The following is a 114229-nucleotide window of genomic DNA, read 5'->3' on the forward strand; positions in this document are numbered from 1 at the left end:
AAAGAAGGTGCTGGCCGACTCGCAGGCGGCTGTCGCCGGAGCCGCCGAAACCATCGATAGCGAAAGGTTCGAATCCGCGGTCGCCGCCCTTGTCGAGACATCTCATGTGCTCTGCGTCGGCGTCGGGACGTCCGCGCCGTTGGCCCAGGATGCCGGATATCGCTTGCGCACAATCGGTTTAAGCGCCGAAGCGCCTGCAGATGGGCACGTTCAGCACGTTGCGGCGCGATTGCTCAGCCCCAGCGCGGTGTGCCTGTGCTTCAGCCACACCGGCCAAACCAGCGAATCGCTGATGGCGGTGGAAGCGGCCAAGGATGCCGGCGCGACCACGATTGCGATTACCAGTTTCTACCGCTCGCCGCTGAGCGCACTCTGCGACATCGTCCTGGTGGCCGGGGCCAAAGAGACCGACTTCCGCATCGAAGCCGTCACCAGCCGGATTGCTCACATCGCGGTGTTCGATGCCCTGCACGCCGCGGTGTTCCTGAAGACATTGCAACGAGCGGGTGACGCACAGCGTCTCAGCGCGGAAGCCCTAACGCGGCACCGTATTTAGGCATTTCTAGACCTGCGCGGGCTCGTTCTGCACCGGGCCCAGCCGCCATTGGCCGCGGCCCAGCAATTCGAGCTCTTGTTCGTGGTGCTGCTCGACGGTGTGTCGATGGCTGACGCTGACCACCACGCAATCCGGCAGTTCGGCACGGAGCAGTTGGTAGAGCGCGAATTCCAGCCCCTCGTCGAGCGCCGAGGTGGATTCGTCGAGGAAGACCGCCTGCGGTTTGGTGAGCAGGATGCGCGCAAACGCGACACGTTGCTGCTCTCCCGGCGAGAGCACCTTGGCCCAGTCCGCCTCCTCGTCGAGCCGCTCGATCAGCGGCGCCAACGCAACCTTGGTGAGCACGTCCCGCAGTTGACCATCGGAGACATTGTCCGGCGAGCTCGGGTAGCACACCACGGTGCGCAGACTGCCCAGCGGCACATACGGCAACTGCGACAAGAACATCGTCGCGTTGTCGCCGTCGGGTCGGCACAGGGTTCCCGAAGCGTACGGCCACAATTCGGCCAGGCTGCGCAGCAACGTGGTCTTGCCGGCCCCCGAGTGCCCGGTGATCACCAGCGAGTCGCCGACGTCCAGCTTCACGTCGAGCGGATCGACCAGCCGGTCTCCGTCCGGCGTGCGGACCTCGACGTCGCGAAGCTCAACCGCCGCCTCCTCGCTCGGCTTGATCAGCACCGTCGGCAGCGCGCGGCCCTGGGCGTTGGCGTCGACCAGCCCGTGCAACCGGATGATCGCCGCCCGGAACGCCGCGAACGCGTCGTAGTTATTGCGGAAGAACGACAGCGATTCCTCGATGTTGCTGAATGCCGTCGCGCTCTGGCCGACATCGCCGAAGTCGATCCGGCCGGCGAACAGCCGCGGCGCCTGGATCACCCACGGCAAGGGCACGATCGCCTGCGACACGGAAAAGTTCCATCCATTGAAGACGATGCTGCGCCGAACGAACTTGCGATAGTTGGCGATGATCGGAGTGAAGCGCCGCCACAGTTGCGCCCGTTCGACTCGCTCGCCCCGGTAGAAGCCCACCTCCTCAGCGGCGTCGCGCAATCGCACCAGCGCGTAACGAAATGCGGCGTTGAGTTTTTCGTTGTTGAAGCTGAGCCAAATCAGTGGATGGCCCAGCCAGACCGCGACCACCGTCGCGACCAGCACATAGACCAGAACGGTCCAGAACATCGCGCGCGGAAACTCCACCCCGAAAACATCCAGGTCACCGGACAGGTTCCACAGGATCGCCGCGAACGAGATCACCGAGGCCACCGCGTTGACGGCCCCGAACAGCAGGGTGCTGCCCGTCCCGTTGGACGGGATGTTCGGGGTGCCACCGGCGTTCGCGGTGAAGATATCGATGTCCTGCTGGATGCGCTGGTCGGGGTTGTCGATGGTGTTGTCGATGAACAGATCCCGGTAGTAGGCCTTGCCGTCGAGCCAGTCGTCGGTGAGGTTGGCGGTCAGCCAGACGCGCCAGGCGATGACGAATCGCTGCGTCAGGTAGATGTCTGCCATGATCCGGGCAACATACAAGACGGCCAGCACGCTGAAAATCAGGATCGACATCCAAAAGCCATGAATGCCGGATTGTTTGACGCCGTCGTCGCCCGCCGCCATCCCCTGGACCGCTTTTTGCACCGCCGTATACAGATCGTTGCCCTGGTAGCTGAACAACACCGAGAGACGCACCGTGACGATCACCGACAACAACAGCACACCAAGCATCAACCAGACACGGACGCTGCGCGCCCCGACGAAATAGCCGTGGGTGATCCGCCAGAATTGCCGGCCCCAGGACGTGAAATACCTGAACAGAACCAGCACTACCAGCACGCACACGGCGCTGATCGCCCACGCGATGGCGACCCACCACAAGGAATCCATCGGTGCCGTCGACCAGTTGATCGACGGCGTAAACGGCTTCGGGCCCAAGGTCGACGTCTCCTTACGGTCGAGGTCTTCGGACTGCTCCGCAACACAAATCCTGCGCCGAAGGTACCCGAAGCCGCGGATAGGCTGCGGAGATGAGCACCGACTCCGTCTCCACCCAAACGATGCACGCCGGCCGGCTGATCGCTCGCCGGCTGAAGGCGAGCGGTGTCGACACCGTCTTCACGTTATCGGGCGGCCACCTATTTTCGATCTACGACGGGTGCCATGACGAGGGCATCCGGCTGGTCGACACCCGCCACGAGCAGACCGCGACGTTCGCCGCCGAGGGCTGGTCGAAAGTGACCCGGGTGCCGGGCGTGGCCGCGCTCACCGCCGGGCCCGGCGTCACGAACGGGATGAGCGCGATGGCGGCAGCGCAGCAGAACCGGTCGCCGCTGGTGGTGTTGGGCGGCCGTGCCCCCGCGGCGCGCTGGGGCATGGGCTCGCTGCAGGAGATCGACCACGTGCCGTTCGTGGCCCCGCTGGCTCGCTTCGCGGCGACCGCGCAGTCCGCCGCGGACGCCGGCCTGCTGGTGGACGAGGCCCTGCGGGCGGCGGTCGGCGTGCCGTCGGGCGTGGGATTCGTCGACTTCCCGATGGACTACGTGTTTTCCATGTCGAAGGATGACGGCCGGCCCGGCGCCCTGACCGTCGCGCCGCCGGCAACGACCCCGGACGGTGAAGCGCTCGACCGGGCCGCCCGCCTGCTGTCCGCCGCGCGCCGGCCGGTGATCATGGCGGGCACCAACGTCTGGTGGGGACACGCGGAGGCGGCGCTGCTGCGTCTGGCCGAGGACCGGCAGATTCCGGTGCTGATGAACGGGATGGCCCGCGGCGCGGTGCCCGCCGACCACGCGATGGCGTTCTCGCGGGCGCGGGCGAAGGCACTGGGGGAGGCCGACGTGGCGTTGGTCGTCGGCGTGCCGATGGATTTCCGGCTCGGCTTCGGCAAGGTGTTCGGGTCGCAAACCCAGCTCGTCGTGGCGGACCGCACGGAGCCCGACCGCGAGTATCCGCGTCCCATCGCGGCCGGGCTCTACGGGGATCTGACGGCGATCCTGTCCGCGCTGACCGGGGCGCGTGGCACCGACCATCGGGACTGGGTCGACGAGCTGCGGACGGCCGAGACCACGGCGCGTGGCCTGGAAATGGCGGAGCTCGGCGACGACCGGATCCCGCTGCATCCGATGCGGGTGTACGCGGAGCTGGCGCCGCTGCTGGACCGCGATGCCATTGTCGTCATCGACGCCGGCGACTTCGGGTCGTATGCGGGCCGGGTGATCGACAGCTATCTGCCGGGCTGCTGGCTGGACAGCGGCCCCTTCGGCTGCCTTGGTTCGGGCCCCGGTTACGCCCTGGCCGCCAAGTTGGCCCGGCCGGACCGCCAAGTGGTGCTGCTGCAGGGCGACGGCGCGTTCGGCTTCAGCGGCATGGAGTGGGACACCCTGGTCCGACACCGGGTGCCGGTCGTGTCGGTGATCGGCAACAACGGAATCTGGGGCCTGGAAAAGCACCCCATGGAGGCGTTGTACGGCTATTCGGTGGCGGCGGAGTTGCGTCCGGGCACGCGCTACGACGAGGTGGTGCGCGCCCTGGGTGGCCACGGCGAACTGGTGGCCGCGCCCGCCGAGCTGCGGCCGGCGCTGGAACGTGCCTTCGCCAGTGGCCTGCCCGCCGTCGTCAACGTGCTCACCGACCCGAGCGTCGCCTACCCACGCCGATCCAACCTGGCTTGAGGGCCAGCCCGCGCCAGCCCGCGCCGGGTCGCGAGCGTGCGCGCTTGTACGTCGCCACGCGGCGTGTCGCGTGCAAACGCGCACGCTCGCGCCGGCTGGGGGTCGCGTACCGTTGTTCTGTGTCAAAGACCACCCGCACGCAACCCAGCCGTTTGAGCAGCCGATTTTGGCGACTGCTCGGCGCTAGCACGGAAAAGAACCGAAGCCGCTCCCTCACCGAGGTCACTTCCTCGTCGAAATACGACGAGGAAGCCGCCGGCCTCACCGACGAGCAGCTGCTCAAGGCCGCCGGCCTGCTCAACCTCAAGGATCTGGCGGAGTCCGGCGACATCGCGCAGTTCCTCGCGATCGCCCGGGAAGCCGCGGAAAGGACGACCGCGCTTCGTCCATTTGACGTGCAGCTCCTCGGGGCCCTACGCATGCTCGACGGCGACGTGATCGAGATGGCCACCGGTGAGGGCAAAACGCTCTCCGGCGCGATCGCGGCGATCGGATACGCGCTGGCCGGCCGGCACGTGCACGTGGTCACCATCAACGACTACCTGGCCCGCCGCGACGCCGAGTGGATGGGCCCGCTGCTCAAGGCCTTGGGCTTGACGGTCGGCTGGATCACCGCGGAGTCCACGGGCGAGGATCGCCGCGCCGCCTACGGCTGCGACGTCACCTACGCCTCGGTCAACGAGATCGGCTTCGACGTCCTGCGCGACCAGCTGGTGACCGACGTCGCCGACCTGGTGTCGCCCAATCCCGATGTTGCGCTTATCGACGAAGCCGACTCCGTGCTGGTCGACGAGGCCCTGGTGCCCTTGGTGCTGGCCGGCACCACCCACCGGGAGACGCCGCGGCTGGAGATCATCAAGCTGGTGGGTGAACTGGATGCGGGCGTCGATTACGACACCGACTCCGACAGCCGCAACGTCCATCTGACCGACGTGGGGGCGCGCAAGGTCGAAAAGGCGCTCGGCGGCATCGATTTGTACTCCGAGGAGCACGTCGGCACCACGCTGACCGAGGTCAACGTCGCCCTGCACGCGCACGTGTTGTTGCACCGCGACGTGCACTACATCGTGCGGGACGACGCGGTGCACCTGATCAATTCCTCGCGCGGCCGCATCGCGCAACTGCAGCGCTGGCCGGATGGGCTGCAGGCCGCCGTCGAGGCGAAGGAGGGCATCGAGACCACCGAGACGGGGGAGGTGCTCGACACCATCACGGTGCAGGCGCTGATCAACCGCTACACGACCGTGTGCGGCATGACCGGCACCGCGCTGGCCGCCGGTGAGCAGCTGCGCCAGTTCTACAAGCTCGGTGTTTCACCGATTCCGCCGAACACTCCCAACATTCGCGAGGACGAGTCCGACCGCGTCTACATCACCGCCGCCGCCAAGAACGACGCGATCGTCGCGCACATCGCCGAGGTGCACGAGACCGGACAGCCGGTGCTGGTCGGCACCCGCGACGTGGCCGAATCCGAGGACCTGCACGAGCGGCTGCTGCGCCGCGGCGTGCCCGCGGTCGTGCTCAACGCGAAGAACGACGCCGAGGAAGCGCAGGTGATCGCCGAGGCCGGCAAATACGGCGCGGTCACGGTGTCCACTCAGATGGCCGGCCGGGGCACCGACATCCGCCTCGGCGGATCCGACGAAGTCGACCACGACCGGGTCGCCGAGCTGGGTGGGCTGCACGTCGTCGGCACCGGCCGGCATCACACCGAGCGGCTCGACAACCAGTTGCGTGGACGGGCCGGACGCCAGGGCGACCCCGGATCGTCGGTGTTCTTTTCGAGCTGGGAAGACGACGTCGTCGCGGCCAACCTCGACCGCAACAAGCTGCCGATGCAGACCGACTCAGAAAAAGGGGACGGCCGGATCGTCAGCCCCAGAGCGGCCGGGCTGCTCGACCATGCCCAGCGGGTCGCCGAGGGCCGGATGCTGGACGTGCACGCCAACACCTGGCGCTACAACCAGTTGACCGCCCAGCAGCGCGCCATCATCGTCGATCGACGAAACACGTTGCTGCGCACCACAACCGCGCGCGAGGAACTCGCCGAACTGGCGCCCAAGCGGTACGAGGAGCTGTCCGAGGTCCTGTCGGAGGAACGGCTTGAGAGGATCTGCCGGCTGATCATGCTCTATCACCTGGACCGCGGCTGGGCCGACCACCTGGCGTACCTGGCCGACATCCGCGAGAGCATCCACCTGCGGGCGCTGGGCCGGCAAAATCCGCTGGACGAGTTTCACCGGCTGGCGGTCGACGCGTTCGCGTCGCTGGCCGCCGACGCGATCGAGGCGGCTCAACAAACGTTCGAAACCGCAAACGTTCTCGAAGAGGAGCCGGGCCTGGATCTGTCCAAGCTGGCACGTCCGACGTCGACGTGGACCTACATGGTCAACGACAACCCGCTGTCCGACGACACGCTGTCCACCCTGAGCCTGCCTGGGGTGTTCCGCTGACTTGAGTCGCCGAGCGTAACGTCACCGCGAAAAATCGCGCCGGAAATCGCCGTGGCGTTACGTTCGCGGCGAGGATCCGCGCTGCGGACCGCATCGTCGCCGAGCTAAGGTCACGGCTCATGGAGCCGGTGCCTCCGCCCAATCGGGTGCTGACCGTACCCAACGCGCTGAGCGCTATCCGCCTGGTGCTCATCCCGGTGTTCGTCTACGTCCTGCTGTTCGCGCACGCGAACGGCTGGGCGGTGGCCATCCTGATGTTTAGCGGCGCCTCGGACTGGGCCGACGGCAAGATCGCCCGGTTGCTCGACCAGTCCTCGCGGCTCGGCGTTCTGCTCGATCCGGCGGTCGACCGCCTCTACATGGTGACCGTCCCCGTCGTGATGGCGCTGGGCGGGATCGTGCCGTGGTGGTTCGTCGTGACCCTGCTGGCCCGCGACGGGCTGCTGGCCGCGTCGCTGCCGCTGCTCCGCAGCCGCGGCTTGTCGGCGCTGCCGGTGACCTACGTCGGCAAGGCCGCGACGTTTGCGTTGATGTCCGGCTTTCCGTTGGTCCTGCTGGGAACGGGCGGCGCGTTGTGGAGCCGGGTGCTCAGGGCCTGTGGCTGGGGCTTTTTGGGCTGGGGTTTGTACGCGTACCTGTGGGCGTTCGTGCTGTATGCGGTGCAGATGACGTTGGTCGTGCGCCGGATGCCCAAGCTCACACGCCTCGCCCGTCAGCCCGTCGCCCGCAAAGCGGGTGAGGATGGCTGACACCGACCGCCTGCTCGGCGGCTACGACCCCAACGCCGGCCGCAGCGCCCACGCCGCGGCCCGGCCGCAACTGATCCCGGTGCCCTCCCTGCTGCGGGCGTTGCTGTCGGAGCATCTGGATCCGGGTTACGCCGCGGCCGCGGCCAAACGCGGCGGCGCCGCCGAGCCGCAAAACGGGCGGGAACGCGCTTTCGGCTGGCTGTGGCAGGCGATGGCGGCGCTGCTGATCGCCGCGGTGTTCGCCGCGGCGGTGGCGCAGGCCCGCTCGGTTGCGCCCGGGGTGCGCAGCGAGCAGCAGCTGCTGGTGCAAACCGTGCGTTCGGCGGAAACCGCGGCCGCCAAGTTGGCTCAACAGCGCGGCGCGCTGTCGACCCGGGTCGACGACGTGCAGCGACTCGCGCTGGCGGACAACGCCGAGGGGCGGCGGCTGCTGACCCGCCTCGACGCGCTGAGCCTCGCGGCGGCCAGCACACCGGTCATTGGCCCCGGTCTGACGGTGACCGTGACCGATCCCGGTGTCGGCCCGAACCTTTCGGACGTGTCCAAGCAGCGGGTGGCCGGCAGCAGGCAAATCATCCTGGACCGCGACCTGCAGCTCGTCGTCAACTCGTTGTGGGCGAGCGGCGCCGAGGCCATCTCGGTCGGCGGCGTCCGGATCGGGCCGAACGTGACCATCCGGCAGGCCGGGGGAGCGATCCTGGTCGACAACAATCCCACCGCCAGCCCCTACACCGTCCTCGCGGTCGGGCCGGCGCACGCGATGCGAGACGCCTTCGACCACAGCCCGGGGCTGCAGCGCCTCAGGCTGCTCGAGGCCTCCTACGGTGTCGTCGTCACCGTGAACGTCGCCGACGGCCTGTCACTGCCCGCCGGATCGATCCGGGACGTCAAGTTCGCCAAACAGATTGGGCCCCAGTGAGAAAACCCCTTGCGAGGACGGAAAACCAAGCATGATCGGTATCGCGGCGCTGGCGGTTGGCATCGTGCTGGGCCTGGTCTTCCACCCCGCCGTGCCCGAGGTCATCCAGCCCTATTTGCCGATCGCGGTGGTCGCGGCGCTCGATGCGGTGTTCGGCGGGCTGCGTGCCTACCTCGAGCGGATCTTCGACCCGAAGGTCTTCGTGATTTCGTTCGTGTTCAACGTCTTCGTCGCCGCACTGATCGTCTACGTCGGCGACCAACTGGGCGTGGGCACGCAGTTGTCCACGGCCATCATCGTGGTACTGGGCATCCGAATCTTCGGCAACGCCGCCGCGCTGCGGCGCCGGCTGTTCGGGGCGTGAGCGTGAGCCAGGACCCGCCAGACCGCGCCGCCGAAAACCGTGACGCGCCAATCCGCCACGATCACCCCAACGCCGATCCCCAGGCGAGCGACAGCGCCCAGCGTGGCCGTCACGAGCTGCCGGCGAAACGTCCGCGGCCCGAGATCGGGTCGGTGCGCCGCACCGGATTGTCCGCACTGCTGCACGGCGGTCGCTCCCGCCTGGTCTTCGGAACGCTGGCGGCGGTGCTGTGCCTGGTCTTGGGGATCGCCATCGTCACCCAGGTCCGCCAGACCAAGTCGGGCGATTCGCTGGACACGGCGCGGCCCGCGGACCTGTTGGTGCTGTTGGATTCGTTGCGGCAGCGCGAGGCCACGCTCAACACCGAAGTGAGCGAACTGCAGGACACGCTGAATTCGTTGCAGGCCTCCGGCAACAGCGATCAGGCCGCCATCCAGAGCGCCCAGGCCAGGCTGGCCGCGCTATCCATCCTGGTCGGCACCGTCGGCGCGACAGGGCCGGGCGTCACCGTCACGATCGAAGACCCCGGGCCAGGTGTGTCACCGGAAGCGATGCTCGACGTGGTCAACGAGTTGCGTGCCGCCGGCGCCGAGGCGATCGAGATCAACGATGCACACCAGTCCGTGCGGGTGGGTGTCGACACCTGGATAGTGGGTACACCCGGGTCGCTGACCATCGACGGCAAGGCACTGTCGCCCCCGTATTCGATTCTGGCGATTGGCGATCCGCCGACGCTGGCCGCGGCAATGAACATTCCCGGCGGTGCGGAGGACAGCGTCAAGCGGGTCGGCGCGCGGATGTCCGTGCAGCAGGACGACCGAGTGGACGTGACCACCTTGCGACAACCAAAACCGCACCAATACGCTCAGCCCGTCAAGTGAACTTGCCTTGTTAGCAGCGACCAGAACAGGATCACCCCGTGAGCGATGTCCCGTCCGATCTGCACTACACCGCCGAACACGAGTGGGTCCGACGAAGCGGTGATGACACCGTGCGGGTCGGGATCACCGACTTCGCGCAGTCGGCACTGGGCGATGTGGTTTTCGTTCAGCTGCCCGACGTGGGCACCGAGGTGACCGCGGGCGAATCCTTCGGCGAAGTGGAGTCGACGAAATCGGTGTCGGACCTGTTCGCGCCCGTCTCGGGCACGGTGTCGGCGGTCAACTGCGATTTGGAAGGCAGTCCGCAGCTGGTCAACTCCGACCCATACGGGGCCGGCTGGCTGCTGGATGTCCGGGTGTCGGATGCCGCCGAGCTCGAGTCGGCGATTTCCGCACTGCTTGACGCCGACGCCTACCGCGGAACACTGACCGAATGACGATTGCTAATGTGCCTGCCAACCCGCGCGGCGATGCGGGTAGCGCGGCTGGCCCAACATGGGCTGGGGGTACGCCCGCACAGCTGGGCGGCATCCCCGCCCACTTGTGGTGGCAGCCCGGCAACCGGAGCCCGATCCTCCGGTGGTGGGCCCATTGCGGACCGGTGCGCGGTACGGTCGATACATCGAGATCTGAGGACATCAGAGGACATGAGAAAGCACCAGACAGGCCAGTAATCAGCGGTACGGGGCGAAGAAACCTAGCGGGAAGCCGGCCGAACGGCCCGGTCAGATAACGCCACAGCGGCCAGTGAGGAGCAGCGCGTGACGGACATGGACTCAGGAAGACAGCAGGACCAGACTTCTGACGAAGTCACAGTGGAGACGACGTCGGTCTTCCGCGCCGACTTCCTCAACGAGCTGGACGCTCCCGCGCAAGCGGGGGCCGAGAGCACGGTATCCGGGGTCGAAGGACTCCCGGCCGGCTCGGCGTTGCTGGTCGTCAAACGAGGGCCAAACGCTGGATCGCGGTTCCTGCTCGACCAGCCCATCACGTCCGCCGGCCGGCACCCCGACAGCGACATCTTCCTCGACGACGTCACCGTCAGCCGTCGTCACGCCGAATTCAGATTGGAAAACAACGAATTCCATGTCGTTGACGTCGGTAGCCTCAATGGCACCTACGTCAACCGCGAGCCCGTGGACTCTGCAGTGCTCGCGAACGGTGACGAAGTGCAGATCGGCAAGTTCCGCCTGGTGTTTTTGACCGGGCCCAAGCAAGGCGACGACGATGGAGGGTCTTCGGGCTAGTGAGCGCACCCGATAGCCCGGCGCTGGCCGGGATGTCGATCGGGGCGGTCCTGGAGCTGCTGAGGCCGGATTTTCCCGATGTCACGATCTCCAAGATTCGTTTCTTGGAGGCCGAGGGACTGGTGACGCCGCAACGCGCCGCGTCCGGATACCGGAGGTTCACCGCATACGACTGCGCTCGGCTGCGATTCATCCTCACCGCCCAGCGGGATCACTACCTGCCGTTGAAGGTGATCAGGGCACAGCTGGACGCCCAGTCCGACGGCGAGCTGCCGTCGATCGGATCGCCTTATGGCGTACCGCGATTGGTGTCGGTGGCGGACAGCGGAGACGTCGGCGTCGGACCCGAGACCGGGTCCGACGCGGCGGCGGTGGCTCCCACCCGCGTCCGGCTGAGCCGAGAAGACCTGCTGGAGCGCTCGGGTGTGGACGACGAACTCCTGACGGCGCTGCTCAAAGCCGGAGTGATCACGACCGGCCCGGGCGGTTTCTTCGACGAACACGCCGTCGTCATCCTGCAATGTGCGCGGGCGTTGTCCGAATACGGTGTCGAGCCGCGGCATCTGCGCGCCTTCCGCTCGGCGGCCGACAGGCAGTCCGATCTGATCGCCCAAATCGCCGGGCCGGTAGTCAAAGCCGGCAAGACCGGCGCCCGCGATCGCGCCGATGACTTGGCGCGTGAGGTGGCGGCGCTTGCCATCACACTGCACACCTCGCTGATCAAGTCTGCCGTTCGCGACGTTCTGCATCGCTGAGGATTAGACTTCGTGAGACGGCTCGGTGCGTCGCCGCATCGAGCGTGAGTGAGACCCACGGCGGCACGTGCGGAGGGCAGACACAGATGGGCGAAGTTCGTGTTGTCGGCATTCGCGTAGAGCAGCCGCAGAACCAACCGGTGCTGTTGCTGCGCGAAGCCAACGGTGACCGGTACCTGCCGATTTGGATCGGTCAGTCGGAAGCTGCCGCCATCGCGCTTGAGCAGCAAGGCGTTGAACCACCTCGCCCGCTGACGCACGATCTGATCAGGGATCTGATTGCGGCGCTTGGGCATTCGCTGAAAGAGGTGCGGATCGTCGATCTGCAGGAAGGCACTTTTTACGCCGACCTGATCTTCGACCGCAACATCACCGTTTCGGCGCGCCCCTCGGACTCGGTGGCGATAGCACTGCGGGTAGGCGTTCCGATCTACGTCGAGGAGGCGGTGCTTGCCCAAGCCGGGCTGCTGATCCCCGACGAGAGTGACGAAGAGGGCAACACCGCCGTCCGGGAGGACGAGGTCGAGAAATTCAAAGAATTTCTCGACAGCGTGTCTCCCGACGATTTCAAGGCCACTTAACCGACCCCGCGCCCCCGGTGGCGAGCAGACGCAGACTCGCACAAACCCTGCCGAAATGATGCGATTCCGCGACTGCTCGGCGCATGGCGACATCACGGATGCGTCTCATCTGGAACGACACGCCTGGCGGATAGCGCGCCCACTTAGCCCCGCGGCGGCCATACTTTGATCACGACTAAGGCGCGGTAGCTATTAAACAGCGTAAGCTCTCTAGCACTCGGGCCTGAGCAAACGCGGCTGCGGAAGCAGCCGGTGACGAGAGCGCGATCGGCGAGAGGAACCCACCGTGAGCGAGCAGCCACGTCAAGAGCAGCTGGACCTAGCTGACCGCGCGGACGCCACGACGGACCACGGCGGCGCCGCCCCGGCTGAACCCGTGCAACCGGGGCTGTTCCCCGACGATTCCGTGCCCGACGAGCTGGTGGGCTACCGCGGGCCGAGTGCCTGCCAGATCGCCGGCATCACTTACCGCCAGCTCGACTACTGGGCACGCACGTCGCTCGTCGTGCCGTCGATCCGCAGCGCGGCGGGCTCCGGTAGCCAGCGGCTCTATTCGTTCAAGGACATCCTGGTTCTCAAGATCGTCAAGCGGTTGCTCGACACCGGCATTTCACTGCACAACATCCGGGTCGCCGTCGACCACCTACGTCAACGCGGCGTGGGGGATCTGGCCAACATCACCCTGTTCTCCGACGGCACCACGGTTTACGAGTGCACGTCGGCCGAAGAGGTCGTCGACCTGTTGCAGGGCGGGCAGGGTGTGTTCGGCATCGCGGTGTCCGGCGCGATGCGCGAGCTGACCGGCGTTATCGCGGACTTTCCTTGCGAGCGTGCCGACGGCGGCGAGTCGATCGCCGCTCCGGAGGACGAGCTAGCCTCCCGGCGCAAGCATCGCGACCGCAAGATCGGCTAATTTTCTGGCCGCGAGCGTGCGCAGTTGTACAGCCGTAACGGCGTGTCCCTGCACAAACACGCACGCTCGCGGTGGGGCGGGACCGGCCCTGGGTAGACTGGGCGACGCATCGCACTCGGGCGGGAGAGTCCCGTGACTGCCAGTCATGGGCGCCGAAGGAGCAATACCTCTCCGTCAACCTCTCAGGCACCCGGACCGCGCGAGTTAACGATGCCTCTGGAAAGCGGTGGAGGTCCGTAGCGGGTCCACACCCGCCGATGGGGAAAGGCGCTCAGGCACTAACCGGCGCCGAATCTCTCAGGCGCCTGGCGAACGGGTGAAGACAGAGGGAGAGGGCCGCTAGTCCGCCAGTCCTCTGCCGTGTCAGGAGTTTCGCCCGTGCCCGACCAATCAACCTTCGCAGCCCGGCACATCGGTCCGGACAGCCAGGCCGTCACGGCCATGCTCGCCATGATCGGTGTCGACTCGCTGGACGAGCTGGCGTCCAAGGCGGTTCCGGCGGGCATCCTGGACAGGCTCACCGACAGTGCCGCGCCGGGTTTGGACAGCTTGCCGCCGGCCGCCAGCGAGGCCGAGGCGTTGGCAGAGCTGCGGGCGCTGGCCGACGCCAACACCGTCGCCGTGTCGATGATCGGGCAGGGCTACTACGACACGCTCACGCCGCCGGTGTTGGTGCGCAACATCATGGAAAACCCGGCCTGGTACACCGCCTACACGCCCTACCAGCCCGAGATCAGCCAGGGCCGGCTGGAGGCGCTGCTGAACTTTCAGACCATGATCGCCGACCTCACCGGCCTCGAGGTCGCCAACGCGTCGATGCTCGACGAGGGGACCGCGGCCGCCGAGGCGATGACGCTGATGCACCGCGCGGCTCGTGGCTCAGGGAACCGGCTGGCCGTCGACTCCGATTTGTTCACCCAGACCGCGGCGGTCCTGGCCACCCGCGCCCGGCCGCTGGGCATCGAGATCGTCACCGCCGATTTGCGTGACGGCCTGCCCGACGGCGACTTCTTCGGCGTCATTACCCAGCTGCCCGGCGCCAGTGGCCGGATCACCGACTGGGCGGGCCTGGTGTCGCGGGCGCACGACCGCGGCGCGCTGGTCGCCGTCGGCGCCGACCTGTTGGCGCTGACGCTGATCGCCCCGCCCGGTGAGATCGGCGCCGACGTGGCGTTCGGCACTACCCAAAGGTTCGGTGTGCCAATGGGATTCGGCGGCCCGCACGCCGGTTACCTGGCGGTGCACGCCAAGCACGCCCGTCAGCTGCCGGGACGGCTGGTCGGGGTGTCGCTGGATGCCGACGGTTCGCCGGCCTATCGGCTGGCGCTGCAGACCCGCGAGCAGCACATCCGCCGCGACAAGGCGACCAGCAACATCTGCACAGCGCAGGTGCTGCTGGCGGTGATGGCCGCGATGTACGCGAGCTACCACGGCGCCGACGGGCTGACCGCCATCGCCCACCGCGTGCACGCCCACGCCGAGACCATTGCCGCCGCACTGGGCTCGGCGCTGGTGCACGACACGTTCTTCGACACCGTGTTGGCGCGGGTCCCGGGGCGCGCCGACGAGGTGCTGGCCGCGGCCAAGGCTCACGGTGTGAACCTGTGGCGCATGGACGCCGACCACGTGTCGGTGGCCTGCGACGAGGCCACCACCGACGCCCACGTCGCCATCGTGCTGGAGGCCTTTGGCGTGGCCGCCGCCGAACCGGTCGGCGGCGATATCGCGACCCGCACGTCGGAGTTCCTCACCCATCCCGCGTTCACGCAGTACCGCACCGAGACGGCGATGATGCGCTACCTGCGCGCGCTGGCGGACAAGGATATCGCCTTGGACCGCAGCATGATTCCGCTCGGCTCGTGCACGATGAAGCTCAACGCCGCCGCCGAGATGGAACCGATCACCTGGCCGGAATTCGCCCGCCTGCACCCCTTCGCCCCGGCGTCCGACACCCCGGGACTGCGCCGGCTGATCGCCGACCTGGAGGGCTGGCTGGTGGCCATCACCGGCTACGACGCGGTGTCGCTGCAGCCCAACGCCGGCTCGCAGGGGGAGTACGCCGGCCTGCTGGCGATCCACGACTACCACGCCAGCCGCGGCGAACCGCACCGCGACGTCTGCCTGATCCCATCCAGCGCGCACGGCACCAACGCCGCGTCGGCCGCGCTGGCCGGGCTGCGGGTGGTGGTCGTCGACTGCCGCGACGAGGCCGGTCGGGCTGGCGACGTCGACCTCGACGACCTGCGGGCCAAGGTGGCCGAGCACGCCGACCGGCTGGCGGCGTTGATGGTCACCTATCCGTCCACGCACGGCGTCTACGAGCACGACATCGCCGAGATCTGCGCGGCGGTGCACGACGCCGGCGGCCAGGTCTACATCGACGGCGCCAACCTCAACGCGCTGGTCGGCCTGGCCCGGCCCGGGAAGTTCGGCGGCGACGTCAGCCACCTGAACCTGCACAAGACGTTCTGCATCCCGCACGGCGGCGGCGGGCCGGGCGTCGGTCCGGTGGTGGCGCGCTCGCATTTGGCCCCGTTCCTGCCGGGCCACCCGTACGCCCCGGAACTGCCTGGGGGGCATCCGGTGTCGTCGGCGCCGTACGGGTCGGCCTCGATCCTGCCGATCACCTGGGCCTACATCAGGATGATGGGCGCCGAGGGACTGCGGACGGCCTCGCTGACCGCGATCGCCTCGGCCAACTACATTGCTCGCCGGCTCGACGAGTACTTCCCGGTGCTCTACGCCGGCGAGAACGGCATGGTGGCCCACGAGTGCATCCTCGACCTGCGGGGCATCACCAAGTCGACCGGCGTGACCGTCGATGATGTCGCGAAACGCTTGGCGGACTACGGCTTTCATGCGCCCACCATGAGCTTCCCGGTCGCCGGCACGCTCATGGTGGAGCCCACCGAGAGCGAGAGCCTGACCGAGGTCGACGCGTTCTGCGAGGCCATGATCGCCATCCGCGGCGAGATCGACAAAGTGGCGGCCGGGCAGTGGCCCGTGGACGACAGCCCGCTGCGCGGCGCGCCGCACACCGCCGAGTGCCTGCTGGTCGCCGACTGGGATCACCCCTACACCCGTGAAGAGGCGGCTTATCCGCTGGGCACGCACTTCCGGCCTAAGGTGTGGCCGCCGGTGCGTCGCATCGACGGCGCTTACGGCGACCGCCACCTGGTCTGCTCGTGCCCGCCGGTGGAGGCGTTCGCCTAACGAGCTCGGGCACCCCCGCTTGCGAACGTAACGCCACTGCGAAACTCGGCGCGGTTTTTCGCAGCCGCGTTACGCTGGCCGCTCTCAGCTCAAGCTCTCAGCTCAAGCTCTCAACTCAGGAACGTGTTGATCGCCGTGGCGAGGTCGGGGGACGCCGACGTGGCGAGGTTCTGATAGCCCCCGCCGCTGAGCCGGGCGACGGCCTCCCACGTGGCCCGGTCCGGGTCGGCACCGAAGTCGATGACGTTGATCGCGATGGGTTTGGCCGGGTCGGCGCTTTTGCGGACGAAATCCTGCAGCCCCGGCCCGTCCAGCGTTTGGTCGGTATGCGGTCCGGCCGTGATCAGCAATATCGAATTCGCTTGGCCAGCACGGTAATTCGTCTGCATGTCCTGGTAGATCATGCGCAGCGTGGTAAACGACACCGCGCCGCCGGCCGACGAATACTGCTTGTCCAACGCGGCCGCCAGCGCCGCCGAGCGCGGCTGGCCACCGGTGGGATTGACGGGGTCGGCCAGCGGCCCGCCCGTCACCTCCGAGCGACCCTCGTGGCCGTCGAACGTCCACAGCCCCACGACGGCGGTGGGCGGCAGCGCTTTGATCTTGTCCTCGAGCGCCGCGATGACGTTGGCCAGCCGCGTCTTTCCGCCTTCCTCGGTGGGCATCGACTGGTCGAGCATGATGGTCGCGGCCAGTCCGCTCGACGGGGCGGCCATGGCTTCGGCCAGCGTGGCGCGCACCGCATCGTCGCCCACCGACAGGGCGGAGGGCAGCGCCGCAAACCGGGCGACCGGGCTGCTCGGCGGTTTGACCCCGTTGACCCGGAAGCCGGCCTTGGCCAGCTTCGCGAGTTGCTCGGGTTTGTGCATGAAGCGGGCGAACTCGCTGGCCGCCGACGTCTGCTCCGGTGTCAGCCATGAGCCGCTGAGCAGCACCGTGGGATAGTCGGCGACCGGCGCCGGCCCGGGCGGTAGCCAGGAGCCCAGCGTGCCCTTGGCATCCGGCAACGACTGGCCGCGCTGGAACAGCTGCTGCTCGGTGGTGATCACCGCGTGCACCGGCGCGGTCGCCGCGTCACCGGGCTTGAGCAGCGTGTTCATCGCCTCGGCCAGCGAGTTGTCCGCCAGCTTGGGTTGCGCGCTCAGCAGCGTGCGCACCGCGCCGGTGCCCTGTGTCGCCGGTGCGCCGGCGGGCACCGACGCGGCCGCCACCGCCTCCCCGGCCAGAAACGACGCGTCACCGTTGCCGTTCATCGGCAGCGCCAGTCGCAGCGATCCCCACGCCGGCAGGTTCAACCCGGCCAATGCGTTCGGATCGGTTTGCAGGCCGGGTAGCGCCGCCCAGTTCTGGTTGGCCAGGGCGGATGCGAGTTCCGGCCGGACGGCGAGCATGACCGGCGACGTCACCAGCGAACGGCTGTCGGTGATCGTTTTCTGGGCCGTGGCGGCGGCGAGCCGCGCGACGGAGATCGAGCTGCCCGGGATCCACAGCGCGGGCTGGCCGCCCAGTTCGGCCGGCCACTTGCCGATGAACCCGCCGAGGACGGCGTCGGAGCCGGCCGGTTTGACGCTCACCACCATGCAGTGGTCACCGATCGGGCCGGCCGACGAGTTGTAGCTTTCCGCGAGCTGCTGAACGGGGTCGGCGATCGATGGGTCGGCAACGACGGCGACCGTCTCCTTGCCTCCGACGCAGCGCACGGCGGCCCGGTGCGAGCGGTTGGACAACGCGTCACCGAAGAAGCTCCAGAGGATCACGGTGCCTATCACCACGACGACGGCGATGAGGGCCACGATCACCCCGATGCTGACTCCCCGGCGCCCGCCGTCGCTGCGGTGACCGCCCCGCCAGTCGCCAAGGCCCCGGTGGCCGGCGCGGAACAACGACGGTGGGGGCGCCGGCGGCTCGGAGCCCGCCGCGGCCGCCGGCCGCGGCGGAAACTCGGGATATTCGTCTGCAGCGCCGACGTCGGCGGGGTGGGGCTCGTCGCCGGTGGGGAAGTCCTCGTCCGAGTAGTAGCCGTAATCGGCCGGCGGTTCGGGGTATCCCGCCGCGTGGTGGTGGCCGGTGTCGTCGCCACGATCGGCATCGTCGGCGGGGTATTCGTCGGCCGGCTGGTCGACGGAATCCCCGGGGTCGGGCATGCTGTGCCTACCCATACCGGTGCCCGCCGCCTTTCCGTCGAACCATCGCCTGACCTGTGGTGGACCCGGCGCAGATTTTAGTCATCACCCGCATACCGCACGACAAGCCGGGTTTCAGGCGCCAAAGCGGGCCTTGAACTCGCGCCGGCGCCGATGCAGGATCGGCTCGGTGTAGCCGTTGGGCTGCTGTGTTCCGGACAGGATCAGCTCCTGGGCGGCCAAAAAGGCGATGCTGTCGTCGAAGTTGGGCGCCATCGGCCGATACGCCGCGTCGCCGGCGTTCTGCCGATCCACCATCGGGGCCATGCGCTCCAGGCTGGCCCGCACATCCTCGCTGGTGATCACGCCGTGGCGCAGCCAGTTGGCCAGCAGCTGGCTGGAGATCCGCAGCGTGGCGCGGTCCTCCATGAGGGCCACGTTGTGGATGTCGGGCACCTTGGAGGACCCGACGCCCTGGTCGATCCAGCGCACCACGTAGCCGAGGATGGACTGGCAGTTGTTGTCGACCTCCTCGCGGATCTCCTCGGGCGCCCAGGCCAGCTCCTTGGCCAGCGGAATGGTCAGCAGCTGTTCGATCGTGGTCCGTTTCTTGCCGGCCAATTCCCGCTGCACGGCGGCCACGTCGACCTGGTGGTAGTGCAGGGCGTGCAGGGTGGCCGCGGTCGGCGAGGGCACCCAGGCGGTGCTGGCGCCCGCGCGGGGCTGGGCGATCTTCTGCTCGACCATGTCGGCCATCAACTCCGTCATGGTCCACATGCCCTTGCCGATCTGGGCGTGACCGGCGAAGCCGGCGGCCAGGCCGACGTCGACGTTGTTGTCCTCGTAGCCCAGGATCCACGGCTGGCTCTTCATCGTGCCCTTGCGCACCATCGGGCCGGCCTCCATCGAGGTGTGGATCTCGTCGCCGGTGCGGTCCAGAAAACCGGTGTTAATAAAAACGACACGATCCGCTACCGCCTTGATGCACGCCTTCAGGTTGACGGTCGTGCGCCGCTCCTCGTCCATGACGCCCACCTTGATGGTGGTCTGCGGCAGGCCGAGCACGTCCTCGACACGACTGAACAGCTCGGCGGTGAACGCGACCTCGTCGGGACCGTGCATCTTGGGCTTGACGACGTAGATGGAGCCGGTACGGCTGTTGACCAGCGGCCCGTTGGCCCCGTCGTTGTCCGAGCCGGCCTTCAGCCCGTGGATCGCGGCCAGGCCGGTGAACAGCGCGTCGATGATGCCCTCGAACACCTCTTTTTCTTCGTCGCCCTCGCTCACCACGATCGCGTCGGTGGTCATCAGGTGGCCGACGTTGCGGACGAACAGCAGCGCGCGTCCGGGCAGCACCAGCTCGCCGCCGTCGGGCGTGGTGTAGCGGCGGTCCTGGCTGAGCACCCGGGTGAAGGTTTTGCCGTCCTTGTCCACCTCCGCGGCCAGGTCACCCCTGTTCAGGCCCAGCCAGTTGCGGTAGGCGCGGGTCTTGTCGTCGGCGTCGACGGCGGACACGGCGTCCTCGAAGTCGATGATCGTGGTGATCGCCGACTCCAGGTCGACGTCCTTGATCCCCGCGCGGTCGGTCTTGCCGATCGGTGACTCGGGGTCGATCAGGATGTCGACGTGCAGGCCGTGGTTGACCAGCAACACCGACTCCGGCGACTCCGCCTCGCCCGTGTAGCCGGCGAACTGGCCGGGGTCGGCCAGCCCGGCGGTGCCCTCCGCCAACGCCACCACCAGTTGGCCGTCCTCGACCCTGAAACCGGTGGCGTCGGCGTAGGAACCCGACGACAGCGGTACCGCCTGGTCGAGGAACTTGCGGGCGTAGGCGATCACCTTGTCGCCGCGGACCTTGTTGTAGGTGGTTCCCTGTTCGGCGCCGTCGGTTTCCGGGATGACGTCGGTGCCATACAGGGCGTCGTAGAGCGAACCCCAACGGGCGTTGGCCGCGTTGAGCGCGAACCGGGCGTTAGTCACCGGCACCACCAGCTGCGGTCCGGCCGTCGTGGTGATCTCGGGGTCGACGCCGGACGTGGTGATGGTGAAGTCGTCGGGTTCGGGTAGCAGGTAGCCGATTTCGGTGAGGAACTGCCGGTAGGCCTCCGCGTCGATCGGCTCGATCACGCGATGCCGGTGCCACTTGTCGATCTGGGCCTGCAGCTCATCGCGACGGTTCAGCAGGTCGCGGTTCTTCGGCGTGAGGTCGGTGACGACCTTGTCGACTCCCGCCCAGAAGCTGTCCGGGTCGATGTCGGTGCCGGGCAGGGCCTCGTTGTTCACGAAGTCGTAGAGCACTCGGGCCACGCGCAAGTTCCCTACCGACACGCGATCAGTCATGTTTCTCCTCCGTATGGGCCAAGTAGAACCTCACCGGCCCCCAACAGGCATTGCTGTCAGCCTACCGACCGGCAGCCCGATGAACGTAATCCGGCCGACCCGCAACAGCAGGTCACGCCCCCTCTGACGGCCTCAGATGGCCTCTGACGGCCTCCGACGGCGTCGCGGCGAGCCCGTGCCCCAGCGCTTTTTGACTGGTAGCCGTTGGGAGATCATACGGGTCCGCCCGGCGGGCGGCCGCGCTATGTGTCGCGCACGGCGCCGACCAAGTCCTCGACCAGGTCTTCCATCGCCACCATCGCGATCACACCGCCATCACCGTCACCGTTGCTGTCGGTCACCAGCGCCAGATGGCTGTTGCTGCGGCGCATCCGCGACAGGGCGTCGGCCAGCGGCAGCGAGTTGGGAACCCGCGGCAGCGGTCGCACCAGCCCCGGGTCGATCACCGTCTCGGGGTCGTCGCCGAGCGTCAACACGTCCTTGATGTGCAGGTAGCCGACGAATTTGCCGTCGAGATCCGCGACGGGAAACCGGGAGTAGCCGGTCTGGGCCAGGGCCTGTTCGACCGCGCGGAGCGTCGGCCCCGACCCCGCCGCGGCCACCGGTACCGCACGCACGTCGGCGAGCGGAACTGCGACGTCGCCGACGACCCGGGTGCGGATTTGCAGCGCCCGGGTCAGCCTGCTGTGCTCCTCGCGATCCAGCAGGCCTTCCGACACCGATTCGGCGATCATCTCGCTCAGCTCGGCGGTGGAGACGGTTACGTCGAGTTCCTCCTTGGGCTGGACCCGCAGCGCACGCAGCACCAGGTTGGCGCATTGGTTGTAGAACACGATGAACGGCCGCGCCGCGCGCACATAGACCAGATAGGGCGGCACCAGCAGCATCGCCGTGCGCTCGGGGCCGGCCAGCGCGATGTTCTTCGGCACCATCTCGCCCAGCAGCACATGCAGCGTCACCACGATCGCCAGCGCGACCGCGAACGACAGCGTGCGCAGCAGCGCCGGGTGCATACCGGTCAGCCCAAGCGTCGTCCGCAGCAGGTGGGCGACCGCCGACTCGCCGATCCGGCCGAGCAGCAGCGACGCGACCGTCACGCCCAACTGGGCGCCGGCCAGCATGGACGGGAGCTGCTCACCGGCGCGGATGACCGTGACGGCCCTCGCCTTACCCTGCTCGGCCAGCGCTTGCAGGCGATCGCGCCGGGCCGAGATCAGCGAGAATTCCGCGCCGACGAAGAAAGCGTTGACCCCGATCAGCGCGATCGCCAGCAGGATTCCCAGGGTGTCGTTCATCGGTGGTCCCGCGGCGCGGCCGTTTCGGGGTGACCGCCCAGTTCTTTCAGCTCGAGCACGTCGATCCGGTGACCGTCCATCCGGACCACCGTCGCCCGCCAGCGCGCGGAGGTGTCCGGCAGGCCGTCCGGGTCCAGCGCGGTCAGCTCCACCGTCTCCCCGGCCACCGGGATGTGGCCGAGCTCGCGGAGCACCAGGCCGCCGATCGTCTCGTATGGCCCTTCGGGGGCTCGATAGCCGGTGGCGGCGGCCACCTCGTCGATGCGCAGCAGGCCCGATACCCGCCAGCCGCCGCCGTCCGCCACCACGTCCGGGGTGGCGTCGTCGTGTTCGTCGCGGACGTCGCCCACGATCTCTTCGATCAGGTCCTCGACGGTCACCATGCCCGCGGTGCCGCCGTACTCGTCGACGACCATCGCGGTTTGCAGGCTGTTGGCGCGGATCTCGGCCATCACCGCATCGCCGTCCAGCGTCGAGGGCACCACCGGAACGGGTTGTGCGACCGTGGTCAGCAGCGTGCGGGGGCGATCGGCCGCCGGGATCCCGAACACCTGCTTGACGTGCACAATGCCGACGGTCTCGTCGAGATCACCGTCGACCACCGGGAAACGGGAGAAACCGGACTCGGCGGCCGCGGCGACCAGGTCGGCAATGGTGTCGTCGGTCTGCAGCGCCACGATCTTGGACCTCGGCGTCATCAGTTCCTCGGCGGTCAGGGCGCCGAACTGCAACGATCGCCGCACCAGGGCCGCGGTGGCAGCGTCCAGGGTGCCGCTGCGCGCCGAGGTGCGCACCAGCGACAGCAGTTCCTGCGGTGACCGGGCCGACCGCAGCTCCTCGGCGGGCTCGATGCCCAGTTCGCGGACGATCCAGTTGGCCGCGCCGTTGGTCAGGCGGATCGCCGGCGTGAAGAGCACCGAGAACAGCAGCTGCGCCCCGGCGACCGCGCGGGCGGTGGCCAGCGGGCGCGCCACCGCGAGATATTTCGGCACCAGCTCGCCGAACACCATCGACACCGACGTCACGATCACCAGCGCGAGGAACGCCATGATCGCATCGCCCGCCGGGTCGGACATCCCGAGCGCGTCCAACCACGGATGCGGCAGGTTGGCCGTCATCGGTTCGGTCAGGTAGCCGATCACCAGGGTGGTGGTGGAGATGCCCAATTGAGCGCCCGAGAGCTGAAACGACAGCCTGCGTTGGGCGCGCAGGATGAAGCGGTCGCGGCGCCCGCCGCGGCGGGCGTTGGCCTCGACGATGCTGCGGTCCAGGGCGGTCAGCGAGAATTCGGCGGCGACGAAGACCGCGTTGCCGAACATGAGCAGCGCGATGGCCAGCACGCTGATCACGGTGACGGTGACGTTCATGGGTCACCCCGCCGCGGGGCCGATCGCGACGGCCGCCTCGCTGGAGGAGGCTCCGCATCGGGCGGCACGTCGATCCTTTCGCTGCCTGGGTACCGGAGCGGACGCGGTTGCTTCCGTCTTTGCTGCCCTATGGTATCGCCGGCTTGTCGCCGCCGGATCAACGACCGCTTCGGTCCACAAAGGCCGGGAAACGCCCGGCGGCCGGCCGCGCACGAGTATGGCTTGCCTAACCTTACTCCTGGGGCTCCGGTAGGCTTTGCGAACTATGGGCGAAGCCTCATCCAAGACCTCGTCGATGCCCGTCCTTCCGCGCGAGCGCTTCGATCTGCCCGACGCGATACGACATGTCGCCCGGCCGCCGGCCCCCTCGCTCGATCCGCCCTATGGGTTGCGCATCGCCGAGCCTTCGGACGCGGAGATGGTGTCCGAGTGGATGAACCGTCCGCACCTGGCGACGGCCTGGGAATACGACTGGCCGCCGGCGCGATGGCAGCAGCACCTGGGCGCGCAACTCGACGGAACCTATTCGCTGCCGCTTATCGGGAGCATGCGCGGGGTGGATCGCGCCTACCTCGAATTATATTGGAGCGCAAAGGATTTGATTTCCCGCCATTATGATGCCGACCCCTACGACCTGGGGCTGCACGCGGCCATCGCCGACGCGCGCCTGGTTAACCGGGGCTTCGGCCCGCTGCTGTTGCCGCGGATCGTGGCCAGCGTGTTCTCCGTGGAGCCGCGGTGCGGCCGGATCATGTTCGACCCCGATCACCGCAACACCGCCGCCCGCCGGCTCTGCGAGTACGTCGGATGCAAGTTCTTCGGCGAGCACGACGCACCCAACCGGCGGATGGCGCTTTACGCGTTCGAGCGTCCGATCAGCGTCGCGTAGCCGTCGTGGTCGGGTGTCATTCCGGCGGCCACTAATTCCCACAGGACCTCGTCGGTGCCGCCGCCGACGCGGGCGAGTTTCATGTCGCGCCACCACCTGCCCAGCGGCGTTTCGTCGACGAGGTAGCCCGACCCGCCGAAGATGTGCATGCACTCGGAGATCACTTCTTCGCCCAGCCGCGCCGCGGTCACCTTGACCCCGGCCGCCACGCGCAGATCCAGCCGCCCCTGGGCCGCGATCCCGTGCAGGGCGTGCCGCAGCAGGTCGACGCGGGCCTGCAGGTCGGCCATGCGCAGCCGCAACGCCTGGTGCTCGAACAGTGTGCTGCCGAACTGGCGTCGAACCATCATGCGGGCCAAGGTGATTCCGATCGCGCGCTGGCATGACGCCGCGATCTGCCCGGCGATCGACATCCGCTCGTGCGCCAGGCCCCAGCTGATGGCGGCCAGCCCGGTGCCGGCCCGGGCGACCAGCGCGTCGGCCGGCACCCAGGTGTCGATATGCACCGCGGCGGTGTCCAGCGGCGCCGCACCCACCTTGTTGTAGGACGGCTGCACGCTGACCTGGGCGGTCGGCACGGCTATCACCGCGACGTTGCCGTGCCTGCTGGACGGGTCGTGGTCGACGCTGCGCGCCACGACCATGATGTGGTCGGCGATGGGGGAAAGCGACACAAACTTTTTGATCCCCCGCACGTCGAAACCGCCGTCGCGGGAACGGATCTCAGTTTCGACGATCTGCAGATCGGATCCGCCCGATTCCTCCGAGGCCCCGATGCACAGCACCGCGTCGCCGCGGATCGCCCGCTCGCAGATGTCCTTGAGGTAGTCCGACTTGCCGAACCGGCGCAGGATGGCGATCGCTGAGTCGTGCAGGCTGACGCCCACACCGATGCCAGCCGAAGCCAGCCGACCCAGCGCGAAAGCGAGTTCGATCAGCTTGGCGACGTCGGGGAGCGGACCCGTCGACCATTTCTCGCTGAAGACGCCGCAGGCCCCCAGGTGTTCGATCAGTTCTCGCGGAAAGCGTTGCCGTGCTTCGGCTTCGGCCGTCCACTCCAACACCCGCGCGTTGAAGGCGTCGGAGAGCCGGGCGCGGTAGCCGTCGAGGCCGGTTTCGGATGCCCCCGATGTCTCGGTTGTCGTCGTCATTTCAGTCCACCGCCTCCAACGAACGCCGCACGTCCAGGCGGCGTAATTTGCCCGACGAGGTCCGGGGTAACGACCCCGGTGACATGAAGACGACGTCGGATGGGACGACGCCGCACACGGATGCGACGCGCTGGATCACTTCGGCGCGGGCGGCCGCCCGATCCGGCCCCCGGAATTCGGCGGCGACGACCAGGCCGGGCCGCGCGGAACGTTCGCCGGTCGCCAACGCGACCACGGCGCCCTCCCGCACCCCGCGGACTTGAGCCGCGACCAGTTCGATCTCCGTCGGAAAGATGTTGCGACCCGCGATCGAGATGACTTCCTTCGCCCGCCCGCAGACCACGAGGCCCCCGTCGCCGAGGTAGCCCAGGTCGCCGGTCGGGAACCAGCCGTCCCGGGCGATGGATTGACCGCCCAGGTAGCCGTCCATCATCGACGCACCGCGAATCTCGATCTCACCGATCCCGGTCTCCGCGTCCCGCCCGTCGGGCGAGATCCGGATTTCGGTGCCGCGGATCGGGTCGCCCAGGACCGCGCGCCGGTGCGGGCCGGTTTCGTCGGTGACGCGGTCGAAGCGCAGCCCGGTGCCCGGCGCCGGAACGGTGACGGCGCACGTCGACTCGGCAAGCCCGTAGGACGGTGTCATGGCCCCGGCGTCGAATCCGAACGGCGCCATCGCTTCCGCGAACCGCTCGAGCCCGTCGCAGTCGATCGGCTCGCCGCCGTTGATCGCGACCCGTAGGTTGCCGAGGTCGACGTCGGACACGCGGCGCGCGTATTTACCGAGGATGTTGTAGGCGAAGTTGGGCGCCGCGGTGATCGTCGCCCGGCTTTCCGAGAGCCACCCCAACCACCGGAACGGCGATGCGGCGAACGCGGCGGTCGGAGCCAGCCATATCGGCAGCCCGGCCAAGGCCGCCGAGACCAAAAACGTCAGTCCCATGTCGTGGTACAGCGGCAGCCAGGAGCAGCCGACGTCGGCCGAGGTGCCCACGGCCAGCCGCTGGTTGAGCCCTTGCGCATTGGCCAGCACCGCGGCGGGTGAGAGCATGGCGGTTTTGGGCGCGCCCGTGGATCCCGCGGTGCCCTGCAGGACCGCGGGACGGTCGCTTGCGACGGGCAAATCCGGTGTCGAGCGTTGCGGGCGCGCCGCCGCGGCGAGGCTTTCCATCGCGACGCCGGCCGGTTCGAGCGACCGCAGTCCCTCGAGCGGCGCACCCTGGCCCAGAACGGTCCGCACCCCGATCCCGGCGAAACGGCTCGCCGTCGCCTCGGCCCACTGCTGTCCCTCGGCGCCGCGCACCGGTCCAGGCAAGATCGACACGCTCACCCCGGCGAGCCATGCCCCCAGGATCGCGGCGACGAACTCGACCGTCGGCTCGCCGACGAGCCCGACCGCGGCGGGCTGGTCGTGATCAAGCAGCCAGGCGGCCACGTTCTCGGCCAGCCCCTGCACCTCGGGCCAGGGATGGTGGCGCCACTCCCCGGCCTCGCGGTCGAGGACGACCAGGTCGCCGGTGCCGGTCCGCATCGACCGCGTGAGCGCCGCGGCAAGCTCAGCCATCGCAGTACTTCGCGGCGATCGCGGTTTCCAGGTCCCCGACCGTGTCGCAGGTCAGGAGTTCCTCCTCGGACAGCGTGACCCCGAGCCGCTCTTCGATGGCCACCATGCCGACCGCAAAGGCCACGGAATCCAGCCCGACATCGTCAACCAGCCTGGCGTCGTGGGTCACTCGGGCCATGTCGACGTTGAGGTCGTCGCGCAAGATGCTCCGCAACACGGTGCTGACGGTGGACTGCGAGGAGGTCATGGCGACATACGTTAGCATTTACTTAGGCAAGGCTAGCCTAGTCGCTTACCAACCCAGGGGTAGCGGATGCCCCTCGGCGAAGCCCGCCGCCGACTGCACGCCGATCACGGCCCGCTCGTGCAGCTCCGCCAGGTTCGAGGCGCCGACGTAGGTGCAGGTGCTGCGCACGCCGGAGATGATGTGATCGATCAGGTCCTCGACACCGCCGCGGTCGGGGTCCAGGCCCATCCGCGCCGTCGAGATGCCCTCCTCGAACAACGCCTTGCGGGCCCGGTCGAACGCGGTGTCGGCGCCGGTGCGGGCCACCACCGCGCGCTTGGACGCCATGCCGTAGCTCTCCTTGTAGGGCTGGTCGTCGCGGTCGCGCATCAGGTCCCCGGGCGACTCGTAGGTGCCGGCGAACCACGACCCGATCATCACGTTCGACGCCCCAGCGGCCAGCGCCAGCGCCACGTCCCGCGGGTGCCGGACCCCGCCGTCGGCCCACACGTACCCCCCGAGTTCCCTTGCGGCAAAAGCGCATTCGACCACAGCGGAGAATTGCGGGCGACCGACACCGGTCATCATCCGGGTGGTACACATCGCGCCCGGCCCGACACCGACCTTGACGATGGTCGCCCCAGCGCCGAGCAGATCCCGGGTGCCCTCCGCCGACACCACGTTGCCGGCTGCCAGCGGCACATCCAGGCCCAGCCCGGAGACCACCTCTGCGACCACCTTGATCGCATCCAGCGTCTTGACCTGATGCCCGTGGGCCGTGTCGATGACCAGCACGTCGACGCCGGCCTCGGCCAGGGACCGGGCCCTGGCCCCCACCTCGCCGTTGATGCCGACGGCCGCACCGACGCGCAGCCGCCCGCGTGCGTCGGTGGCCGGGGTGTACAGACCCGCCCGGATCGCCCCGGTGCGGGTGAGCACCCCCGCCAGCGTGCCGTCCGCGTTGGTCACCACCGCGACGCCGATCGGCGCGTGCTCGAGCAGGTCGAAGACCTTGCGCGGCTCGGCGCCCACCGGGGCGGTGACGAAGTCACGCACGGCGACGTCGCGCACCCTGGTGAAGCGGTCCACGCCGAAGCAGGACGATTCGCTCACCAAACCGATGGGGCGGCCCTCGAAGGCCACGACGGCGACGCCGTGCGCGCGCTTGTGGATCAGCGCGGTCGCGTCGGACACCGAATCGTCTGGCCCCAGCACCACCGGGGTGTCGAGAACCAGGTCGCGGCTCTTGACGAACTCCACCGTCTGCCGCACCGCCGTGATCGGAAGATCCTGCGGGAGGATCACGATGCCCCCGCGCCGGGCCACCGTCTCGGCCATCCGCCGGCCGGCCACCGCGGTCATGTTGGCGACCACGACCGGAATGGTGGTGCCCGAGCCGTCGGCGGTGGACAGGTCGACGTCGAACCGCGACGCGACCTCCGAGCGGTTCGGCAGGATGAAAACGTCGCTGTAGGTCAGGTCGTATCCGGGTCTATGCCCATCCAGAAACCTCAATGGTGTGTCCTTGCTAGACGGGCACTTCGGTGCGGTCTCCGCTCCACAGGGTGTGGAAGCGCTTGTCCGGGTCGTCGTCGATGCGGCCGTACGTGTGCGCGCCGAAGAAGTCGCGCAGCCCCTGGGTGAGCGCCGCGGGCAGCCGCTCGGTGCGCAGCGCGTCGTAGTAGGACAGCGCCGAGGAGAAGCCCGGGATGGGGATGCCCAACTCGGTGGCGGTCACGACGACGCGGCGCCAGCCGTCGATCGCGGCCTCGATCGCGCTGCGGAAGTAGGGCGCGACGATCAGCGTCGGCAGGTTCGGGTCGTCGTCGAACGCCTCCTTGATGCGGTTGAGGAACTTCGCCCGGATGATGCAGCCACCGCGCCAGATGGTGGCCAGGTCGCCCGGCGTGATGCCCCAGTCGTATTCGGCGCTGCCCGCCTGGATCTGGTTGAAGCCCTGCGCATAGGCGATGATCTTCGACGCGTACAGGGCCTGCCGGACGTCCTCGGTGAATTGCTTTGCGTCGGTGGGTTTTTCACCCAGGTCACCGGAGGCCAGCCCGGTGGTGGCCCTGCGCTGGGCCACCGAACCCGACAGCGCGCGGGCGAACACCGCCTCGGCGATGCCGGTGACCGGCACCCCGAGGTCCAGCGCCGACTTCACCGTCCAGCGGCCGGTGCCCTTCTGCTCGGCCTCGTCGAGGATGACGTCGACGAGCGGCTTTCCGGTCTTGGCGTCCTTTTGGCGCAGCACCTGGGCGGTGATCTCGACCAGGAAGCTGTCCAGGTCACCCTTGTTCCACTCGTCGAACACGTCGGCGATCTCGTCGGCGGTCTTGCCCAGCCCGTCGCGCAGCAGCTGGTAGGCCTCGCCGATGAGCTGCATGTCGGAGTACTCGATGCCGTTGTGCACCATCTTGACGAAGTGGCCGGCGCCGTCGGGGCCGATGTGGGTGCAGCACGGCACCCCGTCGACGTGCGCGGAGATCTCCTCGAGCAGCGGGCCCAGCGATTTGTAGGACTCGGCCGGGCCGCCCGGCATGATCGACGGCCCGTTGAGCGCGCCCTCCTCGCCGCCGGAAATGCCGGCGCCGACAAAGTGCAGGCCGCGCTCGCGCATCGCCTTCTCGCGCCGGATGGTGTCGGTGTAGAGGGCGTTGCCGCCGTCGATGATGATGTCGCCTTTTTCCATGGCGTCGGCGAGCTCGTTGATGACGGCGTCGGTGGGGTCGCCGGCCTTGACCATGATCAGCACGCGCCGCGGCTTCTCTAGCGCATCCAGGAATTCCGCGATGGTCTCCGATCGCACGAACTTGCCCTCGTCGCCGTGCTCTTTGAGCAGCGCGTCGGTCTTGGCGATCGACCGGTTGTGCAGCGCCACCGTGTAGCCGTGCCGGGCGAAATTGCGGGCGATGTTCGAACCCATCACGGCCAGGCCGGTGACGCCGATCTGCGCGCTGGCAGTCTTCGAATCCTTGAGATCCGAGGTACTCATGTCTTGCCTTTCAGTCGGGCCTCTCGGGTCGGAGAACTTTTAGCTGCAAAGCGGTTCCGACACACTGTGGCACAGCGGACTGGTGGTCCTCCAAAGGGTTTCGCTTCGCGTCGGCGTCAGAGGTTGAACAGTCGCTGCAGCTCCGTGAGCCACGGTACGGCCAGGGCAACGGTCGGCACCACCAGGACGGCGGCCGCGGCCAGGTATGCGGCCGCCGACAGCGCCAGGCTGTTGCCGCGCCCGGACAGCCGGCGCACCCGCAACACGGTGCTGGTGCCGCCGGCGGCCAGCGCGCCCGACGGCGCCCGCCCCGACGCGCAGGCAACCAGCGCCCGGGCCAGGGGAGCGCGCCCCGCGGCGCGGACCGCGGCGTCGTCGGCCAGCAGCTCGACCAGCAGCTGCACCGCGCCCAGCGCGTTGGCGCTGCGAACCAGCCATGGAAAAGACGGAAAGGCGGCGTGCACCGCGGTGAAGGCTTCCAGCACCAGGTCGTGGCGGGCCCGCAGATGCGCTCGCTCGTGGATGAGGATCGCCGCGACCTCGTCGTCGGAAAGCGCAGTCAGCGTCCCCTCGCTGACCACCACCCGGCTACGCACGCCGGGCAGGCAGTAAGCGAGCGGTTGCGCCACCCCCAAGACGCGAAGGTCACGCGTCCTGGCACACGGCTTGGCCAAGGCCGCATCGTGTTCGACCCCCACCAGGTCGACGACCATGCGGTGGTGCGCCCGTCGTCGCCGATTGGCGATGGCCACCCGCACCACCGAGGCCATCAACCGGGCACCGACCAGCACGGTCAGCGCGAAGACGGCGATGTATGCGGCCCACAGCGGCCAGCCGAGCCTGCCGGCGGCGCCGATGACGCCGGCCGTGGGCCGCCCGTCGGGGCCGGGCATCAGCACCCGGCTGGCGATCGCGATGCCGGCGCTGAACGCCGAGAGCACCGCGGCCAGCGCGATCGCCTGCCAGAGCACCATCGCGGCGCGCGGGGCGCGCAACGGCCACGTCGCGCGTGCCAACAAGGCCGGTGCCGGACCGACCAACAGCACCGCGAGGATGGTGAAGGCCAGCGCGGACACGCTGTTAGTCTCCCTCAGTCCTCCGCCGCCGCGCCAGCAGACGGCGTATTGCGTTGATTCGCTTCCAGTTCGGCGAGCGCCCGCCGAAGCGCCTCCGCCTCGTCGACACCGACCCGCTCGACGAAGTGCACCAGCGCGGCCTGCCTGCCGCCGGAGTCCTCGGCCTGGGCCAGGGCGTCGACCATCAGCCCGGCGACCAGCTCGTCGCGGCCATGCACGGGCACGTACCGGTGGGCGCGGTCGTCGCGAATCTGGGAGACCAGGCTCTTCTTAGCCAACCGTTGCAGCACGGTCATGATCGTCGTGTAGGCCAGGTCGCGCCGCGCCGACAACGCTTCGTGGACCTGGCGGACGGTTTGGGGTTCCGACGTGGACCACAGATGATCCATCACAGCGCGTTCCAGATCCCCCAGCCGTGTGAGTTTGGCCATAGTTCGTTCATCTCCTGAGCGTTGTCACCAGCGTACCCCGGGTTACTACCGGCGGTCGTACCACGACGGACTCCTGGCCGTCGCCAACCACGCCGCCCATCCATCCTTGCAAAATTAGGGCAGCCTTGCCTATCCTAGGGGCGGTCGAGCAACAATGATCGCGGCAGAGTCCTGAGGGCTGCAGTGACCCCCGGTCTACTCGATCGGCGAGCCCCGTGCCTGTAGTGCACGGGGCTCGCCCGTTTTCGCGGCCGGCCCGCCCTCACGATCCCGGGTTCGCCCATGGTGTAGACACATGAACGTGTCACCGCCGCCGGACGCGATCCTCCCGCAGAATTTCACCGCGCCCTTTGACGACGAGTTGGGTCTGCACTACACCGAGCTCAGCCCCGACGGCGCCCGCGCCCAGCTTCAGGTCGGGCCCAAACTGTTGCAACCCATGGGCCTCGTGCACGGCGGTGTCTACTGCTCGATGGTCGAGAGCATGGCCAGCGTGGCCGCCTACACCTGGCTCAATGCGCGTGGCGACGGCGGGAATGTCGTTGGCGTCAACAACAACACGGATTTCCTGCGTTCCGTCACCTCCGGGACGGTGTATGGCAGCGCGGAACCGATTCACCGCGGGCGGCGTCAGCAGCTGTGGCTGGTCACGATCACCGACGATGACCACCGGGTGATCGCCCGGGGCCAGGTGCGGCTGCAGAACCTCGAGGCGTGAGCCGGGCCAGGCCTGTCGATACCAAAACTGGTGTGGCGCAGCGATTTCCACCGTGCGGACAATAATAGCTGGCCGCGGCCCAAAGTCAGGCCCAAACCTTCTTGAGCGCCGACCGCGCCAAAACTCCCAGCAAATTCTCAGCAGCTGACCAGCAGTTACAGAGGCTCGATTCGACGCGGTGCCGATTTAGCTAAAATGACTGTTCCGCAGCAAAAATAACGAACTCCACTTCTTCGCCCAAGAGGCACGGCGCGGATTTCCCGGAGGCCACGCAGCCCGTCGCCGAATGCGCGGTGACTCGCCCGGTTGTTCGATTCCGTTTGGGCCGAGCGTTCGCGAATGCCTCCACGCTTGCGCGGAGGCATGACGACATGCAGTTGTCCGACCCTCTTTGAGATGTATTGGTGTACAGAACTTTTCATGCCGCGGATCGGAGCCGCTAGGGTTGGCTGCAGCGCGGCGCCAGCCCTTGGGGCAAGGGGGTCGGACATATCTGGCCGGCCCGGCCGTCACCACCGCAGCGGGCCGAGCCGGACGTCGTGGTGGACACGACCGCTACGGAAAGTTGCGGTCGCCGACCGAGCCGGTACCTTAATTAGCAGCGCGCCGCAAGGGCCGCCCGGACGAGTTCGCCGTACCCGGAGAGCGACAAGACGGCGACCGCGGGATGCGTGGCGCGCCGGTTCACCGGAAACGGGTTCATGGACCAGCCCTCCGTTAGCTGCCGGGTGCCAGGGCATCCTCCGCCGTGAATTTGGTTCGCGACGAGAGGAAAGATTGATGATAAATCCGTTCGCTGGGCAGGCCGACATTCCCAACCGGGAAGGCAGGTGGGCACAGCAGGCCGAGGCGGAGCTACCAACCCGCCGCCTCCACGAAGAGATCGACCGCTGCATCGCCCACGGGCTGGAAGCCGCCCCTACTATCAATGACCGCACACTGTCGACCTTCGCGCGTGGTGAGCTGCCGCACTTCGCTGGAGAACGAGGAACGTTTCTCAAGGCCCCGTTCCTGGAGAATGTGCACGACGTCTCCGATGCCGAGGTGGCGGTCTTCGGGGTGCCGCTGGACGCAGGCACCACCTACCGTCCAGGCACCCGCTTCGGTCCAACCGGCATTCGCCGCGCTACCAACCTTTTCGGCACCTACTGCTACGAGCTGGGCGTGGACTTGCGGGAACAGCTCAACATCGTCGACATCGGCGACGTGCTCACCATTCCCGCCAACATCGAGAAGTCGTTTGACCAGATCAGCCAGGCCATGTCGCATGTGGTCTCCCAAGGCGTGTTTCCGGTAGTTCTCGGCGGCGACCACTCGATCGGATTCCCGACCGTGCGGGGCCTCGCCCCGCATCTGGACGGCAATGTGGGCATCATCCACTTTGACCGCCATGTCGACACCCAGGAAACCGACCTCGACGAGCGGATGCACACCACACCGTGGTTCCACGCCACCAACATCAAGAACGCGCCGGCCACCAACCTGGTCCAGATCGGCATCGGCGGATGGCAGGCGCCACGCGCGGGCGTCAAGGTCGGCCGGGAGCGCGGTAGCACCGTCATCACCGTCGGCGACGTCGAACGCGTCGGGATAGAAAAGGTCGCGGAGGTCGCGCTCGAAACGGCGTGGAAGGACGCCAAGGCGGTGTACCTGTCCTTCGACATCGACGTGATCGACGCCGGATTCGTGCCCGGCACCGGCTGGCCCGAACCCGGCGGGCTGCTGCCGCGCGAAGCTCTCAACCTCATTCGGCTGATTTCCGAACCCGGGCTGAACGGCATCGAGGTGGTGGAGTGCTCCCCGCCCTACGACTGGGCCGAGCAGACCGCCCTGATGAGCAGCCGGGTCATTTTGGACAGTCTGGCTGTGATGGTGCGGGCCGGAAAGCTCGGCAAGAAACCGGCCAGCCTGAAGCGACACGCGTGGGGGCCGTTCAACGACTAGGTCAGTTTCGCGGAATCAGGCGACGAACGTCGCCGGCTGCGCCTACCACGCGCTCAGGTCCCTCCTCGCACGGTGGATTCGCGCCGAGATACGTTCACCACCAAGCGATTCCGCGTCGGACGCAGTTACGAAGGGCTAGGCTCGGCACATCGGAGCAATCCGGCTTGATCGTTTAACGGTGCTTGCTGGTATGCACTGTGGCAAACGTGGCTGGGCGGGCAGAGGCGGGCTTAGCGTGCGCCCAGGATGCCGGATCATGGTTGCGTCGTCACGGCCGGAACCGGGAACGCGTCCGGCCCTTTGGTGACCCGCGTCGACAGGATTTGGTCGGTGCGGCCACCTAGGGCTAGCGGTGGTCGGACAAAGATAAAACTGGTGTACAACAAGGATTTTCGCACTCGCAGCGGCAGACGCTGGTAAGCGCACTCGGGCTTGCGCACGCGGCCGCGGCATTGCGTAGGCCGTAGACCACCAACGCCGGACCTCGTTAGCGCAACGCAGGTCTTGGCGGGGCGCCAGCGCGCAGCGCGTCAAAGAAAGCACGCTTTCTCAGCTAATTCGCAGCAGTTAGCCAGGGTGGTTACAGAGACTTGGGTCACTATAAGTGTCTGTGTTTCAACAACGTAGGCCGATGTCTACGTCAGCAGTGGCCAGCCAGGGTGCCATTAGTGCCCGCGCGTTTAAACCCGAGCGCCGAGCGTCAGCTTTTTAGGGAGCTTAGCGGTGGATTATGGGATGTTGCCGCCAGAGATCAACTCCGGCCGGATGTATGCGGGCGCGGGATCGGGCCCGCTGGTTGCGGCCGCCGCCGCCTGGGATGGGTTGACAACGGAGCTGAATTTCGCGGCGAGCTCGTATCGGGCGGCAGTGTCCGAGCTCACGAGTGGGCCGTGGGTGGGTCCGTCGTCGACGACGATGGCCGCCGCGGCGGATCCGTATATGTCGTGGATGAGCGCTACGGCCACCCGGGCCGAACAGACCGCCACTCAGCTCAAATCGGCGGTGGCGGCCTACGAAGCCGCATTTATGGCCACGGTGCCTCCGCCGGAGATCGAGGTCAACCGGGCGTTGTTGGCCTCGTTGGTGGCCACCAACATTTTGGGCCAGAACACCCCGGCGATCGCGGCCACCGAGGCGCAGTACGCCGAGATGTGGGCCCAGGATGCCGCGGCGATGTACGGCTATGCCGGCGCCTCGGCGGCCGCGACGAGGTTGACGGCCTTTGTCTCTCCACCACAGACCACCAACCCGGCCGGCGCGACCACCCAAGCCGCGGCAGCCACGGCCGGCCCGAGCGCGCAATCAGCGCTCTCGGCTGTGCCCAGCGCGCTGCAAAGCCTCTCGTCGGCTGCGGCGGTCGACCCGATTACCTGGTTGGAAAACCTACTTGGCGGCCCTACAGGAGCGGCCCTCAATAACTTCAGCGTCAATTTTGGGAACCTCGCTCTTACGGTCAGTGGGTTCTTGTTCGTCGCTTCAGGCATCACCCCGTTCATGGGCGGGCTGTACGGGCTCTTGGTGCCGGGGGCTATGGCGGCTGCGGCTGCTGACATAGCACCCGATGCCGGGCTGGGGGCCCTGGTGGGTTCGTACGACTCGGTGGCGGGCCTAGATGGTGCAGGGGTTTCGGCGGGCTTGGGCGAGGCGGCCTCGGTCGGCACGTTGTCGGTGCCGCGGTCGTGGACCTCCCCGGCGATCCGGCTTGCCGCCGGCGCATCGCCGTTGCCGAGTGCCGGGTTGGACGGCTTCCCACAGACCGTCACAGCCGAATCCGGAGGCTTCGTCGGCGGCATCCCGCCAGTGGGCAGCCTGGTCAACGCGCCTAGAGGCGAGCAGACCCGTGGTCGGTTCGGCTCGGGCCAAAAAGTCGTCCCGGCGATGCCTGGAGAATCGGGCGCCGACGCGCACACCCCGGTCCAGCCCGCGCCGCCGCAACGGCCTCGCCAGCATGTCGCCAGCGCGTTGAGCGAACGCGAACGCGAGGAACTCGACAAGCTGCGCAAGGAGATAGCCGAAGCGGCGATGGAACGAGATGCGGCAGCGCGCCTGATTAAGGAGGCGATGCTGTGATCGGCGTCGCGGATTTTGCGGCGCTGCCGCCGGAGATCAATTCCGGCCGCATGTATGCGGGGCCGGGATCGGGGCCGTTGGTGACGGCGGCGACGGCCTGGGGCACGTTGGCGACAGAGCTGAATTCGGCGGCCTTCTCATACCGCGCGGTGCTTTCTGGGTTAACGGATGGGCCGTGGGTGGGTCCGTCGTCGAGGTCGATGGCGGCCGCCGTGGCTCCGTATGTGTCGTGGCTGAGCGCCACCGCCGCGCACGCCGGGCAGACCGCCAGTCAGCTCGGGTCGGCCGTAGCTTCCTACGAGGCGGCGTTTGCGGCCACGGTGCCCCCGGCGGCGATCGAGGTCAACCGGGCGTTGTTGGCCTCGTTGGTGGCCACCAACATTTTGGGCCAGAACACCCCGGCGATCGCGGCCACCGAGGCGCAGTACGCCGAGATGTGGGCCCAGGATGCCGCGGCGATGTACGGCTATGCCGGCGCCTCGGCGGCCGCGACGAGGTTGACGGCCTTTGTCTCTCCACCCCAGACCACCAACCCGGCCGGCGCGACCACCCAAGCCGCAGCCGCCACGGCCGGCCCGAGCGCGCAATCAACGTTCTCGAGCGTGCCCAACCTGCTGCAGAGCCTTTCGTCCGGATCGTTTTCCGGATCTAATCCGCTTCTTGATTTCCTCAACAGCTATCCGATCCAGACGTTCAACCAATTCAGCACTTTGGTCGAGGGTTATGAAATCCTCTCCGAGGGTCTGAACTTCGATGCTTCCGGGCTGTGTTTGACCATCGCGCCGCCGATAGCTGCGTTCTGGAATCCGGTGGTCAGTGCGCTTTCGGCACCGGCGACCGCGGCTTCACACGTGTCTCCGGCCGGTAGCGGCCTGGCGGCGGGGCTGGGTTCCCCGGCCCTGGTGGATTCGTCTAATCCGGCGACGGGCCTGGGCAATGCCGGGGTGTCGGCGGGCCTGGGCCGGGCGGCGTCGGTCGGCACGCTGTCGGTGCCGCAGTCCTGGGGTACCGCGCCGGCGATCCGGCTGGCCGCCACCGCGTTCCCGGCCGCCGGGCTGGACGGTTTGCCACAGGCTGGTCCGGCCGGACCGGGCGGCTTCTATGGCGGCATGCCCCCGATGGGTCCGGTGGCAAGCGTCGTCAACGCGCCGCGCGGCGACCAGGGTCGCCTTCGAGCCGGCGCGCGTCACAAGGTGATCCCGGCGTTGGCGGGGGAGTCGGGCATGAACGACGACGCCGCGGCCGGCTGGGTCAAGCCGAACACGAATGCGGACGGCGACGAGGCGGTCAGCGAACGAGACGAACTCAACCAGCTGCGCAAAGCGATCGCCGACGTGACCAGGCAGCGCGATGTGCTCAAACGCACGGCCGCGACATTGATCAAGGAGGCGGCACAGAAGTAGCAAACTTGTCGCTTACCAATGTCCTAATGATGAAAATCGCTGTAGCACAACTTGTTTCGATGATTGGGGTCGGTTCAATTGTTTTTCGCAAAGTTCGCCGGGCCTGAGAAGAGCCTGGAGAGCGATTCGACGGTCGAGGTGACCTCCAATGGCGCGGACCACGCTCGGCTTCGGGCGAATCCGGGCACCGACTCGGCACCCGATGCCGTGCACGATGACGAGGATCTCGCCCAGCTCAAGGCGCTGGGATTCCAGTCGGAGTTCAGGCGCGAGATGAGCCCGTGGGCCAACTTCTCGTTGGGCTTTACCTACCTGTCGCCCGTGGTCGGCATCTACACAGTGTTCGCATTCGCGTTGGCCACCGCCGGTCCGCCGATGATCTGGAGCCTGCTGATCGTCGGCGCGGGGCAGATGCTAGTGGCGCTGGTCTTCAGCGAAGTGGTGGCACAATTCCCGGTGGCCGGTGGCGTCTATCCGTGGGCGCGACGGCTGTGGGGACGCAAATGGGCGTGGATGACGGGCTGGATCTACATGTTCTGCCTATTAGCGCTCATCGCCGACGCCGCCTTCGGCGCGGGCCCGTACGTGGCCGCCATGTTCGGCTTCGACCCTTCCGTGCAGGCCAAGATCTATTGCGCCCTGGCCGTATTGGCGGTGGCCACGCTCATCAACCTAACCGGCACCAAGGTGCTGGGCTACTTCGCGATCTTCGGCTTCAGCGCGGAGCTCATCGGCGCGCTGGTGGTCGGCGTTTGGCTGCTGCTCACGCACCGGCACCACGGGCTCGGTGTGCTGTTCCACAGCTTCGGCGCCGAAGGCAATCACAGCTTCCTCTCCGCGTTCCTGGCCGCCAGCCTGATCGGCCTCTACCAGTTCTTCGGATTCGAGGCATGCGGCGACGTTGCCGAGGAGGTCCGCAACCCGGGTGTGCAGATTCCAAAGGCGATGCGACGCACCATCTACATCGGCGGCGCCGCATCGACATTCGTCTGCCTGAGCCTGATCTTGTCGGTCGCCGACTTCGGCGCGGTAATCCGCGGCGAGGACACCAATCCGATCTCGACAGTTCTCACAAGCGCCTTCGGCGACATCGGATCCAGGATCGTGCTGGGTGTCGTGTTGATCTCGTTCGTGTCGTGCGCGCTGAGCCTGCAGGCGGCCGCCAGCCGGCTCATCTTCTCCTACGGCCGCGACGGCATGATCGTCGGTTCCCGGCTGTTGGCGCGATTCGACCGCAAGCGACATGTGCCGCCGTTCGCCCTGCTGGCCGCGGTCATCGTCCCGGCGACACTGATCATCGGTTCCATCGTCTCCGAACACCCGCTCAACAAACTCATCAGCTTCGGCACCGTCGGCGTCTATCTCGGCTTCCAGATGGTCGTGCTGGCCGCCCTGCGGGCCAGGATCAAAGGCTGGAAGCCAACCGGCAAATACCAGCTGGGCCGCTGGGGAATGCTCGTCAACGTCGGCGCCTTGCTCTACGGCGTCGCGGCCATCGTCAACGTCTGCTGGCCCCGAACACCCGATGCGCCCTGGTACGACAACTACGTGGTGCTGCTGATGTCGGGAATCATCATCGGGTTCGGCCTCTTGTACGTGGCGTTCAGCCGGGCCCACGTCAACAGCGATGCCCCACATGCTGACGCGATTCCATCGCGGTGAGGCGGCGGGGAGTGCGCCGGAGGTCGGGAATGCCCGCGGCGCCGAACGATCGACGGGTGTCGAAGCGCTGCCGCATTCTCGCGCCTTGCTTAGGCTGAGTCGAGGTGTCACCTACCGCTAGGGAATGGCAGGATCCGAGGACATGCTTCTTACGCCGCACGAGCAGGAGCGACTGCTGTTGTCTTACGCCGCCGAGCTGGCCCGTCGCCGCCGCGCCCGGGGCTTGCGCCTGAATCACCCGGAGGCGATTGCCGTCATCACCGACCACATCCTTGAAGGCGCGCGCGACGGCCGCACCGTCGCCGAGCTGATGGCAAGCGGCTGCAACGTGCTGGGCCGTGTCGACGTGATGGAGGGAGTGCCGGAGATGCTCGCCGACGTGCAGGTGGAAGCGACGTTTCCGGACGGCACCAAGCTGGTCACCGTCCATCACCCGATCGCATGATTCCCGGTGAAATCCTTTATGGCAGTGAGGATATCGAGATCAACGCCGCGGCACAGCGGCTGGAGATGCGGATCGTCAACACCGGCGACCGCCCCGTACAGGTCGGCAGTCACGTCCACCTGCCGCAGGCCAACGCGGCGCTGTCGTTCGATCGTGCCGCGGCCCATGGCTACCGCCTGGACGTTCCGGCGGCCACCGCGGTGCGCTTCGAACCCGGTGTGGCCCAGACCGTCCGGTTGGTCGCTCTGCGGGGACGGCGCGAGGTGCACGGCCTGACCCTAAACCCGCCCGGACGGCTCGACCCCTCATGACGCGGCTGTCCAGGGAACGCTACGCGCAGCTTTTCGGTCCCACCACCGGCGACCGGATCAGGCTGGCCGACACCGACCTGCTGGTCCAGATCACCGAAGACCGCAGCGGGGGACCGGGATTGGCCGGCGACGAGGCGGTGTTCGGCGGCGGCAAGGTGCTGCGCGAGTCGATGGGCCAGGGCCGGGCGACCCGGGCCGAGGGCGCGCCCGACACCGTCATCACCGGCGCGGTGATTATCGACTACTGGGGAATCATCAAGGCCGACATCGGGATTCGCGACGGTCGCATCGTCGCCATCGGCAAGGCCGGTAACCCCGACATCATGACGGGCGTGCATCCGGACCTGGCGGTCGGGCCGTCCACCGAAATCATCGGCGGCAACGGACGAATCCTCACCGCGGGCGCCGTCGACTGTCACGTGCACCTGATCTGCCCGCAGATTATCGTCGAAGCACTCGGCGCCGGGATCACGACGATCGTCGGCGGTGGCACCGGCCCCGCCGAGGGAACCAAGGCCACCACCGTCACCCCCGGCGCATGGCACCTGGCCCGGATGTTGGAGGCACTCGATGGCTGGCCGGTGAACTTCGCGCTGCTGGGCAAGGGAAACACCGTCAGCGCCGAGGCGTTGTGGGAGCAATTGCGGGGCGGCGCGGCGGGTTTCAAGCTGCACGAAGATTGGGGATCAACCCCGGCGGCCATCGACGCGTGCCTGACCGTCGCCGACGCCGCCGGGGTGCAGGTGGCGCTGCACACCGACACCCTCAACGAGATGGGCTTCGTCGAGGACACCCTGGCCGCGATCGCCGGCCGCTCGATTCACACCTATCACACCGAGGGCGCCGGCGGCGGCCATGCTCCCGACATCATCACCGTCGCGGGGAAACCCAACGTGCTGCCCAGTTCCACCAGCCCGACCCGACCGCACACGGCGAACACCCTCGACGAGCATCTGGACATGCTGATGGTCTGCCATCACCTCAATCCCGCGGTGCCCGAAGACTTGGCGTTCGCCGAGAGCCGGATCCGGCCGTCCACCATCGCGGCCGAGGACCTGCTGCATGACCTGGGCGCGATCTCGATGATCGGCAGCGACTCCCAGGCGATGGGCCGGGTAGGTGAGGTGGTGCTGCGCACCTGGCAGACGGCGCACGTGATGAAACGCCGTCGCGGTGCGCTGCCCGGCGATGGCTCCGGGCCTCATGGCGCCGACAACAATCGGGTGCGGCGCTACGTCGCGAAATACACCATCTGCCCGGCCATTACGCACGGCCTCGAGCACGAGATCGGCTCGGTGGAGGTAGGTAAGCTCGCCGATCTGGTGTTGTGGGAACCGGCGTTCTTCGGGGTGCGCCCGCACGCGGTGCTCAAGGGCGGCATGATCGCGTGGGCGGCAATGGGCGACGCGAATGCGTCCATACCCACCCCGCAGCCGGTGTTGCCGCGGCCGATGTTCGGCGCGGCCCCAACCGCCGCGGCGGCGACCTCCGTGCACTTCGTCGCGCCGCAGGCCATCGACGCCGGCTTGGCCGAAAGGCTCGCCATCACAAGGCGATTGCTCCCAGTCGGCAACGTCCGCGCCGTCGGGAAGGCGCAGCTGCCGCTCAACGACGCCCTGCCCGACATCCAGGTCGACCCGGACACCTTCACCGTCCGCGTCGACGGCGAAGTCTGGCCGGAGCAACCGGCGGCCGAGCTTCCCATGGCGCAACGATATTTCCTGTTCTGATGACCTCCCTCGCGACACTGCTCACGCTTGCGGACTCGCGACTGCCGGCCGGTGCCCACGTGCACTCCGGCGGTATGGAAGAGGCCGTCGCCAGTGGCCTGGTGGCCAACCTGGAGACGCTAGAAGCCTTCTTGCACAGGAGGATCCGCAGTCACGGGTTGGTCACCGCGTCGATCGCCGCGGCGGTGCATCGGGGTGACCTCAGCGTCGGCGATGCCGATCAGGAGGCCGATGCCCGCACGCCGGCCCCGGCGGCACGGTGGGCGTCGCGCAGCCAGGGCCGGGGACTGGCACGACTGGCACGACGGGTATGGCCGCACGCCCGGTGGGACGACATCGGCCCCCACCCACACCTTGCCGTCGCTGCAGGACGGGTCGGCGCCGTGGGTGACCTGAGCCCCGACCAGACCGCGCTGGCGATCGTCTACACCACGATGACCGGCTCGGCTACGGCCGGCCAGCGGCTGCTGGCTTTGGACCCGGCCGACGTGGCGGCCCTGACGTTCCGGCTCGCGGGCCCATGCGAACGCACCGCCACGGAAGCAACCACAGGCCTGGCCGACTTGTCCGATCCGTTGCTCGACGCGCTGGCGCAGCGCCACGCCGAACGCGAGCGGCCCCTATTCGCATCCTGAAAGGCTTGCCATGCACGACCATCCGCACCCGCACGTTCCAGTCGACCGTCCAAAAAGGCTCCGGCGGCCGGGCGAGCCGCTGCGCGTCGGCGTCGGGGGACCGGTCGGCTCCGGCAAGACCGCGCTGGTCGCCGCGCTGTGCCGGCAGTTGCGGGGCGAGCTGTCGCTGGCGGTGCTGACCAACGACATCTACACCACCGAAGACGCCGACTTCCTGCGCAAGAATGCGGTGCTGCCCGACGACCGGATCGTGGCCGTGCAGACCGGGGGCTGCCCGCACACCGCGATCCGCGACGACATCACCGCGAATCTGGATGCCATCGACGACCTGATCGCCGCCCACGACGCGCTCGACCTGATTTTGGTCGAATCCGGCGGCGACAACCTGACGGCCACCTTCTCGTCGGGGCTGGTGGACGTCCAGATCTTCGTCATCGACGTGGCCGGCGGCGACAAGGTGCCGCGCAAGGGTGGACCCGGGGTGACCTACTCGGACCTGTTGGTAATCAACAAGACTGACCTAGCACCGCTGGTGGGCGCCGACCTGCAGGTGATGGCCGACGACGCCGACGCGGTGCGTGACGGCCGGCCCACGGTGCTGCAGTCGCTGGCCGAGGACCCGGCCGCGACGGACGTGCTGGCGTGGGTTCGCGCCCAACTGCGCGAGCCGGTCGGCCTTTGATGCGCTCCCGCGTCCTGCTGGTCGCATCCCGGGACCGGTTGCCGCGCATTCAATGCTGCGGCGGTGTGGCCGCCCGCTGCACCCGGCCCGACACGGTGCACCTGGTGTCGGCGGCCGCCACCCCGTTGGGCGGGGACACCATCGACATCCGCGTGATCGTCGAACAAGGCGCCCGGCTGAAACTGCGCAGCGCCGCGGCCACCGTAGTCTTGCCCGGGCCGGGCACGCCGACGTCGCGCGCAAGCTGGGAGATCGAGATCGCCGGCAGCCTCGACGTGGACCTCGAGCCCACCGTGGTCGCGGCCGCGGCCGCGCACCTGTCCAGCGTGGCCCTGTGCCTGCGCGACGAGGGCCGCGTCCGATTGCGCGAGCGGGTGCAGATTGGCAGATCCGGTGAGCGGGAAGGGTTTTGGTCGGGGTCTCTGCACGCCGACTTGCCCGATCGTCCGCTGCTGCGGCACCGGGTGGAACTGGGCACCGGCTCGCTGGCCGACGACGCCATCGCGGCCCCGCGTGCCGCGATCAACGAATTACGTTATCCTGCAAATGATTTCAGTGCAACCAGCATTGACAACGGATCGACCGTGCTGACGTTGGCGGGTGGCGGGATTCTGAGCACCTGGCAGGCCGACCGGCTGCCCGGTTAACTGGCCACCCGAGCGGTTCCCGCCGAGCCGCGGGCCTCGGCGGCCAGTTCGGCCAGTTGTTCGAGCCGCGTGCGCGCGAAGGCCTGCTGGTCGGTGATGGTCAGCTGGCCGCGCCGGGTGCTCAGGAAGGTCACCGTCCAGGACAGCAGCGTGGTGATCTTGGTCTTGAACCCGATCAGGTACACCAGGTGCAGCACCAGCCACATCAGCCAGGCGATGAAGCCGCTGAACTCCAGCGGACCGATCTTGGCCACCGCGGAAAACCGCGACACCGTGGCCATGGACCCCTTGTCGAAGTACTGGAAGGGCTCACGCGCCGCCGGGTCGGCCCCGCCGAGTTCGGCCTTGATCGTGTTGGCGACGTACTTGGCACCCTGGATGGCGCCCTGCGCCACGCCCGGCACGCCCTCGACGGCGGCCATGTCGCCGACGACGAACACGTTGGGATGCCCGGGGACGGACAGGTCCGGCAGCACCTTGACCCGCCCGGCCCGGTCGAGCTCGACCGACGACTGCTCGGCGAGGTCCCTGCCCAACCCGCTGGCCTGGACGCCCGCGGACCAGACTTTGCAGGCGGACTCGATGCGCCGGATGGTGCCGTCGGAGTCCTTGACCGTGATGCCGTTGCGGTCCACGTCGGTGACCATCGCACCCAGTTGGATCTCGACGCCCAGCTTCTGCAACCGTGCGGCCGCCCGCTGACCGAGCTTTTCGCCCATCGGCGGCAACACCGCGGGCGCGGCGTCGAGCAGGATCACCCGCGCCTTGGTGGAGTCGATGTGCCGGAACGCACCCTTCAGGGTGTGTTCGGCCAACTCGGCGATCTGCCCGGCCATCTCGACGCCGGTGGGACCGGCGCCGACCACGGTGAACGTCAGCAGCTTCTTGCGGCGCTCCGGGTCGTTCGACCGCTCGGCCTGTTCGAAGGCGCTCAAAATCCGGCCACGCAACTCCAGCGCGTCGTCGATCGATTTCATGCCCGGCGCGAATTCGGCGAAGTGGTCGTTGCCGAAGTACGACTGGCCGGCGCCCGCGGCGACGATCAGGCTGTCGTAGGAGGTTTCGTAGGTGTGGCCGAGCAAGTCGGACACCACGGTCTGGTTGGCCAGGTCGATGCCGGTGACGTTGCCCAGCAGCACCTGGACGTTGCGCTGTTTGCGCAGCACGACCCGGGTGGGCGGAGCGATCTCTCCCTCGGAGATGATCCCGGTGGCCACCTGGTACAGCAATGGCTGGAAAAGGTGGTGGGTGGTGCGCGCGATCAACTTGATGTCGACGTTGGCGTGCTTAAGCTTCTTTGCCGCATTCAGCCCGCCGAATCCCGATCCGATGATGACGACTTGATGACGACGCTCCGGTCCAGCTGTGGTTTCTGGATGGGGGCTCATGTATACGTTGCTCCTGACGGGGCTTCTGGACGGGCGGTTTCAGTTAGCTACCACGGTAGTAAGACAGGTACCCCGAAACCCAGGTACTAAGCGTGTGTAATTAACCACATCGGGGGGATCGGGCCTGGTCACCGGACGTGATGCTCGTCATGCCCGACGCCGCGGGCACCCGGTTACAGGCCGACCAGCGGGTGCAGCGCTTCCCCGGCCGCGTGGATGACACCCGGTGTATAGAAGGGAATGTTGATGATCAGCCCGTCGATTCCCGCGTCCAACACCTTGGTCTTGATCTGGTCAGCGACCGACTCGGCGCTACCCACCACCATGCGCTGGGTCATCTCGGCGGGGATCTGGTCCGGCTTGAAGTTCTCGTCGATAACCACCGTGGTCAGCGTGCTGGTTTCCAGCGTCGCCGGATCGCGGCCGACGTCCTCGCATCGCTGCTGCACAATCTTGAGCTTGGCGGGCAGCTCGTCGAACCCGGCGATGACATTGAGGTGGTCGAAGTGACGCGCGGCGAGCGGGATGGTCTTTTTCTCACCGCTGCCGCCGATCATCAGCGGGATGTGGTCGCGGAACCGCGGCTCGGCCATCGCCTCGTCGGTGCGGTACCACGTGCCGGAGAAGGTCGCTCGCTCGCCCTTGATCATCGGGAGGATGATCTGCAGCGCCTCGTCGAGCCGGTTGAACCTGTCGGTGAAGGTGCCGAACTCGTATCCCAGCTGATCGTGTTCGAGCTGGAACCAACCGGTGCCGATGCCTAAAATCGCCCGGCCCTGGCTCACCACGTCGAGGGTGGTGATGATCTTGGCCAGCAGGGCCGGATTGCGGTAGGTGTTGCCGGTCACCAAGGTGCCCAGCTGCACCCGTTCGGTAGCGGTGGCCAGCGCGCCCAGGGCCGTGTAGGCCTCCAGCATCGGCTGGTCGGGGTCGCCCAACATGGGCAGTTGGTAGAGGTGGTCCATGACGAAAACCGAGTCGAATCCGGCCGATTCGGCCTCGCGGGCCTGGGCGATGACGGTGGGGAAGAGTTGCTCCACCCCGGTGCCGTAGGAGAAGTTGGGAATCTGCAAACCAAGTCGAATAGCCACGGGTTCCACCGTAGCGACCGACCCGGCGTGGGAAACAGCTCTGACGCGGTTACAGAAAGCGGCTCAGGCGAAACGAGTCAGTGCGCCGTGGCTGACGTGCAGCGTCTGGCCGGTGATGTGGCGCGCCGCGGGCGTGGTGAGGAACAGCGCCAAGCGGGCGACCTCCGCTGCGACCGGTGGCGGCGTGCGCGAAAGGCCCTCGTAACCGGCTTGGGCGCCGCGCCCGCTGGCCACCGCATTGACCGTGATCCCGCGGGTGCCGAAAATGCCCGCCTGCCCGGCGATCCAGTTCGAAAGTGCCGCTTTGACGGCGGCGTCGACGCTACCGGCGGGCGGGTTCTCGGTCACCACGCTGACGACCGAGCCACCGGAACGAAGATGATCGCCGATGGCCTGCACGGTCAGCACCACCGAAAGCACTGTCGCATCGAGCGCATTGCGCCATGCCTTGGCCGTGTCGGCCATCGAGTAGGTGCGCGGGTCCCCGGTGTTCCACGACGGCGCCGGCACGTTGACGATGGTGTCGAGGTGATGCGGGAACAACCCGCGAGCCTCCTCGAGGCTGGCCGGATCGGTGGTGTCGCAGACAATCGCGTCCACGTCGAGTTCTTTGGCGGCGACCTCCAGGTCGCTGCGGCGAGCGCCCACGAGGGTCACCTTGTGACCGTCATCGCGAAAGCCCTCGGCTACCGTGCGCCCGAGCTCGGTGTCTCCGCCGGTGACCAGCACCTCCACTGCCACGACCTCCTCGTGTTCAACGTTGAACCCAGACCCGGGCCGTCTCCGATGGCGGCACACCACAGGACCGATGCCTGGGATCTCGGCGTGTTACGGCGTCAATCCTTGCAGATGTTACTGGACAGTAGCTACTCGGCGAAATTCCGGATGCCACGACGCGCGGATGATTTGCATAAATATTCGGCCGCCACGGTTTTGCCCCGCTTGGGCGCCCCCGCTTGCCGGGCTGCCTCGGCGGTCCGCAAGCGGACCGCATCGTCGCCGGGCCCAGCCCAACCGCCCGCTGCCTCAGCGGTCCGCAAGCGGACCGCTGAGGCAGCGGGCTAGGGTTCACCCATGCGGCGGATCCGGATCCTGGCCGGTTTGGTATCGACGATGCTGGTAGCGGGCCTGGTGGCATGCGGTTCGAAATCACCCTCGTCGTCACCTTCCCAGCCGTCGCAGTCCTCCGGATCGATCGTGGTATTCGCCGCGGCCTCGCTGAAGTCCGCGTTCACCCAGATCGGTCAGCAGTTTAAAACCGACAATCCCGGCGACGGTGTCGAGTTCGAGTTCGCCGGCTCCTCGGAGCTCGCGACTCAGTTGACTCAAGGCGCGACGGCCGATGTGTTCGCGTCGGCCGACACCGCGCAGATGGACACGGTTGCCAAGGCCGGGTTGCTGGCCGGCAATCCGACGAACTTCGCCTCCAACACGCTGGTCATCGTCACCGCGCCGGGCAACCCCAAAGGGATCGGATCCTTCGCCGACCTCACCAAGCCCGGGCTCAACCTGGTGACCTGCCAGCAGCCGGTGCCGTGCGGATCGGCTACCCAGCGCATCGAGGACAGCACGCGGGTGCGCCTCAACCCGGTCAGTGAGGAACCCAGCGTGACCGACGTCCTCAACAAGGTCACCACCGGGCAGGCCGACGCAGGACTGGTCTATGTCACCGACGCCCACAGCGCCGGAAACAAAGTGACCACCGTTAACTTTCCGGAGGCCGCCGGTGCGGTGAATGTCTATCCCATCGCGGTGTTGAAGAAGGCGCCGCTGCCGACGCTGGCGCAGAAGTTCGTGGCCCTGGTGACGTCCGACACCGGCCAGAAGATCTTGGCCCAATTGGGCTTTCAGAAACCGCAAGCCAAGCCCTGACCGCCAATCGTGCACCGGCCTACGGACCTGCCCCGCTGGGTGTATATTCCCGCCGCCGTGGGGACCGTCTTCGTGGCGCTGCCGCTCGTGGCGATCGCGGTCAAGGTCGACTGGCCGAATTTCTGGTCACTGATCACCAGCTCGTCGTCGAAGACGGCGCTGCTGCTCAGTCTGAAGACCGCCACCGCCAGCACCGCGCTGTGCGTGGTACTGGGAGTGCCGATGGCGGTGGTGCTGGCCCGCAGCGGGGCGCGCCTGGTGCGGTTGCTGCGACCGCTAATCCTGCTGCCGCTGGTGCTGCCGCCGGTGGTGGGTGGCATTGCACTGCTCTACGCGTTCGGCCGGCTCGGATTGATCGGGCAGTACCTGGAGGCCGCCGGCATCAGCATCGCGTTCAGCACCACCGCCGTGGTGTTGGCCCAGACGTTCGTCTCGCTGCCGTTTCTGGTGATTTCCCTCGAAGGCGCCGCCCGCACCGCGGGAGCCGACTACGAGGTGGTGGCCGCGACGCTGGGCGCACGCCCCAGCACGGTGTGGTGGCGAGTCACCCTGCCGCTGCTGCTGCCGGGCATGGTGTCGGGCGCGGTGCTGGCGTTCGCCCGCTCGCTGGGGGAGTTCGGCGCGACACTGACGTTTGCCGGTTCCCGGCAAGGGGTGACCCGCACCCTGCCGCTGGAGATCTACCTGCAGCGGGTGACCGACGCGAACGCGGCCGTGGCGTTGTCGATCCTGCTGGTAGCGGTGGCGGCGTTGGTGGTGCTGGGCCTGGGCGCCCGCCGGTTGACCGGGACCGATGCCAGGTAGCCGACCGTGAGCAAGTTGCAGCTTCGCGCCGTTGTCGCGGAACGCCATGTGGACGTGGAGTTTTCGGTGTCCGCGGACGAGGTGCTGGCCGTGCTCGGACCCAACGGCGCGGGCAAGTCGACAGCCCTGCACGTCATCGCCGGCCTGGTGCGCCCCGACGAGGGCGTGGTGCGGTTGGGGGATCGGGTGTTGACCGACACGGCGACCGGGGTGAACGTGGCGACGCACGACCGCCGGGTGGGGCTGCTGTTACAGGACCCATTGTTGTTTCCGCACATGAGCGTTGCCGCCAACGTGGCGTTCGGACCACACAGCCGCCGGGGAATGTTCCGCTCGGCTCGCGCCCACCAGAGAGCGACGGCGCTGCGCTGGCTGCGCGAGGTGGATTCCGAGCAGTTCGCCGCTCGAAAACCGCGGCAACTCTCCGGCGGCCAAGCCCAGCGAGTCGCGGTCGCGCGGGCGTTGGCGGCCGAGCCCGACGTGCTGTTGCTCGACGAGCCGCTGACGGGGCTCGATGTCGCCGCGGCCGCGGGCATCCGCGCGATGCTGCGCGCCGTGGTCCGCCGCACCGGCTGTGCGGTAATCCTGGTCACCCACGACCTGCTGGACGTGTTCACACTGGCCGATCGAGTGCTGGTGCTCGAATCCGGAAGGATCGCCGAGACCGGCCCGGTGGCCGACGTGCTCACCGCGCCGCGCAGTCATTTCGGGGCCCGGATCGCGGGCATCAACCTGGTCAACGGGACCGTCGGCCCCGACGGCTCGCTGCGCTCCCGCTCGGGCACACGCTGGCACGCGATCCCAGCCCAACAAATGCGCGACCAGCTCGGCCCCGGGTCGAACGCGGTCGCGGTGTTCCCGCCCACCGCGGTGGCCGTGTATCGAGACCGGCCGCACGGAAGCCCGCGCAATACGGTTGAGGTGACCGTGGCGGAGCTGGGCATCCGCGGGTCGGCGGTCTTGGTGCGGGGCCAAGAGCAGCCTGACGGGGCGCCTGGCCTGGCCGCGGAAATCACGGTCGACGCCGCCGCGGAGCTGCGGCTGACGCCCGGGGAGCGGGTCTGGTTCTCCGTCAAAGCTCATGAGGTGACGTTGTATCCGGCGCCTCGATGACCTGCGTCGACCGCGGGGCAGGTCGCACATCGGCAACATTGGAAAAACCGCATCGCATCGTCAGCAAGGCACCCTTGCCTCACGGCGGTAACACGGTAGGTTCGTCGCCATGGATCAGGTGGACCCGAACTCGACGTGTCGCCAAGTACCGTGGGCGACGCTGGCGATTGCGGCGGTGACCAGCGCTTTTGCCGTCGCCATCGCATTGCCGCCGACCTCGAACGCCGATCCGGAGCCCGCACCCCCGCCGCCGTCGACCACTGTGGCGGCACCGCCACCCGCGCCAGCAACCGCGACGCCCCCGCCGCCTCCGGGCGCCCCCGGCTCGCCGCAGGCCCAACCGGGTGATCCCAACGCGGCGCCACCGCCACCAATCGATCCCAACGCGCCGCCGCCACCAGCCGATCCGAACGCGCCCCCGCCACCGGCCGTGGACCCGAACGCCGGCCGGATCGGCAATGCCGTCGGCGGATTTAGCTTCGTCCTTCCGGCGGGCTGGGTGGAGTCAGACGCGTCCCACCTCGACTACGGCTCGGAGTTGCTGAGCAAGACCACCGGCCAGCCGCCGATGCCCGGGCAGCCGCCGCCGGTTGCCAACGACACCCGGGTCGTGATGGGCCGGCTGGACCAAAAGCTTTACGCCAGTGCCGAAGCCAACGACGCCAAGGCCGCGGTCCGGCTGGGCTCGGACATGGGCGAGTTTTTCATGCCGTATCCCGGCACCCGGATCAACCAGGAAACCACCCCGCTGACCGGCGCCAATGGGATCACCGGAAGCGCGTCGTACTACGAGGTCAAATTCAGCGATCCGTCCAAGCCAAACGGCCAGATCTGGACGGGTGTAGTCGGCTCGCCCGCGGCGACCACGCCTAACGCCGGGCCCCCGCAGCGCTGGTTCGTGGTCTGGCTCGGGACCTCGAACGACCCGGTGGACAGGGGCGCGGCCAAGGCACTGGCCGAGTCGATCCAGCCGTGGATAGCCCCGCCGCCGGCACCGTCTCCGGAAGCCCCCGCTCCGGTCCCAGGCGCACCGGCGCCCCCACCGGCACCCGGTGCACCGGCTCCGCCCCCAGCTCCGGGCCAAGCGCCCGCGGGAGAAGTCACCCCGACTCCTACATCGGCACCGCGGGCGGTCTTACCGGCCTAACCTTGGGCCGGGGTTTGCCCATCGTCGCCAATTCGGCACTCAATTCGTTACGCAAACCGGGTATACCGAAATCACGGCCCAGCAATCGAGCTGGGCTTTGCCGGCGATTGCAAGGAGACCCGCATGAACGTCATGGCAGCGACCGAATATCTTGCCCGCTCCACCACGCTGACGAGCGTCGGGGTGATTGGTTACATCATCATCGGTGGTATCGCGGGCTGGGTAGCCAGCAAGATCGTCAAGGGCAGCGGATCCGGAATCTTGATGGACATCGTGATCGGCATCGTGGGCGCGCTGATTGGTGGCTTCATCCTGAGCTTCTTCGTCAACACCGCGGGCGGCGGCCTCATATTCACCTTCTTCACCGCGCTGCTCGGCGCGGTGATCCTGCTCTGGATCGTCGGCATGGTGCGACGGACCTAGCCCGGTTGACCCTAGGTTTAACGCAGGTTCAACTCAGCCCTCGATTCGGTTAACGAGCTGCCAGGGTTCGATGACAGGCTCTTGGCCGTCACGGTACCGCGACAACACCACGGCCAAGATGACCTGCGAGAGCCGGTGGCCAAGCTGAGGGGTGGGGATGCTGGGGCTATCAGACCTGCGGTGATGACGCTCGCGGCGCCCCACCAGCGCAACAACTCTGGCGGTCACGTGGGGGTGAGCTACTGGACGTACCTGGAAAGTACTTAAGGTCGTGGGACTTTCGACCAGCATCGGCGGATCACGCTAGCCAACCGCCTGCCCGCAACCTTTGCGAAATCGAAAACTCGCTGGTAAACATGCTTTACTTGTGTTAAGAAGCAAACTTCGGTCCTCGCTTCGATAGTTCAGCATGAAAGTACCTGCCAGTAGCAAGACGCCTCGTGTCCTTGTTAACTGTTATTTGATTGAGATATGCGTCTGGCAGGTCACATAGTGAAAATATCGCGTTTGCTGTGGTTACTTCGCCGCGGAGGGCATATAACCGGCGCGGGCCTTGAGCATGAGGCGCAGTTCGTCGTCGATGAGGCGTTCCTACAACCTTGGTGTCGATCTTGGGTGGTCTGAGACCCGGAAAGGGTCCTCGTCGATTCCCTGTCGTCGGCCAGCCAGGCGGCGCACGGGCTTGTTGGCGGATGCGCGCGGTGGCCGGTTGCGCGCCGGAGTCAAGAATATGTGTGGTCCAGCATTGCGGGGCGAGCCTGGTGAAGGGTGTTCGTTGGGTTCGGCCGCATATCAGGTGAGGTAGTAGCGCGTGCCTCGCAGGTAGAAGCCGATCGTGTAGGGCGCTTTGCCGTCGGCCGGCATCGCCAGGTGCCAACTGAGCAAGAGCGCCACCAGGTCGGGGGGTGGCGGAGGCGGTAAGCATTTCGAAATGAAAATAAATTGCGCGTGCACCTCGGGCCGATTTTTTGCTGGAAATTTATATAGCCGCAGTTAATTGCTCATCTTTGTTGCGCGATCTACTCAATATAATTTCCAGGTACGTTCATTTCGTCGTTATCCAGAACGTACATAAGGAGATGGTCGTGCAGCTCGCAGCCCGCCCGCACATCACCGCCGCAGCCGCGTTAGCCAGCGCCGTTGCCCCGGCTCCCGGTCCGATGGTCCGGCACCTACCCGACCTTTACGTGGCCAATAACTACGCCCGATGAGAGTTCCCACCATTTAACTCATCGACGCCGCCGACACCATGTTGGCTTGTTCGCCGGTGTGCACAGCAACTTGCCTCACTATCCAGCGGAGCAAGCGCGACCACGGTACGCGCGAAAGTCGCTAGCGCTCAATTCTTTTCAGGCACGTGTCTCAAAACATCGTTTTATCGACTACGACAGGAAGGCTCGCAGATGAAACGCAAGCAGCGCACAACGAGGCGGAATCGCCGTAACGCCAAGGCGCACCGTGGTGGCCGTGCGGTCGGCCTGGGTACGGCAGCCGGTGCCTTTCTGACTGCCGCAATGAGCCCGATGGCAACCGCGCCGCCCGCCCGCGCCGGGGTGCTCGACGCGATCATCGATCCCATCATCCAGCCGGTGATTGGGGCCGCCAGCCAGGCCGCCCTTGAGGGCATTAATGCCGGCACCGCGGCTCTTGAGGGCGTTACCGCGGGCACCACCGCCGCTCTCGAGGGCCTCAGTGCCAGCACGGCCGCCTTCGACGGCATTCATACAGCCGCCCTTGAGGGCATTACTAGCAGCATTAATGCCAGCGCCGCCGCCTTCAATGCCGGCGCGCTGAGCACCACCCTCGACGGCCTACATGCCAGCGCCGCTGCGGCCTTCAATGTCGGCGGTCTCGGTGCGGCGGTCTCGGCCGCGGCGGAGTCTCCTCGAGCTGAGCTGAACAGCCTCATCTACGGAGCGTTCGACAGCTTCTATACCGGGATTCACGGGGCTGGTGAGGCATGGATTGCCAGCCCGACCGGTGAGCAGGTGGACGGGGCGCTCAATGCGCCGTTCGTCGACTTGTTCGGGCGCGACCTGATCGGCAACGGCATCAACGGTTTCACCGGCCAAAACACCTCGCCTTTAGGCAGTTGGCTACCCGTCGGCAACCTCGGCTCCGGCGGATTCTTGTTCGGTGATGGCGGCAGCGGCGCGGCCGGTACCGCCGCTAACCAAGCAGGGCTGCCCGGCGGTTCCGCCGGGCTGATCGGCAATGGCGGCACCGGCGGTGCCGGCAGCGTTATCTACTCGGGTAGCAAATTGGGTGGCACCGGTGGTGCCGGCGGTGCCGGCGGCTTGTTGATGGGCAACGGTGGTCAAGGCGGACTCGGTGGTGTCGGTAGATGGCAGGCCGGCACCGGTGGTGCCGGTGGTGCTGGCGGCGTGCTGTTCGGCAACGGCGGCGCCGGCGGCGCAGGTGGCCTCAACGCTAAAAGCAACCTAGGTGCCTATGGCGGTGAGGGCGGGGCCGGTGGTGCCGGTGGCTGGCTGGTGGGTAATGGCGGTGCTGGCGGCAGCGGTGGTACCCCTCCTGCTGGTCTCACCGGTGACGGCGGTCGTGGTGGTGTCGGCGGCTACGGTGGGTTGTTGGCCGGCAACGGCGGCATTGGCGGTAACGGCGGTGACGCCGCCCTGGGCTATTCCGGTTACAGCGGCGGCGTGGGCGGCGTGGGCGGCCTCGCCGGGCTCCTCGGCCAGGCCGGTACGACCGGCACCTATGGAACCAGCAATTAACGGTCTCTGGGTTCCCCCGGCGATAAAGCGACCAGTCGGTTGCGGCTCCTCAGATCGGCTCGATTCCACCGACAGTCGACATCACAGAACGCACACGAACATCGAGACAAGACAGCAAAGGAACACAGCGCATGCAACAGTTAGCAGCTCTTCGGCCTCTCCAGCCCCTCGTCGCGGCGGGTGCCGCGGCAGTAGGTGCCAGCCTGATCGCCCTGACGCCGGCGGTCTCCACCGATTTCGCCGCCGATCTTCAGCACAGCGCGGCCGCTGTCCAGCAGCGCGCGGTCGCGCTCACGAGCAGCGATCCCGGCGTGGTCAACCCGATCCAAACGTGGATCGACGTCTTCCAAGACTCTGCTGCCAACCTGCAGGCAATCGGCAACCAGTGGGCGCAAATTCCTGCGGTGCTGGCGCAGCAGGTGGCCGCGAACTGGGTCGAGTACGCGGACACCTACGTCAGCTCGTACCAGGAAGCCGCTCAAGGCGGTATTGACTATTTCCTCGGAACAGACCCTACTGATTTTGTCCCAAAGCTTGTAAATGTCGGCAACCTGCTTCAGGCGGCTAACTTCCCGGCCGCGTTCGACCAGCTATCCTCCACGTTCTGGACACAACCAATAAGTGCTTTGGGGCTGCCATTGTTCCCCATTCTGAAGCAGATCCCCGTATCCATCACACAGAATTTGGCGAACGTTACCAATTATCTAATGGATGACTTTGTGGAGGGCGCCGGAATTAATTTTTTATTCGAAGTCCCCGTGAATTTGGCGTATGGTTTGGGTATTGATGTTCAGAATGTTTATGATGCGTTTTCTGCTGGTGACCTGCCAGCAGGGTTGACCAACTTGGTCAATTTTCCGGGCGCATTCGCGGGGCAAGTCCTCAACGGATTCACTTACAACGGCGCCAACTGGCCCGGTCTCCTCTCCTTTGCGTCCTCCAACCCGTCTGACGGCGGAGTGCTGCAATTCTTTCTGAACGCCATCCCGTCGGACTTGGCGCAAGTTATCGTTGCTCCTGGTGCGGCCAATATTGTTGGCGGTCAGAGTCTGTCCGGGGTGGTTCAGGCGTTCTTGAGCACGCTGACCAATTTCGGGCCCACTGGCTGGCCGACTCCGCAGGTTATTGGCGACAGTTTTCTTAATCTGGTGCAGACGTACTTCGGCGGGCCTAATTTTGCTAGTGCAGCCAACGTCGCCAGCGTGGCCGATTTCGCCGCCGCGGCATCAGCCGCCGGTGCTCTGCCAGCGGACTTGCCCGGCATAGCGCCGTCGATTGCGGCCGATCTGTCTGGCCTAGCCCCGTCGGTCGTGGCGGATCTTGCCAGCCGGCTGCCGGTCGAGTTCGGGACGCTAGCGGCCAACGTCCTGACGTCGCTGTTCTGAGTTCCTACTGCGGCGTGAACCCGCCCAGCGTAGATGAGAACCACGCCAACGCTGGGCGGGCTGGTCGCCGGATCCTCACCGCCGACGTCGACACGGTCGCTACTGGTACCGGCATAGGGGAGCCGGGCACCGACACCAGTCACGGTACGTGCGCACGCTCCGGGCTGACCGCTGAGCGTCGGGAGGTGTTTGAGTGGGCGCGGGCGCGTATCGCTGAGTTGATCGGTTTGGCCGAGGCGAAAGAACAATTCGCGGTGTGGTGCACCGCGCTGCAAATCAACCAGGGCCGTGTCGAACACGACAGCGCGGTGACATTGCGTACCGGAAACCACATGGCGTTTCTGGGCGCGCCGGGCACGGCGAAAACGACGTTCGCCCGGGTCATCGGTGAGGTGTTGTTCGGGGTGGGCACCCTCACGCGCCCGGATATCACCGTGGTCAGCGCCCACGACATCGTCGAGGGTGACCTCTGGCGCGGCGCGGCCAGGATGAGGGATGTGTGCGAGGAGGCGCGTGGTGGGGTGCTGTTGATCGACGAGGCCTACCGGCTGGACCCGGACACCGACTGCCGCGCTTTCGGTGTGGAGGCGATCACCACACTGCTGGCCTGCATGGCGGCATACCGCAACGGACTTGTGGTCATCCTCGCCGGCTACCCCGGCCCGATGCGCGACTTCTTGACAGCCCACACCGGGTTGGCCGCCCGGTTCCCCGTCACCGTGACTTTCGCCAGCTACACCCCCGAGGAGATCGTGGCTCTTGGGCGCCGCTTGGCTGGCAAGAAGCATCTGGTTGTCGAGGACAGTGCGTGGGAGCTGTTGGGTGCCGAAGCGACCCGGCTGCGGTCAATCCCGTACGGCCCCGGGACGCTGCTGGACGTTGCCGGCAACGCCCGCTACGTCGGTGAGGTGATCGCGGTGTGTCGGCGTGCGCGGACCCGCCGACTGCGCAGACTGGCGCCCAGCCCCCGCGACCTCGAACAACTCGTGCGCACCGACCCCAGCATCCTCAACGTCACCGCCGCCGACATGGGACGCGCAATCACCGCATCCCACCCAGCCGTGACACCCTAAATCTGGTTTAACTCGCGGTAACCTGTTGCGGCCGTGGCGGTTAGCGGCATGATGGACTGATGGCTGCACCGGTGACCGCTACGAAGATGCGCGCGTGGCAAGTGCGCCGGCCAGGGCCGATGGATACGGGCCCGCTCGAGCAGGTCACCACTGAGGTGCCGCACCCCGATCCGTCGGAGTTGCTCGTTGCCGTGCGTGCCTGCGGGGTGTGCCGCACCGACCTGCACGTCACCGAGGGCGACCTCCCCGTGCACCGCAACCGGGTGATCCCCGGCCACGAGGTGGTGGGGGAGGTCTTCGAGGTGGGGACCGAGGCTGGTAACGAGTTCCAGGTGGGGGACCGGGTGGGCATCGCCTGGCTGCGCCACACCTGCGGCGTGTGCAAGTACTGCCGTCGGGGCAATGAGAACCTGTGCCCGGAGTCCCGCTACACCGGCTGGGACGCCGACGGTGGGTACGCCGAATTCGCCACCGTCCCCGCCGCTTTCGCACACCACCTGCCGAGCGGTTACAGCGACAGCGAGCTCGCGCCGCTGTTGTGCGCCGGCATCATCGGATACCGCTCCCTGCTGCGCGCCGAGCTACCGCCGGGCGGGCGACTGGGCCTCTACGGCTTCGGCGGCAGCGCCCACATCACCGCGCAGGTCGCGTTGGCGCAAGGCGCCGAGGTGCACGTCATGACCCGCGGAGCCGAGGCGCGCGAGCTGGCGCTGAAACTTGGCGCCGCGTCGGCGCAGGGCGCCGCCGATCCGCCGCCGGTGCCGCTGGACGCCGCGATCCTGTTCGCGCCGGTCGGCGAGCTGGTGCTGCCCGCGCTCGAGGCGTTGGATCGTGGCGGCACCTTGTCGATCGCGGGGATACACCTGACCGATATCCCGCCCCTGAACTACCAGCGTCACCTGTTTCAGGAGCGCCAGGTCCGGTCGGTCACCTCGAATACCCGGGCCGACGCGCGGGCGTTCCTCGACTTCGCGGGTCAACATCACATCGAGGTGACCACCCCGGAATACCCGCTCGGACAAGCCGATCGGGCACTGTCCGATCTCAGCGCTGGCCGCATCGCCGGTGCGGCGGTGCTGCTGGTGTGACCAGATTCAGGTCGACAGGTGCCAAACCAGCGCCGCGGCCAGGGCCCCGAGCCCGTTCAGTGACCAGTGCAGCGCGATCGGCGCGATCAGGCTACCGCTGCGCCGGCGTAGCCAGCTGAAGACGAACCCCGCCGCCGCGGTGGCCAACACCGCCAACGCCACCCCGGCGAGCATCCCGACGATCCCACCGCCGAAGAGCCGGGTGAAGCCGACGTTGGTGCTCGTCAGGCCCAACGACGTGGCGACGTGCCAGAGACCGAAGAGCAGCGATCCCGCCAGTGCGACGCCGCGGAAACCCCAGGCCCGATTCAGCGCGCCGTGCAACACACCCCGAAAGGCCAGCTCCTCGGGGATCACGGTTTGCAACGGGATGATCACCATCGACGCGACCAGGGCGCCGGAGATCGTGGCGTAGTGATTGTTCATGAACATCGGCCGGGTCGTCGGCAGCAGCACACCGACCGCGATCACCGACGCGACGACGGCCACGGCCCCCAGCGCATAACCCAGCCCGGACTTCCAGTGTTCGCGGCCCAGGCCGAGGTCGGTCCAGTCCAGGCCGTTGGCGCGCATCAAGATCGCCAGGCCGACGGCGGCGGCCGGGACGGTGGCTATGCTCGCCCACGGCGTGGTGAAGTGCGCGATCAGGTTCGTGAGCACGAGCACCACGACGATCACGGCGATGTCGAGATGAATGCGGAACCGGTGCAGCGCCGAAAGCTGCGACACCAGGGGATGAGCGTCGGCGATGGCGTCTGGCATTCGGCAAGTTTACCGTGGGCCCGCGACCACCCTTTTCCCGCGAGCGTGCGTGTTTGTACACCGACACGCCGTCAAGGCCGTCATTCCGCGCACGCTCGCGCCGCACGCTCTCGCGGCGCACGCTCGCGCGCGTCACTCGCCTCCCCAGGTCCAGTCGGCGATCTGCGGGTCGTCCTCGCCGTGCTCGCGGGTGTAGCGGCGGGCGGCCAGACGGGCGTCGACCATGCGCTGCCGCAACACGGCGGCTCGGCTGGCCAGCCCGTCCACCCGGTCGATGACGTCCATGACCAGGTGGAAGCGGTCCAAATCGTTGAGCATCACCATGTCGAACGGCGTCGTCGTCGTGCCGCGCTCCTTGAAGCCGCGCACATGGATGTGCGGGTGGTTGGTCCGCCGATAGGTGAGCCGGTGGATCAGCCACGGGTAGCCGTGATAGGCGAAGACAACCGGCTTGTCGCGGGTGAACAGCGCGTCAAACTCCCTGTCCGGCAAGCCATGTGGATGCTCGGACTCGGGCTGCAGCCGCATGAGATCGACGACGTTGACCACCCGCACGGCCAGCCCGGGCAATTCGCGACGCAGAATGTCGGCGGCCGCCAGGGTCTCCAGCGTCGGGATGTCCCCGGCGCAGGCCAGCACCACATCGGGTTCGGCGGTGGCCGTGCTCGCCCACTGCCAGATGCCCAGGCCGCGCGTGCAGTGCGCGATGGCCTGGTCCATGTCCAGGTAGGCCAGCGCGGGCTGCTTGCCGGCGACGATGACGTTGACGTAGTCACGGCTGCGCAGGCAATGGTCGGCCACCGACAGCAGCGTGTTGCCGTCGGGCGGCAGGTACACCCGCGTCAACTCGGCCCGTTTGTTCGCGACCAGGTCGATGAACCCGGGATCCTGGTGCGAGGCGCCGTTGTGGTCCTGGCGCCACACGTGGGAGGTCAGCAGGTAGTTCAGCGACGCGATCGGCCGCCGCCACGGCAGTTCCCGGCTGGTGGCAAGCCATTTCGCGTGCTGGTTGAGCATCGAGTCGACGATGTGCACGAACGCCTCGTAGCAGTTGAACAGGCCATGCCGGCCGGTCAGCAGGTAGCCCTCCAGCCAGCCCTGGCACAGGTGCTCGGAAAGCACCTCCATCACGCGGCCGTCGGGCGCGAGGTGCTCGTCGTCGGGCCCGATCTCGGAGAGCCACACCTTGTCGGTGGACCCGTACACGGCGTCCAGCCGGTTGGAGGCCGTCTCGTCGGGACCCATGAGACGGAATCGGTCCCGGTTGCGGGCGATCACGTCCCGCAGGAAGGTGCCCAGCATCCGGGTGGCCTCATGCTTTATCGCGGCAGGCCGCGGCACCGGCACCGCGTAGCCGCGGAAGTCCGGCAGGTCCAGGTCGTGCAACAGCAGCCCGCCGTTGGCATGCGGGTTGGCGCTCATCCGGCGATCGCCGCGCGGCGCCAACGCCCGCAGCTCGGGGCGCAGCGCGCCGTTGCCGTCGAACAACTCCTCGGCCCGGTAGCTGCGCAACCAGTCCTCCAGCTGGGCCCGATGCACGGGATTGTCGTGGGTCTCGGCCAGCGGCACCTGGTGCGCCCGCCAGGTGCCCTCGACCTTCTTGCCGTCGACCACCTTCGGCCCGGTCCAGCCTTTCGGGGTGCGCAGCACGATCATCGGCCACACCGGCCGCTGGGTCTGATTGCCGCTGCGCGCCGCGTGCTGGATGGCCGCGATGTCGTCGAAGGCGTCGTCGAGCGCGGCCGCCAGCTGCTGGTGCACGCTGGCCGGATCATCACCGACGACCATGATGGGCCGGTGGCCGTAGCCGCGCAGCAACTCCTCCAGCTCGGGGTGCGGGATGCGGGCCAGCACCGTCGGGTTGGCGATTTTGTAGCCGTTGAGCGCCAAGATGGGCAGCACGGCGCCGTCTCGGGCCGGGTTGAGGAACTTGTTGGAATGCCAGCCGGCCGCCAGCGGCCCCGTTTCGGCCTCGCCGTCGCCGACCACGCAGGCCACCACCAGATCCGGATTGTCGAAGGCCGCGCCGTAGGCATGCACCAGCGAGTAGCCGAGCTCGCCGCCCTCGTGGATGGACCCCGGGGTCTGGGCCGCCACGTGGCTGGGGATGCCGCCGGGGAAGGAGAACTGCCGGAACAGCTTTCGCAGCCCTTCGGCGTCCTCCTCGATGCCGGTGTACACCTCGCTGTAGGTGCCTTCAAGGTAGGCGTTGGCGACCAGCGCGGGTCCGCCGTGACCCGGCCCGGTGACGTAGATGACATTGGCGTCGCGGTTGCGGATGATGCGGTTCAAATGCGCATAAACGAGGTTGAGCCCCGGGGTGGTGCCCCAGTGTCCCAACAGCCGCGGTTTCACGTGCTCGGGCACCAGCGGTTCGGTCAGCAGCGGGTTGTCCAGCAGGTAGATCTGCCCGACCGACAGGTAATTGGCGGCGCGCCAGTATGCATTGATCAGATCGAGTTCGTCGGGGGCAAGGGGAGGGGTTGTCAGGGTTTCTAGGGTCACCCCGCCGATTGTCCGCGTCTCTGGTTAACGGCGCTCGATGCGGTGCTCACCCTTCGCCGCGAGCCCTGGCCTCGTAGGCCCGGCGCTTGTCGACGTCGACGTCGTCGGTGAAGACGTGCTCGCCGCCGAGGGCGCGGTTGAGTCCCTCGGCCAGTGAGCGCGGCATGAACTTCTGTGACGCGACCATCGCGCCGGCCGTTCTGGTCACCCGCACCCGCGGTTTGGGGTGGGCGACGAGCTTGACGATCGCGGTGGCGATGTCGACCGGCTCGGCGTTCTTGAATCCCTTGATCCCGGCGGTGCCGGCGGTTAGTTCGGTGTTGACGAACGTCGGCAACACTAGGGAGAACGTCACACCGGCCGCGCGGTACTCCAGCCTGGCCGAGTCGGTGAACGCGACCACCGCGTGCTTGCTGGCGCAGTAGGTGGCCAGCCCGACGGCGTAGAGCTCCCCGGCGAGGGAGGCGACGTTGATGACGTGTCCGGATCCGCGGGGGACCATACGCTGGACGGCCAGCTTGCTGCCCAGGATCACGCCGTAGACGTTGATGTCCAAAATGCGCCGGGTGACCGTGTCCGGCTCGTCGACGATCCGGCCGACGGGCATAATGCCGGCATTGTTGATCAGCACGTCGATCGGGCCGAGTTGGCGCTCGACGTGGTCCAGGAACTCCGAAAACGAGTGCGCGTCGGTGACATCGAGTTTCCCGTAAACGTCGAGGCCCAGCGCGGCGCCCGATTCCTTGACCCGCACCTCGTCAACGTCGCCGATCGCGACGTTGGCGCCCACATTGTGCAGGGCGGTCGCGGTGGCCAGCCCGATTCCCCGCGCACCGCCGGTGATCACGACGACTTTGTCCCGGACCTTTTCCCGGACCTTGAGGCCGATGGATGCCGTGCCTGCCATGTTCGTCCTTCCCGGAGTTGACGGCTGTCAGCTAGGCGATGCGGTAAGCACAGCACCCGCGCCGTCGCCGCGCAAACGAGCCGGTGGCGAGGCCGGTCAGCGTGCCGCCGATACTGCAACGATGACCGAGGTGCGGGCGGCGGTCCCGGCGGATGCGCACGACGTGGCCCGGGTGCACGTCCGGTCATGGCAATCGGCCTACCGGGGACTCCTCGCCCAGGAATACCTCGACGCTCTCAGACCCGAGGCCTGGGTCACCCGATACACCTTCGGCCGCATGGGTTTTCGGATGCCATCCACCTTGGTCGCGGTCGACGGTTCCGCGATCTGCGGCTTGGCCACCACGGGCCTGTGTCGCGACACCGACGTGCCGAACTTCGGTGAGCTGATGGCGATCTACGTCGATCCGGCATACGTGCGCACCGGAGTCGGACGTTTACTGATGACCGCCGCCAGGGAGCGGTTGCGCGGAGTTGGCGTGGCGGGAGCCGTGCTGTGGGTGCTGGACGGAAACGCCCGCGCCCGCCGATTCTACGAACGCGACGGGTGGCGGTTCGACGGAGCTTGCCGCACAACGACTTTCGGCGACGTGCCGGTGCGGCAAGTGCGTTACCGATGCGAGCCGGTTTAGCGCAGGCCGAGCAACACCAGGCTCGCCGCCCCGGCCAGCGCGCAGTAGATGGCGAACGGGGTCAGGGTGCGGGTCTGGAAGTACCGGGTGAGATACCGCACGGCCAGGTAGGCGCAGACGAAGGAGGCGAGGCTGCCGACCAGGACCTGGCCGTGGATCCCGGTTCCCAACGGCCCAAACAGATCCGGGATCTTGTACACCCCGGCTGCCAGGATGATCGGCGTCGCCAGCAAGAAGGAGAAGCGGGCGGCGTCTTCGTGCGACAGGCCGCGCCACAGGCCGGCCACCATGGCTATGCCGGAACGGCTGATGCCGGGCAGCAGGGCGAGGGCTTGGGAGGCGCCGATCAGCAGGCCGCGGCCCATCGGCAGCTGGGCCAGCCGGTTGTCGACGGCCTCACCGGCGTGCGACTGGTCGGGGTGATCTTGGCCGTCGGCGGGCGAGACACGGCGGCGCAGCACCTCACCGGCGTAGAGCGCGACGCCGTTGAGTAGCAAGAACGCCGCCGCCGGAATGGGTTTGCCCAGCGTGGTGCGGAAGAGGTGTTCCAGCGTCACCCCCGCCAGTCCCACCGGGAGGGTGGCGACCACGATCAGCCAGGCGAGCCGCTCGTCGGGCGTCTGGATTCGGCGATGCCGCACCGAGGACACGAATCCGGCCACGATGCGCAACCAATCGCGCCAGAAGAACACCAGCAGGGCGGCGGCGGTGGCGACGTGCAGGCCAACGATGAACGCCAGATAGGGCGATTCGGGGGCGGAGACGTTGAGGTCCCGGGCCCATTGCCCGCCGACCAACGCCGGGACCAGGACCGCGTGCCCGAGGCTGGAAACCGGGAATAGTTCGGTGACGCCCTGGAACGCGCCGACTACCACGGCCTCGACGTAGCTCAAGTGCGCGCTCATGGGTTTGGTGCCTCCATCGGACGGTCTCGACGAACCAGATCCTCGCGGATCGGCCTGTGACGATAGCCGACGCCGTCATCGCCGCGATCCCCGACCAACGATTGCGACGCGCCCGGCCGGTTTGCATCGAATCCGGTTGCGAAGCAAGGATTTTGGCTGGGAGCCGAAGGATATGTCGGGTTGGGCGACCAGCCCAGGCCCGCCGGTTGCCGGCCCGACCGGCCCGTGGCCGGGCGCGGGCGGTGGTCACGATAGGTTCGGTCCATGACCGTCGACCCCAGGACACCCGTGTTGATCGGCTACGGCCAGGTCAACCACCGCGACGAAATCGACCCGGCAGCGCGGTCCGTCGAGCCGGTCGACCTGATGGCCGCCGCGGCGCGCCAAGCCGCGGATTCCCGGGTGATCGGGGCCGTGGACTCCATCCGCGTGGTCAACGTGTTGTCGGCGCACTACCGCGATCCCGGGCTGTTGCTCGGCGAGCGGATCGGCGCGGCCGGCTTCACCACCTTGTACAGCCCCGTCGGCGGCAACGTGCCGCAATCGCTCGTCAACCAGGCCTGCCTGGACATCCAGCGGGGCCGGGCCGGCGTGGTGTTGCTCGCCGGCGCCGAAACCTGGCGCACCAGAAGGGGACTGAAGGCCAAGGGCGGCAGGCTCGAATGGACCGTTCAGGACGAATCCGTCCCGATGGCGAAGGTCAGCGGCGACGATGTCCCGATGGCCGGCGAGGCGGAGATCAGGATCGGGCTGGACCGGCCGGCCTACGTCTATCCGCTGTTCGAACAGGCGCTTCGCATCGCGAACGGCGAGTCGACCGAGGACCACCTCAAGCGCATCGGCGAGCTGTGGGCGCGCTTCAACGCCGTCGCGGTCGACAATCCGCACGCATGGATCCGCACACCGGTGACCGCGGAGGAAATCCGGCGGCCCGGCCCGCGGAACCGGATGATCAGCTGGCCGTACACCAAGTTGATGAACTCCAACAACATGGTCGACCAGGGCGCGGCGCTGATCCTGACCTCGGTCGAGCGGGCGAAACGCCTGCAGGTCCCCGCCGAACGTTGGGTTTACCCGCACGCGGGCACCGACGCGCATGACACGCCTGCCATCGCCGAGCGCGACGAGTTGCATCGCTCACCGGCGATCCGGATCGCCGGCGCGCGGGCGCTAAAGCTGGCGGGAATTGACGACGTCGGCGCCATTGACTACGTCGACCTGTACTCCTGCTTCCCGTCGGCCGTGCAAGTCGCGGCGGCCGAACTGGGACTCAGCGTCGACGATCCCGCCCGCCCCCTCACCGTCACCGGCGGGTTGACGTTCGCCGGCGGCCCGTGGAGCAACTATGTGATGCATTCCATTGCCACCATGGCGGAGTTGCTGGTGGCCAATCCCGGGCGGCGCGCGCTGATCACCGCCAACGGCGGCTACCTCACCAAACACAGCTTTGGCGTCTACGGCACCGAGCCACCGGCCGAATTCCGCTGGGAAGACGTGCAACCGGCGGTGGATCGCGAGCCCACCCGCGACGGCTTGGTCGAGTGGGAGGGCGTCGGCACCGTCGAGGCGTGGACGACGCCGTTCAACCGCGCGGGACAGCCGGAGAGGGCCTTTCTGGCCGTGCGGACGCCCGACGGGTCGCGCACCCTGGCGGTGATCGCCGACGCCGCCGCGGCCGCGGTCACCGTGCGGGAAGACATCGGTGGCGCCAAGGTTGCCGTCGCCGCGGACGGCAGCGCCGCGCTGCAGTAACCGGGCCGACGGCATCAGCACAGGCCAGAGGGCCCCGCAGCGGTAACGGTCGCGTAAGTAACGACGACGTGCCTATTGTCGAGGTGGACGTTGGGGCAGGTTGGGGGAGGTTGGGGGAGGTGAGGCCAGGTGCAGATCCTGGTTACCGACGCCACCGGCGCAATAGGGCGGCTGGTCGCGCGGCAGCTGGTCGCTGCCGGGCACACGGTGACCGGCATTGCTGACCGCCCGCACGACTGCCTGGACCCGAACGTCGAATTTGTTTGCGCGTCGCTCGGCGACCCCATCCTGCAAGACCTGGCCGACGAAGCCGACGCGGTCATCCACCTGGCGCCCGTCGACGGCACCGCGCCCGGCAGCGCAGGCATCGACGGTGTTGCGCGTGTGACCCACGCGGCCACCCGCGCCGGCGCCCGATTGCTGTTCGTGTCCCACGCCGCGGGCCGTCCCGACCTGTATCGGCCGGCCGAGGCGCTGGTGTCCACGAGTTGGGGGCCGAGTTTGATCATCCGGATCGCCCCGCCGGTCGGCCGCCAACTCGACTGGATGGTGTGCCGCACCGTGGCCACGCTGCTGCGCACCAAGACCTCGGCGCAGCCGATGCGCGTGCTGCATATCGATGACCTGGTACGCTTCCTGGTTTTGTCGGTGGACAGCGACCGCACCGGTGCGGTGGACCTCGCCACCCCGGACACCACCAATGTGGTCACCGCCTGGCGGCTGCTGCGATCCGTCGACCCGCGTTCCCGGCTGCATCGGGTTCGCAGCTGGTCACGGCTGATTCCGGACATGGATATCGCTGCGGTGCAAGATGATTCGGCGTTTGAGTTCGGCTGGCAGGCGCTCGAGGCGGTTGCCGACACCGCGCGCGGGCTGGTCGGGCGCCGGCCCGATGCCGCGGGCGCGACCAGCCACGGAAGTCAACTGGCGCTGCCGGTGGAGGTCGCCCCGCGGCCCCGGCCGCCCGACGAGTTGCACGGCGCGGCCCCCGAGGGCATCGAGGGTGAGTTCGACGACCGGATCGATCCCCGGTTCCCGGTCTTCGCCGCGGCGGGCCTCGCCGAGGCGCTGCCCGGACCGCTGACCCCGATAACGCTGGATGTCCAGTTGAGCGGGCTACGCACCGCCAGCCGGGTGATGGGTCAGGTGCTCGCGCTTGGCGGCGTGGTCGACGACGAATGGGCGAGCAGGGCCATCGCGGTTTTCGGTCATCGCGCCTACGTCGGTGTGTCGGCGAACGTCGCCGCCGCCACCCAGCTGCCCGGCTGGGACCAGCACGCCGTCGCCCAGCACGCCCTGGTCGACCAGCCGCACGTGGGCGACGTCCTGCCGTTCGGGGAGCCCCAGCTGGCCAGGGGCCCGCTGGGGTCGATAGCCAAGGCGGTCGTCGCGGCGCGGTCGTTGGCGTTGCTGCGCCATCTCCGGTCCGACACGCGCGCCTACCGTGCCGCCGCCGAGGCGGAACACATGGACGCCGCACAGTTGACCGCGCTGCCGGATGCCGGCCTGGAGGTTCGGGTCGGGCTGTTGCGGGATCGGATCCACCAAGGCTGGATCCTTACGGCGATGTGGTTGATCGATACCGGTGTCACCGCGGCCGCGCTGGGGCACACCCGGGCGGCGGCGGCGAGGGTGTCGGGGCTGGACATGATCATGGAAAGCGGCCGCATCGCGGCCGAAACCGCCGAGCTGGCGGCGGCGCTGCGCGGTGACCCGCCGCTGTGTGGGCTGGCCCGGGAGGGCAACGTCGGCAGCATCCGCGCGTTGTCCCCGAGCGTCGCCGCCGCCCTCGATGCCGCCGTCGCCCGGATCGGACATCGTGGGCCGGGGGAAGCCGAGCTGGCCAGCCCGGTTTTCGGCGACGACCCGGCGACATTGCTGACGGCGGCGGCTGAAGTTGCCGACGCCACCGCCGCGCCCACCGAGCCGGCGCCACCTGCCACACTGGCCCGGCGGTTGGCCGCCAATGCCCGCGAGGCTCGGGAGCTGGCCCACGACACCACCCTCCTGTTCACCCACGAGCTCCGGATAACGTTGCGGGAGCTGGGATCTCGACGGGTCGCGGCGGACCTGATCGACGTCGCCGACGACGTGTACTACCTGACCTGTGACGAACTGGTCACCATGCCGGCCGACGCCCGGCTGCGGATCAAGCGCCGCCGCGCCGAACGGGAACGCCTGCAGGCGCAGCGGCCACCCGACGTCATTGACGGGACCTGGACCCCCCTCGACCAGCGCCCCGATTCCCCAGGATCGCAGGCCGGCTGACGGACCGCACGCGACGTCAGCCCGGCACGTCGGCCAGCGGCGCCCGCGGATCGGTCAGCGTGTCGACATCAACGGGAGCCTTCGATCGAATCAGGGCTTTGACGTCATCGAGCACATCCCAGACGTTGACGTTCATCCCGGCCAGCACCCGGTCGTGGCCGTCGAGCCAAAACGCGACGAATTCGCGGCTGGAGACGTCGCCGCGGAACACCACTCGCTCGAAGGCGGGCGCGTGGCCGACGTACTCCATTCCGAGGTCGTACTGATCGGTGAAGAAGTAGGGCAGCTCGGCGTATTCGCCCGGCGCGCCGAGCATTCCGGCCGCCGCCACCGCGGGCTGCTTGAGCGCATTGGCCCAGTGCTCGGTGCGGATTCGGGTTCCGAACAGGGGGTGTTCGGCGGCGGCGATATCGCCGACCGCGTAGATGTCGGGATCGCTGGTCCGCAGCGACGCATCAACCAGCACCCCGCCGTCGCCCGTGGCCAGCCCGGCCCGTTCGGCGAGTTCGATGTTCGGCCGGGCGCCGACGGCCACCAGCACCGCGTCAGCGGCAACCGTCGATCCGTCGCGCATTTTCAGTCCGGTGGCGCGGCCGTCCGTCGTCGCGATCTCCTCCACCTGCGCCCCTAGCCGTAGGTCCACCCCGTGTTCGCGATGGAGGTCGGCGAATACCTCGCCGACCGTTTCTCCGAGCGCCGCCAGCAGTGGTTGCTTGGCCGTCTCGACGACGGTGACGTTGACGCCCCGCTGACGGGCACCGGCGGCCACCTCCAGACCGATCCAGCCGGCACCCACCACAGCGAGCGAAGACCCTTCGGTCAGAACGGAATTGAGTGCCACGGCGTCGTCGTAGGTCCGCAGGTAGTGGACCCCGTCGGCGTCGGAGCCGGGTAGGGGTGGGCGCCGCGACGCGGACCCCGTCGCCAGCAGCAGCCTGTCGTAGGCCACCGTCGTGTCGTCCGGAAGCCCGACGGTGTGCGCGTTGGGATCCAGGGACGACACCCGCGATCCCAGCCTCAGGTCGACGTCGTGGTCGCGGTACCAGCCGGAATCCTGCACGGTGAAGTCGGCCAGCGACTTCTTGCCGGCCAGGTACTCCTTGGACAGCGGGGGTCGCTCGTAGGGCAGGTGTTTCTCGTCGGCGAACAGAATGATCTGGCCGTCGAAGTCGTTGTCGCGTAAGGCTTCTACCGCTTTGGCACCGGCGAGTCCGCCGCCGACGATGACGAATGTGGTCGAGCTGGCCATGATTATCGCTCCGTTTTCCCTCGGAAATTCCAGCCTACTCGGGCCGTCTCAGCTCACCAGTTCCCGCAGCCTCAGCGCGTTGCGGACGGCGTGGCCGCCCAGATCGTTGTTGAAATACGCCCACACGTCCCTGCCGTCGGCGTCCCATTCGACGATCCGGCCGGCCCAGCTCCGCAACTCGTCGTCCGAGTAGCAGCCGGCATAGATCGCGTCCCGGTCCGGGCCGTGCATCCGGACATACACCAGGTCGGTGGTGGCCCGCGGGACACAGGCCAGCCCGGGGCCGCTCATCACCACGTACGCGGCGCGGCGGCGTTCCAGCAGCCGGTAGACGGCCTCGTCGTTCCAGGAGGGATGCCGCAGCTCGACGGCCACGCGGATCGACTCGGGCACGCGGCCGAGGAAGGCATCCAGGCGGGCGTCATCGCGTCGTTGTTCGGGGTGCAGCTGGACCAGCAGCACCCCGTGGCGGTCGCCCAGCAGCTGCCAACAGCGTTCGAACCGCTCGATCCAGGGCTCGGGCGAGGACAGCCGCCGGTAGTGGGTCAATCCCCGGTGCGCCTTGACCGACATCGTGAAACCGCTCGGTAGCTGGTCGCGCCATCCGGCGAACGTCGAATCCTTCGGCCACCGATAAAAACTCGCGTTCAGCTCGACGGTGTCGAAAACCTCGGCGTAGCGGGCCAATCGGCGCGCGGGGGACAGGCCGGGCGGGTACAGCACACCCGCCCAACGGTCATACGACCATCCGGATGTGCCGATCCGCGTGGTCAGCCGGTCACCTGCCGGCGCACGTCGTCATCCAGGGACGCCCTGACCAGCGCGGCTGCCAGTTTCGCATTGGCGTGCGGCGCAAGGGCGCCCAGCTTTTCCGGCTGCGTGGGCAACCCCAATTGCTTTGCCGCCGCGGTGGCGCGGTCGTCGAAGTACGGCCGCACCCAGGTCCAGACGTCTTGCACCTCACGCAAGTAGATGTTGGCGCCTGTGTCGCCAATTCCCTTGAATCTCTTGAGCATTCGTTTCGCCGCAGCGACGTCGCCCCGGCTGCGATCGGCGATTTGGCGCAGATCGCCGGAGTAGTCGTCACAAACCCGCTCGGCCATCTCGGTCAGGCGGGTGGCCGAGCTTTCGTCGTAACGCACGTAGTGAGCGCGACCGAACGCGGTGATCATGGTCTGCCTGTCGGATCCCAACACGGCTTTCGGTGTCCGCAGGCCCGCCTTGAAGAGTTCCCTCGCGGCGCGCATCGCCGTGGTGGCGTCGATCGGCTTGCTGGCGAGCATGCAGAGCACCAACAGCTGAAACAGCGGCATCGGCCTGTCGTTGATTTTGATGCCGGCCTCGGCCGCGTAGGTCGTGCCGGCGACCTTGAGCAGTCGTCGAACCAGTTGCTCGCGCTTGTCCATACCACACCGCCTACCCGCGCCGCGTTCTAGCTAACCGGTCCGGCTATTTGGGAGGCAGGCCGCGCGCGTAGCCCGCCCCCCGGATCACCCAACTCCGCAGCTGGCGCCTGGTCTGCACACCGGTGGCGTCGACGCGCAACCAGCCGCGGGTTTCCCGGCCGGCCATCACCATGGGGCGGACGTGGGCGCGCTCCAGTAGCTTGTCGGTGTCGTCCGGCGGCACCCGCACCAGCAGGCCGCCCTGGCCGCTGATGGCCACCGACATGTTCCCGTTGATCAGGAAAGCGAGACCGCCGAACATGCGCCGTTCGTCGACGCCGCGCTCGGACGCGAGCAGCTCACGGATCCGGTTGGCCAGGTCTTCGTCGTACGCCATGGGCTTTAGTCCAGATCCACCCGAATGGTCAGCAGGTCGCCGCCGCGGCCGGTCGTTTCGAGCGTGGTCACCGGATTGACCACCAGCCGTTGCACTCGGCGCACGACTTGCCGTTTAAGACTCACGGCTTTATTGAACGCCCAGGGCCACGCCATGTCACGGGCGTGGCCCTGGCTTCGATCAGGCCGCGGCCGTCGCCGCCTCGGCCAGCGGTTCCAGCGCCTGCGCGACGATCTCGGCGACGTCGGTCATCGGCTTGACGGTCAGCGCGTCGAGCACCTCGGCGGGCACGTCGTCCAGATCCGGCTCGTTGCGCGACGGCACGAAAACCGTTGACAGGCCGGCGCGTTGGGCGGCCAGCAGCTTCTGCTTGACGCCGCCGATCGGCAACACCCGCCCGTTCAGGGTGACCTCGCCGGTCATCCCGACGTCCGAGCGGACCTGGCGCCCGGTGGCCATCGACACCAGCGCGGTCACCATCGTGACACCGGCCGACGGCCCGTCCTTGGGCACCGCGCCGGCGGGCACGTGCACGTGGATGCGCCGGTCCAGCGCCTTGGGATCGACGCCCAACTCCGAGGCATGCGAGCGCACGTAGGACAGCGCGATCTGCGCGGATTCCTTCATCACGTCACCCAGCTGACCGGTCAGCTGCAGACCGGGCTCGCCGTCGGTCGCCCCGGCCTCGATGTAGAGCACGTCGCCGCCCAGGCCCGTCACGGCCAGCCCGGTCGCCACGCCGGGCACGGCGGTGCGTTCGGCCGACTCGGGCGTAAACCGCGGCCGGCCAAGGTAATCCACCAGGTCGGGCTCATCGATGGTCACCGCTTCATCGGCGATCTTGGTCGTCACCTTGCGCAGCGCCTTGGCCAGCAGCCGCTCGAACTGCCGCACGCCCGGCTCGCGGGTGTAGTCGGCGGCGATCTTGCGCAGCGCGGCGTCGGTCACGGTCACCTCGTCGTCGGTCAGCGCCGCCCGCTCCCGCTGCCGGGGCAGCAGGTAGCCGCGGGCGATGGCGACCTTGTCGTCCTCGGTGTAGTCGTCGATAGCCACCAGCTCCATGCGGTCCAGCAGCGCCGACGGGATGTTCTCGATCACGTTGGCGGTGGCCAGGAATACCACGTCGGACAGGTCCAGGTCCAGATCCAGGTAGTGGTCGCGGAAGGTGTGGTTCTGCGCCGGGTCGAGCACCTCGAGCAGCGCCGCGCTCGGGTCGCCGCGATAGTCGGAGCCGACCTTGTCGATCTCGTCCAGCAGCACAACGGGATTCATCGACCCGGCCTCGCCGATCGCCCGGACGATCCGGCCCGGCAGCGCACCCACGTAGGTGCGCCGGTGCCCGCGGATCTCGGCCTCGTCGCGCACGCCGCCCAGCGCGACGCGCACGAACTTGCGGCCCAGCGCCCGCGCCACGCTCTCACCCAGCGACGTCTTGCCGACGCCGGGCGGGCCGGCCAGCGCCATCACCGCGCCGGAGCCGCGGCCGCCGACGACCTGCAGCCCGCGCTGCGCGCGCCGGGTGCGCACGGCCAGATACTCGACGATGCGGTCCTTGACGTCGTCCAGCCCGTGGTGGTCGGCGTCCAGGATTTCGCGTGCCGCCGTCAGGTCCGTCGAATCCTCGGTCTTGACGTTCCACGGCAGGTCCAGGACGGTGTCCAGCCAGGTGCGGATCCAGCCGCTTTCCGGGCTTTGGTCGCTGGCGCGTTCCAGCTTGCCGACCTCGCGCAGCGCGGCCTCGCGCACCTTCTCTGGCAGGTCGGCGGCCTCGACCCGGGACCGGTAGTCATCGGAAGACCCACTGCCGTCGTCGGTTTCGCCCAGCTCCTTGCGGATGGCGGCCAGCTGCTGGCGCAGCAGGAACTCCTTCTGCGTCTTCTCCATGCCCGCCCGCACGTCCTCGGCGATCTTGTCGTTGACCTCGACCTCGGCCAAATGCGAGCTGGTCCAGTCGATCAGCACCCGCAGCCGCTCGGCCACGTCCACGGTCTCCAGCAGCTGCCGCTTCTGCGCGCTGGTCAGGTAGGACGCGTAGCCGGAGGTGTCGGCCAGCGCCGACGGATCGGTCAGGCCGTTGACGTAGTCGACGATCTCCCAGGCCTCGCGCCGTTGCAGCATCGCCAGCAGCAGCTTCTTGTACTCGGCCGCCAGCGCCTTGACCTCGTCGGTGACCTCCGGCTCGGGCACGTCGGACACCTCGACCCACAGCGCCGCACCGGGCCCGGAGGCTCCCGCCCCGATCTGCGCCCTGCGCTCACCGCGCACGACGGCCGCGGTGCCGCCCCCGGCGATGCGCCCGACCTGCAGAATCTTCGCGATCACCCCGTGCGACGGGTACCGGTCGTCCAGCCGGGGAGCGATCAGCAGCTGCCCCGATTCGCTGGCCTTCGCGGCGTCGATCGCCGCCCGCGCGGCGTCGTCCAGCGCGATCGGCACCACCATCCCGGGCAGCACGATCGTGTCGGTGACAAACAGCACCGGCACTGACATGGCTTCAGCCATCAATCCTCCAAAAGTTGAGTCTGATGCGCTTAACCCAGCCGGGCGCCGGTTTGTTCCCGGCCCGTTTGTCCCCGGCCCGCGTGCTCCCGGCCCCGTTTGTTCCCTGCCCGCGCGACCGTCACGCTGCCGTGACGCTCGGCGTCGAGCGTCACGCTGGCGTTACGCTCGCGGCGAAACGCTCGCGGCGAAACGGGACCCAGAGCATGAAACTTGAGTTTTGACTTAACGCATCATGCAGAACTCAAGTTTTTATATAGGATCGTCGTATGCCTACCGATCGTCGTGACCTTAGGCGACGGCTTTTCCACCTGGCCGCCGAACAGGCCGGGTACTTCACCGCGGCGCAGGCGAAAGAAGTCGGCTACTCGTACCAGGCCCATGCGTACCATGTCGCCGCCGGTAACTGGCTGCGCATCGACCGTGGACTCTTCCGGCTCGCGGACTGGATCGCCAACCTTCACGACGACTTGGCCCGATGGACCTTGTGGTCGCGAGGCAAAGGTATTGTGTCACGCGAATCGGCCCTATCGGTCTACGGCATAGGCGAATTCGAATCGGCTCGCGTGCATCTGACCGTCCCGCCGGGCTTTACAATGCGTGACGACGCGGTAACGCTCCACTACGAAGTGCTGCCAGACGCGGATGTGGTCGCGCGCACCGGTTACCGCATGACCACCCCGACCCGCTCGATCATCGATGTCGCCGCCGCGTCTCCCGACGAGGACCAACTGGCACGGGCGATCCAAGATGCGCACGACAGCGGCCTTCTCACCATCCGTAGCCTCCGCGCACGCGCGGAGGCCGTCGATCCCCGTGCCGCGCTCTACATCGAGCGGGCCATCCAGCGCGCGGAGGCGTTGTGATCTATGGGACGGCCCAGGCCCTACGCAGCGCGCTCGAACATCGCCTTCTAGCCATATCGACAGAGACGGGGATCGCCGGCGGGTGATTTTCGAGCGCATCGTCGCTCGGCTACAGGCACGCGAGTCGGGGCGTTGGGTGCTCAAGGGTGGAATGGCTCTCGAGGTCCGGCTCGGCGGCGGCGCGCGGCTAACCAAGGACCTTGATCTCGGGCTTCGCGACGAGGTGCCGGATCCCGCCGACCTGCATGAGTGTCTGGTCGGTGCCCTTTCTGTAGACCCTGACGGCGACTACCTCGTCCTCACAGTCGGACCGCCGGTGCAGCTGCGCGAGGACGGCGGTGGCCACGTCACCTGGCGTGTATCAGTCTCAACCTATATGGCCGACAAGCCCTTTGGGCGCATCCGGCTCGACATATCGCCTCGGGCATACGAACTCGACATGACAGAGAAGGTCACCCTGCCGAACTCGCTCGACTTTGCCGGAATCCCAATTCGAGAGTTTGAGATCATCGATGTCAATCGCCATGCCGCGGAGAAATTCCATGCGATGCTGCGTGACTTCGGCAACCGCGAGAACTCGCGCGTCCGTGATCTCATCGACCTTGTGATTCTGGCCGACCACGATCTTCTCACGGTCGCAACCGTCGCGGACACTGTGAAACGGGTATGGGCGGAGCGCGACGGTAGTGCACCTCCGAACGCGCTCCCACCGCTACCGAGTCCTGGCCCCTCCGCTACGAACAACTCGCGACGGATAACGATTTGCGTACCCAGACATACTCCGCTGCAGTCGCCACCGTGGCCCGGCTGTGGAGCGAGATGTTCCCGAGCGAGCAGACCTGATCATCATCATGGCCCGCCCGGCGAGGCACTGCTTCCCGCAGCGACGGCGAGACGCAAAATCGCCCATTTTCGTGCGGAAATGGGCGATTTTGCGTCTGCTCGCCGAGTCAACTCTTGACGGGGACCAGCCGCCGCAGTTGCGTCACATGCTTGGGCGACAGCTCCTCGAGGCAGGTCACCCCCAGCAGCCGCATCGTCCGGATCACCCCGCTTCCCAGGATGTCGATCGCGCGGGCCACGCCCGCCTCGCCGCCGGCCATCAGCCCGTACAGGTAGGCCCGCCCGACCAGCGTGCAGCGGGCGCCCAGCGCGATCGCCGCGACGATGTCGGCGCCCGACATGATGCCGGTGTCCAGCAGGATCTCGGTGTCCTTGCCGAGCTCACGGGCCACCGCGGGCAACAGATAAAACGGCACCGGGGCCCGGTCCAGTTGGCGCCCACCGTGATTGGACAGCACGATGCCGTCGACGCCGCGCTCGACGACGGCGCGGGCATCGTCGAGCGTCTGGATGCCCTTGACGACGAGCTTGCCGGGCCATTGGGCCTTGATCCATTCCAGGTCGTCGAACGTGAGGCTGGGGTCGAACATGGTGCTCAGGTACTCGCCGACGGTGCCCGGCCAGCGGTCCAGCGACGCGAACGCCAGCGGTTCGGTGGTCAACAGGTCGAACCACCACCTCGGGTGCGGCACCGCGTCGAGCACGGTGCGCAGCGTCAGCGTCGGCGGGATCGTCATGCCGTTGCGGGCGTCGCGCAACCGCGCGCCCGCGACCGGAACGTCGACGGTGGCCAGCAGGGTGTCGAATCCCGCGTCGGCCGCGCGCTTGACCAGCGCCATCGAGCGGTCGCGGTCGCGCCACATGTAGAGCTGAAACCACTTGCGGCCCTGGGGAACGGCGGCCACCAGGTCTTCGATCGCGGTGGTGGCGAGGGTGGATAGCGAGAACGGGATCCCGGACCGGGCCGCCGCCCGTGCGCCGGCGATCTCGCCCTCGGTGTGCATCAACCGGGTGAATCCGGTGGGCGCGATGCCGAATGGCAACGCCACCGGCTGTCCCAGGACATTCCATCCGGCGGTGACGTTGGTGACGTCGCGCAGGATCGTCGGGTGAAACTCGATGTCGCGGAAGGCTTGTCGCGCGCGTTCGAGGGAAAGCTCGTCCTCGGCGGCGCCGTCGGTGTAGTCGAACGCCGCCTTGGGGGTGCGCCGCCTGGCGATGCGCCGCAGGTCCTCGATGGTCAGCGCGGCGTCGAGGCGGCGCCGGGTGCGGTCGAACTGGGGTCGTTTGAACCGGATCAGCGGCGCCAGGTCGCGCGCCTTGGGCACTCGTCGGTTGACCGCCATATGTGCAACGGTAGTCACATGCCGTCGGCGAGCGACCCCTTCGACCTGAACCGTTTCGTCCGGGCGCAGGCCCCGGTCTACCGCGGCGTCGTCGAGGAGCTGCGCGGCGGGCGCAAACGCGGTCACTGGATGTGGTTCGTCTTCCCGCAGCTAAGCGGCCTGGGTAGCAGCCCAATGGCGGACCGCTATGGGATTTCCGGCCTCGACGAGGCCCGCGCATACCTGCGCCACGATCTGCTCGGGCCGCGATTGCGCGAGTGCGCTCGGCTGGTCAACGGGGTGCAAGGCCGTTCGGCCGCCGAGATCTTCGGCTCGCCCGACGACCTCAAGCTGCGCTCGTCGATGACGCTGTTCGCCCGCGCCGCCGACGACAACGAGGACTTCACAGCCCTGCTCGACCGCTACTACGACGGCCGGGAAGACCCGCTGACCGTGGCCCGCCTGACGGGCTAAGCGGGGCTCAGGATCAGCCAGCCGTGCGGCTCGACGACCGCCGTGTCCACGATGTCCTGCGGCGGGGCCGCCGACCCGGCGACCCTCCGTGCCCGCGCGGCGCCCAGCTCCGACAGCACCAGGCGCAGCGGCTCGTCGTCGATGTTGAGCGCGACCAGCAGCGCATCGTCGCCGGCGCGGGTCTCGTAGACATAGTGCCGGTTTTCCAACCGCACCGCGGTGGTCGACGCCGCGTGCAGCCAGGGGTGACGGCGGCGGAACCCGACGAGGTACTGGTGCAACCTCCACACCTTGGCGCCGAAGTCGTCCAATGGTGCTGGGGGAGGGCCGAACTCGGGGCGCACCGCGCCGTCCCCGCCGCGCCGCTCCTCCTTGACGCCGCGGAACCCGAGCTCGTCGCCGGCGTACACGCTGGGCACGCCGCCGACCGTCAGCAGGATCACCAGCGCGTGCGGCAGATGCTCGGGGCGTTCGAGCCGGCTGGCGACGCGGGTGACGTCGTGGTTGCCGATGAACGTCAGCGGCGCGAAGCTGGCCAGAAACCCGTTGTGCCGCCGCAGCGCCCAGTCCAGCTCGAAGAAGTTGCGGTCGTTGAGGCCGCTCCAGATCGCCTTCCACAGCTCGTATTGGGTGGCCGAGTCGAACGTCGCCGCCTCCACCACCGCGGCGTAGTCGCCGTGGATCAGCTCGCCGACGAACCAGGCGTCCGGAAACCGCTCGCGCACCCTCGGCAATGTCGACGCCCAAAACCGTTGCGGCACGGCGTAGGCCGCGTCCAGGCGCCAGCCGTCCGCGCCGCGCCCTAACCAGTGCGTCATGACGTCGACGGTGTAGTCGGCGACCTCGGGGTTGTCGTGGTTGAGGGTAATGAGCTCGGGGTGGCCCTCGAAGGTGTCGAAGCTGCCCGGGCGCCCGCGGAACCAGCGCGCCGACGCCTCGTCGTGCGGCGCGTCGCGGTAGCGCGGGAAATCCACGCCGACGTGATTGAACACGCCGTCGAGCAGCACCCGCAGCCCGCGGCGATGGGCCTCGGCCACCACGTGGTCGAAGTCGGCGTCGTCGCCGAGCCGGGGATCGATGCGGTAATGGTCGGTGGTGTCGTAACCGTGTGTGCGCGAGGCGAAGACGGGGCCCAGCGCGACTCCCGAAGCCCCCAGGGCGATGGCGTGGTCGAACCAGTCGACGAGCCGCCGCAACCGGTGTTCGCCCGGATCCGGCGGCCGGGCCGCCGGAAACGCCCCGACGAAGCCCAGCGGATAGACCTGCCACCAGATCGCGTGCGACACCCAGGCCGGGGTCATGAACGAGTCACGACACCGCAATCAGCCGACCGCGGCCGGCGTCTGGGAGGCGACGATCGCTTGTGCCACACCGGAAACGATGGCCGCCGCCTTCAGCGCCTCGAGGATGCCCTCGCGTCCCACGCCGGCCTCACGCAGCGTGTGCTCGTGGGCCACCATGCAGTGTGAGCACCCGTTGATCGACGACACCGCGAAGCACCAGAGCTCGAAATTCGCCTTGTCCACACCGGGATTGCCGATGATGTTCATCCGCAATCCCGGCCGCAGGTCGTCGTACCGGCCCTCGAGGAAGCCGCGGCCCCGGTAGAACACGTTGTTCATGCCCATGATGGACGCGGCTCCCAGCGCCGCCTGGTAGGCCTCACCCGACAGATGGTCGGCCGCTTCGGCACCAATCTCGGCCAGCACCTGCGGGTTTCGCGTCGCGGCGGCGCTGGCCAGCAGCGTGCCCCACAGCTGCTCGGAGTTCAGCACGGTGCTGCGCGCGATCGAGCCCAGGTTGAGCTTGAGGTCCTTGGCGTATTCGGGCAGCGCGTCCTTGAGATTCTCGATGCTCATCACGACCCCCGGATCAGGCCGAGGCCTTGAGCAGCTCGCCGGCGTCGATCGTCGGGTCGCCCTTGCGCCAGTTGCAGGCGCACAGCTCATCGGATTGCAGCGCGTCCAGCACGCGCAGTACCTCGTCGACGTTTCGGCCCACGGAACCCGCGGTCGCGGAAACGAATTGGATTTCGTTGTTGGGGTCGACGATGAAGGTCACCCGGTCGGCGACGCCGTCGCCGTTGAGCACGCCGGTGGCCAGCGACAGCTCCCGCTTGATGTCCGAGAGCATCGGGAACGGCAACTGCTTGAGGTCCTCGTGCTGTGCGCGCCACTGGAAGTGGACGAATTCGCTGTCGATCGAGACTCCGAGGATCTGCGCGTCGCGGTCCTCGAACTCGTCGTTGAGCTTGCCGAACGCCGCGATCTCGGTGGGGCACACGAAGGTGAAGTCCTTCGGCCAGAAGAACACCACGCGCCACTTGCCCTCGTGGTCGTCGCTGGACACGGTCGTGAAGTAGTCGCCGGGCTCCTTGGCGTCGACCTTCGATAGATCGCCACCAATGAGGGCGACGAGCCGGTACGCCGGGAACTGGTCGCCAATGGTCAGCAAGGACATATCGCTCCTTATTGGATCTGATCAAGATTAGCTTTTCTGCCTCCCATCGTGCCGCGAGCGCTGTCTAAAGTAAACGTGATATATAGCACTATGCTTATAGGTATGACCGATAAGAGCTATCAGCCGACCATCGCCGGCCTGCGCGCATTCACGGCGGTCGCGGAGAAGCAGCATTTCAGCGGCGCCGCAACGACTCTCGGCGTGAGCCAGTCGACCTTGTCGCAGGCGCTGGCGGCCCTGGAGGCGGGCCTGGGCACCCAGCTGGTCGAGAGGTCGACGCGGCGTGTCTTCTTGACAGCGGAGGGCGAACAGCTTTTGCCGCGCGCCCTGGCCGCGGTCGACGCGGTGGACGCGTTCACCGCCGCCGCGGCAGGCGCGTCGGATCCGCTGCAGGGCACCCTGCGCCTGGGACTGATTCCCACGGTGGCGCCCTACGTGCTGCCGACGGTGCTGGCCGGGCTCGCCCAGCGGATGCCCGCGCTGGCGTTGCGGGTGATCGAGAATCAGACCGAACGGCTGCTGGCCGCCCTGCGCGAGGGCGCATTGGACACGGCGCTGATCGCCTTGCCCGCCGGCACCGCCGGGGTGACCGAGATCCCGATCTACGACGAGGATTTCGTGCTCGCGCTGCCGCCCGGGCATCCGCTGTCGAACAAACGCCGGGTGCCGGCGACGGCGCTGGCCGAGCTGCCGCTGCTGTTGTTGGATGAGGGCCACTGCCTGCGCGATCAGGCGCTGGACGTCTGCCACAAGGCGGGTGTGCGGGCGGAGCTGGCCAACACCAGAGCGGCGTCGCTGGCGACCGCCGTGCAATGCGTGACCGGCGGATTGGGCGTGACGCTGATCCCGCAGAGCGCGGTGCCGGTCGAGGCCGCCAGGAGCCGGCTCGGGCTCGCGCGGTTCGCCGCACCCCGCCCGGGACGGCGGATCGGCCTGGTGTTTCGCTCGTCGAGCGGTCGCGACGAGTCCTACCGGCACCTGGCCGCGACGATCGGCGAATTGATCAGCGCCGAGCACCAGGTGCGCCCAGTCAGATAGCCGTCCGCCGACTGTAAGTTTCAGCCTATGGAAAAGGTAATCGCCGTGCTGATGCGCGCCGAGCCGGACGACGACTGGTGCACCCGGCAGCGGGGACCGGTCGCCGACGCGCTGTTGAACCTGGGCGTGCCCGGGCTGTCTGTCAATGTCCGCGACGGTGCGGTGCGCCACTCACTGATGACGCTGACCACGCTGGACCCGCCGGTCGCCGCGGTGATCAGCCTGTGGACCCAACAGTGCTACGGCGACCAAACCGCGTCGGCGCTGAAGCTGCTCGCGGCCGAGTGTGAGCAGCTCGCCGCCTACCTGGTGACGGAATCGGTTCCGTTGAGCGCGCCCGCGGTCGAGTCCGGCGCTCGCACACCGGGTTTGGCCAACATCGCGTTGCTTCGCAGGCCGCCCGCCTTGGACCAGGAGGCCTGGCTGACCCGTTGGCAGCGTGATCACACATCGGTGGCCATCGAGACGCAATCGACGTTCGGCTACACCCAGAACTGGGTGGTGCGCACCCTCACCCCCGACGCACCGGGAATCGCGGGCATCGTGGAGGAGTTGTTCCCCGCGGAGGCGATCACCGATCTGAAGGCGTTCTTCGGTGCCGCCGACGACAACGACCTGCAGCACCGGATAAGCCAAATGGTCGCCAGCACAACCGCATTCGGTGCCAACGAGAACATCGACACCGTGCCAACCAGCCGCTACGTCTTCAAGACGCCGTTCAACGATTGAGGAACTCACATGACGACATTGCGCGAAGCGGTGGCACTGGCGGCGGCGGAACGTGGTCTGGCGGTGGTGTCCACCGTCCGCGCCGACGCAACGGTGCAAGCCTCCCTGGTCAACGTTGGCCTGTTGGCGCACCCGGCAACCGGTGAACCGGCGCTGGGGTTTACCACCTACGGCAAGGTCAAGCTCGCCAACCTTCGGGCGCGGCCGCAGATAACCGTGACGTTTCACAAGGGATGGCGGTGGGCCACCGTCGAGGGCCGCACGGAGCTGGTCGGTCCCGACGACGCGCAGCCCTGGCTGACGGACGCCGATCGGTTGCGGCTCCTGCTTCGGGAGGTCTTCACGGCCGCGGGCGGCACCCACGACAACTGGGGCGAGTATGACCGGGTGATGGCCGAGGAGCGGCGCGCGGTGGTGCTGATCGTGCCGACCCGCGTCTACGGCAGCGGCTAAACCCGGGGAGCTAGGCTGCAAGCCGTGACGCTGCTGATCGACGACCAAAAACGGGTGCGCACCCTCACGCTGAACCGGCCCGAGGCGCTCAACGCCTTCAACGAAGCCCTCTACGACGCCACCGCCGAGGCGCTGTGGGCCGCCGCCGACGATCCGGAGGTCGCCGTCGTCCTGCTGACCGGCACCGGCCGCGGGTTCAGCGCGGGCACGGACCTCGCCGAGATGCAGGCACGCATCACGGACCCCAATTTCACGCCGGGAAAGCACGGCTTCATCGGACTGATCGATGCGCTCAGCGCGTTTCCCAAGCCGTTGATCTGCGCGGTCAACGGCGTCGGCGTCGGGATCGGCGCCACCATCCTCGGCTACGCCGACCTGGCATTCATGTCGTCGACGGCGCGCCTGAAGTGTCCGTTCACCAGCCTGGGCGTGGCACCCGAGGCGGCATCGTCATACCTGCTGCCGCAGCTGGTGGGCCGGCAGAACGCCGCCTGGCTGCTGATGTCCTCGGAGTGGATCGACGCCGACGAGGCGTTGCGGATGGGCCTGGTCTGGCGGGTCTGCGATCCGGACGAGCTGCTGCCCGAAGCCCGTCGGCATGCCGAAATCCTTGCGGCGCGGCCGATCTCGAGCCTGATGGCCGTCAAGCACACGATGGTGGAACCGATCCGTCCGGAGATCGCCGCGGCCAGCGCGCGGGAAAACGCCCACTTCGCCGAACTGATGGGGGCCCAGGCCAATGCCGCGGCCCTGGCGGACTTCACCAACCGGCGCTAACCGGCTATCGCGAGGGAGCGGGCTCGAATTCGTGTGCCGCGGCGATGATCGCGCGGAGCGTGCGCCTGCAACGCCCGCAATCGCCGCCGGCCCCACAGGCGGCGGCAACCTCTTTCGACGTGGACGCACCCCGCGCGACGGCGTCGGACACGGTCTGGGTGGTTGCCCCCACGCACAGACACACGTACATCAGGACACTCCCCGCATGCGCGCGTGAGCCGAGCGAACAAGCCACATAGTTAGTAGAGTCTAACCTAAGTTGCTTAGCGAAGTCTAACCTAACCAGGCGGCGGAATTCATTCGGGCGACACACTGAGCCCAGCCATACCTTGCTGGAAGATTCGAAACTGGCGTGGCAAAGTGCTGCTGGTAGCCCAAGCCCACTGGTGTGCTCCAGCCCAGCCTGCCAGCCCCGGCCGGACGGCACAGCCGTTTACACCGTAGGAGTGATCATGCAAGGTGATCCGGATGTTTTGCGCCTGCTCAACGAGCAATTGACGAGTGAGCTGACCGCCATCAACCAGTATTTTCTGCATTCCAAGATGCAGGAAAACTGGGGCTTCACCGAATTGGCGAAACACACGCGCGCGGAGTCCTTCGACGAAATGCGGCACGCCGAGGAGATCACCGATCGCATTTTGCTGCTCGACGGCCTGCCAAACTACCAGCGCCTCGGATCACTGCGCGTCGGGCAGACGCTGCGCGAACAGTTCGAAGCCGACCTGGCCATCGAATTCGACGTGTTGAATCGCCTCAAGCCGGGAATCATCATGTGCCGGGAGAAGCAGGACACCACCAGCGCCGTACTGCTCGAGAAGATCGTGGCCGACGAGGAATTGCACGTCGACTACCTGCAGACCCAGCTGGAACTGATGGACAAGTTGGGAGAGGAGCTCTACTCGGCGCAGTGCGTCTCCCGTCCACCGACCTGACGTGGCCTGATGAGCCGCCGACCGCGGCCGGCAAGCCGGCCGGCGCCGCCAGGACGTGTCCGCCCGAAATCCGCAGTGCGGGCGTAGCATCACACGCCATGAGCCGAATCGGAACATTCGCCGACGACGACCTGGCGGGCTGGTTTTCGAAATCGCCCGACCTCGGCGGCGCGCTCGCCGGCTTCAGCCAGGCCGTCTACACCAAGAACCGGCTGCCGTTGCGCACCCGTGAGCTGGCGCGCACGGTGATCGCCCACCACAACGTGTGCGTCGTCTGCGTCAACACCCGCGACGCCGACGGGCCCGCCGAAGGTGTCGACGAGGAGCTCTACGAGCACGCACTGCAGTGGCGCACCTGGCCCGGCTACAGCGAGCAGGAGCGGCTGGCAGCCGAGTTCGCGGACCGATTCGCCACCGAGCACACCGCGCTACGCGACGACGAAGACTTCTGGAGCCGCTGCGCCGAGCATTTCTCCGACGAATTGCTCGCCGACCTCGCCCTCTCGTGCGCGTTGTGGATCGGCATGGGACGGGTCCTGCGGACCCTCGATATCGGCCAGGCCTGCAAGCTCACCTTGCCCAGCCGCGCATAGCCGCCACGGGCCGAGAGCCACGCGCCGGCATGACAGCGACACCGCTTGCCGCCGCGGCGATCGCGCAACTGGAGGCCGAGGGCGTCGACACCGTCATCGGCACCGTCGTGAACCCCGCCGGCCTCACCCAGGCCAAGACGGTGCCGATCCGGCGGACCAACACCTTCGCGGATCCCGGCCTGGGCGCCAGCCCCTCCTGGCATGCCTTCGCCATCGACCAGACCGGCATCGCATTCACCGACGACGTCGGCGTGGTCGGAGACCAGCGGCTGCGCATCGACCTGTCGGCCCTGCGCATCATCGGCGACGGGCTGGCGTGGGCGCCGGCCGCATTCTTCGAACAGGACAGCACACCGGTTCCCGCGTGCAGCCGCGGAACGCTGGGCCGGATGGAGGCCGCGCTCAAAGAAGCCGGCCTCGACGCGGCGATCGGCCACGAAATCGAATTCCTTCTGGTCGGCCCCGACGGGGGCCGGCTGCCGTCCGTGCTCTGGGCGCAGTACGGCCTCGCCGGCGTGCTCGAGCATGAAGCCTTCGTGCGCGACGTCAATGTCGCGGCCACGGCGGCCGGCATCGCGATCGAGCAGTTTCATCCCGAGTACGGGGCCAACCAGTTCGAGCTCTCGTTGTCGCCGTTGGCCCCGGTGGCCGCGGCCGATCAGCTGGCATTGACCAAGCTCATCATCGGCCGGGCCGCCCGCCGCCACGGGCTGCGCGTCAGCCTGTCGCCGGCGCCCTTCGCGGGCAGCGTCGGATCCGGTGCGCACCAGCACTTTTCGCTGACCAAGGCGGGTCCGCTATTTTCCGACGGAACCGGCGCGGCGGGCATGACACCGGCGGGCGAGAGCGCCGTGGCGGGGGTGGTTCGCGGGCTCCCCGAAGCCCAGGGCATTCTGTGCGGATCGATCGTGTCCGGTTTGCGGCTGCGGCCCGGCAACTGGGCCGGGGCCTACGCCTGCTGGGGCACCGAAAACCGTGAGGCGGCAGTGCGGTTCGTCAAGGGCGGGCCCGGCAGCCCGCTCGGCGCCAATGTCGAGGTGAAGGTCGTCGATCCCTCGGCGAACCCGTACCTCGCATCCGCGGCGATCCTCGGCCTGGCGCTGGACGGAATCCAGCGCCAGGCGGCACTCCCGCCAGAAACCACGGTAGACCCGGCGAACCTTTCCGAGCCCGACCGTAACCGCGCCGGTATCGTGCGCCTGCCGCAGGCTCAGGCGGATGTCATTGCCGCACTGGATAATTCGACGCTGCTGCGGAGCATCCTGGGCGATCCCGTGGTCGACGTGGTGGTCGCGGCCCGCCGGCTGGAGCATGAGCGCTACGGTGGCCTCGACCCCGAGCAGCTGGCGGACAAGTTCCGCATGGCCTGGAGCCTGTGACACAGCTCGCCATGAGTCCTGACCCTTCCGCGCTGGCACAACACATCGACGACGTGGTATTGGTCGATCAGCACGTGCACGGGTGCTGGCTGACGGCGGGGGACCGGCGACGGTTCGAGAACGCCCTCAACGAGGCCAATACCGAACCCCTCGCGGATTCGGGTTTCGACTCCCAGCTCGGCTTCGCGGTGCGCGCCCACTGCGCACCCCTCCTGGGCCTACCCAAACACGTTGATCCACAGGACTATTGGGAGCGGCGCCGGCAATACGGCGAGCCGGAACTGGCCCGGCTGTTCCTGCCCGCCGCCAAGGTGACCGACTGGCTGGTGGACACCGGAATCGACGGCCACATCGCCGGCGTGCCCGGCATGGCCGAATTGTCCGGCGCCCACGCCCACGAGGTCGTTCGCCTCGAGCAGGTGGCCGAGCAGGCCGCGCAAGCGCCGGGCGACTACGCGTCGGCGTTCGAGGAGATCCTGCGCCGGCGCGCGGCCGCGGCGGTCGCCACCAAGTCGATCCTGGCCTACCGGGGCGGGTTCGACGGCGACCTGACCGAGCCGCCGGCGTCGCAGGTCGCCGAGGCCGCCGCCCGGTGGCGCGATGCCGGCGGGATCCGGTTGCGGGATCGGGTCCTGCTGCGTTTCGGATTACACCGGGCGCTGCGGCTTGGCAAGCCGCTGCAATTCCACGTCGGCTTCGGCGACCGGGACTGCGATCTGCACAAGGCCAATCCGCTTCTCCTGCTCGACTTCCTGCGCCAGTCCGGTGACACGCCGATCGTGCTGCTGCACTGCTATCCCTACGAGCGCGAAGCCGGCTATCTCGCGCAGGCCTTCAACAACGTCTATGTCGACGGCGGGCTGAGCGTGAACCATCTGGGGGCTCGGGCACCGGCGTTCATCGCCCGGCTGCTGGAGATGGCGCCCTTCCGCAAGGTCCTCTACTCGTCGGACGGATACGGTCCCGCGGAGCTGCATTTCCTGGGATCGGTGTTGTGGCGCAAGGGTATTCACCGCGTACTGCGTGGTTTCGTGGACGGCGGCGACTGGAGTGAGGCTGATGCGATCCGGGTGGTCGACCTTGTCGCGCACGCCAACGCTGCCCGCGTGTATCGCCTCGACGCCGCGGGTCGGCGATGAGACACCGCGCTTTAAAGCGGAACGAACCGCCGCAGCTTCCCGCTGGCGCGGTCGGTGCCGAATCTTTTCCTGGGCCTGTCGATCATGAACGGACCGGATCCGCTGGATCCGCACGCGGTGCCGGCCCCGCTGGACGATCCCGACCGGATCGGCCTCGGTGGGCTGCGCGTCGCCACCTACCTCGACGACGGCACCGGCGAGGTCGCCGCGGTGGTGACCGCCGCCGTCGTTCGCTGCGGAACTTCCCGGATGGGTTGCCCATCGGGGTTCAGGTCGTCGCCGGGCCGTGGCAGGACGCCACGGCGCTGGCCGTCGCCGGCCACCTGGAGAAGGTGTTCGGCGGTTGGCGGCCCCCACCGCTCGTCGACACGCTTTAGACCAAGCCGGTCGCATCCACAACCCATGACATATCCGCGCCGGCAAGGCTCTCGAAGTAGTTGGGCGGCGCGAAGCCGGTCAGGCTGTTCATGTCCCAATAGTCTTTCCAGACAGCGATTTTCGCGTCACCGTTCTGCCAGACCACCTGGTGGACGGTGACGAACCTCAGCACGCCTTGCTCACCAGTCGGGAAGGTCCACGTCTCCGAGTGCTCGTACATGACGTCGGAGCCGTTGGTCAGCAGCAGGCCGTCATGGTTCTCGTAACCGGCCAGCGGCTGTAGCCCGACCTTGAGCCGTTTCACAATGTCGTCGGGACCGCGTGCCGCCGCCGCCGGGAGCGGCATGTCGACGTAGAGGCAGTCCTCGGCCAAAAACGTCTTCACCGCATCCCAATCCCGACGCGAAAGTGCCTGCCACAGCCCGAGTACGACATCGCGGACCGCGATCGTGGAAACGTCCGTCATAGCGGCCAATAAACTCGATCGCAAGAGGGGTGTCAACCCCGCCGGTCAATATGCGACCCGGAACCCGCTCTAGGCGTCGACCTGGGCCATCGACCGCGCCGGCCCCAAGGTCACCGGCAGCGTCGACCAGCCGCGCAGCACCCGCGTGTCCCGCCTGCTGCCGGCGCCCGCCACCCGCGCCTCGGGAAAACGGTCGAAGAAGGCGCGCAGCCCGACCTCGCCCTCGGCGCGCGCAAGGGCGGCGCCCAGGCAGAAGTGCCGGCCCCCGGAGAACGCGAGATGCCTTCCCGCGTTTGGCCTTTCGATGTCGAAGCGGTGCGCATCGGGGAACACCGACGGATCCCGATTCGCGGCGGCCAGATAGATGACGACCAGCTCGCCGCGCCGGATCCGCATGCCCGCCACCTCGACGTCTTTGAGCGCCACCCGCGCGGTGAGCTGCACCGGTGACTCCAGTCGCAAGATCTCTTCGACGGCGTTGGGCCACAATTCGGGACGTTGGCGCAGCGTGTCCAGATGCTCGGGCGCATCCAGCAACATGCGAATCCCGTTGCCCAACAGGTTCACCGTGGTCTCGAACCCGGCGGCCAGCACCAGGCCGGCGATGGCCTGCAGCTCGGTCTCGTTCAGATGCGTTTCGGCGGAGCCGCTTTCGGCCGTCTGGATCAGCTGGCTCATCAGGTTGTCGCCTGGGGCGCGGCGCAATTCGCGCAGGTGGCCGGCGAGCCAGACGTTGAATCCGGCGATGCCGTCCTGCACGCTCCGGTACTGCCGCCACGGCAACCCAATGTCCAGGCTCGGCGCGGCCAGTTCACCGAATTCGAGGACGCGCCTTCGGTCTTGCTCGGGCACGCCCAAGATGTCGCTGATGATCGCGACCGGAAGCTGCGAGCAATACCGTCCGACGATGTCTACGACAACGGAGACATCGGCCTGCCGGGACAGCTGGTCCAGGAGATTGACCGCGGTCTGTTCGACCCGGTCGCGCAATGCGGCGACGGCCCGCGGCGTGAACACCGCCGATACCGTCTTGCGGTAGCGGGTGTGGTCCGGCGGCTCGACGGCCAGCAACGATGGTTCGCGCAGCGGGTGCAGGAGATCGTCGCGGGTGCGGCGCTCGAGCCAGCGCACCGGTGCCGGCAGATTCGAGCCCATGTTCACCACCCGAAAGTCGTCGGACCGCAGCAGCTCATGGGCCAGCGCGTGGTCGGTCGTCACATAATTGACGCGACCATGCACCAACGGGCCCCGGGCCCGCAGTTGGTCGTAAAACGGTACCGGATCGGCGGCGACCGTCGGATCGGCGATCAACCTGGCCTGCAATTCACCCCGTCGCATACCGATCGCCGCGACGCCGCGGACGAAACCGTGCATCGCCAGCCAGTGCAGTCTCTCCCTCACCGGTCCTCCATCGATCCGTGGTCTTCACCCAGCGTAGGCCGGAAATCCTCGAGGGCTCAGCACTCGGCGGTGATCTTGAAGTCCGTCGTGATGACCTTGTTGGGATTGCTGCTGTTGATGCCGTAGGCGCTGCCGGTGATGGTGTATGCACTGTTGGTGACGTCGGCGTGCGCGTCTCCCACCCCACCCTGCCAGAAGCTGCCGGTGAACCCGTCGACGTTGTGGATCTTCACCCACTGGGGGATGGCCCGGTAGCCGCTGAGCAGCACCACCGCTTCAACCTGGCCGTCGTGGTCGCGGACGTCGATGGTCCGGTACGACTGGATTTGGCTGCAGGCCGGGGGACGTGCCGTGTGGGTGGCACCGTCGATGGTCAGGCGGGCGCCCGCGCGCGGCGTTGTCTGCGCCGGCGCGCACCCCGCGACGCCGACGGCCATCAGGGCAAAGGCGACCGCCACCAACCGATTCTGCACCAGCTCTTCTCCTTTACTGCCGTTTCGGCATCAGCGCGGGTAGGGATTTGACGATGCGACCCCGCACGAACTCCGGGCTCACGCCCTTGAGCAGGTCGATCAGGCGAATGCTCTTGGGCACGTACCAATGCAGCCGCGTCGGATGGTGGTAGGCCTGCCACGCCGCCTCCGCGACGCTGCTCGCGGGCATCAGCCGGAACATGCCCTTCTTGGGCGCGCTGGCGCGGAGGTCCTCGGCGGACATCCGCGTCCCCCCGTCGTCGGAGTGGTTGGTGGTCGCGGTGAGGATGGCGGTGTCGATCAGACCCGGCAGTACGTCGGCGACGCGCACGCCATGTCGCTGCCATTCCACGCTCAGCGCCTCGGTCAACCCCTTGACCGCATGCTTGGTCGACGAGTACACCGCGATGCGCGGCATGCCGTAGGTGCCCGAGGACGACGACGTCGAGAACATCAGGCTGCCGGGCGTCTTCTTGAGGTGGGGCAGCGCGGCGTAGGCGCCGGTCAGCACCGCTTTGAAGTTCACCTCGACGACGCGCATCGCGGCGTCGTAGGGCACGTCCTCGAACCAGCCGGATTCGCCGATGCCGGCGTTGTTCCACATCATGTCGAGCCCGCCGTCGGCGTTGCCGGCACAGAAGTCGGCTAGGGCGCCGTCCAGGGCGGCCTTGTCCGTCACGTCGACGGCGCGGGTCCACAGCCGGTCGTCGCCCAGTTCCTGCTTCAGCGTCGCCAGGCCGTCGTCGTTGCGGTCCACCGCACCAACGCGCCAGCCCCTGATATGGAAGAGCTTCGCGCCCTCGCGGCCCATGCCGCTGCCGGCGCCGGTGATGAAGACCGATTTCACGACGCGTCAGTCCGCCTCGACGACGTCTTTGATGCGGTTCAGCGTCTTGGTCATGTCACGGACGTTGCGGCGCTTGCGCAGAAAGCCCCCGAACAACCAGTACGCGCCGAGCCACGGCGCCGGGTTGAGCCGAAACGACTCGGTGACGTCGGTGCCGCCGCCGCTGGGTGCCAATCGGTAGTGCCAGTTGTTCACCGCCCTGTCGCCGAGCATGACCGCGAATCCGAACTCGCGGCCCGGTTCGCACGCGGTCACCTTACACGTCGTCCAATAGACCGGCCCGATCTCGTTTCGCCGAACGTGACCGCGGAATTTGGCGCCGAGCGCCGGGCCCGTCGCGTCGCCCAGCCACTCGGCCTCAAAGACTTCCGGAGAAAATTTTCCGGTGTTGCGCACGTCGGCGATCAGATTCCAGATCTTGTCCGCGGGCGCCGCCATGTGAACTGTCGCCGAACCTTCCATGGCCTGATCCAAACACAGCTTCGTGCTCGGTCATAGACCACAAGGGCCGAAGGCGCCGAGATTTGTTAATGCGGGACGGCCGCCTGAATGAGCCCGTTGATGATCTGCTTGATGCCCTGCGCCGGGTGCGAATACCACGCGAGCGGAAGGCCCGAGGCGGCGCCGCACTTCGGCCATGGCTCCAGCCCCTCCTCGGCGAAAAGCCGGTTGGCCACGGCGATCTGCTGCTCCCTGGATGCGGTCGCGGGGTTGCCGACACCGCCGTATTGGGCCCAGGTGCTCGGCTTGAATTGCAGGCCACCGTATTCGCCGTTTCCGGTGTTGGCGTGCCAGTTACCACCGGACTCGCATTGCGCGACCGCGTCCCAGTTGGGGGCTAGGGGGGCGGCGTTGGCCACGCCGGTGGATGAAGTCAGCGACACTGCAACTATCCCGCCCACCATGGCGGACTTGACGAGAGCTTTGCAGAGCTTTCTCATGTCAAGCATTTCGCCCGGCGTGTCCGAAGCGTTACCGATTCGAAAATGTCGCGAGATAGGCCATCTATCTGCCGAAATGGCTGATCAACGGCCAAAAGAAAGCCTTAGAAAGCTTTAGAAATTAATGAGAAATGATTAAATCAACCCTGGCAATACGATTCTTGACCTGCGAAAGGACAGCGAAAAAGTGTCCCGTAACGCGCTACTGCGCCTGACGGTGTCGTCAAGCGCAGTAGCGACCTCCCGCAGGTTCGGTGGTTATCCGCCGCCCCCGGGGGTCGCGCCCAAGCTGCCCTGCAGGTCGGGCTTCATGGCGTTGAGCTGGGCGCCCCAGTACTCCCAACTGTGTGTTCCATTGGCGTTGAAGTTGAACACCGCGTTGTGGCCACCGGCCGCGTTGTAGGCGTCCTGGAACTTCAGGTTGCTGCTGCGCACGAAGTTCTCCAGGAACTCGGCGGGCATGTTGGCCCCACCCAACTCCGACGGCGTGCCGTTGCCGCAGTAGACCCACAGGCGGGTGTTGTTGCCGACCAACTTGCCGACCTGAATCGTCGGGTCGTTGCGCTGCCACGCCGGGTCGCTTGACGGGCCCCACATGGCGTCGGCCTTGTAGCCGCCGGCGTCGCCCATTGCCAGGTTGATCAACGACGGACCCATGCCCGACGAGGGGTCCATCAGGGCCGACAGCGAGCCGGCGTAGATGAACTGGTCGGGGTGGTAGGCGGCCAGGATCATCGCCGACGAGCCGGACATGGAGATGCCGATTGCGGCGCTCCCGTTGCGCTTGACGCTCCTGTTGGCGGCCAACCAGCCCGGCAGCTCGCTGGTCAGGAAGGTCTCCCACTTGTAGGTCGAGCAGCCCGCCTTACCGCAGGCCGGACCGTACCAGTCGGCGTAGAAGCTGGACTGCCCGCCGACCGGCATGATGATCGACAGGCCCGACTTGTAGTACCACTCGAACGCGGGGGTGTTGATGTCCCAACCGTTGTAGTCGTCCTGGGCCCGCAGCCCGTCGAGCAGGTACACCGCCGGGGAGCCGTCTCCGCCGCTCTGGAATTGGACCTTGATGTTGCGGCCCATGGCGCCGGACGGCACTTGCAGGTATTCGACCGGCAGACCTGGGCGCGAGAACGCCCCCGCGGTCGCCGCGCCGCCGGCAAGACCGATCAGGCCGGGCAGGGTGAGAGCCGCCGCCGCACCGACCAAAAGCCGGCGCCCCCAGGCCCGGATCTTCTCGCTCACGTCTGTCATACCTGCGCCCCTTGTCGTTAGGTCATCGTGCCCCTCGGCTGGAATTTACCGTGTGAATAGGCCAAATGTCGATTGGGACGCGAAGTAGTCTCGGTCTTGTATCGGTTTCGGCCGCGAATTTCGCAGCGGGGATAAGCGCACCGCAAAGCTCGCACGGGCGCACGCACCGGCACAGTGCCTGGTCGGCCGTGCGTTCGATTGTCGCCGGTGAACCGCCGATGCCGGTAACAAACTCAAAATTTTTGCGACGCCGTAAGACGCCGTAAAAAGATGGCGTGGAGTTCCGGGTCATCCAAAATCTGGATCCGCTCGACACGATCGAGCCACCGGCCCGCCGTCACCCCCTGGGGCCACTCCGCCGCTTGCCGTCTGTGAGTTTGGCGGGGATTCGGCACCGGGGCGGCCCGGACTTTCGTGGACCGCGTAGGCTCGCACGGAGCAAGCCGATGGAGACCACGCTATCCCGGTCCGTTCCGGCTCTCACGAACCACCGCACCAGCGGGCTTCATGGTGCGCGGCTGAGGGCGTCGGAGGGCTGGGGCCGATTGAGGTGCAAATTTGGATACGGTACTAGGGCTTTCGTTGACGCCGACCACCGTCGGGTGGGTCCTCGCTGAAGGACACGGCGCAGACGGCACCATCCTGGATCACCAGGAGTTGGCGCTGCGCGCCGGCCGCGGCGTGCGCGCCGTGAGTACCGCGGAGCAAGTGACAGACGAGGTGTTGCGGGTGGCCGCGCTGGCGGCCGCGAACGACCACCGCGTGCGTGTCGTCGGGCTGACCTGGAACGACGAAGCGTCCGCGCAGGCGGCGCTGCTGCTGGAGGCGTTGACCGACGCAGGCTTTGACAACGTTGTGCCGGTTCGGTTACTCGAGGCGGTCGAGACCCTGGCCCGCGCCATCGCACCCGTCATCGGCTACGAACAGACGGCGGTGTGCATCCTCGAGCACGAGTGGGCGACCGTCGTCATGGTCGACATCCATGACGGCGAGACGCAGACGGCCGTCAAGCAGGTGCGCGGCGGCTTCGACGGGCTGACTCGCTGGCTGAGCGGGATGTTCGAACGCGACGGCTGGCGGCCCGGCGGGGTGGTTGTCGTCGGCGCGGACAGCGAGATCGACGGGTTCTCATGGCAGCTCGAAAAGGCTTTGCCGGTACCGGTTTTCGCGCAGACCATGGCCCAGGTGACGGTCGCGCGGGGCGCGGCACTGGCCGCGGCCCAAAGCACGGAGTTCACCGACGAGCAGCTGGTGGCGCAGCCCAGCGAGCCCGTCGCGGCGCCGGCGCGGCCTCGCCATTTGTCCTACGCCGGGGCCGTGACCGCGTTGGCCGCCGGTGCGGTCACCTTCGTCGCTTCGCTGTCACTCGCCGTGGGCATTCAGCTCGCCCCGGATAGCGAGCCCGCGCCGGCGAGGCACGTGGTGCGCGCGTCGACGCCGCAAATCGCCCAGGCCGTTGCGCCGGCCGCCGCGTCCCGCCCGGAGGTCGCGCCGCCCGTCGCCCAGCCCAAGGTGCCGACGGGTGAGCAGGACGCCGCTCCCGCCGAGCAGCAACCGGATCCGAACACCCGCCAGCCCTACTTGACGCGCGTGCTCGAACACATACCGGGTGACGCCGGTGAGTCGGCGGACGATTCGGCTCCGCAGGCGCCGACGCCCTAGGGGCGCCGGACCGCCGTGCAATAGTAATTCTCCGAAAACGCCAAGTTGCCTGGCGTTAGCGGTATCTCGGGCAGTCCGTTATCGGCCAACAATTGATTGAGCGTCGTCGAAACGGTCTGCCAGCCGTGGCCGTCCAGGTAGGCCGCGACGTCGTTGCGCTCGACGTCGTATCGCAGGTCGGCGAGCTCGATGTCGAACCCGTGCGCGCACCACCGCTCGCTGGCGGTCACCAGCGGGTCGGGCGCTTGTTCGCCGTTCTCATCGGGTGGGTTGACGAAGATCTCCGCGGCCAGTCGGCTCCCGGGTGCGCTTAATTCGGTGACGTTGTCCAGCAGGCGATCTTGAGCCTCCGGCGGCAGGAATGCAAGCAGGCCCTCGGCGGTCCACGCGCTGGGCTGGCCGGCGTCAAAACCGGCTGCCCGCAACGCGGTTGGCCAGTCGTGTCTCAGGTCGATCGGCACCGCGCGCAGGTCGGTCGTGGGTCGCGCACCCAGACCCTCGAGCGTCGCCTTCTTGAACTCGATCACCAGCGGCTGGTCGATCTCGAACACCGTTGCGCCGGCGGGCCAGGACAGCCGGTAGGCGCGGGCGTCGAGGCCTGACGCAAGGATGACGGCCTGACGAATGCCGGCACCCATCGCGTCGCGGAAAAACGCGTCGAAGTACCGCGTCCGGGCGCCCATCAGGTCGGCCATCCGCTGCAGGCCCCACGCGTCGTTGGCGACGTCGACGTCGGCCGCGGTGATGTCTCCGTTGACCCACCGGGCGAGGAATTCGATCCCGACGGCCCGCACCAGCGGCTCGGCAAACGGATCGTCGATCAGTGGGTTATCGGCCTTCGAAGCGACCGCCCGGGCGGCGGCGACCATGGTCGCGGTCGCTCCGACGCTGGTCGCCAGGTCCCACGAATCGTTTTCTGTGCGTGGCATTCCCAACCCCTTCGAGGACGCAAGCAAATAGGTACTTAGCGGAATTAACGAATCCTCATCGAGGATACACTCGCCGAGCGGAACGGGCGGTGGAGCTCAATCGTCCTTGGCGTGAACCGCGGCGAAAGATACCGACACCTCGTCGGCCACCCGCACCGAGCCCATCAGCAGCGAGTACGGCTTGACGCCGTAATCGGTTTGCCGGACGCTGGATTCGGCGGACATTCGCCACGCCTGGCCGAGATCCTCTGCGCGCAGGTCGATTACGTGTTCTCGGGACTTTCCGCGGATGTGCAGCCTTCCGGTAAGGCGGTATCCGCCGTCGGTCTTGGCGATCTCCTCCCTGGCGTCCGCGATGAAGCGGATCTCGGGATAGCGGCCCGCATCCAGCGATGTCAATGCGTTCGACTTCACCAGGGCCTTTTCCGGCCCGGACAGCCCCTTGACGCCGCCCTCGCCGCGCAACACCTCGAGAGAATCGACCTCGACGGCCAGGTCGACGCCGACCGGTTCGGCGCCGGCCCAGTCCACCGTGGCGTGCCAGCGTTTCATCGCGATCGTGAGCCGATGGCCCATCCGCGCCGCCCGGCCCGTGACGCCGGTGCGAATCAGCAACTCACCGTCGGATGCGTCCAGGGTCCACGGCTCGGCCACACCCCGACTGTAATCACATGGTCAGCACGGTGCGGTAGTGAGACCGGCCCTGCTCCATTGCCGCGTAGCCGGCGGCGGCCTGCGACAGCGGCAGCTCCTCGATCCATGCCCGCACCCCGGACAGGACCGCGAAATGCATGGTGTCTTCGACGTCTTTGGCCGTGCCGGAGGGGTGGCCGGTGATGCTGAGCCCCGGACTTATCAGCTGTACGGGACTGACCGGCAGCGGGTCGGCGCTCACCCCGATGGTGATCAATTCACCTTGCGGCAGCAGCCCGCCGATCGTGTCGGCCATGGCCGCCGAGTTGCCGGCGGTGCCCAGGACCACCGAGGCCCCGCCCAGGGCCCGCAGGGCTTCGGAGACGTCGCCGCCGGTGGAGTCGATGTAGTGGTGGGCGCCCAGTTTCCGGGCGTCCTCGGCTTTGGCGGTGCCGCGGGCGATCGCAATGGTCTCGAAGCCCATCGCGCGGGCGAACTGCACCCCGAGGTGGCCTAACCCGCCGACGCCGAGAATCGCCACCCGGTCGCCGGGCAACGCCTTGGTGTGCCGCAGCGCGTTGTAGGTCGTGACACCGGCACACCCCATGGGGGCGGCCTCCACGTCGGAAAGCTCGGCCGGTATCCGGGCCAAGGCGTTGGCCGGCGCGGTCACCGATTCCGCGTAGCCGCCGGGATAGTGCCAGCTCGGGACCTTGCCGTTCACGCAGTGAATGAAAATGCCCTTGCGGCAAGGGCCGCAGTGGTTACAGCATCCGCCAAACCATCCGACGGCGACGCGGTCGCCCACCGCGAACTCGTCCACGCCGTCGCCGAGTTCGGCTACCGTTCCGGCGATTTCATGCCCCGGAGTCAACGGCCACGACATGTTGGGGAAGCCGCCGTGGACGAAGGCGCGATCGGTCCCGCATACGCCGCACGCGGTGACCGCTATCCGTACCTCACCACGGCCCGGTGGCACCGTTTCGACGTCGGCCAGCTCCAATGGGCCGCCCGCGGACTGTATCCGGACGGCGTGATGGGTGGGCATTGAGTTAGCTTAGTGCGCGACAGGGCATTTGGCCGCCCCGTCGGCGTGATAGTCGACCTGCCAGTGCTTGATCCCGTTGAGCCAGCCCGACCGCAGCCGTTGCGGTTTGCCGATCGATTCCAGGTCCGGCATGACGTCGGCGATCGCGTTGAACATCAGGTCTATGGTCATCCGCGCCAAGTTCGCCCCGACGCAGTAATGCGCGCCGGTGCCACCAAATCCCACGTGCGGGTTGGGATTACGCAAAATGTTGAAGGTGAACGGGTCGTCGAACACGCCCTCGTCGAAATTGGCCGAGCGGTACACCATCACCACCCGCTGCCCCTTCTTGATTTTCACGCCCGACAGTTCGTAATCCTCCAGCGCGGTCCGCTGAAACGATGTGACCGGGGTGGCCCACCGCACGATTTCGTCGGCCGTGGTGACGGGACGCTCCCGCTTGTACAGCTCCCACTGATCGGGAAAGTCGGTGAAGGCCATCATGCCTTGGGTGATGGAGTTGCGGGTCGTCTCGTTGCCGGCGACCGCCAGCAGGATGACGAAGAACCCGAACTCGTCGTCGGAGAGCTTGTGACCGTCGATGTCGGCCTCGATCAGCTTGGTGACGAGGTCTTGCCCCGGGTTCTTCGCCCGGTCGGCGGCCATCTGCATGCCGTACATGATCAGTTCGACGGAGGCGGTGATGGCGTCGTTGTTCGCGAACTCGGGGTCCTGGTCGCCCACCATCTGATTGGACCAGTCGAAGAGTTTCTTGCGTTCTTCCTGCGGCACGCCCATGAGCCCGGCGATGGCCTGCAACGGCAGCTCGCAGGACACCTGCTCGACGAAGTCGCCGGAGCCTTCGGCCGCGGCGGCTTCGACGATGCGCCGGGCGCGCTCCCTGAGGTCATCACGCAGGCGCTCGATGGCTCGGGGAGTGAAGGCCCGCGAGATGATCTTGCGCAGCCGGGTGTGTTGGGGTGCGTCCATGTTGAGCAGGACGAACTTGCCGCGTTCGATCTGCTCGCCGACCGTGCCGTCCTTGTAGCGCGGCAGGGCGGTCTTCTGCAGGCTGGAGAAGATATCGCTGCGCAGCGAGACCTCCTTGACGTCCTTGTGTTTGGACACCACCCAATAGCCGCCGTCGTCGAACCCGCCCACGCCGAGGGGTTGCTCGTTCCACCAGATCGGTGCGGTTCGACGCATCTCGGCCAGTTCTTCCACCGGCAGCCGCTCGGCGTAGATGTCCGGGTCGGTGAAATCAAACCCGGGCGGCAGATTGGGGACCGGCTTGGTGGTCGGCTCGACGGTTGGCATGGCCCGCTCCTCGAAACGAAGTCTTCTAGTCCTTCTTGTGCAAATAAACCATTGCCACACCACGGTTGGGAAGCACCGGACGAAGATCGCCGGGTGGAATTGCAACGTGTTCAGCCTGCCGACGAATTTGCCGGCCACAAAACCACCTTGTGGCCCGCGGCACAATCGATATGCTTTGGTGCAGGTCACGGACGGCTGTGTGGGAGCCGGGTGACATGAACGCGAAGGATGGGGCATGATTCGCGAACTTCTCGCCGTCGCCGCAATCGCGGGTGGGGCGATCAGCGTGGCACCGGGCGCGGCCGCCGATCCGCATTACGACGGCGACGTGCCGGGCATGAACTATCAGGCCTCGCTGGGCGCGCCGTGCGACAACTACGAGCGGTTCATCTTCGGGCGAGGCCCCAGCGGGCAGGCCGAAGCCTGCCATTTCCCGCCGCCCAACCAGTTCCCGGCCGCCACCACCGGCTACTGGGTCATCTCGTACCCGTTGCACGGAGTCCAGCAGGCCGGCGCGACGTGCCCGGGCCCGCAAGCCGCAGCACAGTCGCAGGCCGGCCTTCCGATGCTGTGCCTGGGAAATCAAGGGTGGCAAGAGGGATGGTTCACCGGGGCAGGCTTCTTCCCACCCGCGGGATGAGCGCTGACTCATGAACCGAGCTCAGCCCGCTGCGGCCCCGATCCCACGCTGGCTGCGCTTCGTCCTGGCGTCCGATCGCGCCGGCTCGGCCTGGTACATCGGGACCGGCTTCTTCTTCGCGCCGGCGCTCGCCGTGCTTTCGCCGTGGCCGGTGGTCACCGCCGTGCTCTGGGCGGTCATCGGGCTGGCCGGGCTTTGGCTGGGACTACTCGGCGTCGCGATGGCCGTCGGGCTGGCACGGATATTGCGGTCCGGCGCCGAGATCCCCGAAGACTACTGGCGCACCCTGGTGAACTACTGACACCGCGCGCCGCGTCTAGAGTCGTACCAAAGGTACTGCACTGCAACAAAAGGAGACTCCGATGGGCTTCAATCCCAAAGACGCCGTCGACGCCGCCCGGGACATCGCGACCAATGCCGTCGAGAAGGCCTCGGACATCGTCGAGCACGCCAGCGACATCATCCGGGGTGACATCGCCGGCGGCACCAGCGGCATCGTCCAGAACTCCATCGACATCGGCACCTACGCGATGGACCGGGCCAAAGAGGTGTTCACCGGCTCGAACGAACTGGACGACGAAGCCGACGACGACGTCGATGACGACCTGAACGACGAGTAGTCGCGGTTAGACGGCGGCGGCGTTCAGTTCGTCGAGCCTGTTCGTCGCTTCGAGGTACTCCTGCACCCACCGCTCGATGACGGTCGCGGTCTTCTCCACCTTGGTGAATTGGCCGACGACCTGCCCGACCGGATTGAATGCGACGTCGACGGTTTCGTTCGGGTACTTGTTGGTGGCCCGCACGGCCATGCCGGAGACCATGTACTGCAACGGCATTCCGAGCGGCTTGGGGTTGTCCGGCCGTTCCCATGCCTCGGTCCAGTCGTTGCGCAGCATCCGGGCCGGCTTGCCGGTGAACGATCGGCTACGCACGGTGTCGCGGCTGCTCGCCTTGGCGTACGCCGCTTGCTGAACCGGGGTATTCGAGGCTTCCTCGACCATCAGCCACTGCGAGCCGGTCCATGCGCCCTGAGCGCCCAGCGCCAAGGCCGCGGCGATCTGCTGGCCGCTGCCGATGCCGCCCGCGGCAAGGACCGGGACTGGCGCCACTTCCTTAACAACCTGTGGCCACAACACAATTGAGCCCACCTCACCGCAGTGGCCGCCGGCCTCGCCGCCCTGGGCGATGATGACGTCCACGCCGGCGTTGGCGTGCTTGCGCGCCTGCGACGGCGAGCCGCACAGCGCGGCCACCTTCCGGCCGGCATCGTGAATGTGCTTGATCATGTCGGCCGGGGGAGTGCCCAGCGCGTTGGCGATCATCGTCACCTTCGGGTGCTTCAGCGACACTTCCACTTGTGGTGTGGCCGTCGCCTCGGTCCAGCCCAGCAGCTGCAGGGTGTCCTCATCGGCGTTCTCGACGGGGACACCGTGATCCGCCAGGATCTTCTTGGCGAAATCCAAGTGCTCCTGGGGGACCATCTTGCGCAGCGTCTCGGCCAGCTCCTCGGCCGACAGGTGCGAGTCCATGCCCTCGTATTTGTTCGGGATGACGATGTCGACCCCGTACGGGTGGTCGCCGATGTTCTCGTCGATCCAGTTGAGTTCGATCTCCAACTGCTCGGGCGTGAAGCCGACGGCGCCGAGCACGCCGAAACCACCGGCCTTGCTGACGGCGACCACAACGTCGCGGCAATGGGTGAAGGCAAAGATCGGGAACTCGATGCCGAGCTCGTCGCAAATCGCGGTGTGCATGCCTACTCCTGGAAAGCTTGGCCTGTGCTAAGAGAACTGAAACGTGTTCTAGTTTAGTACGGAGCCGGTTGACGTGGCCAGCCGCCCCTGGCCAGCACGTCGAGACTACGACGTGTCGCCGGTTCAGATCGTTGCGGTGGGTGCACAGAACGCGCCAGACGGGAGTGTTCGGCCAGCCACCCTAGATCGTGCCCCGAGTTGGCCTGAAATCCTCACGCGCCCAACGAAATGACCACATTGCACAGGTAAAGTACCCTAAAGTGGTCTAGGTCGACGAATAGCGTTGCTGCCCTTGGTGTTTCGCGGCAGAGCGGCGGATGTGGTCGTGGAGGCGCCGGCGGACCGCCTTTCGGGGTGGCCGGGATATATCCGACGACCAAACCTCGGCGCCCGCGCGGGCGGCGCGGACTTTGCCGTGCGTGATCCGCGGACGGCGATCAATGCGGGTCGCGGACAAGACAAATCGTCCAGGTGACAGGCCGCGAAATATTAGATGTGAATTATTGCAATAGTGTCGAATTATCTGCCGGCAGCGCCTACCATCCGCTTATCGCGCGAGACGACAGTCCCGTCAGACCGGTTACGGGAGGTACCAGATGTCGTTTGTCATCACAGCGCCCGACGCCTTGTCGGTGGCGGCAGCGGATGTGGCGGGTATCGGTTCGTCGCTGAGCACGGCCAATGCGGCGGCCGCGGCCTCGACCACCGGGCTGGTCGCCGCCGCCGGTGACGAGGTGTCGGCGGCGATCGCGTCGGTGTTTTCCAGCCACGCCCAGGGGTATCAGGCGCTCAGCGCCCAGGCGGCGGCGTTTCATGCCGAGTTCGTGCAGGCCTTGACCGCCGCCGGCGGCGCCTACGCGGCCACCGAGGCGGCGAGCGCCTCGCCATTGCGGACGCTGGAGCAAGACGTATTGGGGGCAATCAACACGCCCACCCAGCTGCTGCTGGGCCGCCCGCTGATCGGCAACGGCACCAACGGGGCGGCGGGGACGGGACAGGCCGGCGGGCCTGGGGGCTTGTTGTTCGGTAACGGCGGCAATGGTGGCTCGGGCGCGTCCGGGCAGGCCGGGGGCGCCGGCGGGGCCGCCGGGCTGATCGGCACCGGTGGGACCGGCGGTACCGGAGGGTCAGGCGCGTCGGGCGGCGTGGGCGGCACCGGCGGGTTGCTGTGGGGCACCGGTGGCACCGGCGGAACCGGTGGAACCGGCGGCGGGTCCGGCGGGGCGGGTGGCAACGCGGTGTTGTTCGGCTCCGGGGGCAGCGGTGGGCAGGGCGGGGCCGCTACCGGCGCCGCGAATGGCGGTGCCGGCGGTGCCGGCGGCGCCGGCGGCGCGCTCGCGGCCATTGGCGGCCTCGGCGGCGTCGGCGGCGAAGCCACCGGCACCGGGAATGGCGGCACCGGCGGAGCCGGCGGCAAAGCGGAAGGCCTATTCCTTGGCCTGGGCGGCGCCGGCGGGCACGGCGGTGCCGCCACCGGCGCCGGGAACGGGGGGTCGGGCGGGGTTGGCGGCCTGGGACTCGCCCGCAGCCTTCTCGGAATCGACATCGCCCAGGGCGGCGCCGGCGGCGCCGGCGGCGATGCAACCGCTGGGATCGGCGGGGTCGGCGGCGCCGGCGGAATCGGCGGCGCCACGGGCCTCGTCGCAATCGACTTGGTCCAGGGCGGTGCCGGCGGCGCCGGCGGCGCCGCTACCACTGGAACGGGCGGGACCGGCGGTGGCGGCGGTGCCGCCACCGCTGTCGACCTCGTGGGTGCCGGCGGCGCCCACGGCGGCAGCGGTGGGCTCGGCGGCGCCGCTACCGCTGGAACGGGCGGCAGCGGCGGCAACGGCGGCGTTGGCGCCGCGGTGACCGGCGAGGCCGGCGGCGGTGCGGGCGGCAACGGCGGTGCCGGCCTCGTCCAAGGTGGCGCCGGTGGCGCCGGCGGCGTGGGAGCCGGACTGGTTGCCGGCCTGGGCGGCAACGGCGGGCACGGCGGCGCTTCGAGCGGCAGCGGTGGCAACGGTGGCGCCGGTGGCGAGGGAGCCGGGATGGTTGCCGGCCTGGGCGGCGACGGCGGCCATGGCGGCGACACTTCCAGCGGCAGCGGCGGCAACGGCGCTGCCGGCGGCGACGGTTTCGGGTTCCTCGCCGCGGGCGGGAACGGCGGCGACGCGGGCAGCGGCATCGCGGCCGCCAACGGCGGCGACGGCGGCGACGCAGGCGCAATCGTCAACGGCGCCTACACCGAATCGCTCGTTGGCAACGGCGGCGACGGCGGTAATGGCGTCAACGGCGGGACCGGCGGCACCGGTGGCCGCGCCGGCATGTATGGCGGCACGCCGGGGACGAACGGATCGTCATAGCTCGACGAGCGGATCGGACCGGACCGCCCTTGATCATCTCCGGGGCCAAAAGGTAGCGTGGTGCTGCCAATTACGAAACGCTGAGTAGCGTAATTGGCGTGTCGCCTACCGAAAGGACCGGCACGATGCGCAGCCGTTACGCTGGCTGTCCCTTCACCACGCCGACGGCCGAAATCGCGGCCGCGCTCGAGGATGTCAGCATCCCGACGCTGCTGCTCTCTCTCGTCCACATCACCGGCGACCCCAGGTTCATTCGCGACTTCAAGCCCATGGGCATCTTCCTCAACGAGGTCCAGGGATTCATGTCCGAGGACGACAAAGCCCGGGCCCGCGCGGCGGCGCTGCCGGTGCTCACCGACTATCGCGACCGCGGTTGCCCCGAACCAGCGCCGCTCAGCGTCGAACTCATCCGGGAAATGATGGACTGGGCCGCCTGCGAGCACGTGACCGACGACTACCTGCCCCTGGTCCTGGAAGAGATGGACCTCGACGGCGTCGACCCGCGCCGCCCGGCCGCCCTGCCGACCGAGCGCGCCGCCGAGACGCCTGTTCTGGTCGTCGGGTGCGGCGAATCCGGCATCCTGGCCGGAATCCGGCTCAAGCAGGCCAACATTCCCTTCACCATCGTCGAGAAGAACGCGGGACCCGGCGGAACGTGGTGGGAGAACAGCTATCCCGGCGCCCGCGTCGACGTCGCCAACCATTTCTATTGCTACAGCTTCGAACCCAACAACGATTGGACTCACTTCTTCGCCGAGCAGTGCGAGCTGCGAGACTACTTCACCACGGTGATGGACAAGCACGACCTGGCCGAGCACGTGCGGTGGAACACCGAGGTTCTCGCGGCCGAATGGGACGACGACGACGGCGCGTGGAGCGTCTCGCTGCGCACCGCGGACGGGCAGACCAGCACGCTCCACGCGCGGGCCCTCATCACCGCGGTCGGTCAGCTAAATCGGCCCCATATTCCCGAATTCGACGGTGCCGACACCTTCGAGGGGCCCTCGTTTCATTCCGCGGCGTGGGATCACTCCGTCGACCTGACCGGTAAGCGGGTCGCGCTCATCGGGGCTGGCGCCAGCGGCTTCCAGATCGCGCCCGCGATTGCCGGGGACGTCGAGCGGCTCACGGTGTTCCAGCGGACCGCCCAGTGGATGTTCCCGAACGCGATGTATCACGACGAGGTCGGCGACGGCGTGCGCTGGGCGATGCGGCACCTGCCGTTCTACGGAAGGTGGTACCGGTTTCTCGTGCTCTGGCCCGGCGCCGACAAGGGGCTCGACGCCGCGCGCGGCGATCCGAATTATGCCGATCAGGACTACGCCGTCAGCGACATCAACGCCGCCGCCCGGATGATGTTCACCCAGTGGATCACCAGCCAGGTCGGCGAGGGCCACGAGCTGCTGACCAAGGTACTGCCCGATTATCCCGCCACCGGCAAGCGCACGCTGCAGGACAACGGCAGCTGGCTGCAAACGCTGCAGCGTGACAACGTCGGACTGGTGCGCACGCCGATCCGAAAGATCACCCCGCGCGGCGTCGTCACCGAGGACGGCGCGACGTACGACGCCGACGTCATCGTCTACGCCACGGGGTTTCGGCACACCGACGTGCTGTGGCCGCTAAAAATCACCGGCCGCAACGGAATCGACCTGCACGACACGTGGGGGAGCCGCCCGTACGCCTACCTCGGCATCACCGTTCCGGAGTTCCCCAACCTCTTCATCATTTACGGGCCCGGCACGCATCTCGCGCACGGCGGCAGCCTGATCTTCCAATCCGAACTCCAAATGCGCTACGTCAACCGGTGTCTCGAGCAACTGGCGGGGGCGAACCTGCATTCGCTGGAACCGACGGCCGAGGCGGCCGCCGAGTGGCATCAACGTACGCAAGCCGAAATCAAGAACATGGTTTGGTCGCACCCCGCGGTCAAGCACTCGTACTTCAAAAACGCCGACGGCGAGATCCATACCGTCAGCCCGTGGCGCCTCAACGAGTACTGGGCCGCGGTCCGCGAACCCGATTGGTCCCAATTCGTTCTGCGGCAAAGGAAGTGAGCACACCAGCATGCGCACGGTAGTCATCGACGGGCCCACCAACATCCGGGTCGAAACCCGCCCCGATCCGGCGCTACCCGGTCCGGACGGGGTGATCGTCGCGGTGAGCGCCGCCGGCATCTGCGGATCCGACCTGCATTTCTACGAGGGCGATTATCCGTTCGTCGAGCCGGTGGCCCTCGGCCACGAGGCGGTCGGCACCGTCGTCGAGGCCGGGCCGCAGGTGCGCACCGTCAAGGTCGGGGACCAGGTCATGGTGTCGTCGGTGGCCGGCTGCGGCGCCTGTCCGGGGTGCGCCACCGGCGATCCGGTCATGTGCTTCTCCGGCCTGCAGATCTTCGGCGCCGGCGCGCTCGGCGGCGCGCAGGCCGACCTGCTCGCGGTGCCCGCCGCCGACTTCCAGGCGCTCAGGATCCCCGAAGCGATCACTACCGAGCAGGCACTGCTGCTCACGGACAACCTCGCCACCGGCTGGGCCGCGGCCCAGCGGGCCGACATCCCGTTCGGCGGCACGGTCGCCGTGATCGGCCTGGGAGCGGTCGGGCTGTGCGCGCTGCGCAGCGCATTTGTTCAGGGTGCCGCAAGGGTTTTCGCGGTCGACAAGGTCGACGGTCGCCTGGAGCGTGCCGCGACGTGGGGCGCGACGCCGATCACCTCGCCGGCGGCCGAAGCCATCATCGCCGCGACGGGCGGCCGCGGCGCGGACTCGGTGATCGACGCCGTCGGCACCGACGCATCCATGACCGACGCGCTCAACGCGGTGCGGCCCGGCGGCACCGTCTCGGTCGTCGGTGTACACAATCTGCAGCCGTTTCCCCTTCCCGCGCTGTCGTGCCTGATGCGCAGCATCACGTTGCGCATGACCACCGCCCCGGTGCAGCGCACGTGGCCGGAGTTGATCCCGCTGCTGCAGTCCGGCCGGCTCGATGTCGACGGCATCTTCACCACGACGCTGCCGTTGGACGACGCGGCCAAGGGCTATGCGACCGCGGAGTCGCGGTCGGGCGACGACGTGAAAATCCTGCTGACGCCTTAATTCCTGTCGCGCCGAACGTGTTTGGCCAGATAACGCAGGGCCCGCACCGGTCCGCGACGGCCGGAGGCGAGGCACATCACCGGCCATCCGTGCGCCGCGGCCGCCGCGGCGAGCCCCGAGCGAGGGTTGACCGGCCGCGGATAGCCGACCAGTGACATCGATGCCGCATCCTCGTCACCGTCGGCATAGAAGTAACTGCGTTGCACCGCAACGCCGTTGTCGGCGCAGAATTGCCGTACCGCGGCGGCCTTCGTCGCGCCCCACACGATCGGTTTGACGATTTCACCGGTCAGGCGCCCGCGCTCGTCGAGCTCGAAATGATTGCACTGCACGTTGGAAATGCCAAGAAAGCGCGCGACGGGAAGCGCCTGGATGGACAGCGCCGAGGAACTCAGCACGACGGTATGCCCGCGGTCCTGATGCGCCCGCACGATTTCGTGCATGTGCGAATACAGCCGTGAGGCAACACGTTCGACAAATAGCCGCTGGCCCAGCTCGTCGAGCTCAGCCAGCGACTCGCCACGCAGATACCCCGCGGCCCGGAGGATAAGGTGCTCAAACTCCAAGCGGCCGAATCGATACCGCAGCGCGGCTTCGAACACGCCCAGTAGCTCGCCAATCCCAGCCTGCCGACGCCGGATCCGATCACCGACGTGAACCGCCGCGGTGAAACCGTCGACCAACGTGCCGTCGAGGTCGAAGAACGCGCCGATTCCGCTCCCGGGCGGACTGGCGCCGATCTCCGCGATGGCATCGGCGGGGGAGAGCTTCATGACCGTGTCGCCGTGATGTATTGCGAGCGCATGAAACCGTCGATCTTGACGTCCACGTCCGGCGGGGTCATTCCGTAACCGGCCTGCAAGTCCAGAGTGTTGCGGACGGGTTCGACGGCCCATCCGTGCGCGGCCAGCCATTGCGCGGGGTCCGACTTGGGCTCGTAGGTGAGAGCGGAGAAGTCGACATTACCCGACATATTGACCCCGGGGTGGTCCGTTTCCAGGGCGGCGAGCTGCTCGTGGTCCAGGCGTGATCCCAGGGCGCCAATGGCGATTCGGCTGCCCGGCGCGCTGAGCCCACTGATCCGGGTGAAGAGCGCGTTTTGCGCGTCGTCGGTCAAGTAGGGCAGCACCCCCTCCACCGACCAGGCGCTGGGGCTTTGCGGGTCGAACCCGGCGGCTTTCAGCGGCGCGGGCCAATCGGTGCGCAGGTCGGCGGCCACCTCGATCCTGCGAGCTTTGGCCGCGGCACCCCGCCCATCGAGCACCCCGGTCTTGAATTCCAAGACTTTCGGTAGGTCGACTTCGAAAACCGTTGTGCCATCCGGCCATTCAAGCCGATACGCCCGGGAGTCCAATCCGGCGGCGACGATCACCGCCTGCCGGATGCCCGCGTCACCGGCGGAAACGAAGAAGTCGTCAAAAAACCGGGTTTGCACGCCGTACAGGCGGGGAAAGGCCGTCTCGTCGTCGGTGGTCCCCGGGTTGGCCAGCACACCCGCCAGATACGGGTCCCGGGAAGCGGCGATGAAGACCTTCGCATAGTCGTCCCGGACCAGCGGTTGCGGACTCACGGCATGCAGCGCCCGCCATCCCGCCACCAGCAGCGCGGTGTAGCCCACGCCGCTGACGATGTCCCACTGGTCGTCGTCGGAACGAAGCGACCCAAATTCAGGTGTGCTCATGAATGGCGGACGTTTCTCAAGATTCGGCCCTCCGGACGTAACCAAGGTACCCGCGAAGGCACCGTCAGAGCTCCAGAAACACCGTTACTGGGCCGTCGTTTACCAATTCGACCTGCATGTCCGCGCCGAACACGCCGGTCTGCACGTGCGCGCCCAGCCCCCGCAACGCCTCCGCGAACCCCGCCACCAGCGGCTCGGCGACCGCCCCGGGAGCGGCCGCGTTCCACGACGGCCGCCGGCCCTTCGCGGTGTCGGCATACAGGGTGAACTGGCTAACGACCAGGATCGGCGCATTGACCTCGGCCGCGGACCGTTCGTCGGCGAGAATGCGCAGATTCCACAGCTTTTCGGCCAGCCGCCGCGCCTTGTCGAGATCGTCGCCGTGGGTGACGCCGACGAACGCGAGCAAGCCCTGGCCGTCCGGCCGGATGGCGCCCACCACCTGGCCGTCGACCGACACGGCCGCCGATGAGACCCGTTGCACCAGAATCCGCATGGCCCTCGATGCTGCCAGGCCGGCCCCGAAAAGGTTGGGTAGGCTCGTCACGTGTCCGTGCTCGTCGCGTTTTCCGTCACCCCGCTGGGTGTGGGCGAGGGTGTCGGCGAGATCGTCGCCGAAGCGGTTCGGGTGGTTCGCGATTCCGGGCTGCCCAACGAGACCGATTCGATGTTCACCGTGATTGAGGGCGACACCTGGGAAGAAGTGATGGCCGTCGTGCAGCGCGCGGTCGAGGCCGTGGCGGCTCGCGCGCCGCGGGTCAGCGCGGTGATCAAGGCGGACTGGCGAGCCGGGGTCAACGACGCGATGACGCAGAAGGTCGCCTCCGTCGAGCGCTATCTGTCCAAGGGCTAGCCCTTCGGCTCATTGTCCCGCAGGGCCGCCAGTAGGCTCATGGCGGTGAGCGCACGCGCAGGCATCGTCGTCACCGGAACCGAGGTCCTCACCGGACGCGTCCAGGATGCGAACGGGCCCTGGATCGCCGATCGCCTCCTGGAGCTGGGCGTCGAGCTGGCCCACATCACCATCTGCGGTGACCGCCCCGCCGACATCGAGGCTCAGCTGCGCTTCCTGGCGGGCGAGGGCGTGGACCTGATCGTCACCAGCGGCGGCCTGGGGCCCACCGCCGACGACATGACCGTCGAGGTGGTGGCGCGCTTCTGCGGCCGCGAGCTAGTCCTCGACACCGAGGTCGAGAACAAGATCGCCGTCATCCTCAAATCCCTTATGGCGCACTTTAATCCCGGCGACTTCGATGCCGTGCGCGCCGCCAACCGCAAGCAGGCCATGGTTCCCTCCGGCGCACAGGTGCTCGACCCGGTGGGCACCGCGCCGGGTGTGGTGGTGCCCGGCAAGCCGACGGTCGTCGTGCTTCCCGGACCACCGCGCGAGCTGCAGCCGATGTGGCGCAGGGCCATCGAGACCGCCGCGGCGCGGGAGGCGATCGCCGGCCGGACGATCTACCGGCAGGAGACCATTCGGATGTTCGGGCTGCCCGAGTCGGGGCTGGCCGAAACGCTTCGCGGCGCGGAGGCTTGCATTCCCGGGTTTGATTCGCTGGAGATCACCACCTGCCTGCGCCGCGGGGAGATCGAAATGGTGACCCGCTACGAACCCGACGCCGCGGACGTCTACGCGCGGCTGGCCACGTTGCTGCGCGAGCGGCACGGAGAGCAGCTGTTTTCCGAAGACGGTTCCAGCGTGGACGATCTGGTCGCGCGGTTGCTGTCCGGCCGCAAGATAGCGACGGCGGAGTCCTGTACCGCCGGCCTGTTGGCGGCGCGGCTGACCGACCGGCCTGGCTCGTCGGACTATGTGATGGGCGGGGTGGTGAGTTACTCCAACGAGGCAAAAATTCAGCTGCTGGGCGTCGACCCGGCGCTGATCGAGGCGCACGGCGCGGTGTCCGAGCCGGTGGCCGAGGCGATGGCGGCGGGGGCGCTGCGGCGCTTCGGCGCCGATACCGCGGCCGCGATCACCGGAATCGCGGGCCCGGGCGGGGGAACGCCCGAAAAGCCCGTCGGCACAGTCTGTTTCACCGTGAAGCTTGCGGACGGCCGCACGGACACCCGCACCCTGCGGCTCCCCGGGAACCGGTCCGACGTCCGCGAGCGCTCGACGACGGTGGCGATGCACCTGCTGCGGCGCCTGCTCGGCGGCGAGAAGCGCGACCGGCTCACGCCATCTCGCTTGGGAGAAACGAGGTTTCGGCCGTGCCGAAGCGGATTCCGGTGGCGTCCTTGCCGATCAGCGTCAGCACCGCCACCGCGATGAGCACCGGCACGATCGTCGCGGCCAGCGCAAACGGATAGCCGTGCGACTCGGCCAGGCGTTCCTGGATGGGCAGGTTGAACGCCGCCAGCAGGTTGCCGAGCTGGTAGGTCACGCCGGGGTAGAGGCCGCGGATGGCGTCCGGCGACATCTCGGTCAAATGGGCGGGGATCACGCCCCACGCACCCTGGACGCAGAGCTGCATCAGGAACGCGCCGAGGCACAGCATCGCCGCGGTGCGCGAGTAGGCGAACAGCGGCACGATCGGCAGCCCCAGCACCGCGCAGAACACGACGGTGTAGCGGCGGCTGAACCGCTGTGACAGCGTGCCAAAGAACAGGCCGCCGATGATGGCGCCGACGTTGTAGACCACCACGATCCACTTGACGGTCACGCTGGACAGCCCGGCACCGTGGTTGGCGGTCGCCGTCAGGAAGGTGGGGTAGACGTCCTGGGTGCCGTGGCTCATCCAGTTGAACGCGGTCATCAGCAGCACCAGGTAGCCGAATCGGCGGATGATCGCGGCGTCGCGCAGCACGTCGCGGATCCTGGTGCTGGTGAGCCGCATTCGGTCCTGCGCGGCCTCCCACACCTCGGACTCCTCCACGCGATAGCGGACGATCAGGCTGATCAGCGCCGGGATGATGCTCAGGGCGAACAGCCAGCGCCACGACAACCTCAGCCAATTCATCACCACCAGCGAGGCGACGCTCGCCAGCAGATAGCCGAAGGCGTACCCCTCCTGCAACAGCCCGGAGAAAAAGCCGCGTCGCTCGACGGGAACCTTCTCCATGGCCAGCGCGGCGCCCAGCCCCCACTCGCCGCCCATGCCGATGCCGTACAGCAGCCGCAGGATCACCAGCACGGTGAAGTTGGGCGCGAACGCGCACAGGAACCCGACCACCGAGTAGAACATCACGTCGACCATCAGCGGAAGCCGCCGGCCGACGCGGTCGGCCCACAGCCCGAACAGCAGCGCGCCGACGGGCCGCATGATCAGGGTGGCCGTGGTGACGAACGCGACCTCGGCCTTGCTGTGATGGAACGTCTTCGCGATGTCGGCATAGACGAGCACGACGATGAAGTAGTCGAAGGCGTCCATCGTCCAGCCCAGCAACGCCGCGATGAATGAATTTCGCTGATCGCCCGTCAACTTCTTCTTTTGAGGACTTTGTGTTGTCACGTCAGCATCGTGCAGTACCGGGCGCGCTGGCGCGAGAGTAGGTTGCGAATGCATGCGGATCATCGACGCCGATGGGCACGTCGCCGAGAACTCCTCGCTGACCATCGAGGCACTCGAGCGCTGGCCCGAACACATCAAACCCAGCCCGGACGGGCGGCTGCGGCTGACGTTCGAGGGCCGCAACTACCCGGAGGACCAAGGCCCGGGCGCGGGTTGTCCGCCCGAGCACGGGATCAGCAACGCACCCGGCATCAATTGCCGGTCGCCCGAAGGCGTGCTGGGCGACGCCGACCGCGATCACATCGACACGATGGTGCTGTATCCGAGCCTCGGGCTGTGCGTGCCCAGCCTCGAAAATCCCGAATTTGCAGCCGGATTCGCGCGGCTCTACAACCAGTGGATCGCGGATTACTGCGCCTCGTCGGGCGGCCGGTTGCGCGGCGTCGCCGTGGCCCCGGTCGAGCACGGGCAGGTGGCCATCGACGTCATGACCGAGGCCAAGGACCTCGGGCTGGTGGCGACCCTCGTCCCGCCGGCGCTCAAGACACGCAACCTCGACCACCCGGACCTCGACCCGTTCTACGCCGCGGCCGTCGACCTCGAGATGCCGCTGGGCATTCACGGCGCCCCGGGCATCCACCTGCCGAAGATCGGCGTGGACCGCTTCACCAACTACATCCAGGTGCACTGCATCAGCTTTCCGTTCGACCAGATGACGGCGATGACCGCGCTGGTTTCCGGCGGCGTCTTCGAGCGCCATCCGCGGTTGCGGGTCGCCTTTCTCGAGGCGGGGGCGGGCTGGGTGCCATTCTTCGTCGACCGCCTGCACGAGCATTACGAGAAGCGCGGGGATTGGGTCGAGCGCGGCTGGCGCCGCGATCCGCACGAATATCTCAAGGCGGGCAACATCTTTGTGACCTGTGAGCCCGAGGAACCGATCCTGCCGGGCGTGATCGACGTGCTCGGCGCCGACTTCATCATGTTCGCCAGCGATTACCCGCACTGGGACGGCGAATGGCCGGAGAGCACCAAGCACCTGCGCACCCGCGCCGACATCAGCGAGGAAGCGCGCGAAAAGATCGGCGGCCGCAACGCGCAGCGCTTCTACAACCTGAACTGACCGGCTTACTTCTTGCCCGGCGCGGTGGCAGGATCTCCCGCATGGGCCCTTTTCTGCTTCGCGCCGCATTGACCGGATTCGCGTTATGGATCGTCACGCTCTTCGTGCACGGGATCAGCTTCGTCGGCGGTGACACGAGGCTGGAGCGGGTCGGCATCATCTTCGTCGTCGCGGTGATCTTCGGTCTGGTCAACGCATTCATCAAGCCGATCGTCCAGTTCCTGTCGATCCCGCTGTACATCCTGACCCTCGGCCTGATCCACATCGTCATCAACGCGTTGATGTTGTGGATCACGGCCTGGATCACCGAACACACCACGCACTGGGGGCTGCAGATCGACCACTTCTGGTGGACGGCGATCTGGGCCGCCATCGTGTTGTCGATCGTGAGCTGGGTGCTGTCGCTGGTGGTCCGCGACGCCGGCCGCCGCGCCCGCGTCTGACGGCTCAGCGGCCCGCCACCGCGGCGGTCGCTTCTCGGCGAAGGCGCGCGGCCCCTCTGATATTTGCCGGAGGCATTCTCGGTCGTCGAAAACATCTCGAAGCCGCCCGCGACGCAGGTGCCGTTCACCGCCGCGACGATCGGCTTGTACACCGGGAATCGATGCAGGACGGCGTGGATGGCGTCGTCCTTGTTCCACCCGTCGGGCCTGGGCATTCCATGTCCAGCGAGTTGCGCGTCTCGGGGCGGTTGATCCTGATGGAGGCGATGTGGGCGTGCAGCGCGTAGTCGATACTCACCGCGTCTCCACCGGTCTCGACGGCGAGCAGACATAGAGTCGCACTTTTCCGCGCCGGTTTGTGCGAGTCTGCGTCTGCTCACCGGTTGCTATCTTTGCAAGGATAGCCGCCGAAGCGGGCGACAGGGCTAGCGACCAGCCGCATCACGTCGCGCGCGCAACCCCAGGACAAGGTCACGCCGTTGCTGCTGTGGCCGTAGTTGTGGACGCACCGCGCCCGCCCGAGCGGCTCAACCTCCACGCGCACCGACGGACGGTCGGGACGCAGCCCGGTGATCGTCTCGAGCACCTCGGCCTCGCCGAGCCGTGGCTCGGCGAGGCGGCAGCGCTGCAGGATCCGGTCGGTCACCTCGGGATCCGGCGTGGTGTCCCAGCGGCCGGGGATGCTGATGCCGCCGCACACCACGCGCTGCGGGTGGGGGAAGTAACAAGTCCATTCCCGGCCGGCGTTGATCTCCAGGAACAGTTGCCGCAGGCCGGGATTGGCGAGGATGACGTGCTGGCCGAACAGCGGCCGCACCGTGTCGTCGCCCGTCAGCGCTCCGGCGCCAAGACCGGCACAGTTGACGACAATCGGTGCGGCATCGGCGGCCTCGGCCAGCGACCGCACGGGACGCGCCTCGATTGCGCAGCCGGCGGCGTCCAGCCGCCGTGTCAGATAGTCGAGGTAGTGCGGCATGTCGATCATCGGCATGGTGGCGCGAAACCCAGCACCAAAGCCGGCGGGGATATCGGCCGGGTCGGCCGGCCGCAGGTCGGGGATCAGCTCGGCCGCGGACGACATCGCCTCGGTCAATTGACCGACAATTAGCGCCGGCGCCATCCGCACCCCCGTGCTGGGGTCGTTGGCCAGGTCCCGAAACACCCGTAGGGAATGCTCGGTCCAGCCCAGCGTCTTGGCGGCGCGTTCGGCCGGCCGCGGTGGCGCCCACACCGCTCCCGCCACCATTGAGGTCGTCTGCTGCGGCATCGCGGCCGCCCACACCCGCACCGGCCAGCCCGCTTCGGCCAGACATATGGCCGACGTCAAGCCGCTTACGCCGGCACCGACCACGACAATCTGTTGTGCGCCACTTGCCACGACAGCAAACTCCGTCAGGAGTGGGGGGCTTGCTGGCCATTCTGGCCGCCGAGCAGCCCGTTGAGGATGCCGAGAGTGCCCTGCACACCTGGAGGCGGTGTATTAGCGGGCGGATTGGCGTCGGGAGTCAACTGCCAGGGCTGGCAGCCCGACGTCTTGAACGATTTGTCTGTCGGATCGATCTGCACTACCTGCGGCTTCTTGCTCAGGGCGTTGTCGATGAGCGCACCGTCGGGGTTGCCGATCCGCTTCCAGTAGCACGTGCCGTCGCCGACCGGCCCCGCCGAGCTGTATATGCCCGGCGCGATGTCGGTCCCCACCGCGTACGTGCCGTCGTGGTCGATCGTCGTCTTCGGTGCGGGCGGCGGCTGCGGGTCGGCGCCGGCGACGCCCGCGGACGCGGCCCAGCCCGCAAGGAGCAGTCCCGCGGCGGCCAATCGTGCCGCCACGGGTCCTCCCGCCTTAAACCCCATAGAACAGCAGCCTACCGGGGTGAGCAGCCCATTTCACGTCGCCGTCCGCACGCCGAGCACCGGCTGTATGCCCCGACCGTTGTTGAAGGCCGATGACCAGGGCCAGCGTCCGCGCCAGTCGGCCCACACCAGTTGCAACGC

The 114229-nt window shown here is 67.7% G+C and carries 107 protein-coding genes, 3 pseudogenes and 3 riboswitches (2 of these 113 only partly in view); of the genes and pseudogenes, 61 read left to right on the forward strand and 49 right to left on the reverse strand.

What is annotated here, in order from left to right:
* A protein-coding gene (locus tag K3U93_RS12415; RefSeq protein WP_071512306.1) for a MurR/RpiR family transcriptional regulator crosses the window boundary here: on the forward strand, window positions 1-556 show its 3' portion. 314 nt of this gene lie to the left of the window's left edge; 556 of the gene's 870 nt are visible here — the last part of the coding sequence; its start codon lies beyond the left edge, outside the window; its stop codon occupies window positions 554-556.
* A gap of 6 nt (window positions 557-562) precedes the next feature.
* Here the strand turns inward: K3U93_RS12415 and bacA are convergent, their stop codons facing one another.
* The gene (bacA, locus tag K3U93_RS12420; protein WP_083009643.1) at window positions 563-2482 is read right to left on the reverse strand and encodes a vitamin B12 ABC transporter pemease/ATP-binding protein BacA; all 1920 of its coding nucleotides are present in this window, start codon (window positions 2480-2482) and stop codon (window positions 563-565) included.
* 92 nt (window positions 2483-2574) lie between these two features.
* Here bacA and K3U93_RS12425 point away from each other — a divergent pair, with 92 nt between their 5' ends.
* The 12 genes from K3U93_RS12425 (at window position 2575) to gcvP (ending at window position 16293) form a co-directional block, all read left to right on the forward strand.
* Entirely contained in the window at window positions 2575-4218 is a 1644-nt protein-coding gene (locus K3U93_RS12425) for an acetolactate synthase (RefSeq protein WP_071512282.1), read from the forward strand.
* Window positions 4219-4337: 119 nt separating this feature from the next.
* Window positions 4338-6671, forward strand: coding sequence for an accessory Sec system translocase SecA2 (gene secA2, locus K3U93_RS12430; protein ID WP_083009642.1), 2334 nt, complete (start codon window positions 4338-4340; stop codon window positions 6669-6671).
* A 119-nt stretch (window positions 6672-6790) separates the two neighbouring features.
* Window positions 6791-7420 carry a CDP-alcohol phosphatidyltransferase family protein gene (locus K3U93_RS12435; RefSeq protein WP_083009640.1) on the forward strand — a complete coding sequence of 210 codons (630 nt, stop codon included), beginning with the start codon at window positions 6791-6793 and terminating at the stop codon, window positions 7418-7420.
* Window positions 7413-8339, forward strand: coding sequence for a DUF881 domain-containing protein (locus K3U93_RS12440; protein WP_083009637.1), 927 nt, complete (start codon window positions 7413-7415; stop codon window positions 8337-8339). Before K3U93_RS12435 ends, K3U93_RS12440 begins: the two co-directional genes overlap by 8 nt.
* 31 nt (window positions 8340-8370) lie before the next feature.
* Window positions 8371-8703 carry a small basic family protein gene (locus K3U93_RS12445; protein WP_071512278.1) on the forward strand — a complete coding sequence of 111 codons (333 nt, stop codon included), beginning with the start codon at window positions 8371-8373 and terminating at the stop codon, window positions 8701-8703.
* 2 nt (window positions 8704-8705) lie between these two features.
* Complete coding sequence (locus K3U93_RS12450; protein ID WP_139796783.1) at window positions 8706-9584, forward strand: DUF881 domain-containing protein; 879 nt, start codon at window positions 8706-8708, stop codon at window positions 9582-9584.
* Window positions 9585-9622: 38 nt separating this feature from the next.
* Window positions 9623-10021 carry a glycine cleavage system protein GcvH gene (gene gcvH, locus K3U93_RS12455; protein WP_071512276.1) on the forward strand — a complete coding sequence of 133 codons (399 nt, stop codon included), beginning with the start codon at window positions 9623-9625 and terminating at the stop codon, window positions 10019-10021.
* 333 nt (window positions 10022-10354) lie between these two features.
* Window positions 10355-10831 carry a glycogen accumulation regulator GarA gene (gene garA / locus K3U93_RS12460; RefSeq protein WP_420915416.1) on the forward strand — a complete coding sequence of 159 codons (477 nt, stop codon included), beginning with the start codon at window positions 10355-10357 and terminating at the stop codon, window positions 10829-10831.
* On the forward strand, window positions 10831-11586 hold the full coding sequence (gene ftsR / locus K3U93_RS12465; RefSeq protein WP_083009635.1) for a transcriptional regulator FtsR: 756 nt from the start codon (window positions 10831-10833) through the stop codon (window positions 11584-11586). The genes garA and ftsR overlap by 1 nt, the downstream gene beginning before the upstream one ends.
* Window positions 11587-11672: 86 nt before the next feature.
* A complete protein-coding gene (locus K3U93_RS12470) occupies window positions 11673-12167 on the forward strand; it encodes a bifunctional nuclease family protein (protein WP_071512273.1) in 495 nt (164 codons plus the stop codon).
* Window positions 12168-12453: 286 nt separating this feature from the next.
* A complete protein-coding gene (locus K3U93_RS12475; protein ID WP_071512272.1) occupies window positions 12454-13080 on the forward strand; it encodes a MerR family transcriptional regulator in 627 nt (208 codons plus the stop codon).
* A 110-nt stretch (window positions 13081-13190) separates the two neighbouring features.
* Window positions 13191-13288, forward strand: a riboswitch (glycine riboswitch).
* A riboswitch (glycine riboswitch) is annotated at window positions 13289-13416 on the forward strand.
* 42 nt (window positions 13417-13458) lie between these two features.
* Window positions 13459-16293, forward strand: a complete 2835-nt coding sequence (gene gcvP, locus K3U93_RS12480; RefSeq protein WP_083009634.1) for an aminomethyl-transferring glycine dehydrogenase — start codon at window positions 13459-13461, stop codon at window positions 16291-16293.
* A gap of 110 nt (window positions 16294-16403) precedes the next feature.
* Here the strand turns inward: gcvP and K3U93_RS12485 are convergent, their stop codons facing one another.
* From K3U93_RS12485 to K3U93_RS12500, 4 genes are all read right to left on the reverse strand, one after another.
* Window positions 16404-18452: a substrate-binding domain-containing protein gene (locus K3U93_RS12485; RefSeq protein WP_083009633.1), complete on the reverse strand. Its 2049-nt coding sequence runs from the start codon at window positions 18450-18452 to the stop codon at window positions 16404-16406.
* Window positions 18453-18551: 99 nt separating this feature from the next.
* Window positions 18552-20756, reverse strand: coding sequence for a malate synthase G (locus tag K3U93_RS12490; protein ID WP_071512269.1), 2205 nt, complete (start codon window positions 20754-20756; stop codon window positions 18552-18554).
* Between the two features lie 242 nt (window positions 20757-20998).
* Window positions 20999-22051 (reverse strand): hemolysin family protein, encoded by a 1053-nt coding sequence (locus tag K3U93_RS12495; protein WP_083009632.1) that lies wholly within the window; start codon window positions 22049-22051, stop codon window positions 20999-21001.
* Window positions 22048-23418, reverse strand: a complete 1371-nt coding sequence (locus K3U93_RS12500; protein ID WP_083009631.1) for a hemolysin family protein — start codon at window positions 23416-23418, stop codon at window positions 22048-22050. The genes K3U93_RS12495 and K3U93_RS12500 overlap by 4 nt, the downstream gene beginning before the upstream one ends.
* 265 nt (window positions 23419-23683) lie before the next feature.
* Between K3U93_RS12500 and K3U93_RS12505 the strand changes: the two genes are divergently transcribed.
* Window positions 23684-24307 carry a GNAT family N-acetyltransferase gene (locus tag K3U93_RS12505; RefSeq protein WP_083009630.1) on the forward strand — a complete coding sequence of 208 codons (624 nt, stop codon included), beginning with the start codon at window positions 23684-23686 and terminating at the stop codon, window positions 24305-24307.
* Here the strand turns inward: K3U93_RS12505 and mbtN are convergent.
* The 7 genes from mbtN to K3U93_RS12540 all read right to left on the reverse strand — a co-directional run bounded on the left by mbtN (window position 24274) and on the right by K3U93_RS12540 (window position 31750).
* Window positions 24274-25458 carry a mycobactin biosynthesis acyl-ACP dehydrogenase MbtN gene (mbtN, locus tag K3U93_RS12510; RefSeq protein ID WP_083009629.1) on the reverse strand — a complete coding sequence of 395 codons (1185 nt, stop codon included), beginning with the start codon at window positions 25456-25458 and terminating at the stop codon, window positions 24274-24276. The two genes, K3U93_RS12505 and mbtN, sit on opposite strands and share 34 nt — an antisense overlap.
* A gap of 1 nt (window position 25459) precedes the next feature.
* Window positions 25460-27022, reverse strand: a complete 1563-nt coding sequence (gene mbtM / locus K3U93_RS12515; RefSeq protein ID WP_083009628.1) for a long-chain-fatty acid--ACP ligase MbtM — start codon at window positions 27020-27022, stop codon at window positions 25460-25462.
* Window positions 27015-27269, reverse strand: coding sequence for a mycobactin biosynthesis acyl carrier protein MbtL (mbtL, locus tag K3U93_RS12520; protein ID WP_083009627.1), 255 nt, complete (start codon window positions 27267-27269; stop codon window positions 27015-27017). The genes mbtM and mbtL overlap by 8 nt, the downstream gene beginning before the upstream one ends.
* 45 nt (window positions 27270-27314) lie before the next feature.
* Complete coding sequence (locus K3U93_RS12525) at window positions 27315-28763, reverse strand: GuaB1 family IMP dehydrogenase-related protein (protein ID WP_083009625.1); 1449 nt, start codon at window positions 28761-28763, stop codon at window positions 27315-27317.
* Between the two features lie 13 nt (window positions 28764-28776).
* Window positions 28777-30243, reverse strand: a complete 1467-nt coding sequence (gene gnd / locus K3U93_RS12530; RefSeq protein ID WP_083009623.1) for an NADP-dependent phosphogluconate dehydrogenase — start codon at window positions 30241-30243, stop codon at window positions 28777-28779.
* Between the two features lie 116 nt (window positions 30244-30359).
* The gene (locus K3U93_RS12535; RefSeq protein WP_071512260.1) at window positions 30360-31319 is read right to left on the reverse strand and encodes a M56 family metallopeptidase; all 960 of its coding nucleotides are present in this window, start codon (window positions 31317-31319) and stop codon (window positions 30360-30362) included.
* A gap of 14 nt (window positions 31320-31333) precedes the next feature.
* A complete protein-coding gene (locus tag K3U93_RS12540) occupies window positions 31334-31750 on the reverse strand; it encodes a BlaI/MecI/CopY family transcriptional regulator (protein ID WP_071512259.1) in 417 nt (138 codons plus the stop codon).
* A gap of 301 nt (window positions 31751-32051) precedes the next feature.
* Here K3U93_RS12540 and K3U93_RS12545 point away from each other — a divergent pair, with 301 nt between their 5' ends.
* The 11 genes from K3U93_RS12545 (at window position 32052) to K3U93_RS12595 (ending at window position 43997) form a co-directional block, all read left to right on the forward strand.
* Window positions 32052-32468: a PaaI family thioesterase gene (locus K3U93_RS12545; RefSeq protein ID WP_176219894.1), complete on the forward strand. Its 417-nt coding sequence runs from the start codon at window positions 32052-32054 to the stop codon at window positions 32466-32468.
* Between the two features lie 600 nt (window positions 32469-33068).
* Window positions 33069-33131: riboswitch (guanidine-III (ykkC-III) riboswitch) on the forward strand.
* A gap of 117 nt (window positions 33132-33248) precedes the next feature.
* Window positions 33249-34412, forward strand: coding sequence for an agmatinase family protein (locus K3U93_RS12550; RefSeq protein WP_071512257.1), 1164 nt, complete (start codon window positions 33249-33251; stop codon window positions 34410-34412).
* 723 nt (window positions 34413-35135) lie between these two features.
* Window positions 35136-36482, forward strand: a complete 1347-nt coding sequence (locus K3U93_RS12555) for a PPE family protein (protein WP_083009621.1) — start codon at window positions 35136-35138, stop codon at window positions 36480-36482.
* Complete coding sequence (locus K3U93_RS12560; protein WP_230981204.1) at window positions 36479-37885, forward strand: PPE family protein; 1407 nt, start codon at window positions 36479-36481, stop codon at window positions 37883-37885. Before K3U93_RS12555 ends, K3U93_RS12560 begins: the two co-directional genes overlap by 4 nt.
* 78 nt (window positions 37886-37963) lie before the next feature.
* Window positions 37964-39547 (forward strand): APC family permease, encoded by a 1584-nt coding sequence (locus K3U93_RS12565; RefSeq protein ID WP_230981205.1) that lies wholly within the window; start codon window positions 37964-37966, stop codon window positions 39545-39547.
* 142 nt (window positions 39548-39689) lie between these two features.
* On the forward strand, window positions 39690-39992 hold the full coding sequence (locus tag K3U93_RS12570; protein ID WP_071512303.1) for an urease subunit gamma: 303 nt from the start codon (window positions 39690-39692) through the stop codon (window positions 39990-39992).
* A complete protein-coding gene (locus tag K3U93_RS12575; RefSeq protein ID WP_071512255.1) occupies window positions 39989-40303 on the forward strand; it encodes an urease subunit beta in 315 nt (104 codons plus the stop codon). Before K3U93_RS12570 ends, K3U93_RS12575 begins: the two co-directional genes overlap by 4 nt.
* Window positions 40300-42033 carry an urease subunit alpha gene (locus K3U93_RS12580; protein ID WP_071512254.1) on the forward strand — a complete coding sequence of 578 codons (1734 nt, stop codon included), beginning with the start codon at window positions 40300-40302 and terminating at the stop codon, window positions 42031-42033. Before K3U93_RS12575 ends, K3U93_RS12580 begins: the two co-directional genes overlap by 4 nt.
* Complete coding sequence (locus K3U93_RS12585; protein ID WP_083009619.1) at window positions 42033-42668, forward strand: urease accessory protein UreF; 636 nt, start codon at window positions 42033-42035, stop codon at window positions 42666-42668. The genes K3U93_RS12580 and K3U93_RS12585 overlap by 1 nt, the downstream gene beginning before the upstream one ends.
* Window positions 42669-42678: 10 nt before the next feature.
* Window positions 42679-43350: an urease accessory protein UreG gene (gene ureG, locus K3U93_RS12590; protein ID WP_071512252.1), complete on the forward strand. Its 672-nt coding sequence runs from the start codon at window positions 42679-42681 to the stop codon at window positions 43348-43350.
* Window positions 43350-43997 carry an urease accessory protein UreD gene (locus tag K3U93_RS12595; protein WP_083009617.1) on the forward strand — a complete coding sequence of 216 codons (648 nt, stop codon included), beginning with the start codon at window positions 43350-43352 and terminating at the stop codon, window positions 43995-43997. The genes ureG and K3U93_RS12595 overlap by 1 nt, the downstream gene beginning before the upstream one ends.
* Here the strand turns inward: K3U93_RS12595 and K3U93_RS12600 are convergent.
* The 3 genes from K3U93_RS12600 to K3U93_RS12610 all read right to left on the reverse strand — a co-directional run bounded on the left by K3U93_RS12600 (window position 43994) and on the right by K3U93_RS12610 (window position 47217).
* The gene (locus tag K3U93_RS12600) at window positions 43994-45385 is read right to left on the reverse strand and encodes an NAD(P)/FAD-dependent oxidoreductase (protein WP_071512250.1); all 1392 of its coding nucleotides are present in this window, start codon (window positions 45383-45385) and stop codon (window positions 43994-43996) included. The genes K3U93_RS12595 and K3U93_RS12600 overlap by 4 nt on opposite strands.
* Window positions 45386-45558: 173 nt before the next feature.
* On the reverse strand, window positions 45559-46476 hold the full coding sequence (locus K3U93_RS12605; RefSeq protein WP_083009798.1) for an LLM class F420-dependent oxidoreductase: 918 nt from the start codon (window positions 46474-46476) through the stop codon (window positions 45559-45561).
* 63 nt (window positions 46477-46539) lie between these two features.
* Window positions 46540-47217 carry an SDR family oxidoreductase gene (locus K3U93_RS12610; RefSeq protein WP_071512249.1) on the reverse strand — a complete coding sequence of 226 codons (678 nt, stop codon included), beginning with the start codon at window positions 47215-47217 and terminating at the stop codon, window positions 46540-46542.
* Between the two features lie 333 nt (window positions 47218-47550).
* Here K3U93_RS12610 and modA point away from each other — a divergent pair, with 333 nt between their 5' ends.
* From modA to K3U93_RS12655, 10 genes and pseudogenes are all read left to right on the forward strand, one after another.
* A complete protein-coding gene (gene modA / locus K3U93_RS12615) occupies window positions 47551-48348 on the forward strand; it encodes a molybdate ABC transporter substrate-binding protein (protein ID WP_083009614.1) in 798 nt (265 codons plus the stop codon).
* A gap of 9 nt (window positions 48349-48357) precedes the next feature.
* The gene (locus K3U93_RS12620; RefSeq protein ID WP_139796782.1) at window positions 48358-49152 is read left to right on the forward strand and encodes an ABC transporter permease; all 795 of its coding nucleotides are present in this window, start codon (window positions 48358-48360) and stop codon (window positions 49150-49152) included.
* A 6-nt stretch (window positions 49153-49158) separates the two neighbouring features.
* Window positions 49159-50265: a sulfate/molybdate ABC transporter ATP-binding protein gene (locus K3U93_RS12625; RefSeq protein WP_083009610.1), complete on the forward strand. Its 1107-nt coding sequence runs from the start codon at window positions 49159-49161 to the stop codon at window positions 50263-50265.
* Between the two features lie 109 nt (window positions 50266-50374).
* A complete protein-coding gene (locus K3U93_RS12630) occupies window positions 50375-51412 on the forward strand; it encodes an alanine and proline-rich secreted protein Apa (RefSeq protein ID WP_083009609.1) in 1038 nt (345 codons plus the stop codon).
* Between the two features lie 123 nt (window positions 51413-51535).
* Window positions 51536-51835: a GlsB/YeaQ/YmgE family stress response membrane protein gene (locus K3U93_RS12635; protein ID WP_071511856.1), complete on the forward strand. Its 300-nt coding sequence runs from the start codon at window positions 51536-51538 to the stop codon at window positions 51833-51835.
* A gap of 1085 nt (window positions 51836-52920) precedes the next feature.
* Entirely contained in the window at window positions 52921-53046 is a 126-nt protein-coding gene (locus K3U93_RS25235) for a hypothetical protein (RefSeq protein WP_254893550.1), read from the forward strand.
* A gap of 906 nt (window positions 53047-53952) precedes the next feature.
* Window positions 53953-54450 (forward strand): annotated as a pseudogene (locus K3U93_RS25670) (PE family protein); the annotation flags it as partial.
* A 251-nt stretch (window positions 54451-54701) separates the two neighbouring features.
* A complete protein-coding gene (locus K3U93_RS12645; RefSeq protein ID WP_083009605.1) occupies window positions 54702-55955 on the forward strand; it encodes a hypothetical protein in 1254 nt (417 codons plus the stop codon).
* Between the two features lie 185 nt (window positions 55956-56140).
* A complete protein-coding gene (locus K3U93_RS12650; RefSeq protein WP_139796780.1) occupies window positions 56141-57028 on the forward strand; it encodes an AAA family ATPase in 888 nt (295 codons plus the stop codon).
* Window positions 57029-57087: 59 nt separating this feature from the next.
* Window positions 57088-58116: a zinc-binding alcohol dehydrogenase family protein gene (locus K3U93_RS12655; RefSeq protein WP_083009597.1), complete on the forward strand. Its 1029-nt coding sequence runs from the start codon at window positions 57088-57090 to the stop codon at window positions 58114-58116.
* Window positions 58117-58122: 6 nt separating this feature from the next.
* Here the strand turns inward: K3U93_RS12655 and K3U93_RS12660 are convergent, their stop codons facing one another.
* The 3 genes from K3U93_RS12660 to K3U93_RS12670 all read right to left on the reverse strand — a co-directional run bounded on the left by K3U93_RS12660 (window position 58123) and on the right by K3U93_RS12670 (window position 62290).
* Window positions 58123-58878, reverse strand: coding sequence for a CPBP family intramembrane glutamic endopeptidase (locus tag K3U93_RS12660; protein WP_083009596.1), 756 nt, complete (start codon window positions 58876-58878; stop codon window positions 58123-58125).
* Between the two features lie 132 nt (window positions 58879-59010).
* Window positions 59011-61383, reverse strand: a complete 2373-nt coding sequence (locus K3U93_RS12665) for a phosphoketolase family protein (protein ID WP_083009595.1) — start codon at window positions 61381-61383, stop codon at window positions 59011-59013.
* 46 nt (window positions 61384-61429) lie between these two features.
* Window positions 61430-62290: an SDR family oxidoreductase gene (locus K3U93_RS12670; RefSeq protein WP_083009594.1), complete on the reverse strand. Its 861-nt coding sequence runs from the start codon at window positions 62288-62290 to the stop codon at window positions 61430-61432.
* A 121-nt stretch (window positions 62291-62411) separates the two neighbouring features.
* Between K3U93_RS12670 and K3U93_RS12675 the strand changes: the two genes are divergently transcribed.
* A complete protein-coding gene (locus K3U93_RS12675; RefSeq protein ID WP_083009593.1) occupies window positions 62412-62921 on the forward strand; it encodes a GNAT family N-acetyltransferase in 510 nt (169 codons plus the stop codon).
* Here K3U93_RS12675 and K3U93_RS12680 read toward each other — a convergent pair.
* Window positions 62918-63826: an undecaprenyl-diphosphate phosphatase gene (locus K3U93_RS12680; RefSeq protein ID WP_083009592.1), complete on the reverse strand. Its 909-nt coding sequence runs from the start codon at window positions 63824-63826 to the stop codon at window positions 62918-62920. The genes K3U93_RS12675 and K3U93_RS12680 overlap by 4 nt on opposite strands.
* Window positions 63827-64090: 264 nt before the next feature.
* On the opposite strand from K3U93_RS12680, the gene K3U93_RS12685 reads away from it, so the two are divergent.
* A complete protein-coding gene (locus K3U93_RS12685) occupies window positions 64091-65578 on the forward strand; it encodes an acetyl-CoA acetyltransferase (protein ID WP_083009590.1) in 1488 nt (495 codons plus the stop codon).
* A gap of 129 nt (window positions 65579-65707) precedes the next feature.
* Window positions 65708-67846 (forward strand): NAD(P)H-binding protein, encoded by a 2139-nt coding sequence (locus tag K3U93_RS12690; protein WP_083009588.1) that lies wholly within the window; start codon window positions 65708-65710, stop codon window positions 67844-67846.
* 16 nt (window positions 67847-67862) lie between these two features.
* Here K3U93_RS12690 and K3U93_RS12695 read toward each other — a convergent pair whose 3' ends face one another.
* The 6 genes and pseudogenes from K3U93_RS12695 to lon form a co-directional block, all read right to left on the reverse strand.
* Complete coding sequence (locus K3U93_RS12695; RefSeq protein ID WP_083009586.1) at window positions 67863-69095, reverse strand: NAD(P)/FAD-dependent oxidoreductase; 1233 nt, start codon at window positions 69093-69095, stop codon at window positions 67863-67865.
* A gap of 48 nt (window positions 69096-69143) precedes the next feature.
* Window positions 69144-69869, reverse strand: coding sequence for a DUF72 domain-containing protein (locus K3U93_RS12700; RefSeq protein WP_083009584.1), 726 nt, complete (start codon window positions 69867-69869; stop codon window positions 69144-69146).
* Window positions 69866-70501, reverse strand: a complete 636-nt coding sequence (locus tag K3U93_RS12705; protein WP_071511009.1) for an endonuclease — start codon at window positions 70499-70501, stop codon at window positions 69866-69868. Before K3U93_RS12705 ends, K3U93_RS12700 begins: the two co-directional genes overlap by 4 nt.
* Before the next feature lie 43 nt (window positions 70502-70544).
* Complete coding sequence (locus K3U93_RS12710) at window positions 70545-70877, reverse strand: TfoX/Sxy family protein (RefSeq protein WP_083009581.1); 333 nt, start codon at window positions 70875-70877, stop codon at window positions 70545-70547.
* Between the two features lie 44 nt (window positions 70878-70921).
* Window positions 70922-71032, reverse strand: a pseudogene (locus tag K3U93_RS25675) (hypothetical protein); the annotation flags it as partial.
* Between the two features lie 25 nt (window positions 71033-71057).
* Window positions 71058-73379, reverse strand: a complete 2322-nt coding sequence (gene lon / locus K3U93_RS12715) for an endopeptidase La (protein WP_083009579.1) — start codon at window positions 73377-73379, stop codon at window positions 71058-71060.
* A 266-nt stretch (window positions 73380-73645) separates the two neighbouring features.
* On the opposite strand from lon, the gene K3U93_RS12720 reads away from it, so the two are divergent.
* Complete coding sequence (locus tag K3U93_RS12720; protein WP_083009577.1) at window positions 73646-74242, forward strand: type IV toxin-antitoxin system AbiEi family antitoxin domain-containing protein; 597 nt, start codon at window positions 73646-73648, stop codon at window positions 74240-74242.
* Window positions 74243-74324: 82 nt separating this feature from the next.
* Window positions 74325-75203, forward strand: coding sequence for a nucleotidyl transferase AbiEii/AbiGii toxin family protein (locus K3U93_RS12725; RefSeq protein WP_230981207.1), 879 nt, complete (start codon window positions 74325-74327; stop codon window positions 75201-75203).
* Here the strand turns inward: K3U93_RS12725 and K3U93_RS12730 are convergent.
* Window positions 75193-76431: an alpha-hydroxy acid oxidase gene (locus K3U93_RS12730; RefSeq protein WP_083009575.1), complete on the reverse strand. Its 1239-nt coding sequence runs from the start codon at window positions 76429-76431 to the stop codon at window positions 75193-75195. The genes K3U93_RS12725 and K3U93_RS12730 overlap by 11 nt on opposite strands.
* Window positions 76432-76449: 18 nt before the next feature.
* On the opposite strand from K3U93_RS12730, the gene K3U93_RS12735 reads away from it, so the two are divergent.
* Window positions 76450-76884, forward strand: coding sequence for a DUF1810 domain-containing protein (locus K3U93_RS12735; protein ID WP_083009574.1), 435 nt, complete (start codon window positions 76450-76452; stop codon window positions 76882-76884).
* Here the strand turns inward: K3U93_RS12735 and K3U93_RS12740 are convergent.
* The 3 genes from K3U93_RS12740 to K3U93_RS12750 are packed head-to-tail and all read right to left on the reverse strand — an operon-like array spanning window position 76881 to window position 79344.
* On the reverse strand, window positions 76881-78185 hold the full coding sequence (locus K3U93_RS12740) for an alpha-amylase family protein (protein WP_083009573.1): 1305 nt from the start codon (window positions 78183-78185) through the stop codon (window positions 76881-76883). The genes K3U93_RS12735 and K3U93_RS12740 overlap by 4 nt on opposite strands.
* Before the next feature lie 21 nt (window positions 78186-78206).
* Entirely contained in the window at window positions 78207-78743 is a 537-nt protein-coding gene (locus tag K3U93_RS12745; protein ID WP_083009572.1) for an alkyl hydroperoxide reductase, read from the reverse strand.
* Between the two features lie 13 nt (window positions 78744-78756).
* Window positions 78757-79344 (reverse strand): peroxiredoxin, encoded by a 588-nt coding sequence (locus tag K3U93_RS12750; protein WP_083009569.1) that lies wholly within the window; start codon window positions 79342-79344, stop codon window positions 78757-78759.
* A 102-nt stretch (window positions 79345-79446) separates the two neighbouring features.
* Here K3U93_RS12750 and K3U93_RS12755 point away from each other — a divergent pair, with 102 nt between their 5' ends.
* From K3U93_RS12755 to K3U93_RS12770, 4 genes are read left to right on the forward strand one after another with little or no spacing between them, the layout of a single operon-like run.
* The gene (locus K3U93_RS12755; RefSeq protein WP_083009567.1) at window positions 79447-80382 is read left to right on the forward strand and encodes a hydrogen peroxide-inducible genes activator; all 936 of its coding nucleotides are present in this window, start codon (window positions 79447-79449) and stop codon (window positions 80380-80382) included.
* Window positions 80383-80409: 27 nt separating this feature from the next.
* Complete coding sequence (locus tag K3U93_RS12760) at window positions 80410-81111, forward strand: EthD domain-containing protein (RefSeq protein ID WP_083009565.1); 702 nt, start codon at window positions 80410-80412, stop codon at window positions 81109-81111.
* A gap of 9 nt (window positions 81112-81120) precedes the next feature.
* Window positions 81121-81564, forward strand: coding sequence for a TIGR03618 family F420-dependent PPOX class oxidoreductase (locus K3U93_RS12765; protein ID WP_083009563.1), 444 nt, complete (start codon window positions 81121-81123; stop codon window positions 81562-81564).
* A 24-nt stretch (window positions 81565-81588) separates the two neighbouring features.
* Entirely contained in the window at window positions 81589-82341 is a 753-nt protein-coding gene (locus K3U93_RS12770; protein ID WP_083009559.1) for an enoyl-CoA hydratase/isomerase family protein, read from the forward strand.
* Window positions 82342-82345: 4 nt separating this feature from the next.
* Here K3U93_RS12770 and K3U93_RS12775 read toward each other — a convergent pair whose 3' ends face one another.
* On the reverse strand, window positions 82346-82531 hold the full coding sequence (locus tag K3U93_RS12775) for a (2Fe-2S)-binding protein (RefSeq protein ID WP_083009558.1): 186 nt from the start codon (window positions 82529-82531) through the stop codon (window positions 82346-82348).
* Window positions 82532-82793: 262 nt separating this feature from the next.
* On the opposite strand from K3U93_RS12775, the gene bfrA reads away from it, so the two are divergent.
* The 5 genes from bfrA (at window position 82794) to K3U93_RS25245 (ending at window position 86761) form a co-directional block, all read left to right on the forward strand.
* Window positions 82794-83273 carry a bacterioferritin BfrA gene (gene bfrA, locus K3U93_RS12780; protein ID WP_071511898.1) on the forward strand — a complete coding sequence of 160 codons (480 nt, stop codon included), beginning with the start codon at window positions 82794-82796 and terminating at the stop codon, window positions 83271-83273.
* 98 nt (window positions 83274-83371) lie between these two features.
* Window positions 83372-83866 carry a carboxymuconolactone decarboxylase family protein gene (locus tag K3U93_RS12785; RefSeq protein WP_083009797.1) on the forward strand — a complete coding sequence of 165 codons (495 nt, stop codon included), beginning with the start codon at window positions 83372-83374 and terminating at the stop codon, window positions 83864-83866.
* 29 nt (window positions 83867-83895) lie between these two features.
* Window positions 83896-85245, forward strand: coding sequence for a type I glutamate--ammonia ligase (locus K3U93_RS12790; RefSeq protein ID WP_083009556.1), 1350 nt, complete (start codon window positions 83896-83898; stop codon window positions 85243-85245).
* Between the two features lie 11 nt (window positions 85246-85256).
* The gene (locus K3U93_RS12795) at window positions 85257-86384 is read left to right on the forward strand and encodes an amidohydrolase family protein (RefSeq protein ID WP_083009555.1); all 1128 of its coding nucleotides are present in this window, start codon (window positions 85257-85259) and stop codon (window positions 86382-86384) included.
* A gap of 254 nt (window positions 86385-86638) precedes the next feature.
* Entirely contained in the window at window positions 86639-86761 is a 123-nt protein-coding gene (locus K3U93_RS25245; RefSeq protein WP_254893549.1) for a hypothetical protein, read from the forward strand.
* Here K3U93_RS25245 and K3U93_RS12805 read toward each other — a convergent pair.
* The 7 genes from K3U93_RS12805 to ag85B form a co-directional block, all read right to left on the reverse strand.
* Window positions 86758-87228: a limonene-1,2-epoxide hydrolase family protein gene (locus tag K3U93_RS12805; protein WP_083009554.1), complete on the reverse strand. Its 471-nt coding sequence runs from the start codon at window positions 87226-87228 to the stop codon at window positions 86758-86760. The genes K3U93_RS25245 and K3U93_RS12805 overlap by 4 nt on opposite strands.
* A 69-nt stretch (window positions 87229-87297) precedes the next feature.
* Window positions 87298-88629, reverse strand: coding sequence for a cytochrome P450 (locus tag K3U93_RS12810; RefSeq protein WP_071511883.1), 1332 nt, complete (start codon window positions 88627-88629; stop codon window positions 87298-87300).
* 56 nt (window positions 88630-88685) lie between these two features.
* Entirely contained in the window at window positions 88686-89102 is a 417-nt protein-coding gene (locus tag K3U93_RS12815) for a lipoprotein LpqH (protein WP_071511884.1), read from the reverse strand.
* 13 nt (window positions 89103-89115) lie between these two features.
* Window positions 89116-89949, reverse strand: coding sequence for an SDR family oxidoreductase (locus tag K3U93_RS12820; RefSeq protein ID WP_083009553.1), 834 nt, complete (start codon window positions 89947-89949; stop codon window positions 89116-89118).
* 6 nt (window positions 89950-89955) lie between these two features.
* Window positions 89956-90429 (reverse strand): SRPBCC family protein, encoded by a 474-nt coding sequence (locus K3U93_RS12825; protein WP_176219893.1) that lies wholly within the window; start codon window positions 90427-90429, stop codon window positions 89956-89958.
* A gap of 47 nt (window positions 90430-90476) precedes the next feature.
* The gene (rpfC, locus tag K3U93_RS12830) at window positions 90477-90899 is read right to left on the reverse strand and encodes a resuscitation-promoting factor RpfC (RefSeq protein ID WP_083009552.1); all 423 of its coding nucleotides are present in this window, start codon (window positions 90897-90899) and stop codon (window positions 90477-90479) included.
* A 249-nt stretch (window positions 90900-91148) separates the two neighbouring features.
* Window positions 91149-92141 (reverse strand): diacylglycerol acyltransferase/mycolyltransferase Ag85B, encoded by a 993-nt coding sequence (gene ag85B, locus K3U93_RS12835; RefSeq protein WP_071511887.1) that lies wholly within the window; start codon window positions 92139-92141, stop codon window positions 91149-91151.
* A 558-nt stretch (window positions 92142-92699) separates the two neighbouring features.
* On the opposite strand from ag85B, the gene K3U93_RS12840 reads away from it, so the two are divergent.
* Window positions 92700-93803 (forward strand): DUF7159 family protein, encoded by a 1104-nt coding sequence (locus tag K3U93_RS12840; RefSeq protein ID WP_071511888.1) that lies wholly within the window; start codon window positions 92700-92702, stop codon window positions 93801-93803.
* Here the strand turns inward: K3U93_RS12840 and K3U93_RS12845 are convergent.
* The 4 genes from K3U93_RS12845 to K3U93_RS12860 all read right to left on the reverse strand — a co-directional run bounded on the left by K3U93_RS12845 (window position 93800) and on the right by K3U93_RS12860 (window position 97709).
* Window positions 93800-94732, reverse strand: coding sequence for a class I SAM-dependent methyltransferase (locus tag K3U93_RS12845; protein ID WP_083009550.1), 933 nt, complete (start codon window positions 94730-94732; stop codon window positions 93800-93802). The genes K3U93_RS12840 and K3U93_RS12845 overlap by 4 nt on opposite strands.
* A gap of 96 nt (window positions 94733-94828) precedes the next feature.
* Window positions 94829-95386, reverse strand: a complete 558-nt coding sequence (locus tag K3U93_RS12850) for a YceI family protein (protein WP_083009548.1) — start codon at window positions 95384-95386, stop codon at window positions 94829-94831.
* Window positions 95387-95399: 13 nt separating this feature from the next.
* On the reverse strand, window positions 95400-96413 hold the full coding sequence (locus K3U93_RS12855; RefSeq protein WP_083009546.1) for an alcohol dehydrogenase catalytic domain-containing protein: 1014 nt from the start codon (window positions 96411-96413) through the stop codon (window positions 95400-95402).
* A 9-nt stretch (window positions 96414-96422) separates the two neighbouring features.
* Window positions 96423-97709: a cytochrome P450 gene (locus K3U93_RS12860; RefSeq protein WP_083009544.1), complete on the reverse strand. Its 1287-nt coding sequence runs from the start codon at window positions 97707-97709 to the stop codon at window positions 96423-96425.
* 235 nt (window positions 97710-97944) lie between these two features.
* Here K3U93_RS12860 and K3U93_RS12865 point away from each other — a divergent pair, with 235 nt between their 5' ends.
* The 3 genes from K3U93_RS12865 to K3U93_RS12875 all read left to right on the forward strand — a co-directional run bounded on the left by K3U93_RS12865 (window position 97945) and on the right by K3U93_RS12875 (window position 98969).
* On the forward strand, window positions 97945-98349 hold the full coding sequence (locus K3U93_RS12865) for a hypothetical protein (protein ID WP_083009542.1): 405 nt from the start codon (window positions 97945-97947) through the stop codon (window positions 98347-98349).
* Between the two features lie 10 nt (window positions 98350-98359).
* Window positions 98360-98650 (forward strand): hypothetical protein, encoded by a 291-nt coding sequence (locus K3U93_RS12870; RefSeq protein WP_071511894.1) that lies wholly within the window; start codon window positions 98360-98362, stop codon window positions 98648-98650.
* Between the two features lie 61 nt (window positions 98651-98711).
* On the forward strand, window positions 98712-98969 hold the full coding sequence (locus tag K3U93_RS12875) for an Rv1893 family protein (RefSeq protein ID WP_071511895.1): 258 nt from the start codon (window positions 98712-98714) through the stop codon (window positions 98967-98969).
* 6 nt (window positions 98970-98975) lie between these two features.
* Here K3U93_RS12875 and K3U93_RS12880 read toward each other — a convergent pair whose 3' ends face one another.
* A complete protein-coding gene (locus K3U93_RS12880; protein ID WP_071511896.1) occupies window positions 98976-100103 on the reverse strand; it encodes a nitronate monooxygenase in 1128 nt (375 codons plus the stop codon).
* A gap of 596 nt (window positions 100104-100699) precedes the next feature.
* On the opposite strand from K3U93_RS12880, the gene K3U93_RS25385 reads away from it, so the two are divergent.
* The 3 genes from K3U93_RS25385 to K3U93_RS12895 all read left to right on the forward strand — a co-directional run bounded on the left by K3U93_RS25385 (window position 100700) and on the right by K3U93_RS12895 (window position 105541).
* On the forward strand, window positions 100700-102448 hold the full coding sequence (locus K3U93_RS25385) for a PE family protein (RefSeq protein WP_220688535.1): 1749 nt from the start codon (window positions 100700-100702) through the stop codon (window positions 102446-102448).
* Between the two features lie 125 nt (window positions 102449-102573).
* A complete protein-coding gene (locus tag K3U93_RS12890) occupies window positions 102574-104505 on the forward strand; it encodes a flavin-containing monooxygenase (RefSeq protein ID WP_083011134.1) in 1932 nt (643 codons plus the stop codon).
* A gap of 10 nt (window positions 104506-104515) precedes the next feature.
* Window positions 104516-105541 (forward strand): zinc-binding dehydrogenase, encoded by a 1026-nt coding sequence (locus tag K3U93_RS12895; RefSeq protein WP_083011133.1) that lies wholly within the window; start codon window positions 104516-104518, stop codon window positions 105539-105541.
* On the opposite strand, the gene K3U93_RS12900 is transcribed toward K3U93_RS12895, so the two are convergent.
* From K3U93_RS12900 to dtd, 3 genes are all read right to left on the reverse strand, one after another.
* Complete coding sequence (locus K3U93_RS12900; protein ID WP_071509164.1) at window positions 105538-106314, reverse strand: HAD-IB family hydrolase; 777 nt, start codon at window positions 106312-106314, stop codon at window positions 105538-105540. The genes K3U93_RS12895 and K3U93_RS12900 overlap by 4 nt on opposite strands.
* Complete coding sequence (locus K3U93_RS12905) at window positions 106311-107222, reverse strand: class I SAM-dependent methyltransferase (RefSeq protein WP_083011132.1); 912 nt, start codon at window positions 107220-107222, stop codon at window positions 106311-106313. Before K3U93_RS12905 ends, K3U93_RS12900 begins: the two co-directional genes overlap by 4 nt.
* A gap of 64 nt (window positions 107223-107286) precedes the next feature.
* A complete protein-coding gene (dtd, locus tag K3U93_RS12910) occupies window positions 107287-107718 on the reverse strand; it encodes a D-aminoacyl-tRNA deacylase (RefSeq protein ID WP_071509166.1) in 432 nt (143 codons plus the stop codon).
* Between the two features lie 51 nt (window positions 107719-107769).
* On the opposite strand from dtd, the gene K3U93_RS12915 reads away from it, so the two are divergent.
* Window positions 107770-108075 carry an MTH1187 family thiamine-binding protein gene (locus K3U93_RS12915; protein ID WP_071509167.1) on the forward strand — a complete coding sequence of 102 codons (306 nt, stop codon included), beginning with the start codon at window positions 107770-107772 and terminating at the stop codon, window positions 108073-108075.
* A 45-nt stretch (window positions 108076-108120) separates the two neighbouring features.
* Window positions 108121-109374 (forward strand): annotated as a pseudogene (locus K3U93_RS12920) (competence/damage-inducible protein A); the annotation flags it as partial.
* A gap of 22 nt (window positions 109375-109396) precedes the next feature.
* Here K3U93_RS12920 and K3U93_RS12925 read toward each other — a convergent pair.
* Entirely contained in the window at window positions 109397-110728 is a 1332-nt protein-coding gene (locus tag K3U93_RS12925) for a sialate:H+ symport family MFS transporter (RefSeq protein WP_230981208.1), read from the reverse strand.
* Between K3U93_RS12925 and K3U93_RS12930 the strand changes: the two genes are divergently transcribed.
* A complete protein-coding gene (locus tag K3U93_RS12930) occupies window positions 110727-111794 on the forward strand; it encodes an amidohydrolase family protein (RefSeq protein WP_071509170.1) in 1068 nt (355 codons plus the stop codon). The two genes, K3U93_RS12925 and K3U93_RS12930, sit on opposite strands and share 2 nt — an antisense overlap.
* Before the next feature lie 41 nt (window positions 111795-111835).
* Window positions 111836-112237: a phage holin family protein gene (locus K3U93_RS12935; RefSeq protein WP_083011129.1), complete on the forward strand. Its 402-nt coding sequence runs from the start codon at window positions 111836-111838 to the stop codon at window positions 112235-112237.
* A gap of 376 nt (window positions 112238-112613) precedes the next feature.
* On the opposite strand, the gene K3U93_RS12940 is transcribed toward K3U93_RS12935, so the two are convergent.
* The 3 genes in view from K3U93_RS12940 to K3U93_RS12950 are tightly spaced (at most 33 nt apart) and all read right to left on the reverse strand, a layout consistent with a single transcriptional unit that may run on beyond the window.
* A complete protein-coding gene (locus K3U93_RS12940; RefSeq protein ID WP_083011128.1) occupies window positions 112614-113615 on the reverse strand; it encodes an FAD-dependent oxidoreductase in 1002 nt (333 codons plus the stop codon).
* 14 nt (window positions 113616-113629) lie between these two features.
* On the reverse strand, window positions 113630-114088 hold the full coding sequence (locus tag K3U93_RS12945) for an Rv1352/Rv1906c domain-containing protein (protein WP_071509173.1): 459 nt from the start codon (window positions 114086-114088) through the stop codon (window positions 113630-113632).
* Window positions 114089-114121: 33 nt separating this feature from the next.
* Window positions 114122-114229: the final stretch of a DUF4262 domain-containing protein gene (locus tag K3U93_RS12950; RefSeq protein ID WP_083011127.1), read on the reverse strand. Its footprint extends 357 nt past the window's final position; only the last 108 of its 465 coding nucleotides appear in the window; its start codon lies off the right edge, out of view; it ends in the stop codon at window positions 114122-114124.

The sequence above is a fragment of the Mycobacterium malmoense genome (assembly GCF_019645855.1).
GTDB lineage: Bacteria > Actinomycetota > Actinomycetes > Mycobacteriales > Mycobacteriaceae > Mycobacterium > Mycobacterium malmoense.

What these genes read in the sequence shown, in the direction of transcription:
- K3U93_RS12425 (WP_071512282.1), top strand. Translation starts at nt 2,575, where the DNA reads ATGAGCACCGACTCCGTCTCCACCCAAACGATGCACGCCGGCCGGCTG.
- K3U93_RS12435 (WP_083009640.1), top strand. Translation starts at nt 6,791, where the DNA reads ATGGAGCCGGTGCCTCCGCCCAATCGGGTGCTGACCGTACCCAACGCG.
- K3U93_RS12440 (WP_083009637.1), top strand. Translation starts at nt 7,413, where the DNA reads ATGGCTGACACCGACCGCCTGCTCGGCGGCTACGACCCCAACGCCGGC.
- K3U93_RS12445 (WP_071512278.1), top strand. Translation starts at nt 8,371, where the DNA reads ATGATCGGTATCGCGGCGCTGGCGGTTGGCATCGTGCTGGGCCTGGTC.
- garA (WP_420915416.1), top strand. Translation starts at nt 10,355, where the DNA reads ATGGACTCAGGAAGACAGCAGGACCAGACTTCTGACGAAGTCACAGTG.
- K3U93_RS12470 (WP_071512273.1), top strand. Translation starts at nt 11,673, where the DNA reads ATGGGCGAAGTTCGTGTTGTCGGCATTCGCGTAGAGCAGCCGCAGAAC.
- K3U93_RS12485 (WP_083009633.1), bottom strand. Translation starts at nt 18,452, where the DNA reads ATGGGTAGGCACAGCATGCCCGACCCCGGGGATTCCGTCGACCAGCCG.
- K3U93_RS12490 (WP_071512269.1), bottom strand. Translation starts at nt 20,756, where the DNA reads ATGACTGATCGCGTGTCGGTAGGGAACTTGCGCGTGGCCCGAGTGCTC.
- K3U93_RS12495 (WP_083009632.1), bottom strand. Translation starts at nt 22,051, where the DNA reads ATGAACGACACCCTGGGAATCCTGCTGGCGATCGCGCTGATCGGGGTC.
- K3U93_RS12500 (WP_083009631.1), bottom strand. Translation starts at nt 23,418, where the DNA reads ATGAACGTCACCGTCACCGTGATCAGCGTGCTGGCCATCGCGCTGCTC.
- K3U93_RS12505 (WP_083009630.1), top strand. Translation starts at nt 23,684, where the DNA reads ATGGGCGAAGCCTCATCCAAGACCTCGTCGATGCCCGTCCTTCCGCGC.
- mbtN (WP_083009629.1), bottom strand. Translation starts at nt 25,458, where the DNA reads ATGACGACGACAACCGAGACATCGGGGGCATCCGAAACCGGCCTCGAC.
- mbtM (WP_083009628.1), bottom strand. Translation starts at nt 27,022, where the DNA reads ATGGCTGAGCTTGCCGCGGCGCTCACGCGGTCGATGCGGACCGGCACC.
- mbtL (WP_083009627.1), bottom strand. Translation starts at nt 27,269, where the DNA reads ATGACCTCCTCGCAGTCCACCGTCAGCACCGTGTTGCGGAGCATCTTG.
- gnd (WP_083009623.1), bottom strand. Translation starts at nt 30,243, where the DNA reads ATGAGTACCTCGGATCTCAAGGATTCGAAGACTGCCAGCGCGCAGATC.
- K3U93_RS12540 (WP_071512259.1), bottom strand. Translation starts at nt 31,750, where the DNA reads ATGGCCAAACTCACACGGCTGGGGGATCTGGAACGCGCTGTGATGGAT.
- K3U93_RS12550 (WP_071512257.1), top strand. Translation starts at nt 33,249, where the DNA reads ATGATAAATCCGTTCGCTGGGCAGGCCGACATTCCCAACCGGGAAGGC.
- K3U93_RS12570 (WP_071512303.1), top strand. Translation starts at nt 39,690, where the DNA reads ATGCTTCTTACGCCGCACGAGCAGGAGCGACTGCTGTTGTCTTACGCC.
- K3U93_RS12575 (WP_071512255.1), top strand. Translation starts at nt 39,989, where the DNA reads ATGATTCCCGGTGAAATCCTTTATGGCAGTGAGGATATCGAGATCAAC.
- K3U93_RS12580 (WP_071512254.1), top strand. Translation starts at nt 40,300, where the DNA reads ATGACGCGGCTGTCCAGGGAACGCTACGCGCAGCTTTTCGGTCCCACC.
- K3U93_RS12585 (WP_083009619.1), top strand. Translation starts at nt 42,033, where the DNA reads ATGACCTCCCTCGCGACACTGCTCACGCTTGCGGACTCGCGACTGCCG.
- ureG (WP_071512252.1), top strand. Translation starts at nt 42,679, where the DNA reads ATGCACGACCATCCGCACCCGCACGTTCCAGTCGACCGTCCAAAAAGG.
- K3U93_RS12595 (WP_083009617.1), top strand. Translation starts at nt 43,350, where the DNA reads ATGCGCTCCCGCGTCCTGCTGGTCGCATCCCGGGACCGGTTGCCGCGC.
- K3U93_RS12600 (WP_071512250.1), bottom strand. Translation starts at nt 45,385, where the DNA reads ATGAGCCCCCATCCAGAAACCACAGCTGGACCGGAGCGTCGTCATCAA.
- modA (WP_083009614.1), top strand. Translation starts at nt 47,551, where the DNA reads ATGCGGCGGATCCGGATCCTGGCCGGTTTGGTATCGACGATGCTGGTA.
- K3U93_RS12630 (WP_083009609.1), top strand. Translation starts at nt 50,375, where the DNA reads ATGGATCAGGTGGACCCGAACTCGACGTGTCGCCAAGTACCGTGGGCG.
- K3U93_RS12635 (WP_071511856.1), top strand. Translation starts at nt 51,536, where the DNA reads ATGAACGTCATGGCAGCGACCGAATATCTTGCCCGCTCCACCACGCTG.
- K3U93_RS12645 (WP_083009605.1), top strand. Translation starts at nt 54,702, where the DNA reads ATGCAACAGTTAGCAGCTCTTCGGCCTCTCCAGCCCCTCGTCGCGGCG.
- K3U93_RS12655 (WP_083009597.1), top strand. Translation starts at nt 57,088, where the DNA reads ATGGCTGCACCGGTGACCGCTACGAAGATGCGCGCGTGGCAAGTGCGC.
- K3U93_RS12660 (WP_083009596.1), bottom strand. Translation starts at nt 58,878, where the DNA reads ATGCCAGACGCCATCGCCGACGCTCATCCCCTGGTGTCGCAGCTTTCG.
- K3U93_RS12670 (WP_083009594.1), bottom strand. Translation starts at nt 62,290, where the DNA reads ATGGCAGGCACGGCATCCATCGGCCTCAAGGTCCGGGAAAAGGTCCGG.
- K3U93_RS12675 (WP_083009593.1), top strand. Translation starts at nt 62,412, where the DNA reads ATGACCGAGGTGCGGGCGGCGGTCCCGGCGGATGCGCACGACGTGGCC.
- K3U93_RS12680 (WP_083009592.1), bottom strand. Translation starts at nt 63,826, where the DNA reads ATGAGCGCGCACTTGAGCTACGTCGAGGCCGTGGTAGTCGGCGCGTTC.
- K3U93_RS12685 (WP_083009590.1), top strand. Translation starts at nt 64,091, where the DNA reads ATGACCGTCGACCCCAGGACACCCGTGTTGATCGGCTACGGCCAGGTC.
- K3U93_RS12695 (WP_083009586.1), bottom strand. Translation starts at nt 69,095, where the DNA reads ATGGCCAGCTCGACCACATTCGTCATCGTCGGCGGCGGACTCGCCGGT.
- K3U93_RS12705 (WP_071511009.1), bottom strand. Translation starts at nt 70,501, where the DNA reads ATGGACAAGCGCGAGCAACTGGTTCGACGACTGCTCAAGGTCGCCGGC.
- K3U93_RS12710 (WP_083009581.1), bottom strand. Translation starts at nt 70,877, where the DNA reads ATGGCGTACGACGAAGACCTGGCCAACCGGATCCGTGAGCTGCTCGCG.
- lon (WP_083009579.1), bottom strand. Translation starts at nt 73,379, where the DNA reads ATGGCTGAAGCCATGTCAGTGCCGGTGCTGTTTGTCACCGACACGATC.
- K3U93_RS12720 (WP_083009577.1), top strand. Translation starts at nt 73,646, where the DNA reads ATGCCTACCGATCGTCGTGACCTTAGGCGACGGCTTTTCCACCTGGCC.
- K3U93_RS12730 (WP_083009575.1), bottom strand. Translation starts at nt 76,431, where the DNA reads ATGGCGGTCAACCGACGAGTGCCCAAGGCGCGCGACCTGGCGCCGCTG.
- K3U93_RS12735 (WP_083009574.1), top strand. Translation starts at nt 76,450, where the DNA reads ATGCCGTCGGCGAGCGACCCCTTCGACCTGAACCGTTTCGTCCGGGCG.
- K3U93_RS12740 (WP_083009573.1), bottom strand. Translation starts at nt 78,185, where the DNA reads ATGACCCCGGCCTGGGTGTCGCACGCGATCTGGTGGCAGGTCTATCCG.
- K3U93_RS12745 (WP_083009572.1), bottom strand. Translation starts at nt 78,743, where the DNA reads ATGAGCATCGAGAATCTCAAGGACGCGCTGCCCGAATACGCCAAGGAC.
- K3U93_RS12750 (WP_083009569.1), bottom strand. Translation starts at nt 79,344, where the DNA reads ATGTCCTTGCTGACCATTGGCGACCAGTTCCCGGCGTACCGGCTCGTC.
- K3U93_RS12755 (WP_083009567.1), top strand. Translation starts at nt 79,447, where the DNA reads ATGACCGATAAGAGCTATCAGCCGACCATCGCCGGCCTGCGCGCATTC.
- K3U93_RS12760 (WP_083009565.1), top strand. Translation starts at nt 80,410, where the DNA reads ATGGAAAAGGTAATCGCCGTGCTGATGCGCGCCGAGCCGGACGACGAC.
- K3U93_RS12765 (WP_083009563.1), top strand. Translation starts at nt 81,121, where the DNA reads ATGACGACATTGCGCGAAGCGGTGGCACTGGCGGCGGCGGAACGTGGT.
- K3U93_RS12775 (WP_083009558.1), bottom strand. Translation starts at nt 82,531, where the DNA reads ATGTACGTGTGTCTGTGCGTGGGGGCAACCACCCAGACCGTGTCCGAC.
- bfrA (WP_071511898.1), top strand. Translation starts at nt 82,794, where the DNA reads ATGCAAGGTGATCCGGATGTTTTGCGCCTGCTCAACGAGCAATTGACG.
- K3U93_RS12785 (WP_083009797.1), top strand. Translation starts at nt 83,372, where the DNA reads ATGAGCCGAATCGGAACATTCGCCGACGACGACCTGGCGGGCTGGTTT.
- K3U93_RS12790 (WP_083009556.1), top strand. Translation starts at nt 83,896, where the DNA reads ATGACAGCGACACCGCTTGCCGCCGCGGCGATCGCGCAACTGGAGGCC.
- K3U93_RS12795 (WP_083009555.1), top strand. Translation starts at nt 85,257, where the DNA reads ATGAGTCCTGACCCTTCCGCGCTGGCACAACACATCGACGACGTGGTA.
- K3U93_RS12805 (WP_083009554.1), bottom strand. Translation starts at nt 87,228, where the DNA reads ATGACGGACGTTTCCACGATCGCGGTCCGCGATGTCGTACTCGGGCTG.
- rpfC (WP_083009552.1), bottom strand. Translation starts at nt 90,899, where the DNA reads ATGCTTGACATGAGAAAGCTCTGCAAAGCTCTCGTCAAGTCCGCCATG.
- ag85B (WP_071511887.1), bottom strand. Translation starts at nt 92,141, where the DNA reads ATGACAGACGTGAGCGAGAAGATCCGGGCCTGGGGGCGCCGGCTTTTG.
- K3U93_RS12845 (WP_083009550.1), bottom strand. Translation starts at nt 94,732, where the DNA reads ATGCCACGCACAGAAAACGATTCGTGGGACCTGGCGACCAGCGTCGGA.
- K3U93_RS12855 (WP_083009546.1), bottom strand. Translation starts at nt 96,413, where the DNA reads ATGCCCACCCATCACGCCGTCCGGATACAGTCCGCGGGCGGCCCATTG.
- K3U93_RS12860 (WP_083009544.1), bottom strand. Translation starts at nt 97,709, where the DNA reads ATGCCAACCGTCGAGCCGACCACCAAGCCGGTCCCCAATCTGCCGCCC.
- K3U93_RS12865 (WP_083009542.1), top strand. Translation starts at nt 97,945, where the DNA reads ATGATTCGCGAACTTCTCGCCGTCGCCGCAATCGCGGGTGGGGCGATC.
- K3U93_RS12870 (WP_071511894.1), top strand. Translation starts at nt 98,360, where the DNA reads ATGAACCGAGCTCAGCCCGCTGCGGCCCCGATCCCACGCTGGCTGCGC.
- K3U93_RS12875 (WP_071511895.1), top strand. Translation starts at nt 98,712, where the DNA reads ATGGGCTTCAATCCCAAAGACGCCGTCGACGCCGCCCGGGACATCGCG.
- K3U93_RS12880 (WP_071511896.1), bottom strand. Translation starts at nt 100,103, where the DNA reads ATGCACACCGCGATTTGCGACGAGCTCGGCATCGAGTTCCCGATCTTT.
- K3U93_RS25385 (WP_220688535.1), top strand. Translation starts at nt 100,700, where the DNA reads ATGTCGTTTGTCATCACAGCGCCCGACGCCTTGTCGGTGGCGGCAGCG.
- K3U93_RS12890 (WP_083011134.1), top strand. Translation starts at nt 102,574, where the DNA reads ATGCGCAGCCGTTACGCTGGCTGTCCCTTCACCACGCCGACGGCCGAA.
- K3U93_RS12895 (WP_083011133.1), top strand. Translation starts at nt 104,516, where the DNA reads ATGCGCACGGTAGTCATCGACGGGCCCACCAACATCCGGGTCGAAACC.
- K3U93_RS12900 (WP_071509164.1), bottom strand. Translation starts at nt 106,314, where the DNA reads ATGAAGCTCTCCCCCGCCGATGCCATCGCGGAGATCGGCGCCAGTCCG.
- K3U93_RS12905 (WP_083011132.1), bottom strand. Translation starts at nt 107,222, where the DNA reads ATGAGCACACCTGAATTTGGGTCGCTTCGTTCCGACGACGACCAGTGG.
- dtd (WP_071509166.1), bottom strand. Translation starts at nt 107,718, where the DNA reads ATGCGGATTCTGGTGCAACGGGTCTCATCGGCGGCCGTGTCGGTCGAC.
- K3U93_RS12930 (WP_071509170.1), top strand. Translation starts at nt 110,727, where the DNA reads ATGCGGATCATCGACGCCGATGGGCACGTCGCCGAGAACTCCTCGCTG.
- K3U93_RS12925 (WP_230981208.1), bottom strand. Translation starts at nt 110,728, where the DNA reads ATGCATTCGCAACCTACTCTCGCGCCAGCGCGCCCGGTACTGCACGAT.
- K3U93_RS12935 (WP_083011129.1), top strand. Translation starts at nt 111,836, where the DNA reads ATGGGCCCTTTTCTGCTTCGCGCCGCATTGACCGGATTCGCGTTATGG.
- K3U93_RS12945 (WP_071509173.1), bottom strand. Translation starts at nt 114,088, where the DNA reads ATGGGGTTTAAGGCGGGAGGACCCGTGGCGGCACGATTGGCCGCCGCG.